Genomic DNA, 115343 nt, shown 5'->3' with positions numbered 1-115343 from the left:
TGAGCTAGCCTCACCTGACCTAGCAATCATTCACTACGGATCGCTGACTTCGGCCTAAAAGCCTTAACAACCGCAGGGTCTGTTTCCACATATGGCCCATCAAGAAGTTGAATGCAATAAGGAACGCTAGCAAAAATCCCTGATACCATCACATTCCCTTCAGCATCTTTCAATCCTTCCAATGTTTCTGCTATCGCTTTCGGTTGACCGGGCAAATTCAAAATTAATGCTTGATTGCGTATCGCCCCAACTTGGCGGGAAAGGATGGCTGTTGGTACAAACTTCAAGCTAATTTGACGCATTTGCTCACCAAAGCCGGGCATTTCACGGTCCGCAATCGCTAATGTGGCATCGGGAGTGACATCGCGACGAGCAGGTCCAGTTCCTCCGGTCGTTAAAACTAAATGGCAAGCAAATTCATCCACCAACTCACACAACGTCTGCTCAATCATGATTTGCTCATCAGGGATCAGGCGAGTTTCAATACGAAAAGGCGTTGTTAACGCTTTTGCAAGCCATGCTTCCAAAGAGGGAATACCTTTATCTTCATAAATACCACTTGAAGCACGGTCAGAAACCGAAACCAAACCTATGCGCAATTCATTCATACCAACCTCAATAAATAACCTATAAAATGCTTATTCTCATAACGTGAATAGTCATCATGATACCCATGATGGGCCTATAATATCACGTGAGGTAACAGGTTTCAGTGCTACATATCGCTATAATGGTAAAGTTAAAAGAAAATGTGGAATTGATAGCAATAATAAAATGCTTAAAGGTTGTAGTACTGCTTGTTATGCCGATAAAAATGAAATCCTCACCATATTCAAACGCAACTGTTCACGAGTCACTCTCCCTTATATGTTGGAACGGATACCGCTGCGAGTAACAAAGCATCAATGCCGTTTTCCCCTATAACGCAAAAAACCCAGCCTATGGCTGGGTTTCGTTAAAATAACAGCAGAATTACAGCAAGTCTGCGATCATTTTTTCCAGTTTTTCTTGGTCAATGGCAAACTTACGGATACCTTCAGCCAGTTTATCTACCGCCATCGGATCTTGGTTATGCTGCCAATAGAACTCAGATTCGGTCAGTTTAGCTTCTGGCTCAGCAGTTTTACCTGAATCAACAAGTTTACGTACCACCTCACCTTGTGCTTCTGATAGCTCTTTCAGTAATGCTGGAGAAATCGTTAGGCGATCACAACCTGCCAATTCCAGAATTTCCCCTACGTTACGGAAGCTAGCACCCATAACCACTGTTTTGTAGCCATGTGCTTTATAGTAGTTATAGATTTCAGTGACTGAAATAACGCCTGGATCTTCATGTGGCGCAAATTCTTTTTTGTCGCTATTCGCTTTGTACCAATCAAGGATACGACCCACAAATGGAGAGATCAGGTAAACGCCAGCTTCAGCACACGCACGAGCCTGAGCAAAAGAGAATAACAATGTTAGGTTACAGTTAATACCTTCTTTTTCCAGTTTCTCTGCGGCACGGATACCCTGCCAAGTTGAAGCCAGTTTAATCAGAATACGATCATTGCTGATACCCGCTTCGTTGTACAACTTGATCAGGCGACGCGCTTTAGCAATACACGCTTCTTCATCGTAAGACAGACGTGCATCAACTTCAGTTGAAACACGGCCCGGAACTAATTTTAGAATTTCCAAACCGATGTTAACGGCTAGTTTGTCACAAGCATCAATAACCTGCTGTTCGCGGTGATTGCTTTGCTTACGAGCCCACTCGACAGCTTCGTCAATAAGCTTACGATATTCAGGAATTTGTGCTGCATTCAGAATCAAAGAAGGGTTAGTTGTCGCATCTTGTGGTTTATAAAGCTTCATCGCTTCAATATCGCCAGTATCAGCAACAACGGTGGTTAGACTACGTAAGGAGGTTAATTTATCGGTCATTTCTTTAATCTCGTTGTTATAAAGGAATTGAGGCAAACGCCGCACCGTACAATGATAATATCACGCATCCGAGTTGCTGCAAGCGACTAAAACTATTATAAAGCAACTAACTGATATGCAATCGTTTTCGCTTCAAAAATTAAAACTGAATCCTTTTAGCTTCTTATCCAGCTAATCATAGCCCGATGAAATAGGAAAATTGTTTTTACTTATCTCATCAATTAGCCATTTAAGATCAATTTTTGCTAAAGTGGTAATAGTCATTTTATTATAGGGAACTTGTCATGCTCATCACGATTTCACCCGCCAAAACTTTAGATTATGAAAGCCCACTAGCAACAAAAACTTTCACCCAGCCTGAGTTACTGCATGAATCTCAGCAACTGATTGACGTTTGCCGTCAGCTTTCCCCTTCCGATATCTCAAGTTTAATGAAAATTAGTGATAAACTTGCAGGCTTAAATGCGGCACGTTTTGGTGAGTGGCATGCCGATTTTACGCCAGATAATGCACGCCAAGCGATATTAGCATTTAAAGGTGATGTGTATACGGGTATGCAGGCCGAAACATTCTCTGAGCAAGACTTCGCTTTTGCACAACAACACTTACGTATTTTATCTGGACTGTATGGACTGCTACGTCCGCTCGATTTAATGCAACCTTATCGACTCGAAATGGGCACTCGCTTGAAAAATCCTCGCGGTAAGGATTTGTATGAATTTTGGGGTGATATCATCACAAATCAGCTCAATAAAGCGCTTTCAGCCCAAGGTGATCAGGTCTTGGTTAACCTTGCTTCTGATGAGTATTTCAAATCAGTCAACGTCAAAAAATTAGACGCGACGATGATAAAACCCGTCTTTCTCGATGAAAAAAATGGCAAATATAAAGTCATTAGTTTCTATGCTAAAAAAGCACGTGGCTTGATGAGCCGCTTTATTATCCAAAATAAACTCACCAAAACAGAACAATTGGTTGATTTTAATCTTGAAGGCTATCAATTCGATGAAAGCCAATCTAAAGGGAATGAGCTAGTCTTTACTCGCCCTGAACAGCACTAATTCCTCAAAGCAAAGGTGGTCACAAGTCCTGATCACCTTGTGCAACTTATCGCCAATATTGTGTATTTTTCATCCTCCATCACAGATTTGCTAAAAACTTTCACTTTGCTCAAAAATTAGCATTGATTCACCAGAGCGCTGATATCTTTTGTGACAATATGGCTTTGGTCTCTATGCCAACCATTTTGGAGGTGATGTATGCCTTATATTGCAAATACAGATCGTTATACTGATATGGAGTATCGCTTGTGTGGCCGCAGCGGTTTAAGGCTTCCTCTTATTTCTTTAGGTCTTTGGCACAATTTTGGCGACAATAAATCCCCAGATAATTGCAGAGCCATGCTAAGGCATGCATTTGATCATGGCATTACTCATTTCGATCTCGCCAATAATTATGGTCCTCCCCCTGGGTCGGCAGAAAGCCTATTCGGCCGCCTTCTCCAACAAGACTTTTTACCTTACCGAGATGAGATGATCATTTCATCTAAAGCTGGGTTTACCATGTGGGATGGCCCTTATGGTGATTGGGGAAGTAAAAAATATTTAATAGCCAGTCTCAATCAAAGCCTAAAACGCATGGGCTTAGATTATGTTGATATCTTTTATCATCATCGCCCTGATCCAGATACCCCACTCGAAGAAACCATGGGCGCATTAGATTTGATCGTGCGTCAAGGTAAGGCATTGTATGTCGGGATCTCCAACTACCCCGCCGATCTTGCCAAAGACGCCATTGATATTCTGAATCAGCTTGGTACCCCTTGTCTTATTCACCAACCCAAGTACTCCATGCTCGTCAGAGATCCGGAAGAAGGGCTACTTGATGTACTGGAAGATGAAGGGGTCGGTTCTATAGCTTACTCCCCTTTAGCTGGAGGAATACTGACAGATCGTTACTTAAACGGTATCCCTGCTGATTCTCGCGCCGCGAACAACCCCTCTTTGCCACCTGAAAGGCTCACCTCCGCGGTAATAACGAAGGTGAAAAAACTCAATGAATTAGCGTTGAGTCGTCAGCAAAAACTGAGCCAAATGGCACTTGCTTGGCTTTTACGTCACGATCGCATCACCTCAGTGCTCATTGGCGCTAGCCGAATCAGCCAAATTGATGATGCTCTTGGCATAATAAGAAACCGCCAATTCACCGCAGACGAGCTAAAAACGATTGAGCTTATCTTAGAAAACGATATTTAAATCGCGCTTTCTATCTTGCTGTCTCTTGTTGCAAATACAGCCCAGAGACAGCTGATTCTATTTCAAGAAATGCCCCCATTCATTAAACTCAATGCCCTGACAATACCATCGTTGTCAAATACAGAAATGCCCTTCCGCAAAATGCTACCACCCAATAAAATATAAATATAATTTATATTATTTAAATAAAAATACTCAACCAAACTATTAATTAAAAACCAAAAAACATAAAAATCAAAGAAGTACAAAAACACACCATCATAATGGCAAGTTAAAATTGATAAATATAAATGAACACATAAACTGAGTTAGCAGTTTATTTAATTCATTTAACGAAGAGAAAATTATATGAAAATAAAATGTATCCTTATTGCTTCTGTATTTATCCCTACTTTATCTTTGGCCTCGGTTTTTCAATATAACGCTCTTGAGATGCTTTCAGATCCAATCTCTGAATCAAGTCAATATTTAGGACAAAGTGGCCATGGTGGTCATGGCGGTAACGGGGGTAATGGCGGAAGTGGTGGCAATGGCGGTAATGGTGGCAACGGCGGCAACGGTGGTAATGGCGGTAATGGCAACTAATCTGCTGACGACCTAACTTTACTTGATCATCCCCCTTCAATCACGAAGGGGGATTGGAGGATAATTATGCCCAAAGAATTATTTCTCATAGTCTGTACTGCTTTTGTTGTATCAACCTCAATACCAAGCCACTCTTTTAACCGCGTGTCCTCACAGCTGCTCTTTCACCCTCAACATGCTATCTCAAGCGATAACAATATTTTTTACCTTAATAGCAGTAAACAAGGAAATGGTGATGGCGGCGATGGCGGTAATGCACAACTAGGCAGCAATGGTAACGGCGGAAATGGCGGGAGCGGCGGTATTAATGGGGGTAATGGTGGCCGAGGAGGAAATGGCGATGGCTACGGTAACGGTGGCAATGGCGGCAACGGCACTGGAAATGGCAATGGGGGTAATGGCGGGAATGGCGGCAATGGCGGGAATGGCGGGAATGGGGGTAACGGTGGAAATGGCTCAGGGAGTGGGAATGGGGGTAACGGCGGTGATGCTGGCCCTGAAGGTGGTGAAGGCGGACGTGGTGGCCTCGGTGGACCAAACGGTGGTCGAGATGGTTTGAATGGTGCTAGCGCCCGTCGTTCTATCAATTAAATCCTTTAACCGGCGAGTTAGCTGGCTCACTCAATCGCCTGACCTTTGTAACTTATGTTGATTTCAATTTATCTTTATCACGTTATGAGACGAATAAAAATAGAAACGGAAGCTAATAGCTTCCGCTTCATCATAACGCGATTATTTAGGTGCACGTTCCATTAAGAAGGCCCTCAGCTTAGCAAAGTCTGAAGGCAAGAAATGAGATAACAAAGGTAACTCTGCGCGCTCAGCCAAGGCTTGTGGCAAAGGCAGCGGTTTATTCAAAATCTCTTCTACACTTTCTTTAAACTTAGCTGGATGTGCAGTACCTAAAAACAGGCCATACTCCCCATCTTGTAACTGATCACGCAATACGCGATAAGCAACAGCAGCATGAGGCTCAGATACATAACCTTTTCTATCTAATTCACGGACAGTATCTTTTGTCACGTCATCGGTCACGACACCATGGCCAAGTTGTTGAAGCGACCAGCCTTTACGCCGGAATAGCTCTTCAATACGAGGCCAGTTATTAGGTTGGCTAACATCCATCGCATTCGATAAGGTTGCAACCGTTTGATGTGGTTTCCATTGCCCCTCTTCAAGATAGCGAGGAACCGTATCATTCACGTTCGTTGCAGCAATAAAGCGTTTAACCGGTAGCCCCATCGATTTCGCCAGTAACCCCGCGGTTAAATCACCAAAGTTACCGCTTGGCACGGAGATAACTAATTGCTCACGTTTTTCCGCAGGGATCTGAGCCACGGCTTCAAAGTAATAACAAATCTGTGCTAGCAAACGACTAATATTGATTGAGTTAGCAGAGTTTAAGTGCAGTGCTTTTTTTAGCTCTTCATCATCAAAAGATTGTTTAACCAACGCTTGGCAAGCATCAAAGTCATCTTTAATTGCAACAGTATGAATATTTTCACCCAGTGTACAAAATAGCTTTTCTTGCAGCGGGCTGATCTTGCCTTCAGGATATAAAATAACGACTTGGACGTTATTTAAACGGTAAAAAGCGTGTGCAACCGCAGCCCCCGTATCACCTGAAGTGGCCGTTAGAATAGTGACAGGTTGATCACCCGCAACTTGACCTAACGCCTGAGCCATAAAACGCCCACCAAAATCTTTAAATGCTAATGTTGGACCATGGTAGAGCTCAAGTGTTGCCACATCTTGCTCAACTTGCGTCACAGGTGCAGGGAATGCAAACGCCTCTTTCACTCGGGACGCGAGCTCAGCTTCTGGGATTTCATCACCAATAAATGCCGTCAAAATGCGGCTACTGCGAGTGACAAAATCTAATTTTAGTAACTCGTCAATTTCAGTGGCGCTAAATTCAGGTAGATCTTGCGGGAAAAATAGGCCTTGTTGTTTGCCAAGTCCCTGTTTTACTGCCTGTGCGAAGCTAACTTGTTCGCTATTATCTTTTAAGTTATACAGTTTCATTCTTTACCCTATTGTCCTTGCCCCTGTGAGATCCAAACGGCAGATATGCACAAAGCCTTCATCATTTTGAACGTAATGTTGTTGTAGATAATCTGCCATTTTCTCGGCAATATTTTTGTCATCGCAGATAGCAAATAGTGTGGGGCCTGATCCGGAAATACCACAGGCTAATGCACCTATCTCATACGCATTTTTGCGTGCTTCAGCGAAACCAGGAAGCAGTTGAGTGCGGTAAGGCTCTGCAACCACATCTTGGATCATCGTTACAGCCAGCTGTGGCTGATGAGTATGACACGCGTGAATAAAACCAGATAGGTAACGGCCATGATTCACAATATCATGACGTGGATAACTATTAGGCAAAATAGCACGAGCCTCTGCGGTAGAGACTTTAATCCCTGGGTAAGCCATGACCCAATACCAGTTATCAAATGCAGGAACTGGCTGAGAAATTATTCCATTTTGCTCAATAATCAGCTGTAGTCCCCCAAGAAAGCAAGGGGCGACGTTATCGTAATGCACGCTGCCTGAAATACGTCCTTCCAACTCGCCCATCATGCTTAATAGGGTAGTCTCATCAAAAGGTTGCCCTGCAAACTCATTCAATGCCATCAGTGCAGCAACAACAGAACATGCACTTGAACCTAAACCAGAGCCAATAGGCATATTTTTTTCGAGCGTCATCGCAACATTAAGCGGTTTACCAAGACGTTCACAAAATAATTCCCAGCATTGGTAAACAATATTGTGCTCACTCTTTTTGGGTAATTTTGCAACAAAGCGTCCTTTATTGGTCAAAGAAAAGCTTTCGGCTGCTTCAACAGTGACACAATCGCCTAACAGAGTTCCATCTACTGGCGATACTGCCGCCCCTAATACATCAAACCCGACACTAACATTACCAATTGAAGCGGGCGCATAAACTTTAATCACTTATCAGACTCCCAATTTCCATGATAGGGTACGCAACATATCTGCAAATACGCCGGCAGCGGTAACATCATTACCTGCACCATAGCCTCTTAGAACTAAAGGTATTGGTTGGTAATAGCGTGTATAGAAAGCCAATGCGTTTTCGCCATTCTTGACTTTAAAGAGTGGATCATTGCCATCAACGGCAACAATTTTTACTTGGCAACGTCCTTCCTCTATCAACCCAACATAGCGTAACACTTTTTCTTCCGCTTCTGCGGCTTTTATACGTTCTGCAAATTGTTGGTCGAGCTGTGGTAAACGAGCCATAAATTCAGCAACACTGCCACTGCTATCAAACTCAGCAGGTAATACCGCATCAATTTCAATATCGTCTAGCTCTAATTGATAGCCCGCTTCACGAGCAAGGATCAACAGTTTACGAGCAACATCCATACCGGATAAGTCATCACGTGGGTCAGGCTCAGTAAATCCTTTCTCTTTCGCTAATGTTGTCGCCTCAGACAGAGACATACCTTCATCTAACTTACCAAAGATAAAGGATAGTGAGCCAGAGAGAATTCCACTAAAGTGCACCAGCTCATCACCCGCATTCAGAAGATTCTGTAAGTTTTCAATCACCGGCAAACCTGCACCAACGTTAGTGTCATAAAGGAACTTACGTTTTGATACTTCACACGCTGAACGTAGTTGGCGGTAATAATCCATCGATAACGTGTTGGCTTTTTTATTAGGCGTGACCACGTTAAAACCATCTTTTAAGAAATTCACATACTGCTCGGCAATCTCTTGGTTAGAGGTACAATCGATAATCACAGGATTGAGGAAGTGATATTCACGTTCAAGTCTGATCAAACGACTTAAGCTAAAGGGTTCTGTCGCTTGTGCAAGTTCTTCTTTCCAATTATCAAGAGAGATGCCTTGCATATTGGTTAGCATGGCTCTTGAGTTAGCAATTCCGCACACACGTAAATCAATATGTTTTTGCTTTAACCATTGTTGTTGGCGATGGATCTGTTCAATCAACGCATTTCCGACCCCCCCTACCCCAATGATAAAGGCTTCTATCACCTGCTCTGCATTAAATAGCATTTGATGGCATAAACGAACTGCCGTTGTTGCCGCCTCATTCGCGATGACCGCTGAAATGGAGCGTTCAGATGAACCTTGCGCAATCGCAACAATATTTATATTTCCGCGTGTTAAAGCTGAAAAGAAACGTGCTGATATCCCTTTAAGGGTACGCATCCCATCTCCCACTACAGAAATAATTGCCAACTGCTCCATGACATCAAGAGGATCCAAGACACCGTCTTTTAATTCTAAATAGAACTCTTCTTCCAGTGCTGCGCGTGCTCGCACTAATTCACCTTGTGGCACACAGAAACTAATGCTGTATTCGGATGATGACTGAGTAATCAAGACCACTGAGATCCCTTTACGCGACATGACTGAGAAAATACGAGCTGCCATGCCAACCATCCCTTTCATGCCAGGGCCAGAAACGTTGATCATTGCCATGTTATTAAGATTCGTGATCCCTTTAACTGGTGTACTTTCATCCGTTTGACCATCGCCAATCAAAGTCCCCGGAGCACTTGGGTTAGTGGTATTTTTAATCAGGCAAGGAATTTGGAATTGTGCGATTGGCGCGATGGTGCGTGGGTGAAGAACTTTTGCACCAAAGTAGGACAGTTCCATTGCTTCTTGGTAAGACATCCCTTTTAATAAATGCGCATCAGGCACTAAACGAGGGTCACAGGTATACACCCCATCCACATCGGTCCAGATCTCACAACAGGCCGCCCGTAAACAAGCGGCTAAAACAGCGGCAGAATAATCAGAACCATTGCGTCCTAATACCACCAGTTCGCCTTTATCATTACCCGCGGTAAAACCCGCCATCAATACAAAGTGGTCTTTCGGGATATTTAATTCTGCAATACGCTTAGTCGATTCATTGATATCAACTGTTGATTCAAGGTAATGGCCAACTGCCAATAAACGTTCGACAGGGTTAATCACTGTCACTTTGTGTCCGCGTGCTTTTAACACAGATTCCATGATAGCAATGGAGAGTTTTTCACCACGACAAATGATGGAAGCATTAATGCTATCAGGGCATTGGCCTAGAAGAGTAATACCATGCAGTACTTGTTTGATTTGTGCAAATTCTTGTTCGGTGAGTTTTTTCAGTCTGTCGTAATCAAAACCGGGTTGTTTTTCTTTCAATCCTTTTAGTAAGTTTGCAAAAATCATTTCTGCATCATTCACATGCGTGATGACATCCTGACCTGCAACCGTTTTATCAATCATTGCGACCAAATGGTTAGTGATTTTTGCTGGTGCGGATAACACCAAAGCCACCTGCCCATCGGCCAATTTACTCTCAGCGATGTCAGCAACATTAAGTACTCGTTCGTCATTTGCAACCGAAGTACCGCCAAATTTAAGCACACGCATGGTATTTCTCTCCTGATTTAACACCAAAAAAAAGCCCGCATCTGATTGGACGCGGGCTTTTTCATTTTTTATTTTTTGGATGCGTCAGCCCGCCCCGTTTCCTGTGGTTACGGTGGTGGTAATAATAATCGTAGTCAGGCTGATGTTACGCATAAATTTCTGTCTGTCTCTTGATTCGTTACTTTCTCCCTATACGGTTAAAGCAATTATAAAGAAATGTCAAATTTATTTACCCAAAAAACAGATTACTGGTTATTTTACTTATCAAAAATTATGCTATCTCTTCAACAAAACTTAATAACAACACGACTCAATACCACATTTTGTCAATTTTTAAATCCAAAAAACCAACAATTGGCGATATAAAATATTTATGCGTTATTTTAAAGAAATATCCGGACAGATGGTGACTTATTGGATTAATTCACTCAATGAGTAAAAATAAAAACGGGGCGTATTTTGCTCTTTATCTGATAGTTAAACATCTACTGAATTTGTAAGATTTTCTTCCTAACAAATTTTGTTAACGTGCTACAATTGATTTTGATATGTATCAACAAAAGTTATTTTTTTAGGTGGTAAATGAAGTATTAGCTGTTATATTGCTGTTAACAGCCCAACGTTGGGAAAGTGCCTAAATTTTGATTCATTTTTGAATCTGATAACAACAGAGGCGACAAAATAACGTTGACTCAAAGACATATTTATAACCCATAGACGCGTTTTTCCAGCAAAAACAAAATCAAAACCACCTAATTTGGAAGCGTTCTATGAGTTCACTATTTTATTTTAAAACTTTAGGTAGCAAATATGCAGACCCCACACATTTTGATTGTTGAAGATGAGATTGTCACACGCAATACACTAAAAAGCATTTTTGAAGCTGAAGGCTATGTTGTCCATGAAGCGACTGATGGCGAAGAGATGCACAATGTTCTGTCCGAACATGACATCAATCTTGTTATCATGGATATTAACTTGCCTGGCAAAAATGGCCTCCTTCTTGCTCGTGAATTACGTGAACAAGAAAGTATTGCGCTAATGTTCCTAACCGGTCGTGATAACGAAGTCGATAAGATCCTTGGCCTTGAAATTGGTGCCGATGATTACATCACCAAACCATTTAACCCGCGTGAATTAACAATTCGTGCGCGTAACCTACTTTCTCGCACTATGAATTTAGCGGGGGGTACGGAAGAGCGTCGCTTAGTTGAAAGCTATAAGTTTAATGGCTGGGAACTTGACATTAATAGCCGTTCACTGATTAGCCCAGCAGGCGAGCACTACAAGTTACCGCGTAGTGAATTCCGTGCGATGTTGCATTTCTGTGAAAACCCAGGAAAAATTCAAACTCGTGCCGATTTATTGAAAAAAATGACCGGCCGTGAGTTGAAACCCCATGACAGAACTGTTGACGTGACTATTCGTCGTATTCGTAAGCATTTCGAATCAACACCTGATACACCAGAAATTATCGCAACAATTCATGGTGAAGGTTACCGCTTCTGTGGTGATTTAGACGAATAAGTCACCCTGCACAGAAAAAATAAACCGGCTTAATCGCCGGTTTTTTGTTTTTTAAGCCAGAATATTTTAACCGGTATTTACCACGGCATAATTGGCACTGCGCTGAGTGCATTTTTAGGTGACCCGTCGATCATTTTATCCGAATACGTTAAATAGATTAGCGCATTACGCTTAGGGTCATAAAAACGTACCACTTGGAGTTTTTTGAACACTAATGAGGTTCGTTTTTGAAATACGACATGCGCTTTTTTCGGAGAACGTTTGATACGCTCATTCAACTCAATCGGGCCTACTTGCTGACAAGAAATTGCCGCATCAGAAGTATCCTCAGCTAAACCTAGCCCACCTTTGATGCCTCCCGTTTTCGAGCGGCTGAGATAGCAGGTGACATTATCAACATCGGGATCATCAAAAGCTTCGACAACAATTTTATGATCAGGGCCAAATATTTTGAAAACGGTATCGACTGAACCAATTTCTTCCGCGAATGACGCGAAAGGCAATGTCGACAGCAGTGATGCCAATAATAGGTGTTTCAGCTTGCAAAAATGCATAGAGGTTTCCTTATCAACCAGAAGGCTTAGTCTCGCTTATTATATACTCTAACTGATTTGAATTGCAGATAGATTATTATCAACGGACTTGCGGTATGAAATATGACAACTATAAAAGAAGTTAATCATTTTCTTTGCAACTAAATGGCAAATACAACTCTTTTACTATAAACGAAAGGGTTAACTTGATATAGAATAGGCGTTCCTTGATAACCTATATCTGTTTTTTAAGTCTTACTGACTAGGGATATACATGGATCAAACAAATATTATTCGTGACCTTCTACGCTGGATCGATGATAACCTAGATAAACCTCTATCACTCGATAATGTTGCTGCAAAAGCCGGTTATTCTAAATGGCACTTACAACGGATGTTTAAAGACGTTACCGACCAAGCGATTGGTGCCTACATTCGTGCCCGTAGACTCTCTCGCGCTGCCGTTGCGTTACGCCTCACCAGCCGTCCAATTCTTGATATTGCTTTACAGTATCGTTTTGACTCACAACAAACCTTTACGCGAGCATTTAAGAAACAGTTTAATATCACTCCGGCCTACTATCGCCGCAGTGATGAATGGTGCGCGACAGGCATTTGCCCGCCAATTATCTTAGATGAGCATAAGCATTTAGATCATGAATTTGTCGTTATGCCTGAACAACCTTTAGTTGGATTAGAGCAAAGTTGTTCTTATTCTTTAGAAGAGTGGTCAACGGCTTGTTCAGAAATGCGTCAAACATTTTGGCATTATTATTTAGAGCATACTACATCTATCGCTTCAGAAGTTTTTGGCTTGCACCATGCTATCCATAATACTGAAAAAGAAGATGAGCAAACGGTGTTCTACACAACCGCGGTTAAACCCGAAGATGCCAGCTTTAATAATGCAGAATATACTCATCTGACTATCCCCGCGGGGGAATATGTCAAATTTAGCTTTAGTGGCGAAGCAACACGTTCGGCGATGCAAGAGTTTTTATATCAAATTTATGGCATTTATCTGCCTAAACTCAATATCACACGTCGACCTGGCTATGATATCGAACATTACAAAATTAAAAATGCCGAACTCCGTGATCTAAACCATCACCATGATGACCCCAAATCACATGTCGCGGCTTTTGATTATTATGTGCCAATAAAACGCTAATTATTTGGAGTTTCAATGTACTCATCATCATTATTCAAACTGTAGCTTTTTTGATATCACGCTAGCTACGATTTGAATTGTTCAGAGTATCTCCTTGTTGAAACTCCAAATATTGACGCTCTTTGCTAAGCTTGCTGCTCATCTAAAGCTGGCTGAGTAAGATGAGTGATTTCTCCCGTGCTTTCAACAATCCATCCATTCGCGAGCCAAGGGCTGTTTTGATAATCGACCCGTGAGATGGAACAGTTACGTAAACGCAACCGGCGTTCTGAATAGGCTGGTACACCTAAAATACGACTTAATAATGTACTCAATGCGATACCATGACTGACTAATAAAGGTTTACTGCCCTCTGGCAGCTCAAGGCAGCTATTCAACGCAGCAAACATGCGCTGATAGAGTTCCTCCATCGATTCACCTTCAGGAATGCGCCCGCCTTCAGTGCCATCAATCAGGCTTTTACGCCATTGCTCTTCTTGTTCCGTCAGACTATCTATTTTTCTCTGTTCAAGAACACCCATATTGAGTTCACGAAGTCGCGGTTCTATGATAATTTCCCCACCGCAAACATCCGCAATTATTTGTGCAGTTTCGCGTGTGCGTCCCATATCACTAGTGATAATATGGGTAATGCCTTCTGATTTAATTCTTTCGGCAACTTGCCTTGCTTGCAGACGTCCAGTGGCCGTGAGAGGGCTGTCAGATTGGCCCTGTATACGGCGAGCTACGTTCCATTCAGTTTCGCCATGGCGAACAAGATAAACCTGTAACATAGATGTGTTCCGTTATTACTTTGCGAATTATGTGTTCAAAGGAAAATAATTAATGTACCAAGTTATAGCTGCAACGACTAATCCTGCCAAAATTAAAGCGATTCATCTTGCTTTCGATGCTGTTTTTGGGCCTGGCAGTTATCAGATAGAAGATATTAACGTTGATAGCAGCGTTCCACAGCAACCTATCGGTAATAATGAAACCCGTACTGGAGCAAGGCAACGCGTAATGGCATCAAGACAAGTCCGCCCTGAAGCCGATTTTTGGGTCGGCATTGAAGCGGGAATTGATGAGGACATGACTTTTGCATGGATTGTTATTGAACATAAACAAATCCGTGGAGAATCACGTTCAGCAAGTATTATGATCCCAGAAAAAATTCTTGCGGGTATTCGAGAAGGACGTGAACTTGGTGAAGAAATGGCCGATTTAACGGGCATCGATAACATTAAGCAGCAAGGTGGTGCTATCGGATTCTTTACTAACGGGGTGCTAACACGTACAAGTGTCTACCAACAAGCACTGATACTGGCGCTGGTTCCCATTAAGCATGAAATTTATAAAGAGCTAAACCAGATAGAAGATTAATTATAACGAAAAAATAACAATAGGGGCAGTCTTTGCCCCTATTTGATATGATGAATAACACAAATTAAATAAATGATTGTGGCAACACAGGGTGTCATCACGCATACACAACTCATGCAGACCAAATTATTTAATTTGATATTATTAGTTAGCTCTTTGATTATTTAAGTAATTGTTCCTCTAGCCACACTTTCACCGATTGCGGCGCAGATTTTAAACTATTTGAACCTCGTGTTATGGTTGCAATACCAACACCGAGTTCATTTTTTAATTCTCTTTGACTCATTTCACCACGCATCAACTCCTGAACAATGCGTACTCGGGTGGCAAGCGCTGTGCGTTCATCAGGGGTCAGCAACAACTGTAAAATAGGATGTTGCAAGTCTTGCTCAAACGCGAGCTGAAGTAACTTAACGAAGCGTTGCCAATCATCGTTCTCATCAGTCGTGAGTGCGGGGTCATTCAGGTGATTTGCAGTCATGTTATCCAACCATACTATTTAACTAGTACAAATGATAACACATTATTCAGCAAATCACCTGTAAAACCTCTTAATACTTCATTAACCACTCACTATCGGTCAATACAGGACCACTTTGCCCCATAAAGTAACGATAGAAAACGTCGTATGACAATACATTCTTCACGTAGCCCCGTGTTTCAGAGAAAGGGATACTCTCTACAAAGGCAACAGCATCAAGACGCCCACCGCTGTTACCCAACCAGCGAGTCACCCTTGATGGACCAGCGTTATAAGCCGCACTCGATAAAATACGGTTGTTAGAGAATTGCTGATAAACATCCTCTAAGTAAGCCGTACCAATCTCAATATTTTTCACTGGGTTCGTCAGTTGGCTTGTATTCACATAGCCACTAATACCTTGTTTTTGTACGGTGTGCTTAGCGGTTGCGGGCATCAACTGCATAAGGCCCGTTGCGCCAACTGGCGAGCGAGCTTGTGGGTTCCAAGCACTTTCTTGACGGGCAATGGCCATCGCATAACTCTTAGAGACCGTTTTATCTTTGGTGTGGCGTTCGAACTCTTTTTCCCATGCTAATGGGAAACGCTCTTCCAAATGATTCCATAACTTGCCTGTGATCGTCGCTTGTACGCTTAAATCCGCCCAATTATGATTAAAAGCATAACGCGCAAGTTGCTCTTGCTGATTCGCGGGGCGTGAAGCGACTAAGCTAACCCACTCGGTTCGCGCTAGATTATCCATCTCCCAATACATTAACTCTTTAACCCGTTGAATCTCAGCTAACTTATCGAGATTACTGTCTGGTTTTTCCGCCGTTTTAATATACAGAGGATATTCTGTATTTAATTTTTGAGCAGCGACCATCGGATAGAAACCTCTCCCATCCATGAGCTTACGCAGTATCGTTTCACCCTCGGCTTTTTTACCTTCATCGATGAGTGTGATCGCCTGCCAATACTGCCACTCTTCTTTATTCTTCGCATCAGTAGGTAGCTGTTTTAGCCATTTAGCGACCCCAGCTTTATCACCCGCACCAAGCGCTAAACGCACTCGACGCTCTTTTAAAGCCGTTGAATCAGTTTCACTGATCACTTCATCACGCCAATTGGCTTGTTCTGGCGTAACATCCCCCATATATTGCCAAGCGATACTATCTTTCAGCTTTTGTGTTTCCGCCATATTCATTTTTTGCGCACTGCTGATCCCTCTTAATGCAGCACGTGCTTCATCCGGTGATTGGCGAGCATAACGGCTAAAACCTGCGATTGTTGCCTGACGAGAAAAATCTGTTGGCGTCATCGTTTTCGCAAACTGAGTCACTGAAGCAGGATCATTTTGTAATTTAACTAATGCATCACCAATTGTTTTATAGTTTAGGGGAAGCCGTTTAGCGAGGTAAGCGGCCATTGATGTGTTCCCAGCATCAATCGCTAGGTGGATCCGCTCAAGGATCATTTCTGGCGTTAAATAGCCTGCCTTTTCCCACTCATTAAATAACTTATCACAGGCGGCGGGCATCGAACGCCCATTTAACCAAGCTTTTTCAGCGCCTTGCCATGCTAGGCTTTTATTCCCCGTAGCCCAATTCGCATAATAATAATTACATTTTGCCTCGGCGGGTTTTGGTTCCTCGGGGCTAAATGCCAGCAAGGACTTCCACTCCTGACGGCGAGCCAACTCATTCACAAAACGATTTTTTAATGTTTTTGCGACTGGCAACGTTGGGTGTGAATCAATAAAAGCCTGCACTTGGCTCGGTGAAATAATATCGAGATCTTGGGTCAGCTCTCGATATTCTAAATAAGGATATAATGGATACTCTTGTAGCGTAGGCAATAAACGCTCTACCTCATCCATTTGTTTAGCATCCCAAGCTTGTTTGATGGCTTGGTAACGCTCTCTTTGTGCTTGTAGAGAGTCTGCCCATACTGTTGTGGACACCAACATCATGGCAATCGGGGCTGCCATCAACAATTTTTTCATGCTTAATACTTCCCTATTCCTGCAACACGCTGAGTTTTTGACCATGATAACTATAACTGATATAAACCTGTTAAGCTTACTCTTATCAAACAAAATCTTAGAGTTAAAAACAACCAGAGTGTTCCTGAAGTCACGATCACCCATATAAATGATCTTTTGATAAGCCCAAATACCCATCAAAAAATAATCTAATCAACTGAATTAATTAGAATAAAGTCATGTACACTCAATCAGATTTTATGTAAAAAATTATTTCTATTAGCATAAACATCTCATACTGTAAAATACTGAAAAAACGCATACAAACAAATAATTAATAAAAAAATTAACCTAACACAAAATTTAACGCTAAACACAAGATACACGATACTCTAAAAAAGAGTATTACTTTTGGTAAAAAATGGACAAACATTAGACTTTGTTGTTAAATAATCTAAGTCGTTAGACAGAAAATGATTCAATTTTAACAATGCGAGGCTCATTTAGAATAATCAATTACCCTTTTAAAATGGGATAGGGATATGGACTTCAAAAACTTATTTTTTTCTATTTTAGGGTGCGGATGGGCCTATCTATTAATATATACATTAATGGATGTCTATTGGTCTATTGTATCTTTGCCTTTTTTAATCATATTCTTCATTATTTTTTATATACTCTCTACAAGGAATAAACGGATGTTTACAAAAAAAAATAAAGATAATTTAGTCGAACCAGTGAAAACTGATGAAATCGCCTACAAGAAAGAGGTTATTGAGCCAAAAGAAGAAAAATTACCTCAAACACCCGCACCAAGAAAAAGCACATCCATTTCAAGTAGTTGTAAAATATCTGGCGATTTTATTTTGGATGATGACATTCAAGTATTTGGTCATATAAAAGGCAGTATACGCAGTAATAATGGTGTTGTGACCATCCAAAAAGAAGGGGTTGTCGAAGGCGAAATTTATGCTCAAACGATCTCAATCAATGGCAAAATGAAAGGGTTATGCGTATCTGAAGATCTTGATATCTTAGAGAATGGCCAGTTAGATGGTATCTGCCAAACTAAAAACTTAACAATCAAGAAAGGTGGCGTATTTACAGGTACCTCAGAAAGAACCGATAAAAAAATATCTAGCCATGATGTTAAAAATGAACTTACACAAAAAAAATCAGATGTGATTAATTTAGGTGTGCCTTCATCTTCCCTGCCTACTCGATAAGTAACCTATCAAACATTTATTTTATAGCGGTAATCATTCCGCTATAAAATGATAATTAATACAGGCTAGCTATATTTAGAACTTATTACCAAATAGCTTTATTGCGCTTGGCTGAAATACATCAAACGCTTATCACTGCTCTGTATAAATAGTCGTGATACACTCAAATTATATTTTCAAGATCTCTCTTCTATATTGATAAAAGAATTAAGTAATGGCTGTTTTAACTTTACTTATCTTAAATTTCACGTCGGTTCACTTCTGGACATAAACTGTTTACTCACAATGCGCCGTTATCTAATGCCTCACCAAATTCCCCCTTGTTGAAGCACACTTTTAGCCTAGAAATAGACAACTATTGACTTAAAGTGAGGAACAATTAGAGTGAGACTCAGAAAAATTTGCAGATAGGACGTAAAGCTTACGGCAGCAAACGCTACCTAAGGTATAATAAGGGTATAAGAGCGTTATTTGTATGCGAAAAGCGCTATCGAATATTGAACTTTCATTTATAAAACAATAGGTAAAATAAATTGGCTCAATACGTTTACTCAATGCATCGGGTTGGAAAAATTGTTCCGCCGAAGCGTCATATTTTGAAAAATATTTCTCTAAGCTTCTTTCCTGGAGCAAAGATTGGTGTTTTAGGTCTCAATGGTGCCGGTAAATCTACATTACTGCGTATCATGGCAGGTATTGATACCGATATCGAAGGTGAAGCACGTCCTCAACCAGGCATAAAAATTGGCTATCTTCCACAGGAACCTAAGCTCAATCCTGAGCATACTGTTCGCGAAGCGGTTGAAGAAGCCGTTTCAGAAGTCAAAAATGCCTTGACGCGTTTAGACGAAGTGTATGCCGCTTATGCGGATCCTGATGCTGATTTTGATAAATTAGCTAAAGAGCAAGGCGAATTAGAAGCCATTATCGCAGCACACGATGGACATAACTTAGATAACCAACTGGAACGTGCGGCCGATGCTTTACGTTTACCCGCTTGGGATGCAAAAATTGAAAACTTATCGGGTGGTGAACGTCGCCGTGTTGCTATCTGCCGACTGCTGCTAGAAAAACCCGATATGTTGCTCCTTGATGAGCCAACTAACCACTTGGATGCTGAATCCGTCGGCTGGCTAGAACGTTTCCTGCACGACTACGAAGGCACCGTCGTCGCGATCACCCACGACCGTTACTTCCTTGATAACGTTGCAGGTTGGATCCTTGAGCTTGACCGTGGAGAAGGTATTCCATGGGAAGGCAATTATTCATCTTGGTTGGAACAAAAAGATCAACGTCTAGCACAAGAAGCCTCTACTGAAGCTGCTCGCCGTAAATCGATCGAGAAAGAACTCGAGTGGATCCGCCAGAATCCAAAAGGCCGTCAGGCTAAAGGAAAAGCACGTTTGGCTCGCTTTGAAGAGCTTAACAGTGTTGAATACCAAAAACGTAATGAAACTAGCGAACTCTTTATTCCACCTGGTCCACGCTTGGGGGATAAAGTTATCGACGTTGAGAATTTATCCAAATCCTATGGTGACCGAGTTCTCATCGATAATCTGAGTTTCTCTATTCCTAAAGGTGCAATCGTCGGTATTATCGGTCCGAACGGTGCGGGTAAATCAACCCTATTCCGCATGATCTCAGGCCAAGAACAACCTGACTCAGGGACTATCACGCTTGGTGATACGGTGAAAATTGCTTCCGTTGATCAGTTCCGTGATGCAATGGACGATAGTAAAACGGTTTGGGAAGAGATCTCTAACGGGCAAGATATTATGCGTATCGGCAACTTTGAGATCCCAAGCCGTGCATATGTTGGCCGTTTTAACTTTAAAGGCGTTGACCAAGGAAAACGTGTTGGGGAGTTATCCGGCGGGGAACGTGGTCGTCTACACTTAGCGAAACTGCTACAAGTTGGCGGTAACGTCCTGTTACTCGATGAACCAACCAACGACCTCGATGTTGAAACATTGCGTGCGTTAGAAAACGCCCTGTTAGAGTTCCCTGGCTGTGCCATGGTTATCTCGCATGACCGTTGGTTCCTTGACCGTATTGCAACACATATTATTGATTATCAAGATGAAGGCAACATCACCTTCTTTGAAGGTAACTTCTCTGAATATGAAGATTACAAAAAACGCACCTTAGGTGCAGAAGCACTACAGCCTCATCGTATGAAATACAAGCGTATGAGCAAATAGTCACGCATGATTGACCAACACAAATACCTCAATAATGGGGTATTTGTGTCATTACTCTAACTTAACGATGAATAGGCTCACTCATCTAACATCAATAATTGCTGAACTAACGAGATACAGGTTAGAAAACGGCTGTCGTAGTCGGGTGATTCAACTCGAACAAACTCAACATGATTTTTCTTTAGCATTTCAATCAGCAATGCTTGGAATTCTTGCCGATCTTTTTCACTGCCTAAGCTACGTAACCCATCGGCCACCCATGGAGTGTTGTTTTCCAATAAGATGACTAAATCAAAACGGTATTCATCAATTAGAGCCTGAACAAAAGGATGTTCTTTTCCTTCGTAGCGCTTACAAAAAGCCTGTGTCGTAATAAAATCGGTATCGATAAATGCGACCTTATTGGCATATTTAACAGCAAAATCAATATATTGAGCATGACCTAACGCAATTTTGTCATAGTCAGAATATTGCAATGCCATCTCATCACCACCGAGGTGGGAAAAAACATAGTCTCGTCCAAATTCCCATGCGCTAGTCGTATTAAAAATATTAGCCAATTTATTCACTAATGTGGACTTGCCGCTCGATTCTCCACCGAGTATGGCGACTTTACGCACAAAGAAGGGTTTGACTTCTGTTGGAATATAATCCCAGTAGCGAAAAGGTGCCTGACGGATCTGATTACCGCTAATATTCATAAAGGTACGCTCAGGGTCGATTAAAATCGTTTCTATGCCTAAATATTTTTTGTACCTTGGCGCATCATTTTTTTCACCTGAGTAGATAAAACTTGGGTGGATATTCTGTTTTTTCAAAAACCCGAGCATGCCCTCACTCCACACTTCCCAACCATGTGGATAAGGTTCTATCCCCTGCTCATCAAATGAATGGATATGAATATTTTTTTGGTATTTGAATGTTTGTAATAACCAACGTAGGCGGTCGCTCACCGTAGGTTGTTGTGACATAGAACTATTCACAAACAAATCTTTATCGCGCGGTTCATCATGACAAAGAATAACATGCAGTTCATCGACTTGACTGCACGCACGTTGTATCAGGTAGATATGACCTGTATGCAAAGGATAAAACTTACCAAAGACGACCCCAATGATTTTTTGTTTATTGGGATATTCCAACCCCAGAAAACGATGGAGTGCCGCAATTTTTTGCGCACTTGGGCTTTTAATTTTATTGTTGATAAGCTGGCTGAGATAACCTTTGGTCATATCAGAGGCATCGGCAACTTGCTGTAGAGTATAACCCGCTTGCTTAATTGCATTCTTAAGATAGTCAAATTCAGCCATTTAATTTCCTTATATGCTTTCAATAATACGGCCTACAACTAGGTATTACGGCAGTATTACTGCGAGATAACGTTCTATTTAACAACGTAAAAATGTCAATGATGCTTAATCTCTTATTCAAATTCATCCATCACGCTTAAAGCGTCGGATAACTTTTTCACACCATACACTTTCATATCTGGAGGTAGCTTTTTAGGCATATTGGCATGAGGCACAATCGCGCGTTTAAAACCGTGTTTTGCCGCCTCAGAAATTCGCTCCTGCCCACTGGGTACTGGACGGATCTCACCAGCAAGCCCAACCTCACCAAATACCACCAAATCTCTTGGTAAAGGCCGGTCACGAAAACTGGAGACTAAAGAAAGGAGTAATGCCAAGTCTGCACTGGTTTCTGTTACCTTAACGCCACCAACCACATTAACGAACACGTCTTGATCGGACATTTGTAAACCACCATGCCGATGCAGAACCGCTAATAAAATGGCTAAACGATTTTGTTCAAGCCCAACCGCCACTCGACGAGGGTTTGACATCATAGAGTGATCAACCAACGCCTGAATTTCCACCAGCAATGGGCGAGTGCCTTCCCACACAACCATAACTGAACTACCCGATGTAATTTCATCACCACGACTCAAGAAAATGGCAGAAGGGTTATTCACTTCTTTTAAGCCTTGTTCCGTCATGGCAAACACACCGAGTTCATTCACCGCACCAAACCGGTTTTTATGGCTACGTAAGGTACGGAAACGATTATCGGCATCACCATCCAGCATAATCGAACAGTCGATACAGTGTTCTAACACTTTCGGTCCCGCTAAAGAGCCATCTTTTGTCACATGGCCTACCATAATAATAGCGACACCTCGGGTTTTGGCAAAACGGGTAAGGTAAGCTGCGGTTTCTCGAACCTGTGCAACACTGCCCGGAGAAGATTGGATATCTGCCATATGCATCACTTGAATTGAGTCAATCACCATCAATTTGGGTTGTTCTTGTTCGGCAGTTAAACAGATTTGTTCGATACTGGTTTCAGACAGCATGTTCAGGGAGTCAGTGGGTAGCCCTAGACGGTGGGCACGCATGGCAACCTGTTGCAGAGACTCTTCTCCCGTCACATAAAGCGTTTTCATCTCTCGTGATAGTAAGCACATTGTCTGTAGCAACAAGGTACTTTTACCAGCCCCTGGGTTTCCGCCAATTAAAATCGCGCTACCAGGCACAACACCACCACCAAGCACACGGTCAAACTCTTTAAAACCCGTGGTAAAACGAGGTAACTCTTCAAGGCTAATTTCGGATAGCTTTTGCACGCGGCTGACACCCGCGGCATTGCCAGCGTACCCTGTTAAGCGGTCATTACGTGGAGATGAATGACTTGAGGCGAGGCGCACTTCTGTGATGGTATTCCATGCGTGGCAAGCACTGCATTGCCCTTGCCAGCGTGGATAATCCGCACCACATTCATTACAGACAAACGCCCTTTTTGCACCTTTTGCCACAATATTGCTCCTATTATCCCTTTTAACCAACTGCTTTTAATTCAAAAGTCTGTACCCTACATATTTAGCCTGTTTACGACTTATAACAACCTAAAAACGTGTCCTTTTAAGCCGATAGTACGCTAAATCATCAACTTATTTTTACCTTCACAGATAACCGTCTTAATCGTCGATGCTATACCGCCATCACACATTGCATTTTAAGTTATCAGTATGTGTTCCCACACAACTCATCTTTTCTAAATAGTGTATGTTGTGGATAGGTATCAAACGTTCTTCCCCCCTAGCCACCTATTTAAGTATGCGACTAGGCGGGTGTGGATAACCGTACCACAACGCTAAATAGGGCGAATATTAGCGTTCCTCATGCTTCAGCCCACCACTTAACACACACATCACCCCCATCAAATCGGCGTGACGGATAGCCACTTTGGCACGCGCATAGACTTTAGGTTTTGCATGATAAGCAATCCCCAGACCTGCTTTACGTAACATTTTTAGGTCATTCGCACCATCACCGATAGCCACAGTTTGTTCTATCGGAATGTCTAAGCGCTCAGCCAATTTAACTAATGTTTGAGCCTTAAATTTCGCATCAACAATAGGCCCTTTCACTTTACCGGTTAACTTACCATCTTTAATTTCCAGTTGGTTAGCCACGGCAGCGACCAGTTTGAGTTGCTGGCGTAGGTTATCCGCAAAGAAAGTAAACCCTCCGGATGCAATTGCAACATGCCAATCCATTGCCTGTAATTTACGCACAAGGCTTGTTAGGCCGGGCATTAATGGCAGGGAGTCCATGACTTGTTGCAAAATCATCACGTCAGCCCCTTTAAGTAACGCAACCCGCGCCCTTAAACTTTCAGTGAAATCGAGTTCGCCTTGCATTGCACGTTCAGTGACCTCAGAAACTTGATCACCGACACCATATAAACGAGCAATTTCATCAATACACTCGATTTGGATTGCGGTGGAATCCATATCCATCAATAACAACCCCGGTGAACGTAAACGTGGAATTTGTCCAAGAGGCACGACATCCAATAAGCTTTCATCGGCTAATTTTTTGATACGAGGAGTGATGCTTCCTGCAATTCTGACGACTTGATAGTCATCAATTCGCCATGATGAAACAATGACAATTGCTATTCCTAAGCGCTGTTGAAAATCACTGATCCGCGCTTTATCCAAGCCACGCCCATACAATAACCAACCACTATCGCCTGCACGGTAATCTAAAGGCATCACTTCCTCCCCGCTCAGCGACAGTGGCAATCCAGGCCACTTCTGAATTTCATCGGGTAAATAGCAATAGGTCAAACTCGTTGACATGAAAATTAGCTCCTGTAATCGACTCAACTTTTTATAATAAAAATACGTTCCAAAACTACCCTATCTGTGTAAGCTCTGGCAACATGATGCCAGAGAATAGATAAAGAGCCCTTAGTGATTTCTATGAAACTAACATTTAAGCTTCACAAAACAGTGATCATCGTTATCTGCGTGGCATTAATAGCCCTATTAATGCAAGGCATATCCTATTTAGGTACTAGCCAAAATCAAAGCAGAGTTGAACAGTTTAAACAATTAACGCGTGTTTTGGCTGAACAAGTGGCATTCAGCTTATCCGATTATATCGTTTCCGGCAGCAAAGATTTTAATCGAGAACGAATTATCGCCAATTTAAAGAATGTGACGAAAGACAAGTATATTTTGGATGCCAGTATTTATTCGGCTGGAGGCACATTAATCGCCAGTGCAGGAGAATCCGTTTCTGTACGAGAACGCCTCGCTATCGATAGCGCTCAATCTACTCAACCTTTTCAATATCAATTAGTGGTACCTATTCTTGGTCAAGAAGAACCGAAAGGCTACCTACGTCTTACTATCGATACCGAACTTTTAACCACAGAAATCCAGCAGGCAGATAACAGCACTAACGTGTTACGTTTTTTTATTTTATTCGCGCTATGCATTGGGTTTGTGCTCGCCAACACACTCTTCCGTTCCAAGAAAAAGAAAGGAAAGAATACCCCACCACAGTTAGTGGTTGATGAAGACAGTGGTACTGAAGAGGACGATAACATGCAGCCAACTGCATCGAAAAGAGCTCACTCAGAGAAAAAGAAACCTGAACATAGGCCTTATCGACCTAAGAAGCGACGGGCTAAAAGCAAACCCAATAAACCTAAATCCCCCGAACATTAATTCGATCATACAAATCGCTGAGGGCGTTTTCCTCAGCGAAATGATTAAATGGATTTAGTATCAAATACGATAGGGGCGATGAATTCAACTTTACCATCAATCAGTAAAGTTTCTGGTGGTACAGGAAAAGGCGCTGCACGATTAATTGTTGCCAACGCTTCTTTGTCGAGAATTTTGGTTCCCGATGAATTAATCAAGCTGGCACTAATCACTTCACCTTGACGGTCAACCGTCACTTTAACCTGAGACACCCCCATTGAGCGAAAGCGCAAGGCCGCCCTTGGATAACGTTTTGCTTTCGCTAAACGCTGATGAACTTCACTGTGCCAACCTTGGTGTCCACTCACCGCGGCAGAAGCATTACTCGAAAAATTAGCACGGCTATTGGATGCACTGCCGGCTGTGGGCATTGACGTCACTGCGGATTCTTGAGTATTTAACGGTGCTTCTTCAACCACTTTTTTAACTTGTGGCTGCTGCTTTTTGGGTGGGCGTTTTTGTTCACTCACCTTGGTCAAGGTGCCATTATCGACTAAAGGGGTTTCAGGTAGTTTTTCCGTTTTTTCAACAAGTTCCGGTAAAACTTCCTCACGCGTCACCATTTGCTGTTTAGGTGCATGGTTCACTTCAGGCTCTGAGTGCTGCTCAAGCTGATAAACCCCTAATTGCAATGATATTGCTGGTGGTAACACCCCCGTTTTAGGAAGGGTTGTCGTTAACCAACCTATAAAAATCACTGCAAGTGTTCCGTGGAAAAAAAGACTTAAAAACAAACCGCCCAGTGGACGGAAAATCGGGCGCTCTAGATTGCCCGCGATACTGCTCATATTCTGCCTCACGACTTTATTTTTTGCAGATTATAGGCATAATACAAACAAAAATGATATTCATTATTATTAATAATAACTCATAATTAAAATATCTATTTGAATTAATACAATAAAGTAATTTGAGCAAATCCTTTATTACGTATAAATGCGTAATGTTAACTTTTTGACACCAGCGAAAAATGACTATCGATAAATCTCTTGCCCGAAAAATTAGCGGGGCATATCAGTCAACTTATAGCCAGCTTGTCCGCTTTTTCCGCAATCGACTCGGTAACAGCAATGATGCTGATGATTTATCACAGGATGTGTTTACACTATGGCTTAATCGAAAAGAGCAATCTCCGATAAAAGAAAGTCGTGCTTACTTGTTTAAAATCGCCAATCATGTGTTGATCGATCATTGGCGACGTCATCAACGGCTAGCAAAATCAGAAACTGATATCGATGAAGCCTTACTGGAACATAATCTTGAGGCGACCCAAGATGATCCTAGTGAAATATTGGAGCATCAACAGCGTATACAACGGCTTAGTGAAGCAATCGACTCGCTTCCTCCGCGAAGACGTGAAGCCTTTTTGCTTTATCGATTTGATGGTTTATCGCAAAGCGAAATAGCTGAGCGTATGGAGATCTCCATCAGTATGGTTGAAAAGCATATCGCCGCGGCTTTGCTACACTGTAAAAAGCACCTTGATAATCAGAGCAATAATAATTAATGACACACACATCCCCCTCCGAGCCGGATGCATTGGATTCTGTTGATGAGCAAGCAGCACTGTGGTTTACTCGCCAGCATAGTCAACAAATGAGTGCCGAGCAGGTAAAACAATTTACTATTTGGTTAAATGCATCCCCTGAGCATGCAAAAGCCTATGAGGCAATGGCAGAGGTTTGGCGTGAGTTTGATTCGATGCCTCGTCCTGCGTCTGTGGAGGTATCACCTAAAAAACACCCTTTCTTTCGCCTTTGGCGTCCATTGGGCAATACACTCGCCGCATTGTTTATTGTGACTATTTTATTCTTGCCTTATAGCCACTTACCTTCAATGATGCTCAACAATATGACACTTGCAGCCACTAATGAGCCAAAAGAAGTGACATTATCAGACGGCTCAACACTCTTTTTAAACCGTCAAACCCAGGTACGTGTGGCCTATGAAACCGAAATTCGCCAAGTTTATTTAGAAAAAGGGCGTGCTTACTTCAAGGTTAAATCTAATCCCTATCGCCCTTTTGTGATTTTAGCCGATGAAAGGCGCATTCGAGTCGTCGGGACGGAATTTGAAGTGGATAGGCATCACCAACAAGTCACCGTGAGCGTCAGTAAAGGCATCGTGAGTCTGAAAACAGGAGAAGCCCAAGAAGCCACTTACTTATTTGCGGGAGATAGCGCAATAAGTCCAACGATAAACAGCACAATCACTGTCCAGAAAATACCCCCTTTAGACGTTGCAAGATGGCGCTTCGGTGAACTGAGTTTTACCGATAAACCCTTAGCTGACGTGCTCACTGAGCTGAAAGCTTATTCAACGGTGAATGTTGAACTTTCGCCTTCAACGCTCGCACAGAGCAAAATTTCAGGAAGGATCAATCTACGTCAACCTGAACAATTTTTCCAAGCTCTGCCTATACTTTTACCCGTGCAGGTTATCTATCAAGATAAAAATAACATACTGATTATTCAGAACAAAAAAAATAAATGAAAATTATTTCGATTTACAGGTGAGGATAATTCTCATTTCACCCTCTTCTTAAGCAAATACGCACTATTTGCCATTTTTTAGCACTTTTTTGGTGCCGCTTAAGAATAAGGGATATGCATGTCTACTCGATTCACCCACAAACGGTTTCAGCCTGTTGCGCTACTTGTCGCTATCAGTAGTGCGATAAGCTGTCATTCCGCTATTGCTCAAGAAGTTGTTTTTTCACTCCCGGAACAACCTCTCGCAACTTCTGTCGCACAAATTAGTCAGCAAGGAAACCTTCAACTCCTCTATGACAAAAGCCAACTCAATGGGCTACGAGCTCCATCATTATCAGGCCAATACACCGCACAAACCGCATTACAAAAAATACTTATCGGTAGTGGATTAGAGTTGGTTAGTGATAACGGGGTGTTTGTTATTCGCCCACAAAACCTGAATCAAGGCACCTTAGTGCTTCCCGAAACACAAGTTTCTGGTGTCGTGCAAAATCACCCAGCAACCGATGTGATGTCTGCACCACAATATGTGACCTCGGAAGAGATCAGCCAGCGTAACACGGGTGATGGCAATATTACGGATCTGATGAAAACTAACCCAGCAGTGCAATTTGCTAATAATGACAGCAACTCAATGAACCAAGGGGAAATCAAGCCTTCACGTATTTCAATTCATGGTTCGAGCAGTTATCAAAACGCTTATCGCCTTGATGGTGTGAGTTTCAACAATGATTTTGATCCCGCAGATAGTGGCCTTGGTGAAACAGCCACTCGCTTAAGCAGTAGCGATCAAGGGATCTATATCGATAGCCGTCTTATCGATAGCATGGCGGTGTATGATAATAACATTCCTGTTGAATTTGGGGGCTTTACGGGAGGAACCGTTGAGGTGAATAGCCGCCGCTGGCAAGGTGAAAACAGCGCTCACGCTTATTACCGGTTAACGCGTTCAGGCTGGAACAACTTATTCCATGACCCCGCACTCGGAATCGATACGACCAAAAATGATACCGCTAACCCTGCTCGTTTCCAGAATCGCTACGATAAAGATGATTTTGGGGGTTGGTTTGAATTAGGTGTCAGTGAACATTCAGGGATTGTATTTTCAGCATCACGCCGCAGTTCCACGATACCAATGACGGTAACGGGAGGGGATTCCGTTATCTTTGATGAAAATCATCAAGTGAAAATGGTTGATTTCGCTTCAGGTGAGAAGAAGCAGCACCGCACATCGGATAACTACTTCCTGAAATATTCACTCGATCTCTCCGATAAAAGTACGTTGGATCTCTCAGCTAACTATGCTTCTTACGACAGCCGCCTATTTTCAGCCTCAGTGATGAATTCAGGTTATGATTCAACCCATGATGGTCTTGGTTTTACTGCGGTTTTTAAACATCAATTTGATATTGGCCAATTCGAGTTAACCGCTAACACCCAAACACTCAAAGATGATCGTACAGATGACCAGAAGTATTCGCTCACCGTCCGTGCTATTGATTATACCACCTATGAAACCGCGGAAAGTAGCAGCGGTGGTTTAGGCGATCTCACCTCAAAACAGAAAAATCATGGGTTAAAAAGTGTGATGCGCTTTAATGCTATGGAAGATGGGTTAGGCCTCACTCATAAACCCACTTTAGGCGCAGAGCTCAATTACACCAAAGGCACTTATCGACGAGATAAAGACTACTTCCGCTATACCTACACGGGTAGCATAGATAACAATGGCATGTATAACGGTTACCTCAGCAATGTTACTCGTTTCCAAGCAGGAAACCACGCTGCCGACTACACTAATTACGCCTTATTCCTTGATGACAATATTCAATATGGCAAGTTAACCATTCGTCCAGGGATCCGTTTAGATCGCGACGACTTCGTTAATCGTACCAATATAGCGCCCCGCTTATCCGGTAACTATGATGTTTTTGGCGATGGCAAAACACAGATTATTGCAGGTGCAAACCGTTATTACGGCCGCTCAATGCTAACCTATGCCTTATATGGTGCACAAAATGATGGTATGCAATTATGTAATAGCTATGGTGAGTTTGCCCCCTGCTCGCTTGATCCGAATAAAAACGATTGGGATAACAAAAAAGATTATGAAGGACTGGATTCACTTAAAACCCCTTATAACGATGAGCTAACCCTTGCGCTGCAACAGGAGATCCTATCAACCACATGGCGTTTACAGTATGTACACCGTGAAGGTTATGATGAGGTCAGAACACGCACCAAATACGATACTCGCGACTTTGATAAACGTAGCATTCGTACCTTTGATAATGGCGGTCGTAGTTCACACGACACCGTGACACTTTCCGTTAATAACAGCCAACCTTGGGAGTGGGCAGAAGCTTCTCATGTGATGACCGCCTCACTGACATGGCAGCAAAGTGAAAGTAATACGCCAAAAGATGCGGGCTATAACTCGTTTGACCCAGCCAATAAAGTTAATCTCAACAAGGTATGGTATGACGGTAAAGTCATCGATGCTTCAAAATTACCGTCAACCAGCTTTAACTCTCCATTTAAGTTTAACCTAGAACTGACCAGTGTTTGGGATGATTATGATCTCACTTGGTATAACCGCCTGCAATGGTGGGGAGCTCGCGACCAAGCCGTTCGCTATGACAATGCCTATGCATTTGATCCTGAATATGGGCAAGTTCGCAAATACAGCAAACAGCATTTTGCTAGCAAATATACATGGGATACCCGTCTTGGCTGGAAACCTGATTTTGCCTATGGATTTGGCTTCTCTGTGGAAGTGAACAATATCTTGAACAACAAAAATATCGCGGACCGTTTTGTGTTCGAAGATAGGGTGTTGAAATCTTACGATCCGGGTCGCCAGTTCTGGCTACAAATCAATTACGACCTTTAAATCTTGTTAGCTATGTGAGCCAATTACAACAACAATACGAAGAACGTCATGAAGACACTGAAACAATTTTTCTATTTAGTTAAACCTTTTTGGGGGCAGCGTACTGCCCTTTTCTGCTGGCTACTGCTTGCCGCCTCACTGGGGCTAACCCTGTCATCGGTCTGGTTCAATGTCAAAATGAACATGTGGAACGGTGATTTCTATAATGCGTTACAAAAACTTGATGGCCAGGCGCTCTATGGCCTCTTGCAATATTTTGTGGTGTTAGTCAGCGGATTAATTTTCGTCGTCGTTATGGGGAACTATCTCAAGCAAATGCTGATTATCCGTTGGCGTAAAGGCATGACAGAGGTCGTTCTCAATCGCTGGCTGTCTCCAAACAGCAAACACTATATGCTACGGTTAACCTCACAAGAGCCAGATAACCCCGATCAACGTATTGCAGAAGATATTCGTTTACTGATTGAGTCGACACTGAATTTGCTGGTCACCTTCCTGCATTCAATGTTAACACTGGTCTCCTTTGCCACCATTCTTTGGACACTATCAGGCAGCCTCTCATTCAACTTAGTGGGCACGGATTGGTCTATTCCCGGTTATATGTTTTGGGCTTGTATTATTTACACGCTTATTGGTATCGCCTTAACACAATGGATTGGCTTCCCTTTGCGTCGTTTAAACATGGATAAACAACGCCGTGAAGCGGATTACCGTAGCGCGTTAATTCATTGCCGCCATCACGGCGATGCTATCGCGGGACAACGTGGTGAACAACAAGATAAAAAAGAGTTAATGCATCGCTTTGGTGAAATTATGCGTAACTGGAACCGATTGATCCGCTGTGAACGCAATCTTTCGTTTTATACCGTTGGTTATCAACAGGTGACAGCACTGGCTCCAGTCTTACTCGCATTACCTAAATTTCTTGCTGGCGAAATTATGTTAGGTGGCTTGATGCAATTACGCCAAGCCTTCAGCAGTGTGGCGACCTCATTAGGCTGGTTTATTTTTGCCTATAAAGAGATAGCGGCATGGCAAGCGACGGTATCACGTTTATACAATTTTGTGATCCTATTAGAAAATGACAAAGCAGCAGATGTTCAGCTTATCGAAGAGCAATCGGCGCTTAATGCTGCGGTTAAAGTGACCACCTCAGATAATCGCACCTTAATTGAGCAGGTTAATTTAACCGCTAAACAAGGTGAACTGACCTTAATTTCAGGTCGCTCCGGTATTGGTAAATCAACGTTGCTACGCACGTTGAGTGGTCATTGGCCCTTCTTTACTGGCACAATTAAACGCACAAACAGCCTAATGTGGATCCCCCAACGCCTTTATCTTCCTACTAGCCGATTGGACTGCTTACTGGCATACCCTCAAGATATTGCTCAATTCACTGAAACCGACTTTAAGCAAGTACTCAGTAAGGTCGGGTTAGGCAAGTTGCATTATCAGTTAAATTTAGAAACCGATTGGCACAACCGATTATCGGGTGGTGAACAGCAACGCCTTATGTTTGCACGCTTGTTACTTAATCGCCCCAAATTACTGCTGTTGGATGAAACAACTTCAGCCCTTGATGAAAACAGTGCTCTTGAGCTGATTCAACTCATTAAGCATGAGCTGCCAGACAGCGCGATTGTACTCGTCACTCATCAACGTTTTCTGTCACAAGTTGCTGAACAGATTATTCCTCTGCAAGAAGCGCCAACTCGCGCCAACATAACCACAGGAACCCCTGAATATGCTTCGTAACATCGTACTCATCACATTTGTTGGCCTAAGCCTCATTGGTTGTGGGATGCCCGCAGCTTCCAATCTCAGCGGACACGATTTATTACCTGTTCGAACGGATTTACACCATTATCAGCTTGATAATGGTCTCAACGTTTATTTATTACAACGCTCTCAGCCGGGTGTTGAACTGCGTTTGCTAGTAAAAAGTGGTTCTTTGCAAGAGAATGAAGAACAACTCGGACTTGCGCATTTTACTGAGCACATGGCCTTTAAAGGCACCAAACATTTTCCGGGCACTACCGGTTTTAAACAATTAGAGCAACAGGGTCTGAAACTGGGCAGTCATGTCAATGCGATCACGAGCCTCAACTCAACACTGTATAAGTTGTCTTTACCCGAGGCCACACCAGCACAAGTTTCAATCGCCCTACAGGTAATGGCGGATTGGGCCTCCAATATCTCGTTTGATGAAGACGCGTTTGAAAAGGAACGCCCTGTGATTATTGAAGAGTGGCGTTTGCGTCAAGGGATGGGCTATCGCATCAATAATAGTCTCGAACATTTACGCTACCACGGCAGCCGCTACGCCGAACGCAATCCGATCGGTTCACTGGATATCGTACGCCAAGCCCCAATCGCGCTGGCAAAAGAATATTATACAACTTGGTATCAACCACAACGTATGACCCTGTTGGTGATTGGCGATTTCAATCAATCCACCGTACGTGACGAAATCAATCAGCTTTTCGCCATGCCAAAACCAAAGAGCCTGTCTCAAGATAATCCAGAGTGGAAACAATTTGTTCACGCTAATTTTCTGCTCGTCCAACCGGTGTTTGATAAAGAGCAAGGCGCCCGTTATGTCCAGTTTGCTTTGCAAAAAGACATTATCGCACCTCTCAATACACGAGAAGGGCAATACGAAGATTTACTGGACAGCCTATGGCTCGCCATTTTAAATCAGCGTTTCTCTGTTTTAGTGGATAATGGCGTATTACCCGCGATTAGTATCAATGAACAAGGCTCAATGCTAGATAACCAGCGCTTACAACAATTAATGATTATCCACCCTAAAGGAGAGGATTATCTGGGGGCCACTCAGGTTTTATTTACTGAGCTACAGCGATTAGCAACTGAGCCTGTGACCCAAGAGGAGCTTGATAGCGCTCGACAAAATATCTTGAAAAAACTTAGCCAGCAGGCCGCTTCAGAACAGCGCTATGGCAACGACTATTTAGCGGGTCAATTAACCACCGCACTTGAATATGACATGCCAATGTGGAATAAACGCCAACAATTGGATAAAAGCTACCAGCTTATTGGGAAAGTTAAACCGCAAGATTTACAGCTGCACGTGGCGAACTTTTTAAATGAAGCCTCACCACGCTTAGCGCTCATTGGTCCTGATACTGACGCAACGAAAGTCAATCATGCGGACTTTAGTGAGCAGTGGCAAAATACTCGCCTAAGTTCACCGGGGCCATTCACCCTACGCTCTCAAGCCATCACACTGCAACTACCGCCAATTCCCAAAGGCTCTATCATCGAGCAAAGTGACCTCCCCGTCGCTAAAACTGAGCACTGGCAACTGAGCAATGGCATTAAGGTCATTGTTAAAGCAGATAATCACCTTAAAGAAGATATTCAGTTCAACTTACAGCTACCCGGTGGCCGTTCTCTCGAAACGCCTCAAACGGCAGGGTTGACTGATTGGGCGTTAAAGCTCCCTGAAAGCAGTGGTTATGCTGAATACAGTGCGCGCGATTTAGCCTTACTCGCCAAACAAAACCAAATCTCAATTCGTCCTTATAGCGAATTATTGACCCACGGTTTTCGAGGCAAAACACCTATTGATAACTTAGACACCGCGCTGCAATTACTACATCTAAAACTGACTTCACCACAGTTTAGCGGTGAAAAATTAGAACAACAAAAACAGTCTTTTGCTTTGAATCTCACTAAAATCCCTGTTGAACGTACTTTCCTTGATAACATTAATAAAGAAAGTTATCAAAATGGCGCGTTATTAGTTATTGATCCACAAGGTGGCTGGAAAAATTTTACCGCGGGCCAGCTGCAACAGGCTAATCGCCAACTGTTGGATTCTACTGCCGATATGACACTCATCATCAGTGGTGCCATCAATAAGCGAGAATTAAAATCATCGTTGGAACAATGGGTCGCATCAATTCCCACCAGCAATCAAAAACTGGCTTGGCGAGACCAAGGGATCATGCCCAAAATGGAGAGCTTTAATAAACGCTATCCAATTAGTAGTAGCGATAAGAGTATGGTCAGCATCCAGTTTGCGGCTCCTGCACAATGGACACAGCAAGATCAACTCGCCATGCAATTGTTAGATACCATTGTGAGTCAACGCCTACGCGGCGAACTGCGCGAAAAAGCCAGTGGTATCTATGCTCTCGGTTTCTCACAATTGCTTGCCAAAAAACCGCAACCCTACTATTTTGCGCGGCTTAATTTTACCACCTCCCCAGAACGTACTGAGGAAATGAATCAAATCGCCCAAAAAACCATTCATCAGTTACGCCAATCAGGTGTCACCGGCCAAGAGCTGACTGAAGCAAAAAATATTTGGCTCACAGAACACGCCCAAATAACCGATAGCTCAGGTTATTGGACTGAAGCATTAGCGCAAATTGCCTCTGATGACCGACAATATCAGCGCTTAAATCAACAGCAAGCGATTATTCGCCAATTACAAGTTGACGATATTAACCGTATCGCCAACCAATATCTGGGGAAAAACCCGAAAGTCTTTACGATGACACCGTAGCTATTGAAGGGGGATTGTTCCCCCTTTATTTACCCAACACATTGTCTTACAAAAGTTTTTACATATAACCGTTTGACTCTCTGACGGCTTATATGATTAATGGTATTGTTTTCCAATAAAAAAGAGACATAACATTATGAATGACATCGTGATCCGTAGAGCAACCTTAGACGATATTCCAGCCGTCACACAAATGCATGCTGATTATTCAGCGTACGCTAATACATTACAGCTCCCTTACCCTTCGCTCAAAACATGGGAAGCTCGTCTAACTGCAAATGATCCTCTCGTCACTCATTTTGTTGCGACTCTTGATAATACTGTCGTTGGGATCCTCACCATCCATCAACCAAGTCAGCAACGACGTAAACATGTCGCCAGTTTTGGCATTACCGTCAGTGAGATGCATCAAGGAAAAGGAATTGGTTCTGCGCTGATGCAAGTGATGGTCGACTATTGTGATAACTGGTTAAATATTCATCGCATTGAATTAGAAGTCTATGCGACTAACGACAATGGGTTGGGGCTCTATAAAAAATTTGGTTTTGAGCAAGAAGGTGTGATGCGTGATTACGCTTTTCGCGATGGACAGTATGTCGACGCAATTATGATGAGTAGAATTAATAAAAACCGCAAGTAATCACGCCAATTTGAATGTCATACACTTCTCTTGCTCTTTCCCCAAAAAAATGCCACGTGATAGACGTGGCATGATCCAATAAGAAATCACTGGATGATTATTTATCGCCTAATAGAACGGAATCCAATGCGATTTCAATCATTTCGTTGAACGTTGTTTGACGCTCCGCAGAGGTGGTTTGCTCACCGGTTTTGATATGATCGGAAACGGTACAGATTGTTAATGCACGCGCGCCGAATTCCGCTGCCACACCATAAATACCAGCAGCTTCCATCTCAACACCCAAAATGCCGTATTTTTCCATGACTTTGAACATATCGGGATCTGGCGAGTAGAACAGATCAGCAGAGAATAAGTTACCGACACGAACATTGACATTTTTCGCCTTCGCCGCTTCAACGGCATTATGCACCAGTTCATAGTCTGCAATCGCCGCGAAATCGTGATCTTTAAAACGTTGACGGTTCACTTTTGAATCAGTACAGGCACCCATACCGATAACGACATCACGCAGTTTCACATCATCCATTACTGCACCACATGAACCAACACGAATAATCACTTTGACACCAAAATCAGTGATTAACTCTTTCGCATAGATAGAGCAAGAAGGAATACCCATTCCGTGACCCATCACGGAGATCTTACGACCTTTGTAAGTGCCCGTGAAGCCTAACATACCGCGAACATTATTCACCTGACGCACGTCTTCGAGGAAAGTTTCAGCGATATATTTCGCACGCAGCGGGTCTCCTGGCATCAATACGACGTCAGCAAAATCACCCATTTCTGCATTAATATGAGGCGTTGCCATTATTATTATTCCTTATAAATCATTAAATTGAAAAGTTTAACATCATTACCTGATAATAGTAGCGACTGATAATACTCGCTGTCTACGGCAAATGACCCAATACCATCAACAATAAATAAGGCAGTTTCCTGCCTTATTTATATTTATGTTAACCAATTACAGCATTGGTTTGCCGTATTCCATCGGTGAGAGGTCGAAATATTTAGCGACGGTTTGACCGATATCCGCGAATGTTTCGCGATGACCTAAAAAGCCGGGTTTGACTTTCGGACCATAAATGAGAACGGGAATGTGCTCACGAGTATGGTCAGTACCATGCCAAGTTGGGTCACAGCCATGGTCTGCGGTTAAGATCAAGATGTCATCTTCTTTGACCAATTCCATCAGTTCTGGTAAACGGCGGTCAAAGAGTTCTAATGCTGCTGCATAACCGGGTACATCACGACGGTGTCCATAAGCAGAGTCGAAATCAACAAAGTTAGTGAACACAATCGTCTTATCACCCGCCTGTTGCATTTCTTTCACGGTGGCATCGAACAGAGCATCAATACCTGTTGCTTTCACCTTCTTAGTGATACCTACATGTGCATAGATATCCGCAATTTTACCGATAGAAACAACTTCACCTTGTTTCTCTTCAACTAATTTTTGCAATATCGTTGGTGATGGTGGCTCAACGGCTAAGTCATGACGGTTACCCGTACGCTCAAAACTGCCTGCTTTGTCGCCAATGAATGGACGCGCGATAACACGACCAATGTTGTAGCCGCCATTTGTCAACTCTTCACGAGCGATTTCACATAGCTCATACAGTTTGTCTAGACCATAAGTCTCTTCATGACAGGCGATTTGGAATACGGAGTCAGCTGAGGTGTAGAAAATCGGTTTACCCGTTTTCATGTGCTCTTCACCCAATTTATCCAAGATCACGGTACCTGAAGAGTGGCAATTACCTAAATAACCAGGCAAGTTAGCACGCTTCACAATGATATCTAACAACTCTTGTGGGAAGCTGTTTTCTTCATCTGCGAAATACCCCCAGTCAAAGAGCACAGGCACACCCGCGATTTCCCAGTGACCGGATGGTGTATCTTTACCTGAAGAAATTTCACTCGCATAAGCGTAAGCACCGATGATCTCTGCATTAGGATCAAGGCCTGCTGGGAATTTACCGCAAGACTCTTCAGCTGCTTTACCCAGACCCAGTTTGGTTAAGTTAGGCAAATGCAGCGGCCCCTTACGGCCTTTATCTGCATCACCACGCGCACAGGCATCTGCAATATGGCCTAATGTGTTTGAACCTTCATCATTAAATTTGTGCGCATCACCTGCTGCACCAATCCCAAAAGAATCCAACACCATAATAAATGTACGTTTCATAACTTCTCTCCTGCGTCATCATTCCCTATAGGGAAGTGCCACTGATAAAACTTATTTGTCAATTATTCACTGATTTGGCGGTAAACCATTGGTGAAACTTCTGGTTTTTTATCACCAATAACCATAGCAGCACGTACTTCTTTTGCTGCATCTTCCCATGCTTTTTCACTATTTGCATGAATAATCGCTAATGGCGTTTGGCTATCAACGGAAGTTCCCAGTGCCGCGATATCGCTTAAACCAACACTATAATCAATCGAGTCAGTTGCTTTACGACGACCACCACCTAATGTCACCACAGACATACCCAGCGCACGGGTGTCCATTGCCGTCACAATACCGGATTTCTCCGCATACACGGCTTTGTGCAATACGGCTGTTGGTAAATACTTGTTATAGTTTTCAACGAAATCAGTTGGGCCTTTTTGAGCCGCCACCATACGACCAAAAATCTCTGCGGCTTGTCCATTATCCAACACCGCCTGCAATTTCTGGCGAGCTTCTTCTCTATTTGCAGCCAAGGATCCGGATACAAGCATTTCAATACACAGCGCCATCGTGACTTCGTACAAACGAGGGTTCCGGTATTCGCCGGTTAAAAATTGCACCGCTTCGCGGACTTCAACGGCATTACCCGCACTTGAAGCAAGTACTTCGTTCATGTCGGTCAATAAAGCCGTTGTTTTACAACCCGCACCATTAGCCACCTGTACGATAGACTCAGCCAACTGCTCTGATTTTTCATAAGTTGGCATAAAGGCACCTGACCCCACTTTGACGTCCATCACTAAGGCATCAAGACCTTCAGCTAATTTTTTGCCTAAAATAGATGCGGTAATCAGTGGAATAGAATCAACTGTTGCGGTGATATCACGCGTTGCATAAAAACGTTTATCAGCGGGTGCCAGTGAGTTTGTCTGCCCGATAATCGCAACCCCAACATTTTTGATAATGTCACGGAAACGCTCATCATCTGGGAAAATATCAAAATTAGGAATCGCTTCAAGCTTATCCAGCGTTCCTCCGGTATGGCCCAAGCCACGCCCCGAAATCATCGGCACATAGCCACCACACGCAGCAACCATTGGGCCTAACATCAAAGAGGTCACATCACCAACCCCGCCAGTTGAATGTTTATCAACGAGAGGGCCATTTAAATTGAGTGATTTCCAGTTTAGTACAGTGCCTGAATCACGCATTGCCAATGTTAATGCAACACGTTCAGCCATTGTCATATCATTAAAATAGATGGTCATTGCCAATGCGGCTATCTGACCTTCAGAAACAGAATTATCTCGTACTCCATTGATAAAGAAACGAATTTCTTCTTCACTCAGTACTTTACCATCACGTTTTTTACGGATAATTTCTTGTGCCAGAAACACGGTATGCTCCTTAATTCAAACAGAGTCTAGGTAATCGCTTAATCACACTATTATTAATAGTTACTGCTTGATTTTTTAGTCTCAAAACCAAGTGTATTCAACAGATTAGCTAATAAACTTGATGCGCCAAAACGGAAATGGCGAGCATCGACCCAGTCTTTACCTAAAATTCTATCTGCTAATGCTAAATATTGAGCAGCTTCTTCAGCAGTACGAACGCCACCCGCCGGTTTAAAACCAACGGTTTTCGCTACGCCCATATCATGGATCACTTGCATCATGATTTCAGCACTTTCAAGAGTGGCATTCACCGGTACTTTACCTGTGGAGGTTTTAATAAAGTCCGCACCCGCTTTAATTGAGATTTCAGAAGCTTTGCGAATCAGTGCAGGATCTTTTAATTCGCCGGTTTCAATAATCACTTTCAGAAGGACATTGGCTGCCGCGCAAGCATCTTTACACGCTTTCACTAAATCAAAACCAATTTTTTCATTACCAGCCATCAACGCTCGATAAGGGAAAACCACATCAACTTCATCTGCACCATAAGCAATAGCAGCACGTGTTTCCGCCAACGCTATCTCGATGTCATCATTTCCATGCGGGAAGTTAGTGACTGTTGCGATACGCACTTCGGGCGTACCTTGCTCACGCAGTGCTTTACGTGCAACAGGAATAAAACGAGGGTAGATACAGATAGCCGCAGTTTGGCCTGCTGGGCTTTTTGCTTGATGACACAACGCGATCACTTTTTCATCGGTATCGTCATCATTGAGGGTGGTTAAATCCATCAGATTCAGCGCGCGTTGCGCAGCAGCAGTTAAATCAGTCATAAAAAACTCTCCAACGTTGTGAATTCTGTCAGAACAACACGTTCTTTGTTGGCGAGCGGGCTTGGTTCCTTAAAGATGCTACTCGAAAACCCGAATGTAGCAGCTGAATTCCTTCTCACCGCACAATACCCTAGAGCACATTCACTCTGAGAACTAGCAGTCCATAGCAGCTAATTTATCGCTATTTGACCATGGAACTCGGCTATTTTGTGTGCTACAAATCACATTAATTGCCTGAACGTTACATTGTTAAATACAAATATGTGAACAATATCGCAATTATACGCTATTTAGTCTCAGTTTTATTCTCTCAAATGGCTTTTTTATGTCTTTTTTAGCCTTCCAATGCCATCAATACACTTGATTAAGCGTAGTTCAAAATTGACGGTATGAAATAAAAAGAAGAAAGAATATAACTGAAAATAATGAAAGAGAAAGGGCATTTGCCCTTCCTCAAAAAACGAGAGATTAAATTATTGCAAGTGTTAAGAAGAAGCCCGCAATAGTCGCACTCATTAAGTTAGAGAGCGTACCCGCCAGAACAGCTTTCATTCCTAAACGAGCGACATCACTACGACGATTTGGTGCCATACCACCTAAACCACCAAGTAAAATAGCCACCGAAGATAAGTTAGCAAAACCACACAGTGCAAATGAAATGATCGCTTTAGTATGATCGGAAAGTACCTGTTTGCCTGCCGCAAGAACATCTGCATCCGGTTTCATGTATTCACCGAAATTCATAAAGGCAACAAATTCGTTAACAACCACTTTTTGACCAATAAACGAACCGGCAACTGTTGCTTCACTCCATGGCACACCAATCAAATAAGCTATCGGCGCAAATACCCATCCCAGAATTAATTCCAAAGAAAGTTGTGGATAATGGAACAAGCCACCAACACCGCCTAAAATACCGTTAATTAGAGCGATCAAGGCGATAAATGCCAATAACATTGCACCTACGTTCAAGGCTAATTGCATCCCCGAAGCAGCACCTGAAGCAGCTGCATCGATCAGGTTTGCTGGGCGCTCATCTTCAGCAACCAACTCTGTCGCATTAACGTTATCACGCACTTCCTCAGTTTCGGGTACAAGCAATTTAGCGAACAGTAATCCTCCCGGAGCCGCCATAAACGATGCAGCAATCAAGTATTCCATTGGAACACCCATTTGCGCATAACCGGCCAATACAGAGCCTGCTACAGAAGCCAAACCACCACACATAACCGCAAATAATTCAGAATTGGTCATGGTCGAGATATAAGGACGTACAACTAATGGTGCCTCAGTCTGCCCAACAAAGATATTCGCTGTAGCAGATAAAGATTCCGTTCTGGAGGTACCAAGCACTTTTTGCAAGCCGCCACCCAATACTTTGATGACTAGTTGCATAATACCGAGGTAATAAAGAACCGCGATCAATGAAGAGAAGAACACAATGATTGGCAGAACACGTAAAGCGAAAACAAATCCACCACCGCCAAACAGTTCAAACATTTTGTCGGAAACAAGGCCGCCAAAAATAAAATTCATGCCATCTTGGCCGTAACTAATAACTTTAGAAACGCCATCTGACATCCCTTGTAATACGCGACGACCTGCTGGTACATAAAGTACAAATGCACCGATAGCGATCTGTATAAGAAAAGCCCCGCCAACAGTACGGAGTTTAATCGCTCGACGATTGCTGGAGAATAGTACGGCAATACCAATCAGTACTGCCATCCCAACCAGACTCATAATGAGTTGCATGGAAGTATCCCTGTTCACTTAATGCTAGATTGATGTAGAAAGGAAACTGGTAAGTTCCCTTGACTCTTTGTGCGATGATTATACCTAGTCCCTTCCAAGAACCCGCAATCTTCGTCACAAATACATAGTGTAATAAGTAACAAAAATTCAATTCTTGTGATTGAAATCACATTTAGTTATCGACATAATCTGAAAAGCACAAAAAGAGAGAATAATGAGGTGAAAAAATGCAGGGAATAAGCTAGCCATATAAAACCCACCTCTCATAAAAACAGTGAATGCATCTGGCTTTTATTTGAACAGATTAAATAATGATAGGCTATTTATGTAAAGTTGCTGCGCAATTTCATCGGGACTTTCGTGGCGTAGTTCACATAACGACTGAAAAATCTGTTGAATACGCTCAGGACGATTTGGCTCACCTTGAAAGCCAGACACAGGCATATCTGGGGCATCGGTTTCAAATACCAATGAGGTTAGGGGTAATTTGGCGATCGCTTGACGTGTTTTATTTGCTCTTTCATAAGTAATGGTACCGCCAACACCAATGAAATAGCCTAATTTAATAAATGCTTGAGCTTGTGATAGGCTGCCTGCAAAACCATGAATAACACCGCATGCAGGTACAGGGTAGCGACGTAACAATGCAGCCAGCGGGTCATGACTTTTACGCGAATGTAAGATGACCGGCAGATCAAACTGCTTAGCTAATTTTAGTTGGGCGATTAACACTTGCTGCTGTAAATCAAACAACGGTTCTTGCATATAGAGATCAAGACCAATCTCGCCAACAGCAACACACTTAGCATGATTCTGTTGTAAATAACCTATCATTGTCTCCATATGTTGTTCTTGAAAGAGATTCAAGTACAGAGGATGAAAGCCAATAGCCGCATGCAGCTGTGAGTATCGCTGAGCTAAATGCCAAACTCGCTCAAAATTATCAACACTGACCGCCGGAATAATAATATCCGTAACCCCTGCCTTTTCCGCTAAGCAGAGGCTTTCATCAATCGCACCAACAAAAGGTGGAAAATCAAAGTGGCAATGGGTATCAATAAATCGGTTAGTCATTTTTTTTATTCAGCGGTTGCTCCGACTCCTCGTTTGCAGCCATCATGGCTCCCGTCATCATCGCCTGTGCCGTATCCGTTGCCTTTTTGGCTTTACGTTGAGCAACTAACTCAACATCATGTTTAGCATCAAAGATCGCTTCCGCGTAATCTTCTGCAATCTGTATTTCTTCATGGGCGGCACTTTCAAAGCTAAAGCGATTTAATCCATTGTTATTCATTGTAAAGCAATGGCCTAATGCAGCAATAAAGTAGCGCCCACAGCGACGCCCTAAATGATAGTCCTGATTAAGCGCTGACAACCGGCTCCCTAATGCACTACTTTTTAGTGGCGTGGAAGGATAGATTTCAAAAATCTGTAAGTCTCCCGGTGGGTTTTCAATAAACTCCTGTGTTCGGCGATAGCTTTTTAGATGAACTTTTAGCATAGCAGCCATTCGCTGTAAGCCATATTTTTCACCCTCCAGCCAACGCGTCATTCTCTTCACCCATTCGGGGGTAAAATACATCTGAGAAGGAACAGTACGGATCACCACAATCGTATCAGCGCCACGACGGTATGCTTCTTCAACAGGGATCGCCGCACTAATCCCTCCATCATGATAGAGAGTGCCTTCAAATTCGACGCCCATCCGATAAAAACCCGGAATAGCACTAGAAGCTCGAATGATATCTAACCATGTATCAGCGTTAGGTTTCAAAAATTCGGCTTCAAAGTCATCACTACGGCTGGCTCCCATATAGAATTCGCGCCCCGCTTCCATCAATTCAATCCCAGATTTGATCTGTAATGGAAGCTCTTTCGAGGTGCTTTCAACCAGCCAATCTAAATCAATAAGATGACCACCTCGAATAAAACGTAAGGGATTAAAAAAGAGTGGGCTTGTTGTATAACGGGTAATAACCCGCCGAGCGTAGCCATATTGACCACAAATATACGCAGAAAGGTTTTGCGCCCCTGCCGAAGTACCAATCATGATATCAAATGGATTAAAGCCTGTTTTTAAGAACTCATCCAATACACCTGCGGTGAAAATACCACGTTGACCGCCTCCCTCACAAATAAGGGCAGTCTTACCTTTATTGAGTTCATCGTAAAAAGCTAAAGGTTCAATGCTGCCAAGTGTCACTGATACATGTTTTCCCATATATGTCTCCTGACAGATCCTCTCTGCATCCCAATACTGCAATACACTTCGGCACTATCGCTAATTAAATCAATTTATACTTATCAATAATACAAAAACTGAACCTCACCAAGAGATCCAGTTTTCGACTATTAGCGAATAATGTTAGCGGATTAATGAACTCAATAGACGACTATTTGAGTGATTTACGCCAATTATATATCCATTAATTTGCTACGACTAAACCGTTTTGTACCGATTTTACACCATTAACCCTTGATACGACTTGTACAACCTTATCAATCTGGTCAGCGGATTTGACAAAACCAGAAAGGTAAACAACCCCTTTGACGGTTTTCACTGAAATAGAATTACTGTCTATGCCACTGGTTGTCAGTAGCTTACTTTTGACCTGAGCAGTGATAGAGGAGTCATCCATGTAGTTATCGGCACTATTCACACCACTAGAAATCGCTTCACTGGTGTCTTTTCCTGCTATATCTGCCGTTTTCACCGCGCTATCCCACGTTTCAGAGGCCTGCTCTTTTAATGGAGAGTTTGCTGATGAACTACATGCAAACAGAGCACCACTTAATCCAATGACAATGAAAGAACGTAACAGTGCTAAATTTTTCATCGGAACCTTCCTTATCGACTCTACTGCGATTTTAAATATTGAAATAAAAGCATTATCGTCAAATATGGCAGACAAGCCATTAAATCAATTAACGACACTTATATTACAATTGATAACTATAGACTATGGGAAAAACACCTTTAAATAAAGTAGATAAACGTAAAAGGCAGAGCAATCTGCAATATTTAGATAAAAAAACAGGAGAGTATTCGAAAATAGATGCTTAGTTTGGGAAAACCCACTACAAAAAAAGGCATTTTCGTAGTGGGCTGAGCGATTAGGAAAAATTAATGCTCGCGAGTTTTACGGAATTTTACATCTGGGTAGCGTTCGCTGGTCAGATTGAGGTTTACCATTGTGGGTGCGATATAAGAAAGGTTATCGCCGCCATCAAGTGCGAGGTTTTGCTCATTCTTACGCTTAAATTCCTCAAATTTCTTCGCATCATCACACTCGACCCAACGCGCTGTTGATACGTTGACCGCCTCATAGATAGCTTCAACGTTGTATTCGCTTTTTAAGCGTGCAACAACAACGTCAAACTGCAACACACCGACAGCCCCAACGATTAAATCGTTATTGGTTAGCGGACGGAAAACCTGAACAGCACCTTCTTCAGATAGCTGGACTAAGCCTTTTAGCAGCTGTTTTTGCTTTAATGGATCACGCAGACGAATACGACGGAATAATTCAGGTGCAAAGTTTGGAATACCGGTAAATTTCAGATCTTCACCTTGTGTAAAAGTATCACCAATTTGAATCGTTCCATGATTATGCAAACCAATAATGTCACCTGCATAAGCGTTTTCAACATGTGAACGATCACCCGCCATAAAGGTCAATGCATCCGAAATGACGACATCTTTTTTAATGCGTACCTGACGCAACTTCATGCCTTTTTCATAAGTACCTGAAACAATACGCATGAAAGCCACGCGGTCACGATGTTTTGGATCCATATTAGCCTGAATTTTGAAGACGAAACCTGTAAATTTCTCTTCGGTCGCTTCAACTTTACGCACATCTGTTTGACGAGGCTGAGGGGCTGGCGCCCATTGCACTAAGCCATCAAGCATATGGTCAACACCAAAGTTACCCAATGCAGTACCAAAGAAGACTGGGGTTAACTCACCCTCCAAGAAAGCCTCATGCTCAAATTCATGAGAAGCCCCTTTTACCAGCTCTAACTCATCACGTAATTGAGCCGCCAGCTCATCACCGACCACTTTATCTAATTCAGGATTATCTAGCCCTTTAATAATACGGACTTCTTGGATGGTATGGCCCTGACCTGTTTGATATAAGATGGTTTCATCACGTAAGAGGTGATAAACGCCTTTAAATAATTTACCGCAACCAATAGGCCATGTGATTGGACAACACGCGATATTCAGTTCATTTTCAACTTCATCCATCAATTCCATTGGATCGCGAATATCACGGTCAAGTTTATTCATAAAAGTCAGGATAGGCGTATCACGTAGACGCGTCACTTCCATCAATTTACGTGTTCTATCCTCAACCCCTTTACCTGAATCAATGACCATCAAGCAGCAGTCAACCGCCGTCAATGTACGGTAGGTATCTTCAGAGAAGTCTTCATGGCCTGGCGTATCCAGTAAGTTAACTAAACAATCATGATAAGGAAATTGCATCACCGACGTTGTAATCGAAATACCACGTTGCTTTTCCATTTCCATCCAGTCTGACTTGGCGTGTTGGTTTGAGCCACGACCTTTTACCGTCCCTGCACGCTGGATAGCTTGTCCAAACAGTAATACTTTTTCAGTAATGGTGGTTTTACCTGCGTCAGGGTGAGAAATAATTGCAAATGTCCTGCGCGCGTTGACTTCATGTAGAAAATTCTGATCTGCCATTTAACCGTTCTTTTTTGTCTGAATACAGATTTGTACATGCATTAGGAGAGGCAATAGGTGGCTCTTAGCTCAGCAAATCCGTCTTGTTAATCGAAATTGGCGGCTATTTTCTCAGATCTTGGGGTTATAAACAATCAAAGCCTGACATCATCAACCTAGGTTGGCAAATCCCTAGGCTGACGTGAACAGGTGTAAACAAGATAGTGCGATAACGCTCAGCCACATTATAAGGATAAGGCTAATTCGCTAAAATCATTTCAGCGATGGCTTGCCCGAGTTGTTGCGTACTCGCGCTACCGCCCATATCTCGAGTTAAATGGCGACGCTCTTTTATCACTGTTTCCACTGCATGCATGATGGTATCGTGCATGTGTGGGCAGTCCAAATGTTGCATCATCATCGCCGCGGCCCAAATCGTCCCGATAGGATTAGCAATATTTTTACCCGCAATATCCGGCGCTGAGCCATGAACAGGCTCAAACATTGATGGGAACTGTTTTTCAGGGTTAATATTCGCTGAAGGTGCAATAGCAATTGTGCCAGTGCAAGCAGGTCCTAAGTCAGACAAAATATCCCCAAACAAATTGGAACCAACCACCACATCATAAAATTCAGGCATCCTCACCAAATTCGCGGCAAAAATATCAATATGAAACTGATCGACTTTAACGTCAGGATAGTGTTTTGACATCGCAGCGAAACGACTATCCCAATACGGCATGGAGTGAAACAAACCGTTTGACTTAGTCGCTGAGCTTAAATGCTTTTTCTCCCGTGATTGTGCCAGTTCAAAGGCATATTTTAATATCCGGTCAGTGCCTTTACGGGTAAAAATACTTTGCTGGGATACGACTTCATCTTCCGTGCCTTCATATTGAATTCCCCCAATAGCGGAGTATTCGCCTTCCACGTTTTCACGTACCACATAAAAATCGATATCACCCGGTTTTTTACCCGCTAAAGGCGACTGAATTCCTTCAAATAGGCGTACGGGGCGTAAATTAACGTACTGGTTAAATGCGCGGCGAATAGGCAATAACAATCCCCAAAGTGAAATATGGTCAGGCACCCCCGGAAAGCCTACAGCCCCTAGAAAAATAGCATCAAATTTTTTTAATTGCTCTAAACCATCTTCAGGCATCATACGCCCTGTGCGATGATAGGTTTCACAAGACCAGTCGAAATGGGTAAAGTTAAATGAGATTTGATGCTTACTGGCGGCCGCTTCTAATACTTTTAATCCTTCAGGAATAACTTCAGTTCCAATTCCATCCCCAGGAATGACCGCAATATTAAATTGTGACATGGCACGAATCTCCCACAACAGTGATTTTATCAGCGAGTAAGATCACCAGTTTATGAGTTGCTGTGATAAAGTATAGCGTCGAAGTGTAATCTTTGGGTTTACAAACTATGAACAAGCTACCTGCATTGGAAGACATTAAAGTTTTTGTGACCGTCGCTCGGTTGATGAGTTTTTCACGGGCCGCAGAACAACTGCTTGTTTCACCCGCTTATGTCTCTAAACGCATCAAATTACTCGAAGAAAATCTAGGGCACCCTTTATTTCTCCGTGCGGCTCGCTCAATCAATTTAACCCATGAAGGACGCATTGTCCTGAAAAGTGGAGAAATACTCCTACAAGAACTCAATGACATGCACAATGAACTAAAAGCTTGTCGAGAAGAGATCCGCGGTGAATTAAGAGTAAGTTGTAGCACTGGATTTGGTAGCGCCTACCTAAACCCGTTTATTTTGTCATTACGCGCTCACTATCCCTTATTGGGTATCGATCTGACATTAACTGATCGTTCTATTGATATAATTAGTGAAAACATTGACTTGGATATCTGTATTGGCGGCATCATTCCTGAACATTTCATCGCGAAACGTATTGCGAAAAACACACGTATTCTTTGTGCTGCCCCCTCTTATTTAAAAAAATATCGTTGCCCAAATCACCCTCAAGAATTAGAAAAACAACATTTTTGTATTACGATTAAAGAACGCAATCAGGCACCTTCTCAGTGGAAACTACAACATCAAACAGAAAGTATGACAGTAACGCCGAATAGTAAGCTGATGGTGAATAATGGTGACGTTGCAAAACAGTGGTGTATTGGTGGTGAAGGCATCTTATTACGCTCTCTATGGAGTGTCTTACCAGAGCTCCAAAATGAACAATTAATCCGTGTACTGCCTCAATGGAGTCAGCCTGCCGACGTGTACGCGGTTTATTCACGAACAGTGCGAAATAACGCCAATTTACGGGTTTTTATTGAAAATTTAGAACAATATTTATCAAAGCATTTACCGAGTCAATTTCAGGATGAATGAATCAATAAAAGGTGGACATGAGCCGATGACAGACACGCAAACATTTGGACAACGTTTGCTGGCCTTATTGAAACAACAAAAAATGAGCCAGTTAAAAGCCGCTGAAACACTAGGTGTTTCTCGGACAGCCGTCAATAAATGGACAAAAGGCGGTATGATTGATGAGAACAACCTTGAAAAATTAGCTCAGTTGCTGAATGTCGATAAAATATGGCTCAAGTATGGTTATGTCAACCACGCACCGGCAGCAAGCCATCCTACAATTGCACGTAATATCAATGAAGTACATCTTCAAGAATCCACCGAAATTGTCACTTGGGAGTGGGACTTACTGACGGGCGAACTCAATTATTCTGATAATGTTGAAGATGTTTATGGCATCAAAATCACCACCAATGATGACTTTTGGGCACTAATGAACCAAGAATCAAAAGATAAACTCGTGAGTGGTTACTCAAAAATTATTCGCGAGGGCGGTGCTCATGAGATGGATTTTAAAATTGCATGGGATGATCAATATCGCTGGATCACATCGCGCGCAACGGGTGTGAAAGGCCCCAATGGTAAAGTCACTAAATTAGTTGGTATTAGTCTTGATAATACCGAACGTAAAAATACTGAACTCAGATTACGTAAAATCAAATGCTATTTTGATGTGCTATTGGCCCACTTTGACCATCTGGTCGTCTTTACGGATAAAGCAGGTGAAATATTAGCCAGTAATCTTGAAAGTCAGAATACGGATATCGATTATTTAGAGCTACAACGCTTACTCTATCAATTAGCCATCAATCACAAATCATGGCTAGAAGGCATCTATCATAAAGGCAGTGATCATATTCATTTTCAAGGAAAACATATCAGCGCCGCTTATCATCTGGATAATGAACAACAACCTTTTCTGATGTTCCAGCTCAAATAATAGAAAACAGCCCCATGTTGGGGCTGCCTAGTCGATAAAAAAGCTTATAAATCTAACACTAGCCGTTTAGTTTTAGCGCGAGAAACGCATAACATCATGGTCTTTTGCTGTGCGCGTTCATCATCGTCAAGATAATGGTCCCGATGATCCGCTTCCCCTTCTAAAATAGCCGTTTCGCAAGTCCCACATACACCATTACGGCACAGACACTCTACCTGAATGCGTTTATCTGCCTCGATTGCCTGTAAGATTGACGTCCCTTCGTTAATCATCAAGCTAAAACCAGAACGTTGAAAATAAACTTCAAATGCATCACCTTCACTAGCGACTTCACCAAAGTTTTCGAAATGTACTTTAGATTCACCTAAATGCGCATAACCGTGTTCAATGACCGCATTAATCAAGGTTTCAGGCCCACAAACATAAATATGGCTATTCTCAGGCTGTGCTTGTACCAACTGTTCTACTGATAAACGCTTGCCCTGACTGTTATCATAAAGATAAAGACGTTCTCCAATGCGTTGTTGAAGCAGTTCCACAAACGCCGCCGTCTTTTGATCGCGAAAACAGTAATGCAATTCAAAATCCAGTCCCATTTTTTCTAATTCATATAAATAGGATAAAAATGGGGTAATACCAATTCCACCAGCAATTAAGATATGTTTACAGGAACTGTCACCGACCAGTGAGAAATAATTTTCAGCGGGCGATAAATATAGTGAATCCCCCTCAAACAGTTGCTCGTGCATATACGCCGAGCCCCCTTTCGAGTTCTCATCACGCAATACTGAGATACAGTAGTGATGAGGGTTATTAGGATCACTGATTAATGAATAAGCACGCTTTAGCCCCTTTTCTTCATTCATATGTACTGTGATATGGCTTCCCGCACTAAAAGGTTCGAACACGCTATCTTTTGCCGCAAATTCGAACAGCTTAATGGTTGGGGTGAGCTGCTCTATGCGGCTAACCGTCACGGCAATTTTTTGCTGGCTCATCACAATTCCCTCTTTCACTTAATTACTGGCTAAGCAATATCAATACACAAATATTTCACGGTGAGATAATCCTCAATACCATAGCGAGAACCCTCCTTGCCTAAACCTGACTGCTTAACACCACCAAATGGTGCAACCTCATTCGAGATCATGCCTGTGTTAATCCCAACCATGCCACTTTGTAGCTTTTCAGCGACACGATAGACACGACCAATATCTTTTGAAAAGAAATAAGCAGCCAAGCCATAAATCGTCGCATTCGCTCGACGAATAACTTCATCTTCATCATGAAAACGGATCATGGCAGCAATAGGACCAAAGATTTCCTCATGCACAATATCCATAGAATCATCAACATCCACCAATACTTTCGGGTTAATAAAATGACCTTGTTCGGCAATTTCATTACCTAATGTCAGTTTCCGTGCGCCTTTTGCGATAGCGTCGTCGACTAATGCATGCATGCCTTCAATAGCACGAGATGTAATCATAGGCCCGATATCAGTGCCTTCATCTAGGCCATTACCAACACGTAACTGGCTCACTTTAGCGACAAACTTTGTGAGAAACTGTTCGTAAATCGCATCATGGATATAGAAACGATTCACACAAACACATGTTTGCCCACCATTACGGAACTTAGCCTGTATTGCGCTACTGACAGCTTTATCGATATCAGCATCATCAAACACAATAAACGGCGCATTCCCACCCAATTCTAAGGACGTCTTTTTAATGGTTGATGCACACTGCTCATACAGCTGGCGCCCAACCTGTGTTGAACCGGTAAAAGAGAATTTACTGATTAACGGGTGCCGTGTGAGTAATTCGCCTAAAACACGAGACTCCCCTGTAACAACATTAAAAACACCAGCAGGGATCCCCGCTTGTGCTGCTAATTCAGCGAGGGCTAATGCCGTAAACGGCGTTTCGCTAGCAGGCTTGATAAGCATGCTACACCCCGCAGCCAGTGCAGGCGCAGCTTTACGCGTGATCATCGCAGCAGGAAAATTCCACGGAGTGATAGCACTACATACACCAATAGGCTGCTTGATAGTTAAAATTCGATTGCTCGTGACCGTTTGTGGGATTGTCTCGCCATAAACTCGTTTCCCCTCCTCGGCAAACCATTCTATAAATGAAGCCGCATAGCGAATTTCACCTTTCGCCTCATTGAAAGGTTTACCCTGCTCTAAAGTCATCAGCAAACCTAAATCATCAACGTTAGCTTCTATTAAAGTAAACCAACGATGTAGAATAATAGAACGCTGTTTTGCTGTCAGTTTACTCCAACTGAGCATCCCTTCATGGGCTTGAATGATCGCATCATTGACCTGTTCAACCGAAAGGCTGGGAATAGTTCCCAGCACAGACTGATCTACAGGGTTTGTGACCGTTAGCGTTTTAGCGCTATCTACCCACTGACCATTGATATAGCAGGACTGACGGAACAAAGCGGGATTACTTAACCTATTCATGTATTATTCCCCTGATCGGCCTGCTTTACTCAGTATGCGCAGTCGCAATTAACTTATGGAAGTGCGCGACGCCGTGTTCACTGATGCCACTACGCTGCCTATCTGCCATAATCCGGCCTTGTCCGCGATAACCACGAGAACGTAATCCTTTTTGTACGCTTTCAACTAAACGCAAATCTTCCGGACGGAAAACGGTGCGATACCATTCAATTAAATTTTTCTGATATTCCGTCAGCTCTTCATTTAAGAAATAAATATCATAATGTTGTAAGGTTTCACCCGCATTGGCTGGGAATTCATAAATAACGGTCATGAAATCGCCACCTGGAGGCATATTGAACATGGTGCTTGGCCAAATCCAAAACCCGAAGAAACGCGGATTAACGACCGATTCATCGAACTGATAAGAAGACTCAGAAGGCTTAGCTTTACCAATTTGTACAGTCCAGTTCTCATTCAATTGGTGTTCGTACACATTGACGTCAACAGAACTGGCGAAACTCACATGGTTCGTAGGGCAGTGATAACACTCAATATAGTTATCAACAATCGTTTTCCAGTTAGCAGGTGTATGACTGACAAAACGAGCAGCTAACTTGAGATCACGGATCACTGAACAGGCTTCTTCCATTTTCTCCGCTAACCCAGGTAATTGCTCCTCGATGGGTTGAGGTTCACCTTCAGTCAAGTTGATATAAATAAAACCTGCATGCTCAACAACATGAAAGCTACTTAATGTCATTGCATCTGCATCAAAATTATTAACATTCTCGCAGTTTGTTGCATGAGCCAACTGGCCATCTAATTTGAATGCCCAAGCGTGATAAGGGCAAGTGATCACATTCTTCATTTTACCGCTTTCACCACTGATCAATTGGTGACCGCGGTGTGGGCATACATTATAGAAGCCACGCAAAACATCATCACGCCCACGAACAATAACAAGACTTTCGCCAATCAACTGACGAGTGATGTAGGCATTTTTCTCTTTGACTTCACTACAATGAGCGACACACACCCAAGAGTTAGCAAAGATATTTTCTTTTTCGAATTCAAATACGTCATCGGAAGTGTAATAACGTGCAGGGATAGTCCATGCATTATCAATATCAAGGTGATCATTAATCGAAATGACTTTTTTTGCATTGCTCATAACTACCTCACTTATGTAAACTTATAGTTAACATTATTTTTTGAGGATGTTAATCCAGATCTCAATAATGATCAAACAAAATATTACACCTCTCCTCGAATAATTTTATTAATTACTTAAAATCAACAATATAACAAAATCACTCCCAAATATATTGTTAACGCTAGGTTAATTAATTGTTGACCTCACAATGTTTTCATGGATATTCTCTGTAAACCGACAGTAGCATTCCCTGCAACCAACTCTCATTAAAAGACATAAAAAGAAGTGAGCAACTGGAGAAAAGGTATGATGAATAATAAGAAATCTGTATTTTACGTATCGCTCGCCTTTAGCCTGCTATTAATCAGCATAGGCGCGTTTATACCTGACAAACTCGAAGCATTTTCAAATTCCTCTCTGGGTTTTATCTATAACAACTTAGGTTGGTTTATACTCGGAGCCGTCTTTATCTTTTTTAGCTTTTGTATGTACCTTGGTTTTTCAAAGTTTGGTCATATTCGTCTCGGTGATGATAATGACCGCCCTGAATACCGTACGGCAACATGGATAGGCATGCTATTCAGTGCTTCAATAGGTATCAGTCTCGTATTTTGGGGAGTGGCAGAACCCGTTTCCTACTATATAAATCCACCTATTGGAACAGGCTATACTGAACAAGCGGCGAAAACCGCCATGCAATATGTCTATCTACACTGGGGAGTTTCTGCTTGGGCGTGCTATGCATTAGTCGGTGTGTCATTAGCTTTTTTTCAATTTAGGAAAAAACTACCTTCATCTCTTAGCTCTGTTTTCTATCCGCTTATCGGCGACAAAGTCAAAGGGTCTATCGGTAAATGGGTCGATGTCATTGTTGTGTTGTCGATCGTGATTGGGATTGCAACCTCACTAGGCTTTGGCACACTGCAAGTTAACAGCGGAATGAATTACTTGTGGGGAATGCCTGTCAGTATCTGGATACAGATCGCGATCATTGCAGTGGTCACCGTTATTTATATCACGTCAACAATTTCAGGTTTACAAGGTGCCATCAAACACCTATCGAACCTGAATATGTTGTTAGCTTTCGCATTGATGGGATTTATTTTATTTGCCGGCCCAACACAAACCATCTTAAAAGTACTGTTCCAAGGTATTGGTGACTACGCACAAAATTTCGTCAGTATGTCATTTCGCACAGAACCTTATAATGATGGTACGTGGATCGCTAACTGGACTCTGTTTTACTTTGGTTGGTGGATTGCATGGGCACCATTAGTGGGTAGCTTCGTTGCGCGTATTTCTAAAGGCCGCACAATTAAAGAATTTATGATTGGTGCGGTATTCATTCCGGTCCTTGGCTCATTTGCTTGGTTTGCCGTTATGGGAGGATCAGCAATCCATTTGATCCAAAATATGGGGCAAAAAGCGTTAGCAGAGGCAGTAAAAACGGATGTGACTTCGGCCTTCTTCAAGTTTTTAGATTACTTTCCTGCGAGTACTTTCCTGTGCATACTGGCAATGGTTTTAGTCATGGTGTTTTTTATTACTTCAGCAAACTCAGCGGTTTTTGTTCTGGGTATGGTGAGTGAAAATGGAAACCCAAACCCAACTCATATCACCAAAACAATTTGGGGAGTGATTATTGCAGCTATCGCGATTGTGCTGATCATTACAGGTGGCCTATCCGGCTTACAATCGGCATTAGTGGCTACAGCCATTCCACTTTCAATATTAATGCTCATCATGTGCTATTCAACTTACAAAGGGCTTAATGAGGAAATCAAAATAGCAAAAGCAGAAAAAAAATACCGTAAAAAGAATAAAATCATACTCAATCAACCTATTTTACCGACCCCTGAAAAGTTATCAGAATAATATTTCTCATCAGAGAACAAAAAACCACAATGTTAATGTTGTGGTTTTTTTTTATTATTAATCACTAATACATTAAGCGCTCGCAAAAAATCATTATTTTTTTATTATTTCCTAATTAATGATTTGGATAGTCTTCGTTATCAATAAGATCTCTATTGACTTATTAAAATTAATTATAGGAATAATAAGATCATGCCAGAAAACAATCGCCTTAATCGCATCGTTCTCAAAGCAGAAATAGCCAATTTCTTACATGATAAATCCTGCCAACTCGCGCTAAATGGCGGTCCTCAAGCAAAAGGCAGCCAAGGCGCAGCGGAAGAAGTTGCGGTTCAATTATTACCATTATTCAGTGGGCAAGATAAAAAATTAATTAATGATTATATTGATGAAAAAATTCCTTACTTAGTTTTCGAGGGATTAATTCATACTAACATGGATGGAAGCCCAATAACTATTCCAGATAAATTGGCATTTCCAACGCTTCAAGAATTAGAAACCGATATCGAAATTTTAAAATTAGCCTCACAACAACAGATTATTTTAGCGCTCCTTAATGAAACAACCTTTGCGTATGATAAAGAGAACGTCGGAAATATTATTAGAATCGTCGCTAATTTTTATGGTGGCGGTACCGAAAAATTACAGAATGAAGATCCTGATACCAGTTCACATTCTGGTAAGGCGATTGTACCTCATACAGAAGACCCTTATTATTCTGCAATCAAAGTTGTTGATGGGCACTCTCCATCCCCATCGACTCTTGTACTCACCGCTCGATGGAATCCTTTATATGAAACGACAAAAGTGATCTCTATTGAGCGCGCTCTCACCCTGCTGTCATTAGAAGAAATTATTGCATTAACGACTAATAGCTTTGATTTCCGTCCAGCAAAAACAGCCGGTGAAGGCAAGAGCTTAGGTGGTAAACAGGTTCCCATACTCGAACTCAACAAGGATGGAAAATTGAATATGAACTTTAATCCGGAGCGTTTTTCCGTTAACCCATCCGCCTCAGCATTTATTAAAGATACCTACATTAAATTTAATCATATTACCGAAAAGCTCGCGTTTGATGCTGTCGATTTACAGCCATCCAGAATGATTGTTATCAATAATAAAATAAGCCTACACTCTAGAGATATCGTTAAAGATAACCGCAGGACATTAGTAAGAATTTTTGGCTACAGAAAAGGAACTGAATACAATATGGTGAGCCAAGACCCACTGATTGTGAAAAGCTAATATTAGTGATTGTTTACCACGACCTCCATTAGGCCGTGGTTTTATTGAATAAGTCAGCTTTCTTCTAAATTATTCGTCATTAAACAGAGTTAAAGCCAAAATTAATGCGTCTTCGCGTCCTTGTTTTGCAGGATAATAACCTTTACGCACCGTAACTTGATGAAAGCCTAATTTATCATATAGGCGCAATGCAGCTGCATTGGACTCTCGAACTTCAAGCCATAATGTCAAAATACCTTTATCAACTAAATCGGTGATCAGTTGTTCCATCAAAAGACGTCCATAACCTTTCCCTTGATAATCAGGATGAATAGCAATATTAAACAGTGTTGCCTCATCTAGGATACACTGTGTTATTGCAAAACCAACAACCTGATTATTAACGGAAATTTTTATGTTATGATATTTTTCACCTTGGTTGCCATAAAAAACACGTTCAGTCCAAGGAAAATCATGACTTAACTTCTCAATTAAGAACGCAGTAGCAAGATCAGACTGCTTTAGTGCTGAAATTTTCGTCATACTGGTAAATCTGCTCCCATAGTGCCCGTTTAGCGCTATTGCTGGTTGCCAGCTCATCTAATACAGGAGAAATAAAGGTTGTTTTTAACCCTTCTGGATGAGATTGGCTGCCTAATACCCAACAATTTATTGTTATTGGTGTTGGAAGCATCGCCAATTGCTCCGAATTAATACAAACCACATCTGTTGGATACACTTTCATCGCTAAAAAAATATCTTTTAACAGTAGGCTGTTTAAATCGAGGTTCTCATCAGTAATAATAATAAGCTTAGTCGAATCTGGAATTCTTACACCACGTTCACCGCGTAATACAGCAGGGTTTCTCACTACCCATTGAGTGATACCCATTTGATTTAAAAGCTTGTCACGTCGTGCCATTAATTTTATTCCAGTCGCTATATTAACAATCACATCTTATCAAAGCGGATTAATAGCGCCAACATAGCAATGCTATTTCCCCATTTTCTGATAAAGTGTGCGCAAAATAATTCAGTTTATATACCATTTGCATTGCAGCTAGGCGTCAACAACGCGACGGCTCGACGTATGAAGAGTATTTAGGAGATAAAAAGTATGTCACTACTGACACCGGCTAGCGAAGTTATCCAACGCCACCTTGAACATTTTACTGATCGACACGTGATTTTAGCCGGTGATATTCAAGATGAATTTGCTGCAACCTTAGAAGCCGCGAGTGTACGAGTTCTCACTAACCAATATCATCACTGGCAAAACCTAAGTCGCTTAATGGGTGAAAATGCACAATTTGCTGCTATTGCCGATGCGGATTTTATCCAACCTTGTAATACCTTAATTTACTTTTGGCCTAAAAACAAACAAGAAGCCTGTTTTCAACTCGATGATTTATGTACTCACCTCGCAGTGGGCAGTCAGATTTTTATCGTCGGGGAAAATCGTAGTGGCGTAAAAAGTGCCGAATCTATTATGGAAGGTATTGCAACATTACAAAAAATTGACTCGGCAAGACGCTGTGGACTTTATTATGGTGAATTAGAGCACCCAACACACTTTGACATTGCACGTTGGTGGCGTCGCTATGAAGTCGAAGAAGTACAAATTCACGCTTTACCTGGTGTATTCAGCCATAATGAATTAGATATTGGTAGTGACTTACTCCTTTCGACACTTAATGAACCGATTACCGGTAACCTTCTCGATCTCGCTTGTGGTAATGGCGTATTAGCTGCTGTAGTGGGTACTCACAACCCAGATGTTACACTGACCCTAAGTGATGTTAGCGCCGCGGCTATTCGTTCTTCTATTGCAACACTGCAAGCGAATCAACTGAAGGGGAAAGTGATTGCAAGTGACGCTTACTCTGATATTCATGATAAATTTGATTGGATAATCTCCAATCCACCATTCCATGATGGCTTAAATACCAACTATAGCGCGGCTGAAAATATCATTTACCAAGCGCCAAAATACCTAAAGAAAGGGGGGCGTTTCCGTATTGTTGCTAATGCCTTTTTACCTTATCCAGATATGTTAGATAAGGCTTTTGGTAGCCATGAGGTTTTGGCAAAAACAGGAAAATTTAAAGTTTACCAAGCGATTAAACGTTAATTACATTAAGCTTTTTTTACATTACGGCCAATCAATAATTGTTGGCCGTTTTTACATCAAAAAAATAAAAGTGCAATAAAAAATTATTGACGAATGGCAAAATTAGCCTAAAATCCGCTGCGTGCTATTGCGACAAGATAGTGTCTGATATTGCGAGGGTGGCGGAATTGGTAGACGCGCTAGCTTCAGGTGTTAGTGTCCTTCGGACGTGGGGGTTCAAGTCCCCCCTTTCGCACCAGATAGACTCTCTGTTTTAAGGTCCACATTAGACTTAACAACAATAGCTGAGAATTGACAGTACCTGCGAGGGTGGCGGAATTGGTAGACGCGCTAGCTTCAGGTGTTAGTGCCCTTCGGGCGTGGGGGTTCAAGTCCCCCCTTTCGCACCACTGTTAATATCGTTCACCAAGACTCAAAATTGCCCATCTAACTCATCTGCGTGCAATAACAAACGCTTTTGTCATCACCTCTTTTATCCGCCATCACTAAGTATTATGTTGTAATACCAAAGCAATCAAACTACATAACAGTGCAATAACAGCAGGAACAATTAATAAGTGCCGCGAGCCTCGATTAAACAACATTGCCGCGGTCGCCAGCATGGTGACGATAGTGATAATTTTCAGGCTATTTAGCCCCATATTGCTGAGTAGATAAATCACGCTCAACAAAATAACCGCAAAAACACCCCATAACCCTGCGGCAGAGCGGCGTAAATAAGCGCTTTTTGTTACATTTATTGGCATAGCTACCTCAACAATACAAATGATAATGATTATCAATCATATCTTGTTTTTAACAAAAAACAACCGTTTTGTTGAGGAAGTGATACACGTTTAATCGAAACTTAAAATAACTTATTCATCAAATAGATACACAAAATGTATATCTTCAGGCTCTAACGCAAATAATTCAGGATCAGGCCGTTCAAGTAGCTTACATCCCATATATTGGTAAAAATGCACTGTATTTTCAGAAGGTGTTGCTGATACATACAACCCAGCGGCTCCCTTCTCTTTCGCTAGCTCACAACATTGATTAAATAACATTCCACCTAAGCCTTCACCTCGATAGCGATGGCTAACGTGCAAAAATGATAACTGAAGTAAATTATGTTCTTCGCCACGCCAGACGTTATCTAGGCTTGCCGCTGCGATTAGCTCATCTTGGTCATATACACCAATAAACACCGCGCCATTATCATAACTTTCGAGTAAATGTGGCGTATAAGCTTCAGGCTCACCTTCAGGCCAACCTTTCATATCAAAACGTTGTGCCGATAGCACCAACTTTCCATCTTGATGAAGATAGAGATTTTCGATTAATTCTGTTCTATCAATTGACCAAACGGATGGAATTTCATCACGTTGTAACTCACGTATTTTTCTCATTTTCTAAACTCAATTGTTCTTTACGACTCTCTGCTACACCTTCTAAAGCATGGTAGGCGACAGCACAAAATAATGAATTCAACCGTTTCATATCTCCAAGTAGGCTCACATGTAAGTTGCTAGTATCTAAGCTTTGCATATTTTGTTCATGCAACCTTTCCACATGTGCGTAAGCAAAACGCTGGTTAATAAGACGGAAACGATGTTTTGCCCGTCGTAAACGTTTTGCATTATCAATATCGGCTGAAACAAAAACAGACATCCCTAAATTTAAATTAGCTTGCAATCGCTCAAGTAATGAATTCAATTCTTTATAGCCTTCATGAGAAAATGAGCGACGATTATCAATGGACTTTTTGACTAGCTCCGATGTCATGCGATGGATGATAGTCGAAGATTGCTGTAAATTGAAAGCGGTATCAATAATTTCAGCCCAACGCCTTGAATCTTCTTCACTCAATTCACTTTGTTGTAATTGTGCGAGATACAGTTTAATGCTGCTATGTAGCATATCCACTTCTTCTTCCAAGCGGCTGATTTCCCTTTTTTGCTCCTTATTGCCATTCAAGACATCGGTAAAGCGCTGTAACATCACGCCCAGCACATCTCCCATACGCAATGTTTCTCGTACAGCATTGGCGATAGCAAGTGAGGGGGTTTCTAATGCGCTTTTATCTAAATAACGAGGTGCTATTTCTTGCGCCATTGACGGAACAATAGGGATTAATTTATTACATAGCCTCGCCATTGGACCCACAAAGGGTAGCATGACTAAACAGCGAGCTAAGTTATAAAAGACGTGAAAATAGATCACGATTTCGGCTTCATTAAAGCCGTAGTGGCTAATCCATTGTGCAATGGGTTTAACCCAAGGTAGCACGACGGCACAACCAATTAATTTGAATAGTAAGCTCCCAAGGACAACTTGCCGCGAGATCTCATTTTGTCCGCGGCTACTCATCATCGCGAGTAAACCACTACCTATATTGGAGCCAATGACAATACTTAAACTAATGTAGAGTGGTACTAAGCCTGTCGCACTCAACGTGGCTGTTAATAGTACAGCCGCTAAACTGGAGTAGCTCACCATAGCAAATAGTGCGCCCACCAGCAGCGCTAAAACCACATCGCCACTCAACGAGGTAAAGATAGCTTTCACTGCGTCAGCATGAGTAATCGGCTCTGCCGATGCCACAATTAACTGTAGTGCAAGTAAAATTAAGCCTAACCCAATACCAACGCGCCCAATTTGACCCGCCCTATTTTTCTTCTGGCTCAAAAAGGTTGATACCCCGACCAGAATTAACAGAGGCGATAACCAAGAGAGATCAAAAGTTAACACCCTCGCCATTAACGCCGTCCCGACATCGGCACCAAGCATAATAACCATTGCAGGCGTTAATGAAATTAGCCCCTGAGAAACAAAAGAGATCACAAGTAATGCTGTTGCATTACTGCTTTGAACTAATGCGGTGACCCCTACACCAGAAAGAAAGGCGCTTGTTCTTCGATTGACGCTTTTCCCTAAAATTCGGCGTAGATCAGCACCAAAAACCCGCATAATACCGGTACGGACAATATGAGTCCCCCAAACCAGCAATGCGACAGATGATAAAAGATGTAAAAGTGCCAGCATTGAAACCCTATGACGTGATATTTGTTATAGTTAAGACAATGGTGATAAAAACTATATGAGTGTTTTTTAGCGGAAGAAAATAGCCTTCCTCACTCTTGATGGATGAGCTAATTAGATAACTAAAAACATTATCTTATTAAATGAAATCGTACAATCATACCTTGTTTTTATTGTTTTTCAAAAAGTTAACAACAAATTACTCAGTCGTTGTATTGGTGATAGAGCCGTTTAATCTCTCATAATCAGCTCAAACGAACTCAAACACCTAATAATTTTTTATACCTGAATCGATGAATTAACGCAAAACAGTTAATGTAAGAGAGCGTAAATCGAGGGAAAGAAGATAAGACAACAAATAAAAAAACCCTCTACAACTTCCTATCATAGAGGGTTTAGCTTACAGGGTTGGTTTATTGTTTCAATCCCATGGCATCACGCATGGTAAAGAACAAATCGGTTTGGTCAGTCAATCCCATGACGTTAGCAGCATGTGGGCCATATGCTGCAACGCGTAATTGAGTGCCAGTATGCTCCTGCGACTCCGTTTCAGAGTTACCGTAGTTAACGACCATGACGGAACCATCTTTTGTAATCAGAGCTTGAGTCAAGCCAGGTGCTTTAACGCCTTGAGGAACAATTTGGCTAGAGTGAGCATGGTCAGCTGTCACAATAATTAGTGTGTCCCCATGTTTTTTCGCAAACTCTAAACCAACCTGTACGGCCTCATCCAATGCCACTGTTTCACCAATTTGACCACATGGATTCGCGCTATGATTCTTTTTATCGATGGAAGCACTCTCAACCTGTAAGAAGAAACCATTAGGGTTAACTTCTAATAACTCGATCGCTTTTTTAGTCATTTGAGCCAACGTTGGCGCATTTGGATCTAACTTAGAATTCGGTTTACACTCAAGCGGCGGGTTATCAATATTGCCATGATATGTCGCTTTAGGGCCTTCCCAAGCAACAGCCATATTACCGTCATGGAATAGACCTAAAACAGGTTTGTCTTGGTTAGCAACAGTGACTGCATCTAAGGATTTCGCATCACGAACAATATTAAAGCCACGTTCCTTTGCTTGCTCTTCTAAGGTTTTACCTTGGTAATCACCCGCTTTTGCAACTTGTTTAAAGCTCTTCGCACCACCCCCTAACGTGACATCCGCGCGGGTCACCAGTAGTTGCTCAGTGATTGAACCACGACCACCATTCTCTAAGGCATTGGTTGCACATTTTTCAGACGTTTCTTCAGGTCCATAACATTTACGACCTGTCACATGAGAAAATTGTGCAGCAGGTGTCGCGTCTTGCAACTCAGAAGTCGTAACATTACCAGTCGCTTTACCATTACGTTTAGCAATCTCAAGTAAGGTTTCATGGTCTTTACCGAATACATCGACACCTAAGGCGCCATTATAGGTTTTTACACCAGTAGACCATGCCGTTGCAGAAGCAGATGAGTCGGTAACATAGTCAGGTTTTTGTGTTTTTTTACTTAATGCATAGTGAGTATATTGACCCGTGATAGGCAATGCATCAATGCCTTTAAAGAAACCACCTGCGCCTTCTGCATAGTTACGTGCGACGGTAATTTCAGAGTCGCCCATACCATCACCAATAAACAGAATCACGTTTTTCGCTTGCTCGTTATGAAGCGCAGATTTCATAATATCTGTTTGTTCTTGGGTTAAACGACGAGCACCACCAAATTGGGTAACATCACCTTGTGCAGCTCGGTGTTGTAAAGCAGCATCATCTTTAGACGTGGATGCGGAGGCGGGAATAATACTACCAAAAACTATTGAACTTACTGCTACAGCTAGAATCGATTTCATGCAATGATTCATCATAATCATTTCCTTGCCAATAAAAGAAGTTAAATATGTAATTGCTTCAAATAATGACTGGCATGCTAATCCTGCTAGATGACAGTTGAATGACGCTTTTGTGTCGAAAAGAAGACGATTGCCATAATATGCAAAAAAAGCAGTCCAATAAAGACTGCTTTTTGCATTTTCTATCACTAATAGATGACATTATTATTTCGGTGGTTCAGCCATCAAATAACGAGTCCCTTGATATAAGGTTTCACACCAAGAAACATAATCATGGCCACTCGGAAGCTCTTCGGCCTCCACTTGATACCCTTTATGCTTTAACACATCCAATAATCGATAATGATTTTGGATTATCCCACCCCAACTACCACGCTGTTCGAATAACCCTGCCTCAAGATAAAAACGTAACGGTTTTTTCGACATTTGTTCGATTTCGCGGATTAGCCATTCAGGATCTTTGCCTTTAGGTGCCCACCAATAAGAACCGGACATACTGAGGACATTCCCGAATAATTCAGGATGTGACAGAGCATTCCAAGTCGCCCCCAAACCACCATAACTCGACCCTGCAATAATGGTGGATTTTGCAGGCGCTTGAATACCTTTGGTTGCTAAAACAGGCATAAGCTCTTTAGCAAGCATAGCAGGGAACTCAGCGTTTGGTGGTAGCTCCACATTTCTGCGCTCAGAGCTAATGCTATCGACAAATACCACATACATCGGTGGTATGGCTCCTTCTGACATCCACTTATCAAAAAATTCAGCCATTTTGTATGTTTGTAGATAGATTTGCCCATCTAACAAAACGAATACGGCAGGTTGCTTCATGGCCGCCTTAGGGCGATACACATAAATTTGTCGATCATTATTCAGCACATTGCTGTGGAAGCTAAATGATGTCAATTGACCATTAAGTTGATGACCTTCTATCTGAGCAAAGTGACATTGACGTTTTTCGGGTGATAGTGACAATAATGAAAAACGATTATAGCGATCATTTAGCAGTGATGGGATCGCCTGTGCGTTGAAAGGATCCGCTTGTGCTGTTGCTAGAATTGCCTTGCGCTGCGCAAACCCACCTTCTGTCACTTTTGGCACATCTGGCGCAATTTTATATTGCGATAACGTATCATTCGGCACGATAAAAGTGCGGTACCAAATATCCGTATTCGGTATATGAGCCATGGTCTCATGGTTACCTGAAGGGGCACCTAAAATATAAGCATTCGCTTTTGCTCCACGCCATAAAAAAGTGACTTTCTGCTGCCCTTTCTTATACTCCTCAACGAGCGGGATGCCCTGCTCTTTCACCTCTCGCCAAAAAGCATCTGTCGTTTTCTCCTTCAGGTGTTTATCAATCAATGCCTGTAACTTAGGGCTATCAATTTTATTTTCTGCCTCAATCGCCAAAGGCTGGTAATTCGATAAGTTGAATTTAAGATTCCATGGCTGAGCAGGGGCGCCCTGTAAATTGAGATAATATTGCCCCTGAGCAGGGACAATATAAGAGACGGAGTGAGGCTCTGCGTGTGGCATTTTTTGCAGCAGTACACGGATTGGTGTTTTAGTACTGTCAGTAAGTACGATATCTGAGATCCCATCCCCCTCTTGGCGGATATACTGTTTATCAGAAATTTCAACGAATAAACAGCTATGACCTTCACTATCATGAATACCCTGAATAGAAGAAGATAATTCATCTAAACGAATACACTCCGATACCGCCGCCATCGCAGATGACGAAAATAAAATACAACCAATTAAAGGTAACGATTTCACATCAACTTCCATTGAGAGCTAATTTAATAGCGAACATTACTATCAAATTAATATTTCAAACTCAATGATTGAGATAATGTTTTTCCATAAATTGGTGGAACAATTGCAACACACTCAATAAACGATGCCTTTGTTCCGGCGTTAAACGTAAATAGCGGCGTGTTGCAGGAATTCGGCACACCAGCTCTGAAGCGGTAAAAGGTTCTATCTCACAAGACCAAACACCATTACGAATATGCAAATGACAATCATTAAAATCGAGCTCGGCTAACGTTTGCGAAATGATCGGATACTGTTGCAATAAACTAATGAGTTTTTGCCCTTCTTCATCTTTAGAGACAAAGTGAATATGTTTACGGCGTAAACTCCCCGTGGTTTTCACCGAAATCTGTGCATTGATAGCCTCACCACAATGCCCAGTCACAGAAAAGCGGCTAAATACAATAAAAGCCATAAATAACGTTTTAACGCGTTCTGTCACTTGAACAGTCAGTTCACCGTGTGGATGTATCAGGAGCTCCCCCGGAGCTCCCCATTCACATTGATACGGTAAAATATCACGCTCTAGTCTATTCAGTGTTAAGCCTTGTTGATAGCCAGCGGGTAGACGTTTTTTACTTAAACGTTGCCAAATAGAGCATTTAGGCGAGGTTGCGTAATGGTTCAACTTTCACCCCCTTCAACTCTTCTTCGGTAAATGTACTGGATAACACCTGCTCAACTGAAACCGGTTTAAACGGATTCACTTTTTGCACAAACACGGTCCAAATTAAAGCATAGCTTGCGGTTAGCCCTAACATAATAATAAAGGGAATATACACATCTGACTTGTTCATACCTGGTGGCGTAATATAGACGATCGCTAAAATAATCCCGACACTAGAAATAATTTGTGGAATTGGGAAAAACGGCGAACGATAAGCACGGTGCAAATCAGGGCGACGAATGCGCAGTGAAATAACCGAAATCGTAACTAATAAATAGGCGGTTCCCCATGAACAGACGGCTGCTAGCACGAGCGGAATGATCCTATCTAAATCACCTTGAATTGCGAATGTATGTAAACAAGGGATCATTACCGCAACCAAAATCCCAAAAACCGGTGTCTTAAAACGAGGGTGCAGATAAGCAAAAATACGCGGTAATGCACCATCAAGAGCCATACCATAAAGAATACGAGGCACTGCCGCCATCAGGGTATTAATCGTTGCTCCACCCGCTAACAATAACGCAATACCAATCCAATATTTACCAATATCACCAAAGACTTGACCAGCAAAGGCAGGGATCGCCATTGGGGTTTCTAACAAACTAATATTATTCGCAGGGTCCACAATAACGTTTTCAACTTGATTAGTCATGGCCGCACCAAATAAGAACATACAGAAAGCGACACCACATAACCCAGTTGCCATAGCACGAGGGATCACTTTGGCTGAATTCTTAATTTCAGGTGCCATTGGTGTCACCAACTCACAACCCACAAACATGAACATTGCCATACCAACAAAGCTCAATACTAATGTCGGGTCCGCAACATTTAAACCGAGTCCAAACCACCCTTCAACAGAAGCATGGAAAGGCATCATTAATCCGCTGATACTAAAGATGACCAACGTACTCCACATCGCAAAAGTCAGAACAACTTCTACTTTACTAAAGGCTTCAATGCCAAATGCATTCAACAAACCAAAAGTAATCACTAAACCGACACCAACCATCCAAGATGTATTACTACTTTCCATCACGGTATTGAGACTCTCAAAATTCACCAATGCCATGATCCCTGACAAGATTGTTTCAGCCGTTCCTGCAAAGACATGCACAATCAAGTAGGCCGATAACGCCCCCGTGATTGCCCAGAAACGCCCCATACCACATGAAATATAATCGTAAACAGAACCTGATGTTGGCAAAATAGCCGCGGCTTCAGAAAATGTCGTCAACTGGGCTTGCATCATGATAAAACTCAGCAACACGGCTAGCGCAAAAGTATCACCACCAATTCCGAAACCGCTTGTCACCGTTAAGATGACAGGGCTTGCCATAATCACGCCCACAGAGCTAGCGAGAGTGGTTGGAAATCCCACCTTCCCCTTTTCAATGTGTGACGTTAATTTTGAGGACATATTCATTTTGCTTCCCTCTCTTTCTCAGTACGCAGTCAAGATTGTGAATTTTTTGTAAAAATAGAGTGACTGTATTGCAACTATAGAAATAAGCATAAACATGCCGCTATCGTCCTAAAGGACGATACCCATAGGGAGGGATAATTTCGAGGAGACATACGAAAAGTACCGAGTAAATGACATCAAAAATGAATAAACCAATAAATATCAATAAATAGCAACCTGAGCGTTCATTAATATATTAATAAACAATCAACGAAATATACTGATTGGCGAATTGGTTGAACTGGCTTATGACCGATGAAGTTCAAATATTGTAATCAAGCTCACGTTATTAACATGTTTATTTTATGTTAACGAAAATTAATTGCATGATAATAATTGGACCAACTATGGAAGGGAATATGATGAAGACACCCTCTTTGTGCTACCACCAGCGAACATTGATTAACTGTTGCTTGAACACAATTGCTCATATTATTCCTGTTTCAGCATCCGTTTATTATTTGGTGGACGATCTTTGGCAACCTGATAACCATGTGCTCTATGGGATCAGCTCTCGTATGCATCAAGATTATTTGAAACATTTTTATCAATTAGATCCGTTACACCCTGATAAATTCCGTGGTGATGATCTGCGTTTAGTTAGAATGGCGCCGGACATGAAACAACAAAGCCAAGAATTCTATAATGATTTCATGAAGCCCAACAACATCACTGACATGGCAGAAATATTTATTCGCCGTAAAAACAAAATTATTGCGGGCATTTCTGTCTTACGCGATACGCCATTTCAACAACAAGAAGTGATGCGACTCAACGCCATCCTACCTGTCGCTGAATTAATGACATTTGATATTTTACCTGACTCGTTAGTTTCTTATACGCCGAAAGAACAAGAAATTATTCACTTAGTACGAGAAGGAGCAAGTAACAAGCGCATTGCCATACAACTTGGCGTATCGCTATCTACTGTCAAAACGCATTTACGCAATATTTTCACTAAAGCCAATGTTAGTAACCGTACAGAACTCGTTTCATCCGGTTTTATTATTCGCCAAGAAAAGATGCTGTAAGTGCTTAGACACCGCCCTTAATGAATTCATGGAAAAACCAATATATTTGATTCATTGACCATCACAATTATTTGTTTATTTAATAATACAACATGGGAGTAAATGCATTGGCAACGCCCCTATTACGTTACTCTGCAAATAGGCTTGAACACCAATGCATTTCATTCTTAAATAAATACGTTCACTATCATACTCAATGAAGTATTAGGCAAAGTCCTGTTATTCAACTAACGCCATGACATTAAGGGAAGTACTTTTCAACTAGCGCATAAAGGATCGCAACCGTCTCAACATCAGCAATACCATCATAGTTTTCTGGTCTAAAGTGAAGCTGAAAAGCGCGAATTAGCATTTTATAGCCATTATCTGTATTCGCTTTTGAAACGTCATACCCATAGCGTTTTAGCTTCTCTAAAATTTCTGCTTTTGCTGGTAATCCCCCGTTATATTTCTGCATATAACAAGATTTAGTTGCCTCATCATACCAAGCCCCAATTCCAGCATCATAAAGTTGTTTCCAAGGAAACGCTGCACCGGGATCACTTTTACGCCCATCAGGTGCAATATCCGCATGTCCGACAATATTGGTAGGAGTAATATCAGGGTAACGTTCGATAATATTGCATGCTAATTGTTTGATTGCTTCAATCTGCACTTCATTATAAGGCGGAAAAAGAAAATTCCCGTTGTTATCTTGAGCTTCATTGACAATTTCAATACCTATCGAAGTATCGTTCAAGTTAGTTCTACCGGCCCATGTACTCACGCCTGCGTGCCAAGCTCTTTCATTTTCATCAACTAAATTAAAGACCCTCATCTCCTTAAATCCAGCATTTGTATACATTTTATCTGTTGGGTCGGGAACTAAATAATGAGCACTTACAGCGGCATTTCCTGATAATGCATTAACTGAACCTTGAAAATTCAAAGCAGTATAATGCATGACTAAAAACCTTACTCTACGATTAAAACCTTTTATTGAACGGTACGCATTGTAATCGACTTTTAACATTATCATGCCCTCATTGATACTGAATTAGCCTAACAAGGATAAAATTAAAACTGATTATCATCCCCTATTGTTGTCGGGATAAAACCAATATTAATTTCGCTGGAAAAAGTAGTCCACTCTGTCAGTGATATTCAGATAACTCATCTCAATTTATCAAATAGCTTTTTGACCATCTCTGCATTATTTAATGTAAAAAAATGCAATCGCTTGTTCTCTTTTATATACTCTTCGATAAGAAATTGAGTAAGCTGAATACCAAATTCCCTATGGTTATTAATATTACTCGGTCTTATGTGTTTCTTTATCCATAATGGATAATCGATCGCATTATTTTTCAAAAAAGACTCGATAAAACTAAAGTTAAGTATAGGCATCATTGATATCGTAATAGGGCTATCATTCCCCAATTGCATTTTCATATAAGAAAATGCATTTTTATTCAAACATAATTGACTAATAAGCTCTGTAACGCCTAATTGCAATTTTTTTCTTAGCCAATCAATCTCCCTTTCAGGTGTGATACTTTCTTTGTGATAATCAGGATAAACACTGGATTTTATCATTACTTCAGGGTATCGCCCCCGAATAAAATCAATAAGCTCTATGCCATAATTAAATGGGAGTTTCTCATCAAAACGGTGTCTATCACCCCGAATGACAAACAATTCTGTTATATCATTCTTTAAATACTCTTCAATAATAAAACATAACTCACATTCATCTTTATTATTAATCGCAACATGAGGAACAACATTTACATGAGTAAGGTTCTTTAATTGACAACACGTGTTATAGGTATCTCGCCATTCAGTTTTACCTATCTCAGTATTCACTATATAGAATAGGGGCGTTAACGCTTCAGTATTTTTTAGCAAACGTTCTAATGTATTATCTATTTTAGGCATAGCACTGATTTCAAAGCTCAAGGCTGTTTCCATATACCCTCGCTCTCTAACATTTCGCCAATAAGGCTTCACTCATTCATTAATCATAAGTAACGACATCCCAAAAAACAAAACAATCGAATATTTAAAATAGAGGTCATCTTATACCTTTAATCATTTTATTAAACGTTTATAGATGACGTGAAACACGGTTTCTCAACTCACTATTCAAGTGAGAAAATACGGATTTATTTTAGTTTCATATTCAATAACTTTATCCTTTTATTTAAATTATAGTTCATCATAAGAGGACAACTAAAATATTTCAACAAACAAAATACGTATAAAATAAGTTGTGTTTTTCTATCAACTCAGTCATGGCGCATACTCACGAACTCATCGAACAGACAGAATCAATCAATATTTAATTAATTACGAGGTTGATATAGGAAATCAAACGATTAATTTCATTATTATTAGCGTTTATGATTTTGAGAATTAAAAATGGTGAGAGTGAACTAAAAAGATGAAGAGAATCATAAAAAAAGCATATATTAAATATCGTTTATACTGACTCGTTATACATGTTAATATCAATAAAAAATGGTGAGAATCAATCCTTTGATTTTCACCATCGTCAAACACAATTCAAATTAAATATACTCAAAGATTAATACACCACCACCACTCATATTACCTACCGATGCATTAGCCCTATTTTTTCCTAATGTCATACCAATATCTAATGTTTTATTTGTAATGCCTTGTAGAGTGGTAATCAACTGTTTTTTATTATCCACGGATAGCTCACCATACCAACCCGATGACGTGTTACCTAAATCTAAACTAGTACGAGTTGGATTAGCACTATCAATGGGTTTTGATGGTCGGTAAGTCACTTTAATATTACCGGGATGAGTACAACTCACCGTTATTGCTTTAGTCAGATTTTTACCTTCTGCTAATGACTGAGGTAATGTACCAAAATTAAAATCTAATTGCGTTTTATCAACTCGACAAGTATTCACCACTGTGACATAAAAGTTTAACCTTGCTGAGTTTTTAGGCTGGATTAGCGCAACGGAACTTAACCATTTACTAGGTACCTCCGGATTCCTTACCCCAAACAAAGTTGTATCCACTTGAATAATATGCGGTGTATTTCTAATCGGTAAATTTGTATTACTAATTAACGTTACTGCCGTTTGCCCACTAAAAGCCATCGGCGTATAAGGTACTGAATTGCACACTGCACGCCCGACATTACCTGCACTTTGACCTATTTTGGCGTATTGAGTATTAGGATATCCCGAAATTGATCCCAACGATTGAGGTAAAACAATTCTAAAATCAAATGCCTCCCGCGTTACAGGATCCACATACCTGACGGTATTTGGTACGATAACATACTGCACGTTAATTGAATTAGGAGAACCACCATAAGGAGCACAGGCACGAGTCCCCCAAGCATATTCTGTCATTCTTCCGCCAGAGCTACTTAAAATGGCATTCAACGTTAAGTTTACACCATTAAAATTAGCCCCCGTCCAAGTTGTATTTGCGGTAAACTGAGTGCCGTTATATCCCATGACAGTCCAATCATCAGGGTCTCCAGCGGAGCTAATATTTGAAAAAGCAAATAATACGACCGGTAGTAAAGAAAAAATTTTTTTCATCATAAGACCTAATTCAGATTTATAAATAACTCATCAAAATAGCCACCGTACTGTCAAAGCTACCTTCAGTTAATAGTGATTTATCAGGTGTAATTAACGATGCACGAAGAATAAATGAGCCTTCTAGCTCATGACTTCCAAAAGGGATCCATTTATTTAAATCAAGATTAGTATTTTCTTTTGTCAACGAAATACCTAATCCCTCCTTTGATGTGCGTAAGACATTATTACCTACCTGTGTATAAGTGCCATATTTTGTCGGATATAAATATATGTTCATCACTTTATTAGCGGGTACTGAACTACCCGCGCAGCTATATTTAAGTTGAATATCTTGATAAGCAGTTCCACTCTCTACGTCAGAAAAATCAACGTTATCAAAGTTCACAAACAAGGGTGATTGATTATTATTGCCTAAAACGGTACAGACCGGAGCAACAATCGTGGCACTAATATTTATTCTGACATCGGCACGACCGCTATTAAAATCAGCAGCAAGACTCCAATTGGATAGAAACAATAATAATAAGAGTAACCGTCTTGTCTTTATCATATTATTTCCTCTTATTAATTATAATTAACCATAACACTTGCTGTGCCATGAATAGTGCCAGGTTTAGCGAAATCACCTTTAGTTAAAAAAGCATTTAAAACTAATTCTGCTTTACTATCATTAGTCACCTGTACTTCTAAAGGTTGATTAAATGATATAGGCTCTCCACTCATGCTTTCTAGACCGACAATGAGACCAGTTCCACCTTGCGTTTTCAAATAATCAACACCATTTCGCCTATAGACATTAGTAGAATCTAATGAAATTTTTATAATCTTATTCATCAGTGTCGGTGTACAATTTTGAAATTCAATTGAAAATGATTTTTTATCCGAGATATTGCCACCGACTTCAATATAGCCTAATGAATAAGGTATAAATTGAACTATTATCTCAGATTGTTTAATTTCACATTTCTTATCAACTAAATTACCATTAAAATTAATAACCAATTCACTGGCAAAAGTGGGAGATACCATCAAGCTAAGTAATATGACCAGTATTTTTTTAATCATAGTCTAGCTCCATAATCACTGCTCTACCCTTAATGTTTTTAGTCTGTAGATAAACATTATTTTTCCCCGAGAATAGCGTCTGAGGTGCCATCACTTGCTGATTACCTTCAAGCACTTTCGCTTTTGCCTGTAATGGAATTTTTATATTATTATCATTAAACAAACATTTATCTAGCTCAATAAAAAAGAAACTTCCAACATATTCATTAGCTAAAATAACACACGGAGAGTACATTAAACTTATTTTAAAATTCAGTTTTCCACTTAATTCATTCATCTTCATTGCAGATGTCACATCATTCGAAGGAAAATAATTATTTTCCTCATACTGAGTGGCCATGCTACTAAATGAAATAAATAAAGTGTAAAACACTAAATAAAAATACTTCATTGCACTCTCACTTTGTTAGCTCTGAAATTTATTGTTTATCAGCTTTACAGACAGATGCATTACAGTTAAATGAAACTGTTGGCCTTCCGCCATAGTCGTTAATATAAGTAAGATAAGGCTTTTGAAAATGAGCAGTCTTGACTTGATAAGAACCAAAAGGTTCGATCATAAACGAATCAAAGGCGCCATTTTCTGACTTATTTTTATCACCGGCTAAGCCTATCACGGTCAAATAAAAAGGTGATGTATTTTTAACCACATAACCATTACTGACAGATTGTAACTCTAAATCTAAAGCCCAATTGGTTTTTGCCTTATCTAAAATTGCCTCTGGGCGATAGAATAATTTAATTCTTGACTGTAATGCGACCTGCATCACATTCGGTTTATCACTTTTAGGAGGGATCTCTCTTAAATTAAAGTAATAAACAGACTCTCTATCTTTCGGTAACTTAGATACATCCGTCGTCGAGATTCGAATCATACTTTTGACGTTTGGTTCCAAACGTTGAACCAATGGTGTTGCAATTAACGGCCCTGTTGTTAATTTATTACCATTTTTATCATCAATCCAAGCCTGAGCTAAATAGGGTAAAGTATCACTTTGATTCTCAATATTAATAACAACTGGATTAGAACTCCCTTCTACAATCGCTCTTGTTCTATCAAGAGAAACCGCGGCCATGCTGTTATGTGCTATAAATAATAGTGGAATTAACAATAATTTATATTTCATAAAAATTCTCTATTTCTCACAAATTAAAATAATTTGATTTACATTATCTAAGGTTGGTAAGGTCGTACTACATTGTGTTTGATTAGACCAGTTGATATTTAACTTTTCTTCTGATTGAACAGCTGTTAACCAAACTAATCCATTATCACTTACAATTCCGACCTCTCGCCCTTTTTCATTTAATACCTGAGAACCAAATGGTGGTGACCCTGAGTTATCAGACATTTTAATCGTTGCAAATAATTTAAACCCTTTATCTGCACTTATTTTTCTATATCCAATAGCGCCTTCCGTTAATGCGATATCATAAATTGTATTTGATGATTCAATATTATCGGGTAATTTACTCATATCCACATTGTAACTATTTTTATAATAGTTAGTCATGTTAGGAATAACGCCAATACCTAATCCATTCGTCACGGTTGTACCATTATTTAAAGGAACATCCGCAATATTATTTGTGTCTATCATTAGCCTTGAGGCAGAAGAATATGATGAACTGTGTAAAGCTACACCATGTTGCGTCAATGTCACCCCACCATTGAGCCCTAATCCTAAACTACTATCCCCTTTATCCGAGATAGACATATTACTATTGATAGATCCATAGCGTGTCGGTAAATCATACATTCCAGCAAGTGTACTTTGTTTTTTGGCATCTTTACCGTAGCTTGTCGATGCACTTATATTATAGTAGTCATTATCATCTGTTAAATTAGACACTGAAACACGCGAATTATAAGTATCGTTATATTTCATTGTATCAAAAGTATAAAACTGCTTACCAAATGGTACAGAAAGCATTAAGCTAATTTGGTCATCATATTTATTTTGATAATAGCTTCTATTTGCTGACAATGTAATACTTCCTCCCTGTAGTTTTAAGTAAGGAAGATTGATACTTTTACCTATATTAAGACCATATTGATGAGTTTGACCTCTATCCCAATATTGTTGCAATTGATAATTTAAATTTATATTAAACTCACCTAAGCGCTTAGAGAGCGTTATTTGATAACGTTCTTTTTCGCTATCAACAACCCTATCATCTCTTAAGTCTAAATATTGGGATAATGTATAGTATTTTCTATCCGTAAATCGATACCCTGCAAAAGTTAAGTCCATATCGTAGTCATCGAATGTTTTCGAGTAATTAACACTGTATGAATTACCTGAAGGACTATCATGGTCTAATTGTGCGAACGAACGCGTAATGTTCACCGAAAGTGCACCAAACCGATTCATAAAGCGACCAACACCTAATGAAACCTGTTGATAGCCTTGGCTAATATCTGTTGCACCGTTTAACGACCAATTATTATTTAAACCGTGAGAAGCCTCTGCTCTAAAAAAGAACACACCACGATATACCGAATGATCCACTTTTGTCGGTTGCCCCGCAGATACGTTATATCGCGTGGTGCCCGGACGCGTTAAATACGGTACATTCGAACTACTTACTGTAAATTGTTGCTCAGTACCATCCTGCTCAATAATTTTTACGTTAAGCTCACCACGCGTTCCACTGTTTAATGATTGAATCTTAAATGGCCCAGCGGGTACATTTCCATCGTACAAGACACGTCCGAGTTGTGTAATGACCACTCGCGCATTCGTTTTAGCTATACCTGTTATCTCTGGTGCATATCCACGTAACCTTGGTGGTAACATAGAATCATTAGTGAATAAGGATAATCCTGTAAATTTAATTGGCTCTAAAATTTGTGAGGGGGTTGTACTCTCACCAATCACTAATTTTGAATCTAGGGCTTTTATGTTTCTATATAAATAAATGGCATTAAATAAAAAATTACGTATTGTCGATGTTTTACCATTGGAATTTTGTTTTTGGTAATTACCATAGTATTCACTACGTAGGCGCCATGCCCCCATATTGGCGCCAAGATATCCACTAATGGAAGCAATCTGATTCTTTAAGCTATCCCGATCACTATATTGATAGTTTGCATTATAATCTAATAACAACCCGCTGATACCCTCATCCCACAATGATTTGGGTAACCAGTTATTATCCATATATTCAAGATATAATTGTGGGATATTCAGCGTCACAGTGCCTTCGGATAAATTAGGGACGACACTGACCCCTTTTAATGCCGAAAAATCAATACACGCCCCATCATTCCAATAGGTTAATTGGTCAATATACTTTTCTTTAATACCTAAGCTATTAATGTATGACTTATCAATGCACACATCACTGACAGAGGCATCTGTACTATCACCAATAATTTGAATAGGAACTGTAGACTGCGTCAATTGAGTACTATTTATAATGATGTTAAAGAAATAAGTTCCCGGTAGAATAAAATTAGGATTTTTAAATCTTGAGACGTCAATGTTCGCTTTATCTTCGCTATCAAGTATATCGGTATTAAACTCTACAGAGTAAGATACTTTAGTCAAACAAAGCATCGATACCATGAATATCGTTATTTTTTCTTTTGTTGATAACATCATAAATACTCATTAGATTAATAGTAATCGATATCAAATGTAATGATACTTGAGAATTCTCCTAATTGAGGCTTTAGCTTATCAACAACAATAACCTCAGATAAAAAGTCTAGTTGCTGTTCATTAATCGATTTTGTTTTCCCGGATATTCTTTTTAAGTTATAAATTGGGTAGTATTGATTAGGTTTAACAACATCGCTTCCACTTAATATATAAATAGCTAAACCATCGGCATCATTAAATTTAAAGCCATTAAAATTATTTGTTGCTGGACCCGTAAACTTTATTCGTACAGGTGATTTTTCATCATTAAAGTAAGAGTTTGATAATTGGCAATTCTTTAAAATTATTTTAAATGGTTTCTTTATCTTATTTTCTTCTAACTTGCTTAAGGCATAGGCACCAAAATCAATAATTTGGTCTTTACTCGTCAATTGAATTGAGCAACCAGAAGCGAGTATCTCTCCTTTTACTGTTGCCTGTCCCCAATTCATTGCAGCTAAGACTGGCATACTGAAAATAGGTGAGAATAACAGGGTAATAATCAGCAAGCTTTTCATAGTATTAATTTTTCAAATTATAGGCTCCTTCGCCTAATAGTGAAGGAGCCTGTATAACTTACTGGTATGCGATTTCGAAAGTAGAGATCGTTGAGAAATCACCTGCTGTTACAGCATTAGCACCCGCCTTCTTAACGAAAGCAGAATAAGTCAATGTATTATCACCATCACGTAGGTTCAGTGCCGCAGGAGTTCCAAAAGTAATATCTTTGATACCAACTGCAACGTTTGCTGCGCTACCTGATGTTGCTAAAAGATTTTGACCTGCAATTTTGCTAACACCATCAAAAGTGATAGTTGCAGTCTTAGTAACTGTGATTGGGTTTTGTGGATCTGTATCGTCAATAGAAGTCAAAGAACAATTTTTCAGGTTCAATTCAAAATTTTTGTATTTTGAATCGCCCGCATTTAATTGGCTTAGAGATAGTTGGCCAAAATCAACAACCGTTGCTGTACCGCCTTGACCCGCATCTAGGTTACAAGGAGTATCACGAACTTCACCTTTAAAAGTCACGGTTCCTGAGTTAACATCTGCAAGTGAAGCGAAAGATGTGGTTAACATAGCCGCTGCTAATACAGCCATAGCTTTATTTAATTTCATACTATTTCCTATCAATGTTTTAAGTTTAATTATAAATTGAATAATAAAATTAAGACTATTTAATTACTCAACACAGATAAACATATCTGTATTAGAAAGCGTTTTAAATAAAACACTTTCTAATACATAAAAATTAGCGAAGTCCATCCCCATTAGCTATAAAGCTAAAAGGTTAATTTGGTATATTAGAAAGACAATACAGCTAAATTTAATTTAACTTTCACCTATACTATAAAGATTCTTTAAACAGAAATAGGCTATGACTTCATAGCATATAATCTTTTGGCGTTATATGACAATCATCAGACTTAAAGAATGACGAATATGAAATAAAGTCTAACAATGACACATTCATCACTGATAGTATAAATGTAAAATCTGATAATGAGAGTGTATTATAACCTCTTTCATACCGTGATATTTGCTGTTGACTTACACCTATTAATTTACCAAGCTCTGCACCTGTTAACCCTTTTTTTATTCTAATCATTCTTATAAACTCACCAACTTCAGAGTTAATCACACCAAAATGTTCTTTTTCTTGTGAAACCATAAAACAATCTCTCTAGTGAAAGTATTTATCAAAATAAAAAAATGAAAACTTAAATAGAAATAAATCATTAGATAATTAAATACTCTTTATTTGCATGTAATCTAACTCTTATCTATATTCGATTAAAGAAGTTTATTTCGATCGAACAAACCACTTACGATAGGCAAAATCTATCAAGTGACGTGATTTGATCGGTGAATTAAATAATAATATAAATACAACTACTAGATTTTCACAACTAAGCAAATGATTAAAAAGACTTTTCGGATAATACACTTTAAATGATTACTTTATGTTTTAATAATCCCATTAAATTAATATCCGTATATTTACCTGCCATTATTAAAATAAATTGTTACATATGAAAACATTAAAAAATACGCATACTCCTTTTCCATGTTTTTAGCCAAAATAATTTTTTAGATAAAAATAAATTTAATAACATTATCGTAAATAAAATAATTAAAAGCAAAAACAACGAAAATGAGTTCCATTGTTTTTTATAATATTTAAAATTAAAAAATAAACATTTTAATTGTCTTTATGATTATTTACCCCTACCACCAAAGCATTATCTACTAAAACATCTTGTATCTCACATATTGGCTTTTTGTAAATAAAGGTAAACTCCCTTTTCGTGTTAATTTTTAAAATGTTCCCTAAAAACCAACGCAAAATCATATCGAGAGCTGGTCATTTGAGAGTGAATAGTGAATTCCGTTACAAATAACCTTCAAATCGGTTACCTGCACACGGATAACACACTCTTGCTAGGTGGCTTTTGTACGTGGCACTTAAACTGAAATGAGTTTACGGTGATTTGATATCTATCTTTAGACTAAAAATAATGAATGGATAAACGGTATCCTGCATCGGCCCACAATCAATATCAGAAAACGTTCTAACCTATCTAAAGGGCATTCTGTACCCTATCTAACACTGGGTTATGTACGTTGTTCAGGCGCTCTTGGCGAGATTGTGATACCGACGTTACCAAGAGGAAAAGATAACAAAAGCTCAGGGAGCACTGGTTTTCATGAGCAACCTCCACTGATAGCTTTCTCCAGTCGAGTCTCAACTTCCCTTTAAGGCTAATGTTAGAAAATCTACGCCTGACTTTTGGGAGATAAAAAAAACCCAGCCTAAGCTGGGTTAACCACTCTAAAATCGACATAAAAATACTCTAAATCACGATTCTAATCGCTACTTATGACCCCAATGTAGCCTTTGCCCCTACCTAATTAGAAACGTGTTGAGTATAAAAGCATTAACAATCAATAACGTACCATAACTGACTTCAATTCAGTGTAGTATTCAATGAATGCACTACCAAACTCGCGACCAATGCCGGATGATTTGACTCCGCCAAAGGGCACTGCGGGATCAAGGAACGTATGCATATTGACCCAAACAGTCCCGGCTTCGATACGAGAAATCATTCGCATGGCCTTACTGAGATCATTGGTCCACAGACTTGCCGCCAAACCAAATGGTGTACTATTCATTTGTTCAATTAGCTCTTCTTCATCGTCATAGCTTAAGAAAGTGCCAATTGGACCAAATGTTTCCTCTTTCATTAATGCATCATTAGGGCTATTTGCACGAATAATCGTTGGTGGTACAAAGTAACCAGTACCAGCAATAGGCTGACCACCATAAATAATTTCATTACCTTCTTGGCGTGCTTTTTCAAATAGGCCTAAAATCTTTTCATAATGCGCTTTATTAGCTAGAGGCCCCATTTCCGTTGTTTCATCTAAAGGAGAGCCAATTTTGAATGTTGATAAACGCTGTTTTAACTCAGCAAGCACTTCTTCTATCAGTGATGATGGAATATAAAAACGTTCAGCTGCCGCGCAAATTTGTCCTTGGTTTAAATATCCCGCTTCAATAATCCCATCAACAATTTTGTTAACTGGCAAATCCGCGAGGAATGCTGCACCATTTTTTCCACCCAATTCTAAGGTAACACGAGTGAGCTTCCCTTCCATTGCAGCTCGACCAACAGCGAGGCCTGTTGGTACAGAGCCAGTAAAGGTCACTTTTGAACATAAATGATGGCTAATCAACGCTGGGCCAACTTCACGTCCCCCACCGTTAATAATATTAATCACACCGTCAGGAATGCCTGCTTCTTTGGCTAATTCAGCCACTCTCAGCATCGTTAATGGCGTAAATTCACTTGGCTTTAACACAATAGTACAGCCACAAGTCAGCGCCGCCGCCAGCTTCCAAATGGAAATCATAATAGAGAAGTTCCATGGAATAATCCCTGCAACCACACCAACAGGTTCACGTTGCGTGAAAGCTCGGTATTGTTCACCTTTAAATGACGGCAAAGAAACATTCAGTGTTTCACCGCTGATTTTGGTTGCCCAACCCGCGAAATAGCGTAAAAACTGTGCAGAAGAGCCAATTTCAAGGAAACGAGATAGTTGAATGGTTTTTCCTGAACATAAACTTTCAAGCTGAGCCAGCTCTTCAAGATTTTTTTCGAGCAAGTCAGCTAAGCGATTTAGGCAATTACCTCTTTCCATTGGTGTGGTTTGCGCCCAAGCACCGCGGAAAGCAGCATAAGCGGCTTCCATTGCACTATCAACTTCAGCCTTAGTGCCTTCTTTCACTTTAGCGATAACTTGCTCTGTGGCGGGGTTAACGACGTCAAAGAAGGCATCCCCCTCACCGGAAACTGGCTGGCCGTTAATAAAATGTCCATGTTGGCGTTGTAAAAACGCACTTACTTCCGGTAATAGGGCTAAATTATTCATCGTTATCACTCCACTTTAAAAGTTAATTATGCATTTACACAAGCAAGGTAATGCTTAACAAAACGTTCAGCGGTGATCTCCCACAGGACTTCAGTGCCTTTAGCAGCAAACCAAGAGTCACCTTTATGGTATTCAACAGTTGTTCCGGTTTTTACATCGGTCAGTTTAACCGAACCTTCGTATACGGTAGCCATTTCATCAAATGGGTAAACCATTTTAAATTTACCTTTGGTACAGGCAAAAATACCGCAAGTTAAATTATCTGTTGGTTCACCATGAATCATCGCAACGCTTGCTTGCGGGTCACCTTCAACAACGACAGAGCCTAAGTTCGTAACACTGCCAATATTGAGTAATTCTGGTAGTGGCTTATTTAGTAATAATGGACTAATCATGACGTTACCTTTTTATAAATTAACAAGATGATACAGAAATACTTAGATTAGCGGCGCCCTTGCCAGTAACCCGAAGTTTGGTGAGCAATTTTCGCCAATGACACAATGACATTACGAAGTTTATCTTTACCAATAATATTGGCATGAGGAATGGAACTCATTAAGTCATAACGACTTGACCCTTCAACCATGCCTTCAGCAAGCACTTTACAAACGATCTGGCTCGGTGTTACACCAAAACCTGAGTAACCTTGCGCATAAAACACGTTTTTATGCTGTGGCAATGAGCCTATTTGTGGAAATAGGTTAGCACTACATGCCATCGGTCCACCCCATGCCAATTCGATTTTGACATCTTTCAAGTATGGAAAAATTTTCAGCATCAAATTGCGATTCCAAGCTTTTAAATCAGAAGGAATGTACTCAAGGAAATGGGTTGAACTGCCAAACAATAATCTGTTTTCTTTGGTCACACGATAGTAATCAATGACAGGACGAATATCGCTATAAGCACCACGAATAGGACTTATTCGTTCAATTAACTCTTCAGGTAGTTCTTCTGTCATTAATTGATAAGCATAGGTATTAATGGTTTTTGGATAAATCGTAGGTTCAAGGCCGTTAAGGAATGAGTCACAAGCCCACAACATTTTTTGAGCTCGCACCGTCCCCATTGCCGTACGCACAGTCACGGTGTTCCCATATTCGACATTAAGAACTTGGCTGTTTTCGAAAATTTTTGCACCGTAGACTTCACTAACCGCCTTCGCTTCACCTAACAGCAGATTCAACGAGTGAACATGACCACCGCCCATGTGCTTTATACCGCAAGTGTAGGCATCGGAACCGATGATCTGTTTCAGATCTGATCCTGCATAAAATTCAATTTCTTCCTCTGGATCAACGGCTTTAAAATCTTTTAACCAGCTACGTAGGGTTTTTTCTTGGCGTTTGTTACTACCTAAATAGGCATAACCACTGCAAAAATCGGCATCAATATTATATTTAGCGATACGGTCGCGCATGATCCCTGCACCCATATTGCTCAATTTAAAAATGGTCTCTAAGCCTTCTTTCCCTACATATTTTTTGATCGCATCAATATCATGGCCAATACCTGCCATCACTTGACCGCCGTTGCGCCCAGTTCCGCCATACCCCAAATAGCGCCCTTCTAAAATGGCAATATTAGTAATGCCCTTTTCACATAACTCAAGCGCTGTATGGATACCGGAAAACCCACCACCAATGATCACGACATCCACATCAAGATCTTCTTTTAATGTTGGAAAACGGAGATCATACTTTTTGGTAGCAGCATAATAAGTCAATGATTCTACTTGGTTATTCATAATGGATACCCTGTTTAGTATCTTTCGATAACCTTGATTATCTTAACCTTGAATTAACATTTACATAGCCCTTTAGGGACATTTGAAACATCAATTTAACATTTGTGACGCAGGTAGAATATTTAGATATAAACAACAAAATAAAAATTCAATATTTATATTTTTAAATCAATTGATTAAGTTTAGTTTTGATATTAATAATTTAAATTATCTAGTGCTATTTAGAGCCTAGTTTTTAACATAAACGATGACGATAAGAGGAATAATGATGATGGCTCATTAACAAGTTAAATAATTCAGCCTGTGAACGAATGTCTAACTTTTGATAAATGTTTTTGCGATGGTTTTTTACCGTACCTAAGCTAATAAATAGCGATTCAGCAATTTGCGGGGAGCCTTTACCTTCAAGGATCAACTCAACGACTTCACACTCTCTTGGCGTTAAACCAAAATGAGTCTGCATATCCGCTAAACGATAATGATGAGAAACATCATTCGGTGAAACTTCTTTATGCAGTTTCGCCATACTACGAATGATTTCAAAAGCTTCTTTTAGGGGGGCTTGGGTCGATTTTTCAGATAAAAACGGTTCATCTTCATTGCCAAAAAAGATACCTAGCTGCCTATCTGGGGTAATTTCTAGCAATAACCCAGCTTCATCACACCAGCCCGTTTTGCGGTAAAAATTGAGATAATAATCTGTATGATAGAAACCTTTCGGAGCCAATTCCCGTAATGTTAAAACTTGTGACCCCCCCCCTTTCTGTAACTCCTGATAGAAGGGATCCATAAGATAAGCGCCGCGCTGGTAGATACGGTTTACGCTATCACTATTACGTTTTTCCACTTTTGAAAGGAAACGCGGTGGGGCATTTTTTTCAAAGGAATAAACAATCGCATTATCAAAGGCGATAAATGATGATAGCCAAGATAATAAATTGGGATAAAACTGGTTGGTTGCAACAGAATCAATCACATCAGGTAGTTTATCCAGATAGTTTTCCATTCTGCCTCCAAAGTTATTAACTTATTAATAAGCTATTAGCTCTAAGCGATAAAATCATAACTCAAAGCCTATAAAAACCATATTATCCCTAGCAACTCAATTCTATTGTTATTAATATGTTAATTAAATCACACTATCGTCCAAAAGTATTAATAATTTGTTACCAACTATTTATCTCTATCCCTATAATTTCTAGGTGTATCAACAAAATTTCCCGCCTAAATTTTTTATGTTAATCATTTAATTAAAACGACTAACCTATTGAATTACTGCTATTGAGACTATGATTTATTATTTTATCCGCCATTCACTGTAGACTTACCGACTTTAGGAGAGAAAATGACACAAAAGAAAATCATTTTAGATTGTGATCCTGGCCATGATGATGCAATGGCAATCCTATTGGCCCTAGGACACCCTGATATCGATATACTGGCTATCACTACTGTCGTGGGTAATCAAACGTTAGAAAAAGTCACTCGTAACGCCTTAGCAATAACAGAATTCGCGGGGGCTAAACACATTCCTATTGCTGCCGGCTGCCATCGCCCATTAGTACGCAAGATCCAAAATGCTCCCGAAGTTCACGGCACAAGTGGATTGGATGGCACGCATCTTCCTGAATCGACGCTTCCTCTTGATCAACGTCATGCCGTGGATCTGATCATTGAAACATTAAAAGCTCATCCACCGAAAACGATCACTCTAGTGCCTATTGGTGGCCTAACGAACATTGCACTTGCTGTGAGAAAGGCGCCTGAAATCGTTGAACTCGTAAAAGAAGTTGTTTTGATGGGAGGTGGGTATCATACGGGTAACCGTTCTGCGGTTGCTGAATTTAATATCGCTATCGATCCTGAGGCTGCTCACATTGTGTTTAATGAGCGCTGGCCCCTCACTATGGTTGGGCTGGATTTAACACATCAAGCAAGACCAACGGATAAAACCATGGCTGATATTGCCGCACTCAATACGCCAATCAGCCAGTTTGTCGTGGACTCGCTGAACTTCTACACTGCCGGATATCGTCAACGCAGTGGTACCAATCAGCACGCGCCAGTACATGATCTCTGCGCTGTTGCATATGTTATTGATCCCACATTAATTAAAACGCAAAAAGCCCCTGTGAATATTGAACTACAAGGCACATTAACCACCGGCATGACAGTCACTGATTTTCGACACCCACTGCCCAGTGATTGCCATACACAAGTTGCGACACAATTAGATAATGATGGCTTATGGAAATTATTCTTTGAATCCCTAAAACGTTTGTCTCATCAGTAAGTTAGTACATCAACAAGGGGGAGTTTATATCGCTATCCCCCTTTAAATAATTATTTAGCGATGGCTTTTAGTTTGCTGTAGCGACGAATCAACCGCCATTTTAATTTTACCGTCGTTGCATGAGACCAAATCACGTTCCAATAACCTTTTTCAAAGAACATTCGTGTCATATCACGTTGGATTTCAGGTGACTGAATGGAAAGTAATGCTTGAGTGATGCCGAGGCCTTCTTTACCGACTTGCCACAAACAGGAAGGAGCTTGTTTGACTTGTTCTGGGTAGCGCTTGTATATGTCGAGTAACATATCAATGATTTTCAAGTAAGTATTAATTTTGCGAACAGAGCGTTCATCCCCTGTCAGGGAATGGGAAACTGATTGGTTATGAATTAAATACTCATAATACTGTTCGTTGATAAATTGAACGCGCTTCGCCACCAGCAAGAGTTCCGTCGTCCAAGGAATATCCTGATGATGTAGCTTAGGTTCAAACGTGAAATTGTGTTGACGGATTAAATCTAAACGATAGAGATTTAACCATGTAACATGCAAAAACTTGCGTGAACTTAGGCCTATTTCTAGCCATTCTGGGCCACTAATTATGCCAGTAGAAGGAACCTTATTAGGCGGGAAAATGGCCTTTGGTGCGTCTCCATTGGTATAAATATAAGTGCCATTACAGGTGGCTACATCCAAATCGCCGGCGAGCGCGATTTCCAACAGGCGACCGTACATATTCGGGCTAATTTCATCATCAATGTCAGGAAAAGTGATGTATTGCCCTACGGCTTGAGCCATCCCTGTATTACGAGCCACCGAAACGCCTTGGTTCTCTTGTGTGAGTAATTTAAAGCAGGCGAATTTAGCTTGATACTGGCGTATCACCTCTTCACTGTTATCTGTGGAGCCATCATTAACAACGATCAGCTCCCAATGACTTAAGTTTTGCGCGAGCAAGCTATCAAAAAAATGAGGAAGAAATTTTTCACCATTATAAACGGCAACAACAATACTCAAAACCGGCTGAGAAGACATGTAATAACCTTATTAAACCATTCCATTCGAAAGTGCCTCTATGGGTCACTTTCCGTCATTATTTGACTAAAAGTACAATATCCGACATCAATCTAAACCAGATAAGTTAGATGATTAGAGAGAAAATTGATCAGTAGGTTCCATTGTCATAAAAAATTCATAATTAAAAAGACACGACATTCCGTTTGACCATTTTCATGAATTTTCTCCAAATCAGATTTATTTACCTATCCAAAGATGAACTAATTATCGCAATATCAGCCTAATTAACATTAAATGCATCTTAAATTGGATAATTAAGGATCACTCTGTGGCAGGAAGTAGCTTACTTGCTTTACTCGATGACATTGCAGCTGTATTAGATGATGTCTCCGTCATGACAAAAATGGCCGCGAAAAAAACCTCTGGCGTGTTAGGTGACGATCTCGCGTTAAATGCCCAACAAGTGACGGGGGTACGAGCCGAACGAGAAATCCCTGTTGTATGGGCCGTGGCTAAAGGTTCATTTATCAATAAATTGATATTAGTTCCGCTTGCCTTACTGATTAGTGCATTTATTCCTTGGGCAGTCACACCACTCCTTATGATAGGTGGGGCTTATCTGTGCTTTGAAGGCGCAGAGAAACTGATGCATAAGTATCTGCATTCAAACCAAGACAGAAGCGAAAAAAGAGAACAACAAGCCACAATGTCACCCGAAGAGCTTGCCGCATTTGAAAAGAGTAAAATCAAAGGTGCGGTACGCACTGACTTCGTACTGTCTGCTGAGATTATAGCCATCACACTGGGTATTGTTTCCGCCACAACATTTATGAATCAAGTTATTGTTTTATCCATCATTGCGATTGTTATGACGGTAGGCGTGTATGGGCTAGTTGCGGGTATCGTAAAACTTGATGACCTCGGATTCTACTTGCAGAAAAAAAGGGCAAAATTATTAAGTCAGCTAGGTAAAGGCTTGATTTATGCGACGCCTTATTTGATGAAGACCTTATCCATTGTAGGTACCGCAGCGATGTTTATGGTTGGCGGTGGAATTCTGACTCATGGTATTAGCATTATCTATAATTGGATTGAAGAGTTAGCCTTAGCAGCCTCACTCACTCCAACCATAGGTTCAATCATGCAGTTCATCACGCCGCCTGTTGCAAACCTTATTTTCGGCTTGCTCGTGGGTATTGTCCTCGTCTTACTCATCACGTTAATTAAACAAGCTAAAAATCGTTTAACCGCTTAAAAGTAAAAAAACCCTATATCTTTGATATAGGGTCGCTATATTAGCAATATTTGTTGCCTACACAAGAACATGAAAGGGGGCTTTCAGTTATCTATCTGCCTATTTTTAATGGCGATTTCTTACTATTTGGTAACGACGCGAAATATATTCTATCGGCGCGCTCCAAATATGAACCAATCGGCAGAATGGGAACAATAAGAACAGTGTCATCCCTAAAACAAGGTGTAATTTAAAGACAATTCCAACACCGTCAAGGTATTGTGAAGCGCCCCAATGGAAAGTCACCACGGATTGTGCCCAGCCAACTAGCTTCAACATTTCACTCCCGTCCATATGTTGAGCAGAGAATGGAATGGTTAACAGACCCAAACAAACTTGTACAACCAATAAAGTTAAGATCATAATGTCGCCAAAAGACGATGTCGCTCTGACACGAGGGTTAGTTAAGCGACGCTTCAAGAGCATCGCTCCGCCCACGAGTACCATGACGCCACATATCCCACCACCCACCATTGCCATTAACTGTTTAATATGCATTGGTAAGAAGGATTCATACATCCAATGGGGCGTTAACATACCGAAAAAGTGCCCCACAAACACACCAATAATCCCTATATGAAACAGATTCGATGCTAAACGCATATTCTTCTTGTCGAGCATCTGGCTAGAACCCGCTCGCCAACTATATTGTCCATAGTCATAACGTAACCAGCTACCAACAATAAACACAGTACCGGCGATATAGGGATAAATATCGAAGAAGAATTGATTGATAAAATTCATTTTTGAACTCCCGCATTATGGCCTGCATCAAGATTCAAATATTGAGGAACCACTGCATTCGCAAAACGTTGCTGATGAGCCGTCACTTCACTATTACAGCTTTTTTCATTAGCAAAGAATGTCACTTGCTCCTCTTCCCAAACAGCATCGAGTGCCTCTGGTGTATCATCACGTGCTTCCGCTGCTACTTGACCATGTAATTGACTCGTCTCTATCGTGCTATCAGAAAGGGAGAGCAATAAATCAAACAACAGACCAAATCGGCTTTGTCGCTGTTTCAATCTTTCCCCTAATAACGCCAGAATCGGGGCTATATCTTGCAAACCTTCACGTGTTTGCTCTGGTACTAAGATCGTCAGGTATTCTAAATAAATGGGTAAGTAGTCAGGCAACTCACGACTATTTAGCGCTAGACCTTGTTGCTGATACTGCGCCATCAAGTCAACCATGGCTTGGCCTCTATCACGTGACTCGCCATGCACATGTTCAAACAACAGTAAGGATGTGGCTCGCCCCCTATCAAACAATTCACAGTACTGTGCTTGCATATCTAAAAGATCTTCATTGAGATATTCACGAACAAACATCATCAATTGTATAGCCTGCGTAAACGGTAATTCATTTGCCTGTTCTAACGCTTCAATCAGTTCGTCACGATGTTGCCATAACACCTCAGTTGGATAATCAAGTAATCGAGAAATCACTTTTAATGAGATCATAGTGTCTTCTCCTGCGGTGTTTTTGGTGTCACATCTATCGCATCAATTCGGCGGCTGTTGAACAAATTCACTTTATTATCACTACCATGACAACCGTCACCGAAGCTAAAGCCGCATGCTTTTGCTTCAGGGAACGCTTCACGTGCTAACTCACGGTGACTCGATGGGATCACAAAGCGATCTTCATAGTTCGCTATCGCCAAATAACGATACATTTCTTGTGCCTGTGCTTCCGTTAATCCAACTTGTTCTAACGCACTGGTATCACACTGATTTTCGACCGTTTCGGCTCGTTTGTAATGTCGCATCGCCAACATACGTTTAAGCGCCAATAAAACAGGCTCAACATCCCCCGCCGTTAACAAATTGGCAAGGTACTGAACTGGAATACGTAAGCTTTCAACATCTGGCAATACGCCATTGCTCGCTAACATCCCGGCATCTGCAACGGATTGAATGGGTGATAAAGGCGGCACATACCATACCATTGGTAAAGTTCGGTACTCAGGATGTAATGGCAAAGCAAGTTTCCATTCCATAGCCATTTTATACACGGGAGATCTCTGAGCGGCATCGATCACGCTCAAAGGGATCCCTTGCTTTTGCGCTTCTTCAATCACCATCGGATCATGTGGATTAAGGAAAACATCCCGTTGACTTTGATACAAATCCTTTTCTTTTTCTGTACTTGCCGCAGCTTCAATTTTATCCGCATCATAAAGCAGCACGCCTAAATAGCGGATACGTCCAACGCAAGTTTCAGAACACACAGTTGGCATACCTGATTCGATACGTGGATAACAGAAAATACATTTTTCTGACTTACCACTCTTCCAGTTGAAATAGATTTTCTTATATGGACAGCCCGTTAAACACATCCGCCAGCCACGACATTTGTCTTGGTCGATCAAAACAATGCCGTCTTCTGAGCGTTTATAAATAGCCCCACTCGGACAGGTTGCAACACAGGCTGGATTCAAACAGTGTTCACATAAACGAGGCAAATACATCATGAAGGTATTTTCAAATTGCCCGTACATCTCTTTTTGTATATTGTCGAAGTTCTTGTCATGCGCACGTTGACTAAACTCACCACCAAGATCATCTTCCCAGTTTGGCCCCATATTCACATTACTCATACGCTGCCCAGTAATTAATGAGCGCGGACGAGCCGTGGGGATATGTTGACCCTCTTTGGCATTTTTTAGATGGCTATAGTCATAATCGAACGGCTCATAATAATCATCAAGAGCAGGTACATCTGGGTTTGCAAAAATCTTAGAGAGCACCCCGACTCGATTCCCCATTCGAGGAATTAATTTGCCTTTGATATTACGGATCCAGCCACCTTTCCATTTATCCTGATCTTCCCAATTATGGGGGTAACCGATACCTGGCTTAGTTTCAACGTTATTAAACCAGGCATATTCAACACCTTCACGGCTAGTCCACACATTTTTACAGGTCACTGAACAAGTATGGCAGCCAATACATTTGTCGAGATTCAATACCATGCCGACTTGAGAACGAATTTTCATTATGCTTTCTCCTTTCCGCTCAGTGTCTGCTGATAGCCATCTTGCTCACCATCAAGCCAGTCAACCTGCTTCATTTTGCGCACTACCACGAACTCATCACGGTTAGAACCCACAGTACCGTAATAATTAAAGCTATAGGCCAGATGCCCATACCCACCAATCATATGAGTCGGTTTAGGGCAGACACGGGTTACAGAATTATGGATCCCCCCGCGTTGCGCAGTGATTTCTGATCCAGGTAGATTGATCAGTCTCTCTTGAGCGTGGTACATCATGATCATGCCATCAGGAATACGCTGACTGACAACAGCTTTAGCGGTTAACGCACCATTACTGTTGAAAGCTTCAACCCAATCATTGTCTTTAATCCCTAATTGACGAGCATCTTCCTCACTTAGCCACACAATAGGTCCGCCTCGACCCAGCGTTAACATCAACAAATTATCGCTATAAGTTGAATGGATCCCCCATTTTTGGTGCGGTGTTAAAAAGTTCAGCGCTTTTTCTGGGAAACCATTCGGTTTTTTTCCCATTAGAGGTTGAGCTGCACGCGTATCAATCGGTGGACGATAGACCACAAGACTTTCACCAAAGGCTCTCATCCATTCATGGTCTTGATACAATTGCTGACGGCCACTTAAAGTACGCCAAGGGATCATTTCGTGAACGTTGGTATAACACGCATTGTAAGACACATGCTCATCTTCCAAACCAGACCATGTTGGACTAGAAATGATCTTACGTGGCTGTGCGACAATATCGCGGAAACGGATTTTTTCATCTTCTTTATAGCGGGCCAAGTGAGTATGGTCACGTCCAGTCACTTTTCCTAACGCATCCCATGCTTTAACGGCAACCTGACCATTCGTTTCTGGTGCTAAAGTTAGGATCACTTCAGCGGCATCAATTGCCGTGTCGATCTTCGGCCGCCCTTGATTAGCCCCGCTTGGTTGAGTTTTATTCAGTTTTTTCAGGAAATCGACTTCATCTTGTGTATTCCAACTGATCCCTTTACCACCATTACCCAGTTTATCCATTAGAGGGCCTAATGATGTGTAACGTGCATAAATAGATGGATAATCACGTTCGACCATCATAAGATGCGGCGCGGTTTTTCCTGGGATCAACTCACATTGACCTTTTTTCCAGTCACGCACATCAAAAGGTTGTCCCATTTCAGCGGCGCTATCGTGTTGAATAGGCAATGTCACAATATCGGTTTCTTTGCCTAAATGACCAACACACACCTCAGAGAATGCTTTAGCAATCCCTTTATAGATCTCCCAGTCACTCTTAGATTCCCAAGCGGGATCAACTGCTGCGGATAATGGATGAATAAAAGGATGCATATCCGAGGTATTCATATCATCTTTTTCATACCACGTAGCTGTTGGTAACACGACATCCGAGAATAAACAGGTACTAGACATTCTAAAATCTAGCGTGACCACTAAGTCGACTTTCCCTTCCGCTGCTTGATCAACCCATTCAACTTCTTCTGGCTTCACGCCACCTTGCTGCCCTAAATCAAGCCCTTGAATACCATTTTCAGTACCTAATAAATATTTCAATAAATATTCATGCCCTTTACCGGCAGAGCCTAAAAGATTAGAGCGCCAAATAAATAAGTTACGCGGGAAGTTTTGTGGATTATCAGGCTGCTCGGCAGCAAAACGAATGTTCCCTGCTTTAAGCTGCTTCACGGTATAATCCACCGCCGACAATCCCTCTTGTTCAGCTTTTTTCGCGATAGTGATCGGGTTAATACCTAATTGTGGGGCAGAGGGTAACCATCCCATACGCTCCGCACGCACATTCAAATCAATCAGGCTGCCACTAAACGCTTTTTTATCCGCGAGTGGTGATAATAGCTCTTCGGTACTAACCGTTTCATAACGCCATTGGCTAGAGTGATTGTAGAAAAATGAGGTACTATTCATATGGCGAGGTGGGCGCTGCCAATCTAAACCAAAGGCAAGAGGTAACCAACCTGTTTGTGGGCGTAATTTTTCTTGGCCGACATAATGAGACCAACCACCGCCGCTTTGCCCAATACAACCACAAAATACCAACATGTTGATAATCGCTCGATAGGTCATATCCATGTGATACCAGTGATTGATACCCGCTCCAACAATCACCATTGAACGGCCATGGGTTTTTTCGGCTGTTTCTGCAAATTCACGCGCTATACGGATGATATTTTGGCGACTCACACCTGTCACCTTCTCCGCCCAAGCAGGTGAATATGCTTTCATATCATCGTAATCGACTGCACAATTTTCATCACCAAAGCCACGGTCAATACCATAGTTAGCAAGCAGTAAATCATAAACGCTGGTGACCAATACTTCTTTACCATCCGCAAGTTGAATACGTTTGGCAGGCAATTTATGCAGCAGGATGTCTTTCAGTTCAACATGTTGAAAATATTCGTTTTCTAAGCCACCAAAGTACGGAAAACCAACCTCAACTATCTCGTCATAGGTCTCAGAAAGGCTCAGTTGCATTTTAAACTCAGCCCCATCCTTCGCATTACGAGGTTCAAGATTCCATTTGCGACTTTCATCCCAACGAAAGCCCATCGAACCTTGTGGTACGCACAGTTTTCCTGTTGCTTCATCAATCGCGATCGTTTTCCACTCAGCGTTTTTTTCTTCGCCTAAAGACCCCACTAAATCCGCTGCACGCAACATTCTACCGCCAGCATAGCTCCCATCTTCACGCTCATCCAACATCACTAACATTGGCATATCGGTGTAAGTTCGGACATATTCACGGAAGTATTCAGCTTGACGGTCCACATGGAATTCTTTCAGGATGACATGGCCCATCGCCATCGCCATTGCACTGTCAGTACCCTGTTTAGGGTTCAACCAGTGGTCACATAATTTAGCGATCTCAGCATAGTCTGGGGTAACGGCGACAGTTTTTGTGCCCTTATAGCGCACTTCAGCAAAGAAATGGGCGTCTGGTGTCCGTGTTTGAGGTACGTTAGAACCCCATGCAATGATGTAAGAGGAGTTATACCAATCTGCTGACTCTGGAACATCGGTCTGTTCACCCCAAGTCATCGGAGACGCTGGAGGTAAATCACAATACCAGTCATAAAAACTCAGGCAAGCACCACCAATTAACGATAAATACCTCGCCCCTGATGCATAAGAAACCATCGACATCGCTGGTATAGGTGAAAAAACCAATAATACGGTCGGGGCCAAACTCCTTAATCGTGGTTACATTAGCGGCGGCAATCAGTTCATTCACCTCTTGCCAGCTTGAACGAACAAAACCACCACGTCCGCGCGCTTGCTTATAGCTTTTAGCTTTTTGCGGATCATTAATAATAGAAGACCAAGCCGCGACTGGATCCTGATGTTCCGCTTTCGCTTCACGCCATAACTTTAATAGACGTTTGCGCACCATCGGGTATTTCACACGATTAGCACTATACAGATACCATGAGTAACTTGCCCCACGAGGGCACCCTCTTGGCTCATGATCAGGCAAATCAGGTCGTGTACGCGGGTAATCTGTCTGTTGAGTTTCCCATGTTACCAAGCCATTTTTAACATATATCTTCCAACTGCATGACCCTGTACAGTTAACACCATGCGTGGAACGCACGACTTTATCGTGCTGCCAACGGCTACGGTAACCATTTTCCCAATCGCGGTTAACATTCAGCTCTTGTCCATGATCACCTGAAAATGTTTCGCCAAGTTGCTTAAAATAACGAAATCGGTCTAAAAATTTGCTCATTCGGATTGCCTCCAAAGAGACGCCGGCAGGCGCCGTACATTGCTAAAATCGTCTTTATTGATTGTTATTATTTGTGTTTACGTCCATAAACTAACCATGTGATGAACACACAGGAGACATAAAACACGAAGAAAACTTTCATCGCACCGGCAGGTGAACCCGTCAGTGTTAAAGAAGTCCCAAAAGCCTTAGGAATAAAAAAGCCACCAATCGCGCCAATGGCTGAAATAAAACCTAATGCAGCAGCACTTTCTGTCACGGCTTGTTTTTGAGCCTCTTCTTCTGTTGCTCCTAGCGCGTATGCGCGGTCAATGGTTAATTTACGAAATACAACCGCGATCATTTGGAAAGTCGAACCGCTACCCAACCCTGCCGTCAAAAACAGCACCATAAACACCGCATAAAATGCGATAAACGACCCACCTTGGCCTTGTTCAGGCAAGGTGAAAAACAGCAATCCCGAAAAAATCGCCATTATAATAAAGTTGATAATAGTGACTTTTACACCACCGAAACGATCGGACAACATGCCCCCCGCTGGACGAGCAAGCGCACCAAGTAAAGGGCCAAAGAAAGCAAATTGTAAGATGACGACATCAGGGAATTGCGTCTTAGAAAGCATCGCAAAACCGGCTGAAAAACCGATAAAAGAACCAAAGGTTGCGAGATAGAGAAAACTGAGTATCCAGAGATGGCAACGTTTTAATACAGGAAGCTGAGCCTTTAACGATGCGCGGTTCGCGGCTAAGTCGTTCATGCCAAACCAAGCCATGACGGTGAAAAACAGCAGAAAAGGCACCCAGATCCATGCTGCATTTTCTAACCATAATACCGAGCCATCTGCTTGTGGTGTACCTGTTCCCCCCATAAAGGAGAACACGCCGATCCCAACAATAAAAGGAGCCACTAGCTGCATGACACTAACCCCTAAATTACCGAGGCCACCATTAAGTCCAAGAGCGCCACCTTGGCGGGCTTTAGGAAAGAAGAAGCTAATATTTGCCATGCTAGAAGCAAAATTTGCCCCAGCAAAACCACATAGCAGTGAAATAATGACGAAAACGCTATAAGGTGTAGCCGGATTTTGAACCGCAAATCCTAACCAAATACAAGGAATAACAAGAAAAATAGTACTGATTGCAGTCCAACGACGACCACCAAAAATAGGTATTACAAATGAATAAGGCACACGTAAAAGAGCACCGGAAACGGAAGGAAGCGCTGTTAATAAAAATAATTGGTCTGTAGTGAAATTAAAACCGACTTTATTTAGATTAACGGCAACTGCACTAAATAACATCCATACGCAAAAAGCGAGTAATAAACAAGGAATCGAAATCCATAAATTTCGATTGGCAATTCGCTGTCCTGTTTTCTGCCAAAACTGAGTATCTTCAGGATGCCAATCCTGAATAATTGCACCTGACTGTTTTGTCTGTGTATTAACATTTTCTTGTTGAGACATAACTCACCCCAATAAATCGCATTTCTGAGGTCAGTTTGTGTCCATTTAGCATCCATCAGACTGATCTAAATCAAGAGACACTCAAGTTAAATTTTGCACACTATATAAACACCCCCCTAGAGAGGTATTAGAAGTATATTTAGTTAACTCTATCAATATTAAAGATAAAAATAGATTTATATAAATTACTTTTATCCAGATATTTGCGCTATTCTATAGAAAGGAAATTTAGAGTTAACCCTGAAGTGGTATATGTAAATTGACGCAATCTCTGAACAATATAATCATTATGAAAAGTAGATTGCGAGGTTATTTTGAAGGAAGTGAATATGCCGGCATTTCATCGTCGATTTTCGATCATCAACCAAGTTATTGGGCTGATGCTACTTATTGCCGTGCTGGGTATTATTGGCATGACGATTTCAAATCGTATGATTATTAGTGTACAAGGTAATGCGCATGCGATTAATAAATCAGGTTCGCTTCGCATGCAAAGTTACCGCTTACTCTCTTTAATTCCCTTAAATAATCACTCTGAAGAATACCTTAACGCTCTAGAAAATGATTTATCTAGCCCAGAATTAACACAAGTCATCAAATCTGAAGATTTAACCACTCAGTTTTCAGAATTATATGACTTTTGGCTACACACTTTGCGTCCCGCCCTAAATAAAGCGCTCACTCCCAATGATGCTCGATATGAGGTCATTGCCTTTGTTAATATGCTTGATGAGCTTGTTCATAATATCGATGAAAAAACAGAAAGAAAAATTGCTTATGTGGCGATGACACAAATGATCTTTATTGGCTTAGTCTTTTTATTATTAATGGCCACTATTTGGCACTTGAGACGCAAAATTTATTATCCATGGATGAAGCTACTCACAATGGCGAATGCGATTGGACAAAAAGATTTTAGCCAACGCTATCCAAATAACAATAAACAAGATGAATTGAATGCATTAGGGCTGACATTAAACCAAATGTCAGATGAATTAGCACAAAGCTATCATCAACTTGAACAGAGAGTTACCGAAAAAACAGCAGACTTACGTAATAAAAACCAAGTACTGTCTTACCTTTACCAATCAAACCAAATACTTCATTCCGCAGAACCTCTCGACATTCGACTAGGCAGAGTACTCAGTGAACTTAAAGATATCACAATATTAAAAAATTTGAGTTTAAGGCTCTATGAAGATAGCAATGAAACCTATTTTCATGAAATTTGCAGCTCATCAAACAGCGCTCACTCTGAAGATACATTGTCTAATCCAAAAGATAACCTCTATCATCCTAAGACGTTATCATGGGAGCTCTCTGATAATATTCACCGCTATGGTGTCATCGTGGCCGAAATTGAAGCAAATGAGGCGCTTTCTGACGAACAGAATAATTTAGTTCTCATGCTCGTAAAACAAATATCAGGCATGCTAGCGATGGAACATCAAATTGAACAACAGCAGCAGCTATTAATAATGGATGAACGCTCTGCTATTGCAAGAGAATTACATGATTCGATAGCGCAATCACTTTCTTGTCTAAAAATGCAAATTAGCTATCTACAAATGCAGCCAGAGTCGCTACCTGAAAAACATCAACAATTGCTGAGTGAAATGCGAAATGAAATTAATACCGCATACAGCCAGCTTAGAGAATTATTAACGACATTCCGATTAAAGCTCACTGAACCTGGGCTACTCCCATCATTAGAAAATACCATCAATGAATTTAGCCAAAAAATGGGCTTCCCTGTTTTATTAAATTACCACCTGCCAGCGAAGAGTATTTCGCCACACCAATCTATTCATATTATACAGATAATCCGAGAAGCACTGAGTAATATTCTTAAGCACGCTCATGCAAACTGGGCACAAGTCACCCTTCAACAAGATTCGGGAATTGTCACGATTTCAATCGAAGATAATGGTGAAGGAATAGGCCCTACACCCGATAAACAAAACCATTACGGTTTAATTATTATGAGAGAGAGGGCACTTAGCCTTAATGGTAAATGTGACATAATTCCGAGAGCACAAGGTGGAACAATCGTTAAAGTCACATTCTCTTTACCTGTAGCTTAATTATTTTGGAGTAACACAATTCATGGAAAATACAAACACAACAAGCGAAAAATCAACGATTTTACTCATTGATGACCACCCGATGTTAAGAAATGGCGTCAAACAATTAATTAGCCTAGAACCCTCATTATGTGTAGTTGGTGAGGCAGGTGATGGAGCCACAGGAATAAAAATCGCTGAAGAACAAGATCCAGACCTTATTCTTCTCGACTTAAATATGCCAGGCATGAATGGATTTGAAACCCTTGATGAGCTGAGAAAACGCGAATTATCAGGTAGAATTATTCTTTTTACTGTATCTAATTATGGTGAAGACCTCGTAAGTGCCTTAAAACGCGGTGCAGATGGCTACCTGCTAAAAGATATGGAACCCGAAGAGTTAATCGTGGCGCTTAAAGAAGCCGCGAGTGGTAAAATGGTAGTGAGCCCTGCATTAACATCTGTATTAGCGGAATCCCTCAGAGATAATCGTCCACAAACTGAAAATAATCTACTGTCGTTAACCCCCCGAGAAACGAATATACTAGACCTTATTTCACAAGGCCTCTCAAACAAAATGATCGCACGTAAACTCGATATTGCTGAAAGTACTGTCAAAGTTCACGTAAAACATTTACTCAAAAAATTAAATCTCAAATCACGTGTTGAGGCTGCGGTATGGGTACTTCAGCAAAAATAGTGAGTATCAACACACAACAACCAAACACTGCATATTTAATTTCACAGGAATTCCTAGACGCATATAACAACTATGCGACTAGGATTCTATCAATCAATTAAAAGGCTCAAATCTACAAGCCATACGCATTAAACTATAATATGATCATCAGTCCCACAATTTACTCAATATCTAAGACTAACTAATGGAAGAAAATATCATTCTTGTTGATGAGCAAGATACCCCTATAGGCAGTATGCCGAAGTTATTAGCGCATCAACTGGGTAAATTACACCGTGCATTTTCAGTTTTTATTTTCAATGCTAAAGGTGAACTACTCATTCAGCAACGTGCCGCTCATAAATACCATTCAGCAGGACAGTGGGCAAATAGTTGTTGTAGTCACCCTCATCCAAAAGAAGAAACACTGGCAGCAGCGAAACGTCGATTAATGGAAGAACTTGGATTTACCACAGATATTTCTCCGGTTGGACATTTTATTTACCATGCCCAAGTCACTGGTGATTTAATTGAACATGAGTATGACCACCTATTCGTTGGTCAATATGACGGCATTGTTAAACCTAACCCAAATGAAGTTTCTGCGATTCGCTGGATCTTACCTTCTGACTTACAACAAGAGATAAAAACTAACCCAGAGCATTTCACTCCATGGTTTAAATTGATTATCAATCAATATCCATTGCTTAAATTTAATTAATCCATCGCTAGCGTCAGATATACCATTTCAATCAATAATAACTGACAAGTCATCAATTCATAATGAGTCATTCTGCTTTCTCATGAAATTAACATCTCATTCTAGGATGAGTAAGCTGTGGTTTACGCCTTTTCACTACGGCTCATTCATAATATCAGTATTACCGTTAGCCCTTACCAACTCACTTGTACAACCCACCGAATCACAATACCAAGTCGTTCTACGCCATTGTTGACCCGTTCCATTTTTGCCATAGTTTAGCCAATATTCATTACGCCTCAAATACAGAATGTTTTACATTATTAGTGAGCAGTTGTGTTGAATAGCCTCTACTTCTCCCCTGACAATCTCGTAAGCTAATGCCTATAAACGACGAAGGAATATTTAGCATGGGCGAATGACTGGCAAGAAAGATGGCAAGAAGGAGTGAGACTCAATGCTGTAGCGAATGATAAATAGCAATTCAATAGCAGTAAAATGTAAGCGGCCAATCATCACACATGCAACTCTACACCTATATCTCGTATGCGAACCAGCCCTCATAAAGGATGCGTGACTCGTTTATCGCTAACCGATATAGCAAGTAGGAATGGCATAAGATCAATAAACTGAATGACTTTTACTTTATGAGTTGATTTTATTGATATTATTAGTTGTCGTATTTTAATAAAAGATGCAGAAAAAAAACGGTTTCAACGACTGATTCATGCTTTACTCAATAAATATTCGTCTCCTTCTATTATGGTCAGAATAATAAAAAACCATCCTTAACAAGAATGAGCTAAAGGTCGTCAATGATCTCTACCGCTATTTGACTCTCCCCTAACAGCCTCTGAGGCCAGAGCTTATAAGCTAGCGAGTTATTTACCTATAAGTTGATGAGATGGATATCGAGTACTCAGTATGATAAAGCGATCTAAACCATGATGTTATTTAGATACCGATTGCGATTCATAAAAATAAACACCAGTCATCCTATAAAATGGTCTCAACCATGAAAATAAGTCGAATAGTGAGCCATTCCTTTATCTCTACTCAATGTGTTGGCTATCAATATGCGGTTCGCTGGTGCAGGATTGGCAAGGAAGCGCCGTGGATGGGGTTGGTGGTGACAGTAAGGCAGAAGGATGATAAAACGGTATCACATCCCCCAAACGCAAAAAAGCCACCCGATGGGTGGCTTTCTCACTAATTTAATGTCTGGCAGTTCCCTACTCTCACATGGGGAGACCCCACACTACCATCGGCGCTACGGCGTTTCACTGCTGAGTTCGGCATGGGGTCAGGTGGGACCACCGCGCTATTGCCGCCAGACAAATTCGGTTTTCGTTCCCGTTGGCTTACACCAACCAGAACAGCAATCTTGAACAAGCTAATTTCTCGCACTCTGCGTGCGCTTCACAACGTTCTCTCTAAAACACCTTCGGTGTTGTCAGGTTAAGCCTCACGGTTCATTAGTACTGGTTAGCTCAACGTATCGCTACGCTTACACACCCAGCCTATCAACGTCTTAGTCTTAAACGTTCCTTTAGGACCCTTAAAGAGTCAGGGAAGACTCATCTCAAGGCAAGTTTCCCGCTTAGATGCTTTCAGCGGTTATCTCTTCCGCACTTAGCTACCGGGCAGTGCCATTGGCATGACAACCCGAACACCAGTGGTGCGTCCACTCCGGTCCTCTCGTACTAGGAGCAGCCCCTTTCAATCTTCCAACGCCCACGGCAGATAGGGACCGAACTGTCTCACGACGTTCTAAACCCAGCTCGCGTACCACTTTAAATGGCGAACAGCCATACCCTTGGGACCTACTTCAGCCCCAGGATGTGATGAGCCGACATCGAGGTGCCAAACACCGCCGTCGATATGAACTCTTGGGCGGTATCAGCCTGTTATCCCCGGAGTACCTTTTATCCGTTGAGCGATGGCCCTTCCATTCAGAACCACCGGATCACTAAGACCTACTTTCGTACCTGCTCGAGCCGTCACTCTCGCAGTCAAGCTGGCTTATGCCTTTGCACTAACCGCATGATGTCCGACCATGCTTAGCCAACCTTCGTGCTCCTCCGTTACTCTTTGGGAGGAGACCGCCCCAGTCAAACTACCCACCAGACACTGTCCGCACCCCAGATGATGGGGCCACGTTAGAACATCAAACATTAAAGGGTGGTATTTCAAGGTTGGCTCCATGCAGACTGGCGTCCACACTTCAAAGCCTCCCACCTATCCTACACATCAAGGCTCAATGTTCAGTGTCAAGCTATAGTAAAGGTTCACGGGGTCTTTCCGTCTTGCCGCGGGTACACTGCATCTTCACAGCGAGTTCAATTTCACTGAGTCTCGGGTGGAGACAGCCTGGCCATCATTACGCCATTCGTGCAGGTCGGAACTTACCCGACAAGGAATTTCGCTACCTTAGGACCGTTATAGTTACGGCCGCCGTTTACTGGGGCTTCGATCAAGAGCTTCTCCTTACGGATAACCCCATCAATTAACCTTCCAGCACCGGGCAGGCGTCACACCGTATACGTCCACTTTCGTGTTTGCACAGTGCTGTGTTTTTAATAAACAGTTGCAGCCAGCTGGTATCTGCGACTGGCTTCAGCTCCATCCGCAAGGGACTTCACCTAGCGCCAGCGTGCCTTCTCCCGAAGTTACGGCACCATTTTGCCTAGTTCCTTCACCCGAGTTCTCTCAAGCGCCTGAGTATTCTCTACCTGACCACCTGTGTCGGTTTGGGGTACGATTAATGATAATCTAGAGCTTAGAGGCTTTTCCTGGAAGCGGGGCATGAGCTACTTCGCCACCGTAGTGACTCGTCATCAGACCTCAGCATATAGTGAACCGGATTTGCCTAATTCACCTGCCTACATCCTTAAACCGGGACAACCGTCGCCCGGCCAGCTTAGCCTTCTCCGTCCCCCCATCGCAATTATCACCAGTACAGGAATATTAACCTGTTTCCCATCGACTACGCATTTCTGCCTCGCCTTAGGGGTCGACTCACCCTGCCCCGATTAACGTTGGACAGGAACCCTTGGTCTTCCGGCGTGCGGGTTTTTCACCCGCATTATCGTTACTTATGTCAGCATTCGCACTTCTGATACCTCCAGCATGCCTCGCAGCACACCTTCACAGGCTTACAGAACGCTCCCCTACCCAACAACATCTAAATGTCGCTGCCGCAGCTTCGGTGCATGGTTTAGCCCCGTTACATCTTCCGCGCAGGCCGACTCGACCAGTGAGCTATTACGCTTTCTTTAAATGATGGCTGCTTCTAAGCCAACATCCTGGCTGTCTGAGCCTTCCCACTTCGTTTCCCACTTAACCATGACTTTGGGACCTTAGCTGGCGGTCTGGGTTGTTTCCCTCTTCACGACGAACGTTAGCACCCGCCGTGTGTCTCCCGTGATAACATTCTTCGGTATTCGTAGTTTGCATCGGGTTGGTAAGTCGGGATGACCCCCTAGCCGAAACAGTGCTCTACCCCCGAAGATGAGTTCACGAGGCGCTACCTAAATAGCTTTCGGGGAGAACCAGCTATCTCCCGGTTTGATTGGCCTTTCACCCCCAGCCACAAGTCATCCGCTAATTTTTCAACATTAGTCGGTTCGGTCCTCCAGTTAGTGTTACCCAACCTTCAACCTGCCCATGGCTAGATCACCGGGTTTCGGGTCTATACCCTGCAACTTAATCGCCCAGTTAAGACTCGGTTTCCCTACGGCTCCCCTATACGGTTAACCTTGCTACAGAATATAAGTCGCTGACCCATTATACAAAAGGTACGCAGTCACACCTAAAAGGTGCTCCCACTGCTTGTACGTACACGGTTTCAGGTTCTATTTCACTCCCCTCGCCGGGGTTCTTTTCGCCTTTCCCTCACGGTACTGGTTCACTATCGGTCAATCAGGAGTATTTAGCCTTGGAGGATGGTCCCCCCATATTCAGACAGGATAACACGTGTCCCGCCCTACTCGTCGAGTTCACAACACCAACACCTTCGGATACGGGGCTATCACCCTTTACTGCCGGACTTTCCAGACCGTTCTCCTGATGCTGATGCTGATTAAGACTCTGGGCTGCTCCCCGTTCGCTCGCCGCTACTAGGGGAATCTCGGTTGATTTCTTTTCCTCGAGGTACTGAGATGTTTCAGTTCCCTCGGTTCGCCTCGTTTGACTATGGATTCATCAAACGATAGTGCAACGAATTGCACTGGGTTTCCCCATTCGGACATCGTCGGCTATAGCGGTTCATATCACCTTACCGACGCTTTTCGCAGATTAGCACGTCCTTCATCGCCTCTGATTGCCTAGGCATCCACCGTGTACGCTTAGTCGCTTAACCTCACAACCCGAAGGTGTCTTTTCGTGTCGTTCTGATCGGTAATGGCTGCGCGTGGTGAACTTCTGCGTTGGGCAGTGCTCGCAATGCTCACGTACGAATGTACGCTGCGCTTGCTGTGCGCTGTCCGCCTTGAATTTCACACTGCTCGCTCATTACAGTTGCCATCATGACAAAACAGCATTCGCGTTGAGATTTTTGAGAGACTCTCACATTGTTTAAGCGATAAACAATGTGCGTTGTTTCAATTTTCAGCTTGTTCCAGATTGTTAAAGAGCATAATTATTCGCAATAGACTATAACTAATCTATTCTGAATAATTCAAAAGTATTATGGTGGAGCTAAGCGGGATCGAACCGCTGACCTCCTGCGTGCAAGGCAGGCGCTCTCCCAGCTGAGCTATAGCCCCATAACAGGTTTGACAGTACCAATTATCTTCTTCTTTACGCGGTTCGCGTCTTCGGAAGGTCTTTTTTCTTAGGCAAGGCGTAGTCTTGGCGACGTTTACGCGGGTAAACGAGCTAAGCTACAACGCAGCATAAGCAAAAAGTGGTAGGCCTGAGTGGACTTGAACCACCGACCTCACCCTTATCAGGGGTGCGCTCTAACCACCTGAGCTACAAGCCTATTGATACCGTTGACTCTATTTCATCAGACAATCTGTGTGAACACTTCACAAGAACACTTCAATGGTAAGGAGGTGATCCAACCGCAGGTTCCCCTACGGTTACCTTGTTACGACTTCACCCCAGTCATGGATCACAAAGTGGTAAGCGCCCTCCCGAAGGTTAAGCTACCTACTTCTTTTGCAACCCACTCCCATGGTGTGACGGGCGGTGTGTACAAGGCCCGGGAACGTATTCACCGTAGCATTCTGATCTACGATTACTAGCGATTCCGACTTCATGGAGTCGAGTTGCAGACTCCAATCCGGACTACGACGTACTTTATGAGTTCCGCTTGCTCTCGCGAGGTCGCTTCTCTTTGTATACGCCATTGTAGCACGTGTGTAGCCCTACTCGTAAGGGCCATGATGACTTGACGTCATCCCCACCTTCCTCCGGTTTATCACCGGCAGTCTCCTTTGAGTTCCCGACCGAATCGCTGGCAACAAAGGATAAGGGTTGCGCTCGTTGCGGGACTTAACCCAACATTTCACAACACGAGCTGACGACAGCCATGCAGCACCTGTCTCAGAGTTCCCGAAGGCACTAAAGCATCTCTGCTAAATTCTCTGGATGTCAAGAGTAGGTAAGGTTCTTCGCGTTGCATCGAATTAAACCACATGCTCCACCGCTTGTGCGGGCCCCCGTCAATTCATTTGAGTTTTAACCTTGCGGCCGTACTCCCCAGGCGGTCGATTTAACGCGTTAGCTCCGGAAGCCACGCCTCAAGGGCACAACCTCCAAATCGACATCGTTTACAGCGTGGACTACCAGGGTATCTAATCCTGTTTGCTCCCCACGCTTTCGCACCTGAGCGTCAGTCTTTGTCCAGGGGGCCGCCTTCGCCACCGGTATTCCTCCACATCTCTACGCATTTCACCGCTACACATGGAATTCTACCCCCCTCTACAAGACTCTAGCTGACCAGTCTTAGATGCCATTCCCAGGTTAAGCCCGGGGATTTCACATCTAACTTAATCAACCGCCTGCGTGCGCTTTACGCCCAGTAATTCCGATTAACGCTTGCACCCTCCGTATTACCGCGGCTGCTGGCACGGAGTTAGCCGGTGCTTCTTCTGTCGGTAACGTCAATCGTTGATGATATTAGCATCAACGCCTTCCTCCCGACTGAAAGTACTTTACAACCCTAGGGCCTTCTTCATACACGCGGCATGGCTGCATCAGGCTTGCGCCCATTGTGCAATATTCCCCACTGCTGCCTCCCGTAGGAGTCTGGGCCGTGTCTCAGTCCCAGTGTGGCTGATCATCCTCTCAGACCAGCTAGGGATCGTCGCCTAGGTGAGCCATTACCCCACCTACTAGCTAATCCCATATGGGTTCATCCGATAGCGCAAGGCCCGAAGGTCCCCTGCTTTGCTCCTTAGAGATTATGCGGTATTAGCCACCGTTTCCAGTAGTTATCCCCCTCTATCGGGCAGATCCCCATACATTACTCACCCGTCCGCCGCTCGTCAGCGGGAAGCAAGCTTCCCCTGTTACCGCTCGACTTGCATGTGTTAGGCCTGCCGCCAGCGTTCAATCTGAGCCATGATCAAACTCTTCAATTAAAAGTAGTCTGATGCTCAAAGAATTAAACTGTTTATCAATTCGCTTCTGTTCGGCTAACTTTGTCGGCTTCGCTGCGCTTTCCTCGCCGTACCTCAGTACTGTCTCGGAAATGCTCACTCGCCTTCGCGTTATCCTTCCACAATCGAATTGCACATTGTTAGTTCATATATGAATTAACGTGTTAGTCACTCTTCAAGACTTAAAATCAAATATTTTTTTGATAGTGTCCTGTGAGTGCCCACACAGATTGTCTGATAAATTGTTAAAGAGCGTTGCGACTTTATCTTTCGATATTAACCGTTTAGGTTGTTGTCGCGAGGTGTCGTATACTACGTTTTTCTGTCAGAAAGTCAAGTGATTATTTTCAACTTTTTCTCTCTTTTTCACCTCAGTCATCACGAGGGTTTCTTTTTCAACCTGACCACCGAAGCGGTTTGTCGTGACAACGGATGCGCATTATAGGGAGTCAGAAAATTCTAGCAAGTGTTTTTTAAACTTTTTATTTCAACCGATGAAACATTAGACAAATCGCTTAAAATCATCACTTATTGCTAAAAATATGTACTACAAGCGTTCAAATTCTTGAGTAAATTGACTGACCTTTTCCCAATCTGTGTATTCGATCTCTGTATTGGGGTCAGTAGGGCCATCGGTCATCTTCATAATAAAGCGAATCATTGTCTTATCAAACCAGCCATACTTGGGATACATCAAAGCGCCAGCAAATACAGATTTTAATGTCGGCTTCCAAAGACTTTTCTCTAAAAACTTACGCGTATAGGCATTTGTCTCTGGGGTATCTTTTCCTTCTTTTCTTGCGGTGAGGTTTACACCAAAGAAAGCCGTTTTCATCACATTCAATTGCTGTTGATGCATATTAACAAACCGTACAAGTGATTTGTTAAAATGGCCATAGCGAATAGATGCCCCAACCAACACCTTCTCATAGGACGCTATATTGATATTCTTTTCAGTATTTAAATCACGAATATCACATTGATGCCCTAAGCTTCTTAATTGTTCAGCTATTTTTAAAACAATTTTTTTCGTTTGCCCATCAGTACTTGAATGCAAAAGTAAATAACTCATTCTTAATCCTAATATGGCTAATCACGCCAAAATGTTGGTGTGAATAACACTAATAATGTAAAGACTTCAAGACGACCAAATAACATGGTCACAACTAGTATCCACTTCCCAGTGGGGTTCATTGAGGTAAAGTTATCTGCAACGGTTCCAAGTCCGGGCCCTAAGTTATTTAACGTTGTTGCTATAGCAGAAAAAGCAGAAAACTCATCAACACCCGTCGCGATTAACAGAAGTAGACTCACTACAAATACCAATGCATAAGCAGAAAAGAATCCCCAAACAGCTTCAATGATCCTCTCAGGTAATGCTCTTTGGCCTAATTTTATGGTATAAACCGCATTAGGATGGACCAACCTTTTTAACTCTCGGGAACCTTGCAAAAACAGTAATAAAATACGGATAACCTTTAACCCACCCCCCGTCGATCCAGCACAGCCACCCACAAATGCCGCACATAATAGAAGCATGGGTAAAAATAAAGGCCATCCTGCAAAGCTATCAGTCGTAAAGCCTGCCGTTGTAGCCATTGAGACGACTTGGAAAAAAGCTTGATCAAGTGTCTGTCCGAAAGAACCATAGACTGAATGATAGAGTAAAACCAATGTACAAATAATAACGAGCACTAACTGAAAGCTAATAAATGTTTTAAATTCAGGATCACGCCAATAGATCCCTAAGCTACGTCCAGTTAATACCGCAAAATGTAAACCGAAATTACAACCCGATATCAGCAAGAAAATTGCAATAATGGTATTGATAGCAGGACTATTAAAATAGCCGACACTCGCATCATGAGTTGAGAAGCCGCCAATCGCTATTGTTGAAAAACTATGGGAAATCGCATCAAAAACATCCATTCCAGCGATCCACAGTGCGATAGCACAAATAATGGTCAGTAAGACATAAATCAGCCAAAGTGTTTTCGCGGTTTCCGCAATACGAGGACGCATCTTATTATCTTTCAGTGGCCCCGGCATTTCAGCTCGATAAAGCTGCATTCCCCCAACCCCCAATAATGGGAGAATAGCCACAGCGAGTACAATGATCCCCATGCCGCCAAGCCATTGTAACATTTGTCGATAAAATAAAATCGCTTTAGGCAGCGTATCTAAGCCTGTTAACGTTGTTGCACCCGTTGTCGTTAATCCAGAAAAAGACTCAAAGAAAGCATCCGTTATTGAGAGATTTGGCTTCTCAGAGAAAATAAAGGGTAATGCCCCTACGCTACCAAGAACTGTCCAAAATAATACTACGATTAAGAAACCTTCTTTTGCTTTAAGTTCATGTTTGCTATTACGGGTAGGGATCCACAAAAGCAGACCGATCACTAAAGCCGCAACAAAAGTTTGACTAAATGCTCGTCCAGCGCCATCACGATAAATTAACGCAACAATACCAGGAACAACCATGGTAAAAGAGAAAATAATGACGAGTAGCCCGACAATACGGGTTATTGCACGAAAATGCATTCGGCAGGTTCCTTGCTAACCAATTAACGATTCAGATTCCGGTATAAGCTCTAAAGCTCCGCGACTCATATCGCGTAATTTATCATTGACTTCGTGTTCTAAGGTAGCAGGAATTGCAATTCGCAAGAAAACTGTTTCATTGTATTCGCTATGCACAATCATACCATTCACTTGCGCAACCAACTGCTCGACCGTATTAATAAATGAATAATCACAAACGAGATGAAAAAATTTTTGGGGTACTTTCGTCTGTGTTGGTAATAACTTAAGTGCCTGTTGAGCTCCGTTACCGTAAGCTTTAACTAACCCCCCTGTGCCTAACTTAATCCCACCAAAATAACGCACAACGACGCAAGTAACCTCACCTAAATGACTTCCAAGTAATTGTGCCATTATTGGCTTTCCTGCCGTACCAGTCGGCTCGCCATCGTCAGAAAAACCAAGCTGCTGGGAGTCATCGGGACGCCCAGCAACAAATGCCCAGCAATGGTGCCGAGCATCTGGGTATTGTGCTTTAATCGATTGAATATAATCTTTTGCAGCATCAATACCATCGGTATGTGCAAGATAGGTAATAAAACGGCTTTTCTTAATTTCTTCTGTATAAGAAATAGATTCAGCCGGTATTAAATAAGCTTTCATTACGGTAATTGCAAATCTCGCGTCATATTTTCAACTCGATTATGGTGAATGATAATGTTGTCTTCAATACGAATACCACCATATGGCTTGAATTGTTCAATCTTTTCCCAATTAAAATATTGATTAAACTCGCTAGAACGCCAAGATGATAACAAGGATTCAATAAAATATAAGCCTGGCTCAATGGTTACGACCATTCTCGGTTCAAGTACACGAGTACAACGCAAGAATGGGTACATTTTCGGTGCGGCAAGTAATGTTCCCTCTTCATCTTGCATAAAGCCAGCAGCATCATGGACTTGTAGGCCTAAAGGATGACCTAAGCCATGAGGTAAAAATGGCGTAGTGAGCCCTTTTTCCACCATAACTTCTTCACTTACCCCTTTAATTATTGAGTGTTTTTTCAATAACTTGGCAATTCTATGATGCATATCGACATGATAATCCGTATAACGAACACCCGCTTTAATCGTGTCGATGAGTGATAACTGCTCTTTATTTAAATCAGCAACGAGTGCAGCGAAGTCACTTTTGCCTTTTGCTGCATAAGTGCGTGTGATATCTGCGGCATAGCCATTATATTCTGCACCCGCGTCGATCAAAAAGCTTCTAATCTCACTCGGCGCTTGTTGCTGTAATTTGGTGTAATGCAATACAGCCGCATTTTCATTCAGCGCAACAATATTACCGTAAGGAACATCGGTATCACGATGGCCTGTCGCCTGTAAGTAGCTAATATTGATATCAAACTCACTCATACCCGCTTGAAAAGCTTCAAATGCCGATAAATGGCCGTTTACCGCCATTTTCTGAGCTTCACGCATGCAGTACATCTCATAATCCGTTTTATATGAGCGGTGAAAATGGTAAAAATCAATAACAGGTTTTGGGTTAATGTTTTGTAAGCGAATACCTAATGATTCTGCTCTTTCTTTAGCAGAACCAATATATGCCATATTATCCTTAGAAAGATTCGCTAAAAATTGGCTAATATCGTCAGCATTTTTTAAATGAATAAGTTCAACTTCTTTTGTCCAGAAACTATTCGGTAGCGGTTCAACACTGTGCCAATAATCAACAGGTGAATAAAACCATAATTTAGGTTTATTTACGCCATCAACTAATAACCACGAATGTGGGACATCCGTTACAGGTACCCATGCTTTAAAGTGAGGATTGACTTTAAAGGGGTAATCACTGTCATCAAGGAAGATACGTAGAGGTTCACCAGAATGAATCAGTATGGCGTCTAGCTTGCTGCGCTGTAAGACTTGCTGAGTTGTTGTTTGCAAAGTTTTAATATGTTCAGCGTAGAGTGCAGTCAGTTTTTCCATTTCATTCAACCTTTCAGCTTTATTTAGAAAATGAAAGCTTAGCACGTTCTTTAATTTACTGGTATGCAGTCTAAACAGAAAACCCTTTAATTAATTGATTGGTAAATAAAATACTATTTTCATCAACCTGTATTCCTACTGTTTGCTGTGATCAACATTCCACTTTTGTTATTGATTATTTGCATTTTATTAACATTCTAGTCACACTCAATTCTATCTGGTCGTACCAGATGATAAAATCATCATAAGGAGAGCGGCATGCTTTATCAAAGTGAAACAATCTATGTTCAATGGTTGAAAACAGGTATTGCAGAACTCGTTTTTAACTCAGCCGAGCCAATAAATAAGTTAGATACTCATACCGTTGCTTCACTTGATGAAGCAGTTGCTACTCTTGAACAGCAAACAGAACTCTTGGGTGTTATTTTAAGATCTGACAAACCGGCTTTTATCGTTGGTGCTGATATCAAAGAATTTCTTTCTCTTTTTGAAGCACCAGCAGAAATGTTAAGTGAATGGCTAAGCTACGCAAATCGCATTTTTAATCGTATAGAAGATTTGCCTGTTCCTACTGTGAGTGCCATTAATGGCTACGCGTTAGGTGGCGGCTGTGAATGTATTCTTTCCACCGACTTACGAATTGCCTCTCCAGATGCTCGCGTAGGTTTACCTGAAACTAAGTTAGGTATTATGCCTGGCTTTGGTGGGTCAGTCCGTTTGCCTAGACTCATTGGCTTAGATAGCGCTCTCGAAATTATTACCGCAGGTAAAGATGTCAGTGCAGCCGAAGCGTTAAAAATGGGATTAGTGGATGCGGTTGTTGAAACAGAAAAACTCCCTCAAGCTGCATTAGAATTGATTGAGTCAGCTATTTCTGGGGCGATTAATTGGCAGCAACGACGTCAACCGAAATTACAACCATTGCAACTTAGTCCTATTGAGCAAACAATGAGCTTTAATGTTGCGAAAGGAATGGTTTATAAGGTTGCGGGAAAACATTACCCAGCCCCAATGGCAGCAGTCAATACTATTGAAAAAGCCGCTAATTGTTCTCGTGATGAAGCGCTAAAACATGAAATGGCCGCTTTTGTTCCCCTTGCACACAGTGACGTCGCTCGTTCATTAGTCAGTATTTTCTTAAATGACCAACAAGTTAAGTCTACTAGCAAACGACTTTCTCGCCATGTAGAAGCCCCTAAACATGCAGCCGTACTCGGCGCGGGTATTATGGGTGGCGGGATCGCCTACCAATCAGCCAGCAAAGGTGTATCTGTGCTGATGAAAGATATTAATGAAAAATCGTTAGATTTAGGCATTGAAGAAGCCCATAAATTATTAAATGCTCAATTTGAAAGAGGCAAAATCAACGCTTCAAAAATGGCGAAAACTCTCGCATCCATTCACCCTTCTCTCTCCTACTCGGGCATTGAAAATGCACAAGTGGTCGTCGAAGCGGTTATTGAGAATCCTAAAATTAAAGCGGCTGTTCTCTCTGAAGTTGAGGCATTAGTTAGCCCTGAAACAATCTTAGCATCCAATACCTCTACTATTCCGATTACTGAACTAGCCAAATCACTGAAGAAACCTGAAAATTTCTGTGGAATGCACTTCTTTAACCCTGTGCACCGCATGCCATTGGTTGAAATTATTCGCGGTGAAAAAACGACCGATGAGACCATCGCTAAAGTTGTTGCCTACGCAAATAAAATGGGTAAAACCCCCATCGTCGTTAATGATTGCCCAGGGTTCTTTGTCAATAGGGTTCTTTTTCCTTATTTTGCAGGTTTTAACTTGCTATTACAGGATGGTGCCGACTTCAGAGAAATCGATAAAGTCATGGAAAAAGAATTTGGCTGGCCTATGGGCCCCGCTTATCTACTTGATGTTGTTGGGATCGATACCGCTTTTCACGCAGAACAGGTAATGGCTTTAGGTTTCCCTGAGCGTATGAGCAAGACCAATAAGAATGCCATCGATGTGATGTTTGAAGCACAACGCTTTGGGCAAAAAAATGGCAAAGGTTTTTATCAATACGAAAAAGATAAAAAAGGAAAACCGAAAAAGGTCGATGACCCAGAGACTGATGCGTTATTAGCGTCAATTAGTAAAGGAAAACGTTCATTTACTAAAGAAGAGATCATCGCACGTATGATGATCCCAATGATCAATGAAGTCGTTCGTTGCCTAGAAGAAGGTATTATTCAAAGCCCAGCGGATGCTGACATTGCACTCGTTTATGGTCTTGGTTTCCCTCCTTTCCGTGGAGGCGCATTCCGCTATTTAGATACAGTGGGTACACAATCCTATGCTAAAACAGCTGAAACATATGCTCAATTAAGCCCACTGTATCAAATTCCTGAGGGTCTCAAAGAAAAATCACAGACCAATTCCAGTTATTATGCGCTGCCACCTGTAGTGGCAATTGATGTTAAAAAAGTTGCGAGAGGCTAATAGTATGGAAAATGTCGTTATTATCGATGGAATACGTACACCTATGGGGCGTTCAAAAGGCGGTGTATTTCGCCATGTCCGAGCGGAAGACCTCTCAGCACATTTAATGAATGTAATTTTTGAACGCAATCCTAACGCAAGCAAGAAAGACCTCGATGACATTATTTGGGGATGCGTACAGCAAACCCTTGAACAAGGTTTTAATATTGCGAAAAATGCTGCGTTACTGACTGATATTCCACACACCGTTCCAGCGGTCACTGTCAACCGTTTATGTGGTTCATCCATGCAAGCTTTGCATGATGCAAGCCGATTGATAATGACGGGTGATGCGCACTCGGTATTAATCGGCGGTGTTGAACATATGGGCCATGTTCCAATGACACATGGTATTGATTTCAACCCTAAATTAACACTACGAGTCGCAAAAGCAGCAGGCGCTATGGGTTTAACCGCAGAAATGCTGGCAAAAATGTATAAAATTAGTCGCGAAGAACAAGATGCATTTGCGCTCAGGTCACATCAACGGGCAACAGAAGCAACGAGAAACGGGCAGTTTAAGCAAGAAATAGCCCCTATTGCTGGGCATGATAGCAATGGCAATCTCTTTGCCGTGAATTACGACGAGGTCATTCGTTTTGATGCCAATCTTGAAAGCTTAGCGTCATTACGTCCCGTCTTTGATCCTGTCAGCGGTACTGTAACTGCGGGTAACTCGTCGGCACTTTCGGATGGTGCATCAGCGATGTTAATCACTAGCGAAAGTTACGCGCATAAACAAGGGCTAAAGCCGAGAGCTAGAGTTCGCGCCATGGCTGTAGTCGGCTGTGATCCATCTATCATGGGCTTTGGGCCTGTTCCTGCAACAGAATTAGCGCTTAAGCGGGCTGGATTATCACTAGCCGATATGGATGTGATTGAGTTAAATGAAGCGTTTGCAGCTCAATCAATTGCCTGCCTAAAAGGGCTGAAACTACCTGAAAATCAAATTGATGAAAAAGTTAACCTTAATGGAGGTGCTATTGCACTAGGCCATCCTTTAGGATGCTCAGGAGCAAGAATAACAACCGCATTACTCAATCAATTAGAGCAAAAAGACAAACAATTTGGTCTAGCAACAATGTGTATAGGCTTTGGTCAGGGAATCGCAACCATCATAGAGCGTATATAACGTTTATACCCAAAATAGTTTGAATGGTAGTTTGCCAATAATAAAAGTGCGCTCAGAAAATTTATTTTATTACGTATTCTGAGCCACATTGCCAAGGCATATACCAATTGAAGTATCAAGGGTATACCGCTAGTTGCCGTCGTGTTGTTGTATGTTGTCAACATTCCCGCCTAGTCAGGGGCGGGCTTTTTATTTTGTGAAGCAATACGCTAAAGACAATTAGCCAATCAATGATATTGTTCCGCTGTCACTACAACCATTGCGAAAAGAGCATCGTAGAATAAAAATCATTAATCAACACAATGAAAAAGCCTCAGTGGCATAATAAATTTCAATAGACGCCACATTCAGTCTCAATATATTCGAAACGAAGCCATTGCGTGTTTTAAATAAACTCGTAAGCATCACCGAACAGTTGCTCAGGTTTTGCATTACGCTCGGCACAAAAGCGTTCTCTAGCGATTTTTGCCATTTCAAAACGCCCTGCGATATAGATGTCATAAGAAGACAAATCGCCAAAGTCTTCTAAGACCGCGCTTAATACCGTTCCTGATCGTCCTCGCCATAACTCATCAGGCTGTTCTACGATGGGCACAATTTTTAAATTCGAGTAACGTTCACTCAGCGCCTGAAGCTCACCTAAATCATAAAGATGTTCTAATTGGCGCCCTCCCCAATAGAAAGTAATGTCTCGAGAAGGGTTCTCCATCAACGCAGCCAGTAATATTGAATGTGTGTATGAGAAAC

Annotated in this window: 91 protein-coding genes, 4 tRNA genes, 3 rRNA genes, 1 pseudogene and 1 other annotated feature (1 of these 100 only partly in view); of the genes and pseudogenes, 32 read left to right on the top strand and 67 right to left on the bottom strand. The window is 41.6% G+C overall.

Annotated features, from left to right (window positions below; all coding sequences use genetic code 11):
• Positions 1-26: 26 nt before the first annotated feature.
• Both mog and tal read right to left on the bottom strand, forming a co-directional pair.
• On the bottom strand, positions 27-608 hold the full coding sequence (mog, locus tag ACWPW6_RS03205) for a molybdopterin adenylyltransferase (protein ID WP_249999843.1): 582 nt from the start codon (positions 606-608) through the stop codon (positions 27-29).
• A 364-nt stretch (positions 609-972) separates the two neighbouring features.
• On the bottom strand, positions 973-1926 hold the full coding sequence (gene tal, locus ACWPW6_RS03200; RefSeq protein ID WP_154622019.1) for a transaldolase: 954 nt from the start codon (positions 1924-1926) through the stop codon (positions 973-975).
• A 284-nt stretch (positions 1927-2210) separates the two neighbouring features.
• Between tal and yaaA the strand changes: the two genes are divergently transcribed.
• The 4 genes from yaaA to ACWPW6_RS03180 all read left to right on the top strand — a co-directional run bounded on the left by yaaA (position 2211) and on the right by ACWPW6_RS03180 (position 5357).
• On the top strand, positions 2211-2987 hold the full coding sequence (gene yaaA, locus ACWPW6_RS03195; RefSeq protein ID WP_249999841.1) for a peroxide stress protein YaaA: 777 nt from the start codon (positions 2211-2213) through the stop codon (positions 2985-2987).
• 198 nt (positions 2988-3185) lie between these two features.
• Positions 3186-4181 (top strand): aldo/keto reductase, encoded by a 996-nt coding sequence (locus ACWPW6_RS03190; RefSeq protein ID WP_154622017.1) that lies wholly within the window; start codon positions 3186-3188, stop codon positions 4179-4181.
• A gap of 348 nt (positions 4182-4529) precedes the next feature.
• Positions 4530-4766: a hypothetical protein gene (locus ACWPW6_RS03185; RefSeq protein ID WP_247046880.1), complete on the top strand. Its 237-nt coding sequence runs from the start codon at positions 4530-4532 to the stop codon at positions 4764-4766.
• A 66-nt stretch (positions 4767-4832) separates the two neighbouring features.
• Positions 4833-5357 (top strand): hypothetical protein, encoded by a 525-nt coding sequence (locus tag ACWPW6_RS03180; RefSeq protein WP_250000561.1) that lies wholly within the window; start codon positions 4833-4835, stop codon positions 5355-5357.
• A gap of 141 nt (positions 5358-5498) precedes the next feature.
• Here the strand turns inward: ACWPW6_RS03180 and thrC are convergent, their stop codons facing one another.
• The 4 genes from thrC to thrL all read right to left on the bottom strand — a co-directional run bounded on the left by thrC (position 5499) and on the right by thrL (position 10340).
• The gene (gene thrC / locus ACWPW6_RS03175; RefSeq protein WP_154622191.1) at positions 5499-6791 is read right to left on the bottom strand and encodes a threonine synthase; all 1293 of its coding nucleotides are present in this window, start codon (positions 6789-6791) and stop codon (positions 5499-5501) included.
• 3 nt (positions 6792-6794) lie between these two features.
• A complete protein-coding gene (gene thrB, locus ACWPW6_RS03170) occupies positions 6795-7724 on the bottom strand; it encodes a homoserine kinase (RefSeq protein ID WP_163860683.1) in 930 nt (309 codons plus the stop codon).
• A 3-nt stretch (positions 7725-7727) separates the two neighbouring features.
• Positions 7728-10187 carry a bifunctional aspartate kinase/homoserine dehydrogenase I gene (gene thrA, locus ACWPW6_RS03165; protein ID WP_257759918.1) on the bottom strand — a complete coding sequence of 820 codons (2460 nt, stop codon included), beginning with the start codon at positions 10185-10187 and terminating at the stop codon, positions 7728-7730.
• A gap of 24 nt (positions 10188-10211) precedes the next feature.
• Positions 10212-10333, bottom strand: a sequence feature (Thr leader region).
• Positions 10272-10340, bottom strand: a complete 69-nt coding sequence (gene thrL, locus ACWPW6_RS03160) for a thr operon leader peptide (RefSeq protein WP_071599685.1) — start codon at positions 10338-10340, stop codon at positions 10272-10274. (Overlaps the previous feature by 62 nt.)
• 657 nt (positions 10341-10997) lie before the next feature.
• On the opposite strand from thrL, the gene arcA reads away from it, so the two are divergent.
• Positions 10998-11714, top strand: coding sequence for a two-component system response regulator ArcA (arcA, locus tag ACWPW6_RS03155; protein ID WP_004926714.1), 717 nt, complete (start codon positions 10998-11000; stop codon positions 11712-11714).
• A gap of 77 nt (positions 11715-11791) precedes the next feature.
• Here the strand turns inward: arcA and creA are convergent, their stop codons facing one another.
• Positions 11792-12268: a protein CreA gene (gene creA, locus ACWPW6_RS03150; RefSeq protein ID WP_154622193.1), complete on the bottom strand. Its 477-nt coding sequence runs from the start codon at positions 12266-12268 to the stop codon at positions 11792-11794.
• Positions 12269-12521: 253 nt separating this feature from the next.
• Here creA and robA point away from each other — a divergent pair, with 253 nt between their 5' ends.
• Positions 12522-13418 carry an MDR efflux pump AcrAB transcriptional activator RobA gene (gene robA, locus ACWPW6_RS03145; RefSeq protein WP_154622194.1) on the top strand — a complete coding sequence of 299 codons (897 nt, stop codon included), beginning with the start codon at positions 12522-12524 and terminating at the stop codon, positions 13416-13418.
• 125 nt (positions 13419-13543) lie between these two features.
• Here robA and gpmB read toward each other — a convergent pair whose 3' ends face one another.
• On the bottom strand, positions 13544-14191 hold the full coding sequence (gene gpmB, locus ACWPW6_RS03140) for a 2,3-diphosphoglycerate-dependent phosphoglycerate mutase GpmB (RefSeq protein ID WP_154622195.1): 648 nt from the start codon (positions 14189-14191) through the stop codon (positions 13544-13546).
• A 52-nt stretch (positions 14192-14243) separates the two neighbouring features.
• Here gpmB and yjjX point away from each other — a divergent pair, with 52 nt between their 5' ends.
• Positions 14244-14780: an inosine/xanthosine triphosphatase gene (gene yjjX, locus ACWPW6_RS03135; RefSeq protein ID WP_154622196.1), complete on the top strand. Its 537-nt coding sequence runs from the start codon at positions 14244-14246 to the stop codon at positions 14778-14780.
• A gap of 160 nt (positions 14781-14940) precedes the next feature.
• Here the strand turns inward: yjjX and trpR are convergent, their stop codons facing one another.
• On the bottom strand, positions 14941-15261 hold the full coding sequence (trpR, locus tag ACWPW6_RS03130) for a trp operon repressor (RefSeq protein ID WP_154622197.1): 321 nt from the start codon (positions 15259-15261) through the stop codon (positions 14941-14943).
• Positions 15262-15331: 70 nt separating this feature from the next.
• Positions 15332-17245 carry a murein transglycosylase gene (gene sltY / locus ACWPW6_RS03125; RefSeq protein WP_249999837.1) on the bottom strand — a complete coding sequence of 638 codons (1914 nt, stop codon included), beginning with the start codon at positions 17243-17245 and terminating at the stop codon, positions 15332-15334.
• A gap of 677 nt (positions 17246-17922) precedes the next feature.
• On the opposite strand from sltY, the gene ACWPW6_RS03120 reads away from it, so the two are divergent.
• Together ACWPW6_RS03120 and ettA are read left to right on the top strand one after the other, a co-directional pair.
• The gene (locus ACWPW6_RS03120; RefSeq protein ID WP_231131827.1) at positions 17923-18450 is read left to right on the top strand and encodes a bactofilin family protein; all 528 of its coding nucleotides are present in this window, start codon (positions 17923-17925) and stop codon (positions 18448-18450) included.
• 533 nt (positions 18451-18983) lie between these two features.
• A complete protein-coding gene (gene ettA / locus ACWPW6_RS03115) occupies positions 18984-20651 on the top strand; it encodes an energy-dependent translational throttle protein EttA (protein WP_154623553.1) in 1668 nt (555 codons plus the stop codon).
• Positions 20652-20728: 77 nt separating this feature from the next.
• On the opposite strand, the gene nadR is transcribed toward ettA, so the two are convergent.
• The 3 genes from nadR to serB form a co-directional block, all read right to left on the bottom strand.
• Positions 20729-21961, bottom strand: a complete 1233-nt coding sequence (gene nadR, locus ACWPW6_RS03110) for a multifunctional transcriptional regulator/nicotinamide-nucleotide adenylyltransferase/ribosylnicotinamide kinase NadR (protein WP_154623552.1) — start codon at positions 21959-21961, stop codon at positions 20729-20731.
• A gap of 113 nt (positions 21962-22074) precedes the next feature.
• Positions 22075-23463: a DNA repair protein RadA gene (radA, locus tag ACWPW6_RS03105; protein WP_163860677.1), complete on the bottom strand. Its 1389-nt coding sequence runs from the start codon at positions 23461-23463 to the stop codon at positions 22075-22077.
• Between the two features lie 354 nt (positions 23464-23817).
• A complete protein-coding gene (serB, locus tag ACWPW6_RS03100) occupies positions 23818-24795 on the bottom strand; it encodes a phosphoserine phosphatase (protein ID WP_154623550.1) in 978 nt (325 codons plus the stop codon).
• 123 nt (positions 24796-24918) lie between these two features.
• Here serB and ACWPW6_RS03095 point away from each other — a divergent pair, with 123 nt between their 5' ends.
• Positions 24919-25671 carry an AhpA/YtjB family protein gene (locus ACWPW6_RS03095; RefSeq protein ID WP_249999834.1) on the top strand — a complete coding sequence of 251 codons (753 nt, stop codon included), beginning with the start codon at positions 24919-24921 and terminating at the stop codon, positions 25669-25671.
• Positions 25672-25715: 44 nt separating this feature from the next.
• Here the strand turns inward: ACWPW6_RS03095 and ACWPW6_RS03090 are convergent, their stop codons facing one another.
• Positions 25716-26498 carry an energy transducer TonB gene (locus tag ACWPW6_RS03090; RefSeq protein WP_249999832.1) on the bottom strand — a complete coding sequence of 261 codons (783 nt, stop codon included), beginning with the start codon at positions 26496-26498 and terminating at the stop codon, positions 25716-25718.
• A 182-nt stretch (positions 26499-26680) separates the two neighbouring features.
• Here ACWPW6_RS03090 and ACWPW6_RS03085 point away from each other — a divergent pair, with 182 nt between their 5' ends.
• From ACWPW6_RS03085 to ACWPW6_RS03060, 6 genes are all read left to right on the top strand, one after another.
• The gene (locus ACWPW6_RS03085; RefSeq protein ID WP_154622152.1) at positions 26681-27217 is read left to right on the top strand and encodes an RNA polymerase sigma factor; all 537 of its coding nucleotides are present in this window, start codon (positions 26681-26683) and stop codon (positions 27215-27217) included.
• A complete protein-coding gene (locus tag ACWPW6_RS03080) occupies positions 27217-28203 on the top strand; it encodes a FecR family protein (RefSeq protein WP_249999830.1) in 987 nt (328 codons plus the stop codon). Before ACWPW6_RS03085 ends, ACWPW6_RS03080 begins: the two co-directional genes overlap by 1 nt.
• A 117-nt stretch (positions 28204-28320) precedes the next feature.
• Entirely contained in the window at positions 28321-31095 is a 2775-nt protein-coding gene (locus tag ACWPW6_RS03075) for a secretin and TonB N-terminal domain-containing protein (RefSeq protein WP_249999827.1), read from the top strand.
• A 48-nt stretch (positions 31096-31143) separates the two neighbouring features.
• The gene (locus ACWPW6_RS03070; RefSeq protein ID WP_249999825.1) at positions 31144-32850 is read left to right on the top strand and encodes an ABC transporter ATP-binding protein/permease; all 1707 of its coding nucleotides are present in this window, start codon (positions 31144-31146) and stop codon (positions 32848-32850) included.
• A complete protein-coding gene (locus ACWPW6_RS03065) occupies positions 32840-35629 on the top strand; it encodes a M16 family metallopeptidase (protein WP_249999822.1) in 2790 nt (929 codons plus the stop codon). Before ACWPW6_RS03070 ends, ACWPW6_RS03065 begins: the two co-directional genes overlap by 11 nt.
• 136 nt (positions 35630-35765) lie before the next feature.
• Positions 35766-36269, top strand: coding sequence for a GNAT family N-acetyltransferase (locus tag ACWPW6_RS03060; protein WP_154622157.1), 504 nt, complete (start codon positions 35766-35768; stop codon positions 36267-36269).
• Positions 36270-36366: 97 nt separating this feature from the next.
• On the opposite strand, the gene deoD is transcribed toward ACWPW6_RS03060, so the two are convergent.
• The 10 genes from deoD to ACWPW6_RS03010 all read right to left on the bottom strand — a co-directional run bounded on the left by deoD (position 36367) and on the right by ACWPW6_RS03010 (position 48456).
• Entirely contained in the window at positions 36367-37083 is a 717-nt protein-coding gene (gene deoD, locus ACWPW6_RS03055) for a purine-nucleoside phosphorylase (RefSeq protein ID WP_004926652.1), read from the bottom strand.
• Between the two features lie 156 nt (positions 37084-37239).
• Positions 37240-38463 (bottom strand): phosphopentomutase, encoded by a 1224-nt coding sequence (deoB, locus tag ACWPW6_RS03050; RefSeq protein WP_154622158.1) that lies wholly within the window; start codon positions 38461-38463, stop codon positions 37240-37242.
• 62 nt (positions 38464-38525) lie between these two features.
• Entirely contained in the window at positions 38526-39848 is a 1323-nt protein-coding gene (gene deoA, locus ACWPW6_RS03045; protein ID WP_247046971.1) for a thymidine phosphorylase, read from the bottom strand.
• Between the two features lie 53 nt (positions 39849-39901).
• Positions 39902-40681 (bottom strand): deoxyribose-phosphate aldolase, encoded by a 780-nt coding sequence (gene deoC, locus ACWPW6_RS03040; RefSeq protein WP_154622159.1) that lies wholly within the window; start codon positions 40679-40681, stop codon positions 39902-39904.
• Positions 40682-41149: 468 nt separating this feature from the next.
• Positions 41150-42424, bottom strand: coding sequence for a NupC/NupG family nucleoside CNT transporter (locus ACWPW6_RS03035; protein ID WP_195848137.1), 1275 nt, complete (start codon positions 42422-42424; stop codon positions 41150-41152).
• Between the two features lie 303 nt (positions 42425-42727).
• A complete protein-coding gene (locus ACWPW6_RS03030; protein ID WP_163860670.1) occupies positions 42728-43510 on the bottom strand; it encodes a TatD family hydrolase in 783 nt (260 codons plus the stop codon).
• Complete coding sequence (locus ACWPW6_RS03025) at positions 43503-44657, bottom strand: patatin-like phospholipase family protein (protein ID WP_154622162.1); 1155 nt, start codon at positions 44655-44657, stop codon at positions 43503-43505. The genes ACWPW6_RS03030 and ACWPW6_RS03025 overlap by 8 nt, the downstream gene beginning before the upstream one ends.
• A 205-nt stretch (positions 44658-44862) precedes the next feature.
• Positions 44863-45273 (bottom strand): BON domain-containing protein, encoded by a 411-nt coding sequence (locus ACWPW6_RS03020; RefSeq protein ID WP_154622163.1) that lies wholly within the window; start codon positions 45271-45273, stop codon positions 44863-44865.
• 287 nt (positions 45274-45560) lie between these two features.
• Positions 45561-47150 (bottom strand): peptide chain release factor 3, encoded by a 1590-nt coding sequence (prfC, locus tag ACWPW6_RS03015; RefSeq protein ID WP_249999820.1) that lies wholly within the window; start codon positions 47148-47150, stop codon positions 45561-45563.
• Positions 47151-47388: 238 nt separating this feature from the next.
• Positions 47389-48456 carry a tartrate dehydrogenase gene (locus ACWPW6_RS03010; RefSeq protein WP_154622166.1) on the bottom strand — a complete coding sequence of 356 codons (1068 nt, stop codon included), beginning with the start codon at positions 48454-48456 and terminating at the stop codon, positions 47389-47391.
• A 107-nt stretch (positions 48457-48563) separates the two neighbouring features.
• Between ACWPW6_RS03010 and ACWPW6_RS03005 the strand changes: the two genes are divergently transcribed.
• Positions 48564-49487: a LysR substrate-binding domain-containing protein gene (locus tag ACWPW6_RS03005; RefSeq protein ID WP_154622167.1), complete on the top strand. Its 924-nt coding sequence runs from the start codon at positions 48564-48566 to the stop codon at positions 49485-49487.
• 25 nt (positions 49488-49512) lie between these two features.
• Positions 49513-50409, top strand: a complete 897-nt coding sequence (locus ACWPW6_RS03000) for a helix-turn-helix domain-containing protein (protein WP_154622168.1) — start codon at positions 49513-49515, stop codon at positions 50407-50409.
• 44 nt (positions 50410-50453) lie between these two features.
• On the opposite strand, the gene ACWPW6_RS02995 is transcribed toward ACWPW6_RS03000, so the two are convergent.
• Genes ACWPW6_RS02995 through ACWPW6_RS02985 form a run of 3 tightly spaced genes read right to left on the bottom strand, consistent with a single transcriptional unit; the run spans position 50454 to position 54038 of the window.
• Positions 50454-51407 (bottom strand): PDR/VanB family oxidoreductase, encoded by a 954-nt coding sequence (locus ACWPW6_RS02995; protein WP_249999815.1) that lies wholly within the window; start codon positions 51405-51407, stop codon positions 50454-50456.
• 29 nt (positions 51408-51436) lie between these two features.
• A complete protein-coding gene (locus ACWPW6_RS02990) occupies positions 51437-52885 on the bottom strand; it encodes an NAD-dependent succinate-semialdehyde dehydrogenase (protein ID WP_154622170.1) in 1449 nt (482 codons plus the stop codon).
• A 25-nt stretch (positions 52886-52910) separates the two neighbouring features.
• On the bottom strand, positions 52911-54038 hold the full coding sequence (locus ACWPW6_RS02985; protein ID WP_154622171.1) for an aromatic ring-hydroxylating oxygenase subunit alpha: 1128 nt from the start codon (positions 54036-54038) through the stop codon (positions 52911-52913).
• A 288-nt stretch (positions 54039-54326) separates the two neighbouring features.
• Between ACWPW6_RS02985 and ACWPW6_RS02980 the strand changes: the two genes are divergently transcribed.
• Positions 54327-55895: a BCCT family transporter gene (locus tag ACWPW6_RS02980; protein ID WP_196713777.1), complete on the top strand. Its 1569-nt coding sequence runs from the start codon at positions 54327-54329 to the stop codon at positions 55893-55895.
• A gap of 192 nt (positions 55896-56087) precedes the next feature.
• The gene (locus tag ACWPW6_RS02975; protein WP_154622772.1) at positions 56088-57140 is read left to right on the top strand and encodes a hypothetical protein; all 1053 of its coding nucleotides are present in this window, start codon (positions 56088-56090) and stop codon (positions 57138-57140) included.
• Positions 57141-57209: 69 nt separating this feature from the next.
• Here the strand turns inward: ACWPW6_RS02975 and rimI are convergent, their stop codons facing one another.
• Both rimI and ACWPW6_RS02965 read right to left on the bottom strand, forming a co-directional pair.
• Entirely contained in the window at positions 57210-57662 is a 453-nt protein-coding gene (gene rimI / locus ACWPW6_RS02970; RefSeq protein WP_454209272.1) for a ribosomal protein S18-alanine N-acetyltransferase, read from the bottom strand.
• On the bottom strand, positions 57631-58041 hold the full coding sequence (locus tag ACWPW6_RS02965; RefSeq protein ID WP_154622774.1) for a DNA polymerase III subunit psi: 411 nt from the start codon (positions 58039-58041) through the stop codon (positions 57631-57633). Before ACWPW6_RS02965 ends, rimI begins: the two co-directional genes overlap by 32 nt.
• Positions 58042-58236: 195 nt before the next feature.
• On the opposite strand from ACWPW6_RS02965, the gene rsmC reads away from it, so the two are divergent.
• The 3 genes from rsmC to ACWPW6_RS02950 all read left to right on the top strand — a co-directional run bounded on the left by rsmC (position 58237) and on the right by ACWPW6_RS02950 (position 59639).
• Positions 58237-59250, top strand: coding sequence for a 16S rRNA (guanine(1207)-N(2))-methyltransferase RsmC (gene rsmC, locus ACWPW6_RS02960; protein ID WP_154622775.1), 1014 nt, complete (start codon positions 58237-58239; stop codon positions 59248-59250).
• Positions 59251-59402: 152 nt separating this feature from the next.
• Positions 59403-59488, top strand: a tRNA-Leu gene (locus ACWPW6_RS02955).
• A 65-nt stretch (positions 59489-59553) separates the two neighbouring features.
• Positions 59554-59639: transfer RNA gene (locus tag ACWPW6_RS02950), tRNA-Leu, on the top strand.
• Positions 59640-59735: 96 nt separating this feature from the next.
• Here ACWPW6_RS02950 and ACWPW6_RS02945 read toward each other — a convergent pair.
• From ACWPW6_RS02945 to ACWPW6_RS02915, 7 genes are all read right to left on the bottom strand, one after another.
• Positions 59736-59996 carry a DUF1435 family protein gene (locus tag ACWPW6_RS02945; protein WP_154622776.1) on the bottom strand — a complete coding sequence of 87 codons (261 nt, stop codon included), beginning with the start codon at positions 59994-59996 and terminating at the stop codon, positions 59736-59738.
• Positions 59997-60107: 111 nt separating this feature from the next.
• Entirely contained in the window at positions 60108-60641 is a 534-nt protein-coding gene (locus tag ACWPW6_RS02940) for a GNAT family N-acetyltransferase (protein WP_154622777.1), read from the bottom strand.
• Entirely contained in the window at positions 60625-62277 is a 1653-nt protein-coding gene (locus ACWPW6_RS02935; protein WP_154622778.1) for a Na/Pi cotransporter family protein, read from the bottom strand. The genes ACWPW6_RS02940 and ACWPW6_RS02935 overlap by 17 nt, the downstream gene beginning before the upstream one ends.
• 410 nt (positions 62278-62687) lie before the next feature.
• On the bottom strand, positions 62688-64127 hold the full coding sequence (phoA, locus tag ACWPW6_RS02930) for an alkaline phosphatase (protein WP_154622779.1): 1440 nt from the start codon (positions 64125-64127) through the stop codon (positions 62688-62690).
• Positions 64128-64316: 189 nt separating this feature from the next.
• A complete protein-coding gene (locus tag ACWPW6_RS02925) occupies positions 64317-65894 on the bottom strand; it encodes an alpha/beta hydrolase-fold protein (RefSeq protein WP_249999813.1) in 1578 nt (525 codons plus the stop codon).
• Between the two features lie 61 nt (positions 65895-65955).
• Complete coding sequence (locus ACWPW6_RS02920) at positions 65956-66561, bottom strand: DUF3156 family protein (RefSeq protein ID WP_154622781.1); 606 nt, start codon at positions 66559-66561, stop codon at positions 65956-65958.
• Entirely contained in the window at positions 66536-68029 is a 1494-nt protein-coding gene (locus ACWPW6_RS02915) for an APC family permease (RefSeq protein ID WP_154622782.1), read from the bottom strand. Before ACWPW6_RS02915 ends, ACWPW6_RS02920 begins: the two co-directional genes overlap by 26 nt.
• 398 nt (positions 68030-68427) lie before the next feature.
• Here ACWPW6_RS02915 and ACWPW6_RS02910 point away from each other — a divergent pair, with 398 nt between their 5' ends.
• Positions 68428-69099 carry a LuxR family transcriptional regulator gene (locus tag ACWPW6_RS02910; protein WP_154622783.1) on the top strand — a complete coding sequence of 224 codons (672 nt, stop codon included), beginning with the start codon at positions 68428-68430 and terminating at the stop codon, positions 69097-69099.
• A gap of 241 nt (positions 69100-69340) precedes the next feature.
• Here the strand turns inward: ACWPW6_RS02910 and ACWPW6_RS02905 are convergent, their stop codons facing one another.
• From ACWPW6_RS02905 to ACWPW6_RS02835, 15 genes are all read right to left on the bottom strand, one after another.
• Entirely contained in the window at positions 69341-70111 is a 771-nt protein-coding gene (locus tag ACWPW6_RS02905) for an N-acetylmuramoyl-L-alanine amidase (RefSeq protein WP_154622784.1), read from the bottom strand.
• Between the two features lie 140 nt (positions 70112-70251).
• Positions 70252-71049, bottom strand: a complete 798-nt coding sequence (locus ACWPW6_RS02900; RefSeq protein ID WP_249999811.1) for a methylenetetrahydrofolate reductase — start codon at positions 71047-71049, stop codon at positions 70252-70254.
• A 599-nt stretch (positions 71050-71648) separates the two neighbouring features.
• Positions 71649-72674 carry a hypothetical protein gene (locus ACWPW6_RS02895; RefSeq protein WP_154623690.1) on the bottom strand — a complete coding sequence of 342 codons (1026 nt, stop codon included), beginning with the start codon at positions 72672-72674 and terminating at the stop codon, positions 71649-71651.
• Between the two features lie 16 nt (positions 72675-72690).
• Positions 72691-73224, bottom strand: coding sequence for a fimbrial protein (locus tag ACWPW6_RS02890; RefSeq protein ID WP_154623691.1), 534 nt, complete (start codon positions 73222-73224; stop codon positions 72691-72693).
• Between the two features lie 14 nt (positions 73225-73238).
• On the bottom strand, positions 73239-73739 hold the full coding sequence (locus tag ACWPW6_RS02885) for a fimbrial protein (RefSeq protein WP_154623692.1): 501 nt from the start codon (positions 73737-73739) through the stop codon (positions 73239-73241).
• Entirely contained in the window at positions 73732-74130 is a 399-nt protein-coding gene (locus ACWPW6_RS02880; RefSeq protein ID WP_196713769.1) for a hypothetical protein, read from the bottom strand. The genes ACWPW6_RS02885 and ACWPW6_RS02880 overlap by 8 nt, the downstream gene beginning before the upstream one ends.
• Positions 74131-74158: 28 nt before the next feature.
• A complete protein-coding gene (locus ACWPW6_RS02875; protein WP_154623694.1) occupies positions 74159-74866 on the bottom strand; it encodes a fimbrial biogenesis chaperone in 708 nt (235 codons plus the stop codon).
• A gap of 9 nt (positions 74867-74875) precedes the next feature.
• Positions 74876-77350, bottom strand: a complete 2475-nt coding sequence (locus ACWPW6_RS02870) for a fimbria/pilus outer membrane usher protein (protein WP_154623695.1) — start codon at positions 77348-77350, stop codon at positions 74876-74878.
• Between the two features lie 14 nt (positions 77351-77364).
• On the bottom strand, positions 77365-77907 hold the full coding sequence (locus ACWPW6_RS02865) for a fimbrial protein (protein WP_154635551.1): 543 nt from the start codon (positions 77905-77907) through the stop codon (positions 77365-77367).
• A gap of 58 nt (positions 77908-77965) precedes the next feature.
• Positions 77966-78508: a fimbrial protein gene (locus ACWPW6_RS02860; protein WP_154635552.1), complete on the bottom strand. Its 543-nt coding sequence runs from the start codon at positions 78506-78508 to the stop codon at positions 77966-77968.
• A 265-nt stretch (positions 78509-78773) separates the two neighbouring features.
• The gene (locus ACWPW6_RS02855) at positions 78774-79061 is read right to left on the bottom strand and encodes a helix-turn-helix domain-containing protein (RefSeq protein ID WP_249999808.1); all 288 of its coding nucleotides are present in this window, start codon (positions 79059-79061) and stop codon (positions 78774-78776) included.
• Positions 79062-80335: 1274 nt separating this feature from the next.
• Positions 80336-81829, bottom strand: coding sequence for an aldehyde dehydrogenase family protein (locus tag ACWPW6_RS02850; protein WP_154622585.1), 1494 nt, complete (start codon positions 81827-81829; stop codon positions 80336-80338).
• 26 nt (positions 81830-81855) lie between these two features.
• The gene (locus tag ACWPW6_RS02845; protein WP_154622586.1) at positions 81856-82224 is read right to left on the bottom strand and encodes a cupin domain-containing protein; all 369 of its coding nucleotides are present in this window, start codon (positions 82222-82224) and stop codon (positions 81856-81858) included.
• 47 nt (positions 82225-82271) lie between these two features.
• Positions 82272-83576 carry an NAD(P)/FAD-dependent oxidoreductase gene (locus tag ACWPW6_RS02840; RefSeq protein WP_163860658.1) on the bottom strand — a complete coding sequence of 435 codons (1305 nt, stop codon included), beginning with the start codon at positions 83574-83576 and terminating at the stop codon, positions 82272-82274.
• A 235-nt stretch (positions 83577-83811) separates the two neighbouring features.
• A complete protein-coding gene (locus tag ACWPW6_RS02835; protein WP_163860657.1) occupies positions 83812-84582 on the bottom strand; it encodes a helix-turn-helix transcriptional regulator in 771 nt (256 codons plus the stop codon).
• 339 nt (positions 84583-84921) lie between these two features.
• On the opposite strand from ACWPW6_RS02835, the gene uriH reads away from it, so the two are divergent.
• Positions 84922-85869, top strand: coding sequence for a uridine-preferring nucleoside hydrolase UriH (uriH, locus tag ACWPW6_RS02830; RefSeq protein WP_249999806.1), 948 nt, complete (start codon positions 84922-84924; stop codon positions 85867-85869).
• 50 nt (positions 85870-85919) lie between these two features.
• Here the strand turns inward: uriH and ACWPW6_RS02825 are convergent, their stop codons facing one another.
• Complete coding sequence (locus tag ACWPW6_RS02825) at positions 85920-86903, bottom strand: glycosyltransferase (RefSeq protein WP_154624925.1); 984 nt, start codon at positions 86901-86903, stop codon at positions 85920-85922.
• 310 nt (positions 86904-87213) lie between these two features.
• Here ACWPW6_RS02825 and ACWPW6_RS02820 point away from each other — a divergent pair, with 310 nt between their 5' ends.
• Positions 87214-88140 (top strand): DUF808 domain-containing protein, encoded by a 927-nt coding sequence (locus ACWPW6_RS02820; protein WP_163860656.1) that lies wholly within the window; start codon positions 87214-87216, stop codon positions 88138-88140.
• Between the two features lie 105 nt (positions 88141-88245).
• On the opposite strand, the gene narI is transcribed toward ACWPW6_RS02820, so the two are convergent.
• The 5 genes and pseudogenes from narI to ACWPW6_RS02795 all read right to left on the bottom strand — a co-directional run bounded on the left by narI (position 88246) and on the right by ACWPW6_RS02795 (position 96407).
• A complete protein-coding gene (gene narI, locus ACWPW6_RS02815) occupies positions 88246-88923 on the bottom strand; it encodes a respiratory nitrate reductase subunit gamma (protein WP_154624926.1) in 678 nt (225 codons plus the stop codon).
• The gene (gene narJ / locus ACWPW6_RS02810; RefSeq protein ID WP_154624927.1) at positions 88920-89642 is read right to left on the bottom strand and encodes a nitrate reductase molybdenum cofactor assembly chaperone; all 723 of its coding nucleotides are present in this window, start codon (positions 89640-89642) and stop codon (positions 88920-88922) included. Before narJ ends, narI begins: the two co-directional genes overlap by 4 nt.
• Positions 89639-91180, bottom strand: coding sequence for a nitrate reductase subunit beta (gene narH, locus ACWPW6_RS02805; RefSeq protein WP_257759920.1), 1542 nt, complete (start codon positions 91178-91180; stop codon positions 89639-89641). The genes narJ and narH overlap by 4 nt, the downstream gene beginning before the upstream one ends.
• Positions 91180-94942: pseudogene (locus ACWPW6_RS02800) on the bottom strand (nitrate reductase subunit alpha). The gene narH and the pseudogene ACWPW6_RS02800 overlap by 1 nt, the downstream one beginning before the upstream one ends.
• 67 nt (positions 94943-95009) lie before the next feature.
• Complete coding sequence (locus ACWPW6_RS02795) at positions 95010-96407, bottom strand: NarK family nitrate/nitrite MFS transporter (RefSeq protein WP_154624930.1); 1398 nt, start codon at positions 96405-96407, stop codon at positions 95010-95012.
• A gap of 329 nt (positions 96408-96736) precedes the next feature.
• Between ACWPW6_RS02795 and narX the strand changes: the two genes are divergently transcribed.
• The 4 genes from narX (at position 96737) to ACWPW6_RS02775 (ending at position 101062) form a co-directional block, all read left to right on the top strand.
• Positions 96737-98491: a nitrate/nitrite two-component system sensor histidine kinase NarX gene (gene narX / locus ACWPW6_RS02790; protein ID WP_249999799.1), complete on the top strand. Its 1755-nt coding sequence runs from the start codon at positions 96737-96739 to the stop codon at positions 98489-98491.
• A gap of 22 nt (positions 98492-98513) precedes the next feature.
• Positions 98514-99170 carry a two-component system response regulator NarL gene (gene narL / locus ACWPW6_RS02785; protein WP_154624932.1) on the top strand — a complete coding sequence of 219 codons (657 nt, stop codon included), beginning with the start codon at positions 98514-98516 and terminating at the stop codon, positions 99168-99170.
• 184 nt (positions 99171-99354) lie between these two features.
• Positions 99355-99870, top strand: a complete 516-nt coding sequence (gene idi / locus ACWPW6_RS02780) for an isopentenyl-diphosphate Delta-isomerase (protein ID WP_154624933.1) — start codon at positions 99355-99357, stop codon at positions 99868-99870.
• A gap of 994 nt (positions 99871-100864) precedes the next feature.
• On the top strand, positions 100865-101062 hold the full coding sequence (locus ACWPW6_RS02775) for a hypothetical protein (RefSeq protein WP_249999720.1): 198 nt from the start codon (positions 100865-100867) through the stop codon (positions 101060-101062).
• A gap of 6 nt (positions 101063-101068) precedes the next feature.
• Here ACWPW6_RS02775 and rrf read toward each other — a convergent pair.
• The 9 genes from rrf to pepQ form a co-directional block, all read right to left on the bottom strand.
• Positions 101069-101184: ribosomal RNA gene (gene rrf / locus ACWPW6_RS02770) — 5S ribosomal RNA — on the bottom strand.
• Between the two features lie 119 nt (positions 101185-101303).
• A 23S ribosomal RNA gene (locus ACWPW6_RS02765) occupies positions 101304-104209 on the bottom strand.
• A gap of 330 nt (positions 104210-104539) precedes the next feature.
• Positions 104540-104615: transfer RNA gene (locus ACWPW6_RS02760), tRNA-Ala, on the bottom strand.
• Between the two features lie 141 nt (positions 104616-104756).
• A tRNA-Ile gene (locus ACWPW6_RS02755) sits at positions 104757-104833 on the bottom strand.
• A 66-nt stretch (positions 104834-104899) separates the two neighbouring features.
• Positions 104900-106439, bottom strand: a 16S ribosomal RNA gene (locus tag ACWPW6_RS02750).
• The 16S, 23S and 5S rRNA genes sit together here with 2 tRNA genes alongside, the layout of an rRNA operon.
• A 565-nt stretch (positions 106440-107004) precedes the next feature.
• Positions 107005-107529 (bottom strand): menaquinone-dependent protoporphyrinogen IX dehydrogenase, encoded by a 525-nt coding sequence (gene hemG, locus ACWPW6_RS02745; protein WP_154624680.1) that lies wholly within the window; start codon positions 107527-107529, stop codon positions 107005-107007.
• A 17-nt stretch (positions 107530-107546) separates the two neighbouring features.
• Positions 107547-108998 (bottom strand): Trk system potassium transporter TrkH, encoded by a 1452-nt coding sequence (trkH, locus tag ACWPW6_RS02740; protein ID WP_163860650.1) that lies wholly within the window; start codon positions 108996-108998, stop codon positions 107547-107549.
• A gap of 15 nt (positions 108999-109013) precedes the next feature.
• Positions 109014-109640, bottom strand: a complete 627-nt coding sequence (locus ACWPW6_RS02735) for an IMPACT family protein (protein ID WP_154624678.1) — start codon at positions 109638-109640, stop codon at positions 109014-109016.
• On the bottom strand, positions 109640-110974 hold the full coding sequence (pepQ, locus tag ACWPW6_RS02730) for a Xaa-Pro dipeptidase (protein ID WP_163860649.1): 1335 nt from the start codon (positions 110972-110974) through the stop codon (positions 109640-109642). Before pepQ ends, ACWPW6_RS02735 begins: the two co-directional genes overlap by 1 nt.
• Positions 110975-111232: 258 nt before the next feature.
• On the opposite strand from pepQ, the gene fadB reads away from it, so the two are divergent.
• Positions 111233-113425: a fatty acid oxidation complex subunit alpha FadB gene (gene fadB / locus ACWPW6_RS02725; RefSeq protein WP_249999796.1), complete on the top strand. Its 2193-nt coding sequence runs from the start codon at positions 111233-111235 to the stop codon at positions 113423-113425.
• A 4-nt stretch (positions 113426-113429) separates the two neighbouring features.
• The gene (gene fadA / locus ACWPW6_RS02720) at positions 113430-114596 is read left to right on the top strand and encodes an acetyl-CoA C-acyltransferase FadA (RefSeq protein WP_154624675.1); all 1167 of its coding nucleotides are present in this window, start codon (positions 113430-113432) and stop codon (positions 114594-114596) included.
• Positions 114597-114981: 385 nt separating this feature from the next.
• Here the strand turns inward: fadA and fre are convergent, their stop codons facing one another.
• Positions 114982-115343, bottom strand: the 3' portion of a protein-coding gene (fre, locus tag ACWPW6_RS02715; RefSeq protein ID WP_154624674.1) for an NAD(P)H-flavin reductase. 340 nt of this gene lie beyond the right edge of the window; only the last 362 of its 702 coding nucleotides appear in the window; its start codon lies beyond the right edge, outside the window — the gene reads right to left on this strand; the stop codon is at positions 114982-114984.

The sequence above is a fragment of the Providencia sp. Marseille-Q8014 genome, from assembly GCF_965112055.1.
Note: the sequence above shows the minus strand (reverse complement) of the source record. Positions and strands in the feature narration are given on the sequence as shown.

Excerpts from the sequence above, each read along its gene's own strand:
- mog (WP_249999843.1), bottom strand. The coding sequence starts at position 608 with ATGAATGAATTGCGCATAGGTTTGGTTTCGGTTTCTGACCGTGCTTCA.
- tal (WP_154622019.1), bottom strand. The coding sequence starts at position 1,926 with ATGACCGATAAATTAACCTCCTTACGTAGTCTAACCACCGTTGTTGCT.
- yaaA (WP_249999841.1), top strand. The coding sequence starts at position 2,211 with ATGCTCATCACGATTTCACCCGCCAAAACTTTAGATTATGAAAGCCCA.
- ACWPW6_RS03190 (WP_154622017.1), top strand. The coding sequence starts at position 3,186 with ATGCCTTATATTGCAAATACAGATCGTTATACTGATATGGAGTATCGC.
- ACWPW6_RS03185 (WP_247046880.1), top strand. The coding sequence starts at position 4,530 with ATGAAAATAAAATGTATCCTTATTGCTTCTGTATTTATCCCTACTTTA.
- ACWPW6_RS03180 (WP_250000561.1), top strand. The coding sequence starts at position 4,833 with ATGCCCAAAGAATTATTTCTCATAGTCTGTACTGCTTTTGTTGTATCA.
- thrC (WP_154622191.1), bottom strand. The coding sequence starts at position 6,791 with ATGAAACTGTATAACTTAAAAGATAATAGCGAACAAGTTAGCTTCGCA.
- thrA (WP_257759918.1), bottom strand. The coding sequence starts at position 10,187 with ATGCGTGTGCTTAAATTTGGCGGTACTTCGGTTGCAAATGACGAACGA.
- arcA (WP_004926714.1), top strand. The coding sequence starts at position 10,998 with ATGCAGACCCCACACATTTTGATTGTTGAAGATGAGATTGTCACACGC.
- creA (WP_154622193.1), bottom strand. The coding sequence starts at position 12,268 with ATGCATTTTTGCAAGCTGAAACACCTATTATTGGCATCACTGCTGTCG.
- robA (WP_154622194.1), top strand. The coding sequence starts at position 12,522 with ATGGATCAAACAAATATTATTCGTGACCTTCTACGCTGGATCGATGAT.
- gpmB (WP_154622195.1), bottom strand. The coding sequence starts at position 14,191 with ATGTTACAGGTTTATCTTGTTCGCCATGGCGAAACTGAATGGAACGTA.
- yjjX (WP_154622196.1), top strand. The coding sequence starts at position 14,244 with ATGTACCAAGTTATAGCTGCAACGACTAATCCTGCCAAAATTAAAGCG.
- trpR (WP_154622197.1), bottom strand. The coding sequence starts at position 15,261 with ATGACTGCAAATCACCTGAATGACCCCGCACTCACGACTGATGAGAAC.
- sltY (WP_249999837.1), bottom strand. The coding sequence starts at position 17,245 with ATGAAAAAATTGTTGATGGCAGCCCCGATTGCCATGATGTTGGTGTCC.
- ACWPW6_RS03120 (WP_231131827.1), top strand. The coding sequence starts at position 17,923 with ATGTTTACAAAAAAAAATAAAGATAATTTAGTCGAACCAGTGAAAACT.
- nadR (WP_154623552.1), bottom strand. The coding sequence starts at position 21,961 with ATGGCTGAATTTGACTATCTTAAGAATGCAATTAAGCAAGCGGGTTAT.
- serB (WP_154623550.1), bottom strand. The coding sequence starts at position 24,795 with ATGTCAACGAGTTTGACCTATTGCTATTTACCCGATGAAATTCAGAAG.
- ACWPW6_RS03095 (WP_249999834.1), top strand. The coding sequence starts at position 24,919 with ATGAAACTAACATTTAAGCTTCACAAAACAGTGATCATCGTTATCTGC.
- ACWPW6_RS03090 (WP_249999832.1), bottom strand. The coding sequence starts at position 26,498 with ATGAGCAGTATCGCGGGCAATCTAGAGCGCCCGATTTTCCGTCCACTG.
- ACWPW6_RS03085 (WP_154622152.1), top strand. The coding sequence starts at position 26,681 with ATGACTATCGATAAATCTCTTGCCCGAAAAATTAGCGGGGCATATCAG.
- ACWPW6_RS03080 (WP_249999830.1), top strand. The coding sequence starts at position 27,217 with ATGACACACACATCCCCCTCCGAGCCGGATGCATTGGATTCTGTTGAT.
- ACWPW6_RS03075 (WP_249999827.1), top strand. The coding sequence starts at position 28,321 with ATGTCTACTCGATTCACCCACAAACGGTTTCAGCCTGTTGCGCTACTT.
- ACWPW6_RS03070 (WP_249999825.1), top strand. The coding sequence starts at position 31,144 with ATGAAGACACTGAAACAATTTTTCTATTTAGTTAAACCTTTTTGGGGG.
- ACWPW6_RS03065 (WP_249999822.1), top strand. The coding sequence starts at position 32,840 with ATGCTTCGTAACATCGTACTCATCACATTTGTTGGCCTAAGCCTCATT.
- ACWPW6_RS03060 (WP_154622157.1), top strand. The coding sequence starts at position 35,766 with ATGAATGACATCGTGATCCGTAGAGCAACCTTAGACGATATTCCAGCC.
- deoD (WP_004926652.1), bottom strand. The coding sequence starts at position 37,083 with ATGGCAACGCCTCATATTAATGCAGAAATGGGTGATTTTGCTGACGTC.
- deoB (WP_154622158.1), bottom strand. The coding sequence starts at position 38,463 with ATGAAACGTACATTTATTATGGTGTTGGATTCTTTTGGGATTGGTGCA.
- deoC (WP_154622159.1), bottom strand. The coding sequence starts at position 40,681 with ATGACTGATTTAACTGCTGCTGCGCAACGCGCGCTGAATCTGATGGAT.
- ACWPW6_RS03035 (WP_195848137.1), bottom strand. The coding sequence starts at position 42,424 with ATGAGTCTGGTTGGGATGGCAGTACTGATTGGTATTGCCGTACTATTC.
- ACWPW6_RS03030 (WP_163860670.1), bottom strand. The coding sequence starts at position 43,510 with ATGACTAACCGATTTATTGATACCCATTGCCACTTTGATTTTCCACCT.
- ACWPW6_RS03025 (WP_154622162.1), bottom strand. The coding sequence starts at position 44,657 with ATGGGAAAACATGTATCAGTGACACTTGGCAGCATTGAACCTTTAGCT.
- ACWPW6_RS03020 (WP_154622163.1), bottom strand. The coding sequence starts at position 45,273 with ATGAAAAATTTAGCACTGTTACGTTCTTTCATTGTCATTGGATTAAGT.
- prfC (WP_249999820.1), bottom strand. The coding sequence starts at position 47,150 with ATGGCAGATCAGAATTTTCTACATGAAGTCAACGCGCGCAGGACATTT.
- ACWPW6_RS03010 (WP_154622166.1), bottom strand. The coding sequence starts at position 48,456 with ATGTCACAATTTAATATTGCGGTCATTCCTGGGGATGGAATTGGAACT.
- ACWPW6_RS03005 (WP_154622167.1), top strand. The coding sequence starts at position 48,564 with ATGAACAAGCTACCTGCATTGGAAGACATTAAAGTTTTTGTGACCGTC.
- ACWPW6_RS03000 (WP_154622168.1), top strand. The coding sequence starts at position 49,513 with ATGACAGACACGCAAACATTTGGACAACGTTTGCTGGCCTTATTGAAA.
- ACWPW6_RS02995 (WP_249999815.1), bottom strand. The coding sequence starts at position 51,407 with ATGAGCCAGCAAAAAATTGCCGTGACGGTTAGCCGCATAGAGCAGCTC.
- ACWPW6_RS02990 (WP_154622170.1), bottom strand. The coding sequence starts at position 52,885 with ATGAATAGGTTAAGTAATCCCGCTTTGTTCCGTCAGTCCTGCTATATC.
- ACWPW6_RS02985 (WP_154622171.1), bottom strand. The coding sequence starts at position 54,038 with ATGAGCAATGCAAAAAAAGTCATTTCGATTAATGATCACCTTGATATT.
- ACWPW6_RS02980 (WP_196713777.1), top strand. The coding sequence starts at position 54,327 with ATGATGAATAATAAGAAATCTGTATTTTACGTATCGCTCGCCTTTAGC.
- ACWPW6_RS02975 (WP_154622772.1), top strand. The coding sequence starts at position 56,088 with ATGCCAGAAAACAATCGCCTTAATCGCATCGTTCTCAAAGCAGAAATA.
- rimI (WP_454209272.1), bottom strand. The coding sequence starts at position 57,662 with ATGACGAAAATTTCAGCACTAAAGCAGTCTGATCTTGCTACTGCGTTC.
- ACWPW6_RS02965 (WP_154622774.1), bottom strand. The coding sequence starts at position 58,041 with ATGGCACGACGTGACAAGCTTTTAAATCAAATGGGTATCACTCAATGG.
- rsmC (WP_154622775.1), top strand. The coding sequence starts at position 58,237 with ATGTCACTACTGACACCGGCTAGCGAAGTTATCCAACGCCACCTTGAA.
- ACWPW6_RS02945 (WP_154622776.1), bottom strand. The coding sequence starts at position 59,996 with ATGCCAATAAATGTAACAAAAAGCGCTTATTTACGCCGCTCTGCCGCA.
- ACWPW6_RS02940 (WP_154622777.1), bottom strand. The coding sequence starts at position 60,641 with ATGAGAAAAATACGTGAGTTACAACGTGATGAAATTCCATCCGTTTGG.
- ACWPW6_RS02935 (WP_154622778.1), bottom strand. The coding sequence starts at position 62,277 with ATGCTGGCACTTTTACATCTTTTATCATCTGTCGCATTGCTGGTTTGG.
- phoA (WP_154622779.1), bottom strand. The coding sequence starts at position 64,127 with ATGATGAATCATTGCATGAAATCGATTCTAGCTGTAGCAGTAAGTTCA.
- ACWPW6_RS02915 (WP_154622782.1), bottom strand. The coding sequence starts at position 68,029 with ATGAATATGTCCTCAAAATTAACGTCACACATTGAAAAGGGGAAGGTG.
- ACWPW6_RS02910 (WP_154622783.1), top strand. The coding sequence starts at position 68,428 with ATGATGAAGACACCCTCTTTGTGCTACCACCAGCGAACATTGATTAAC.
- ACWPW6_RS02905 (WP_154622784.1), bottom strand. The coding sequence starts at position 70,111 with ATGTTAAAAGTCGATTACAATGCGTACCGTTCAATAAAAGGTTTTAAT.
- ACWPW6_RS02900 (WP_249999811.1), bottom strand. The coding sequence starts at position 71,049 with ATGGAAACAGCCTTGAGCTTTGAAATCAGTGCTATGCCTAAAATAGAT.
- ACWPW6_RS02895 (WP_154623690.1), bottom strand. The coding sequence starts at position 72,674 with ATGATGAAAAAAATTTTTTCTTTACTACCGGTCGTATTATTTGCTTTT.
- ACWPW6_RS02890 (WP_154623691.1), bottom strand. The coding sequence starts at position 73,224 with ATGATAAAGACAAGACGGTTACTCTTATTATTATTGTTTCTATCCAAT.
- ACWPW6_RS02885 (WP_154623692.1), bottom strand. The coding sequence starts at position 73,739 with ATGATTAAAAAAATACTGGTCATATTACTTAGCTTGATGGTATCTCCC.
- ACWPW6_RS02880 (WP_196713769.1), bottom strand. The coding sequence starts at position 74,130 with ATGAAGTATTTTTATTTAGTGTTTTACACTTTATTTATTTCATTTAGT.
- ACWPW6_RS02875 (WP_154623694.1), bottom strand. The coding sequence starts at position 74,866 with ATGAAATATAAATTATTGTTAATTCCACTATTATTTATAGCACATAAC.
- ACWPW6_RS02870 (WP_154623695.1), bottom strand. The coding sequence starts at position 77,350 with ATGATGTTATCAACAAAAGAAAAAATAACGATATTCATGGTATCGATG.
- ACWPW6_RS02865 (WP_154635551.1), bottom strand. The coding sequence starts at position 77,907 with ATGAAAAGCTTGCTGATTATTACCCTGTTATTCTCACCTATTTTCAGT.
- ACWPW6_RS02860 (WP_154635552.1), bottom strand. The coding sequence starts at position 78,508 with ATGAAATTAAATAAAGCTATGGCTGTATTAGCAGCGGCTATGTTAACC.
- ACWPW6_RS02855 (WP_249999808.1), bottom strand. The coding sequence starts at position 79,061 with ATGGTTTCACAAGAAAAAGAACATTTTGGTGTGATTAACTCTGAAGTT.
- ACWPW6_RS02850 (WP_154622585.1), bottom strand. The coding sequence starts at position 81,829 with ATGAATAATTTAGCCCTATTACCGGAAGTAAGTGCGTTTTTACAACGC.
- ACWPW6_RS02845 (WP_154622586.1), bottom strand. The coding sequence starts at position 82,224 with ATGATTAGTCCATTATTACTAAATAAGCCACTACCAGAATTACTCAAT.
- ACWPW6_RS02840 (WP_163860658.1), bottom strand. The coding sequence starts at position 83,576 with ATGAATAACCAAGTAGAATCATTGACTTATTATGCTGCTACCAAAAAG.
- ACWPW6_RS02835 (WP_163860657.1), bottom strand. The coding sequence starts at position 84,582 with ATGGAAAACTATCTGGATAAACTACCTGATGTGATTGATTCTGTTGCA.
- uriH (WP_249999806.1), top strand. The coding sequence starts at position 84,922 with ATGACACAAAAGAAAATCATTTTAGATTGTGATCCTGGCCATGATGAT.
- ACWPW6_RS02825 (WP_154624925.1), bottom strand. The coding sequence starts at position 86,903 with ATGTCTTCTCAGCCGGTTTTGAGTATTGTTGTTGCCGTTTATAATGGT.
- narI (WP_154624926.1), bottom strand. The coding sequence starts at position 88,923 with ATGAATTTTATCAATCAATTCTTCTTCGATATTTATCCCTATATCGCC.
- narJ (WP_154624927.1), bottom strand. The coding sequence starts at position 89,642 with ATGATCTCATTAAAAGTGATTTCTCGATTACTTGATTATCCAACTGAG.
- narH (WP_257759920.1), bottom strand. The coding sequence starts at position 91,180 with ATGAAAATTCGTTCTCAAGTCGGCATGGTATTGAATCTCGACAAATGT.
- ACWPW6_RS02795 (WP_154624930.1), bottom strand. The coding sequence starts at position 96,407 with ATGTCTCAACAAGAAAATGTTAATACACAGACAAAACAGTCAGGTGCA.
- narX (WP_249999799.1), top strand. The coding sequence starts at position 96,737 with ATGCCGGCATTTCATCGTCGATTTTCGATCATCAACCAAGTTATTGGG.
- narL (WP_154624932.1), top strand. The coding sequence starts at position 98,514 with ATGGAAAATACAAACACAACAAGCGAAAAATCAACGATTTTACTCATT.
- idi (WP_154624933.1), top strand. The coding sequence starts at position 99,355 with ATGGAAGAAAATATCATTCTTGTTGATGAGCAAGATACCCCTATAGGC.
- ACWPW6_RS02775 (WP_249999720.1), top strand. The coding sequence starts at position 100,865 with ATGAAAATAAGTCGAATAGTGAGCCATTCCTTTATCTCTACTCAATGT.
- hemG (WP_154624680.1), bottom strand. The coding sequence starts at position 107,529 with ATGAGTTATTTACTTTTGCATTCAAGTACTGATGGGCAAACGAAAAAA.
- trkH (WP_163860650.1), bottom strand. The coding sequence starts at position 108,998 with ATGCATTTTCGTGCAATAACCCGTATTGTCGGGCTACTCGTCATTATT.
- ACWPW6_RS02735 (WP_154624678.1), bottom strand. The coding sequence starts at position 109,640 with ATGAAAGCTTATTTAATACCGGCTGAATCTATTTCTTATACAGAAGAA.
- pepQ (WP_163860649.1), bottom strand. The coding sequence starts at position 110,974 with ATGGAAAAACTGACTGCACTCTACGCTGAACATATTAAAACTTTGCAA.
- fadB (WP_249999796.1), top strand. The coding sequence starts at position 111,233 with ATGCTTTATCAAAGTGAAACAATCTATGTTCAATGGTTGAAAACAGGT.
- fadA (WP_154624675.1), top strand. The coding sequence starts at position 113,430 with ATGGAAAATGTCGTTATTATCGATGGAATACGTACACCTATGGGGCGT.